Annotated in this window: 93 protein-coding genes and 1 pseudogene (1 of these 94 running past the window's edge); 54 read left to right on the top strand and 40 right to left on the bottom strand. The window is 72.3% G+C overall.

Annotated features, from left to right (window positions below; all coding sequences use genetic code 11):
- The 4 genes from HHX31_RS17580 to HHX31_RS17565 form a co-directional block, all read left to right on the top strand.
- Positions 1–787: the 3' portion of an ATP-binding cassette domain-containing protein gene (locus HHX31_RS17580; protein ID WP_169949380.1), read on the top strand. It extends 134 nt beyond the left edge of the window; only the last 787 of its 921 coding nucleotides appear in the window; its start codon lies beyond the left edge, outside the window; it ends in the stop codon at positions 785–787.
- The gene (locus tag HHX31_RS17575) at positions 784–1,557 is read left to right on the top strand and encodes a hypothetical protein (RefSeq protein ID WP_169949379.1); all 774 of its coding nucleotides are present in this window, start codon (positions 784–786) and stop codon (positions 1,555–1,557) included. Before HHX31_RS17580 ends, HHX31_RS17575 begins: the two co-directional genes overlap by 4 nt.
- A 73-nt stretch (positions 1,558–1,630) precedes the next feature.
- Positions 1,631–2,341: a response regulator transcription factor gene (locus HHX31_RS17570; protein ID WP_169949378.1), complete on the top strand. Its 711-nt coding sequence runs from the start codon at positions 1,631–1,633 to the stop codon at positions 2,339–2,341.
- Positions 2,338–3,921: a cell wall metabolism sensor histidine kinase WalK gene (locus tag HHX31_RS17565; protein ID WP_169949377.1), complete on the top strand. Its 1,584-nt coding sequence runs from the start codon at positions 2,338–2,340 to the stop codon at positions 3,919–3,921. Before HHX31_RS17570 ends, HHX31_RS17565 begins: the two co-directional genes overlap by 4 nt.
- Here the strand turns inward: HHX31_RS17565 and HHX31_RS17560 are convergent.
- On the bottom strand, positions 3,908–5,110 hold the full coding sequence (locus HHX31_RS17560; RefSeq protein ID WP_169949376.1) for an erythromycin esterase family protein: 1,203 nt from the start codon (positions 5,108–5,110) through the stop codon (positions 3,908–3,910). The two genes, HHX31_RS17565 and HHX31_RS17560, sit on opposite strands and share 14 nt — an antisense overlap.
- A gap of 152 nt (positions 5,111–5,262) precedes the next feature.
- Complete coding sequence (locus HHX31_RS17555) at positions 5,263–5,919, bottom strand: TetR/AcrR family transcriptional regulator (RefSeq protein WP_169949375.1); 657 nt, start codon at positions 5,917–5,919, stop codon at positions 5,263–5,265.
- 76 nt (positions 5,920–5,995) lie between these two features.
- Here HHX31_RS17555 and HHX31_RS17550 point away from each other — a divergent pair, with 76 nt between their 5' ends.
- On the top strand, positions 5,996–6,691 hold the full coding sequence (locus HHX31_RS17550) for an alpha/beta fold hydrolase (RefSeq protein ID WP_169949374.1): 696 nt from the start codon (positions 5,996–5,998) through the stop codon (positions 6,689–6,691).
- 42 nt (positions 6,692–6,733) lie between these two features.
- Here HHX31_RS17550 and HHX31_RS17545 read toward each other — a convergent pair whose 3' ends face one another.
- The 4 genes from HHX31_RS17545 to HHX31_RS17530 all read right to left on the bottom strand — a co-directional run bounded on the left by HHX31_RS17545 (position 6,734) and on the right by HHX31_RS17530 (position 10,115).
- Positions 6,734–7,093: a hypothetical protein gene (locus HHX31_RS17545; protein ID WP_311932024.1), complete on the bottom strand. Its 360-nt coding sequence runs from the start codon at positions 7,091–7,093 to the stop codon at positions 6,734–6,736.
- 109 nt (positions 7,094–7,202) lie between these two features.
- Entirely contained in the window at positions 7,203–8,504 is a 1,302-nt protein-coding gene (locus tag HHX31_RS17540; protein WP_169949592.1) for a bifunctional RNase H/acid phosphatase, read from the bottom strand.
- Positions 8,505–8,512: 8 nt separating this feature from the next.
- The gene (locus HHX31_RS17535; RefSeq protein ID WP_169949373.1) at positions 8,513–9,253 is read right to left on the bottom strand and encodes a zinc ribbon domain-containing protein; all 741 of its coding nucleotides are present in this window, start codon (positions 9,251–9,253) and stop codon (positions 8,513–8,515) included.
- A 10-nt stretch (positions 9,254–9,263) separates the two neighbouring features.
- Positions 9,264–10,115, bottom strand: coding sequence for a Nif3-like dinuclear metal center hexameric protein (locus HHX31_RS17530; protein WP_169949372.1), 852 nt, complete (start codon positions 10,113–10,115; stop codon positions 9,264–9,266).
- Positions 10,116–10,201: 86 nt separating this feature from the next.
- Between HHX31_RS17530 and HHX31_RS17525 the strand changes: the two genes are divergently transcribed.
- The 4 genes from HHX31_RS17525 to HHX31_RS17510 all read left to right on the top strand — a co-directional run bounded on the left by HHX31_RS17525 (position 10,202) and on the right by HHX31_RS17510 (position 14,874).
- On the top strand, positions 10,202–11,266 hold the full coding sequence (locus tag HHX31_RS17525; protein WP_311931913.1) for a membrane dipeptidase: 1,065 nt from the start codon (positions 10,202–10,204) through the stop codon (positions 11,264–11,266).
- Complete coding sequence (locus HHX31_RS17520; protein WP_311931911.1) at positions 11,263–12,453, top strand: M20/M25/M40 family metallo-hydrolase; 1,191 nt, start codon at positions 11,263–11,265, stop codon at positions 12,451–12,453. Before HHX31_RS17525 ends, HHX31_RS17520 begins: the two co-directional genes overlap by 4 nt.
- Positions 12,450–13,337 (top strand): GNAT family N-acetyltransferase, encoded by an 888-nt coding sequence (locus HHX31_RS17515; RefSeq protein ID WP_169949371.1) that lies wholly within the window; start codon positions 12,450–12,452, stop codon positions 13,335–13,337. The genes HHX31_RS17520 and HHX31_RS17515 overlap by 4 nt, the downstream gene beginning before the upstream one ends.
- A 211-nt stretch (positions 13,338–13,548) precedes the next feature.
- A complete protein-coding gene (locus tag HHX31_RS17510; RefSeq protein WP_311931910.1) occupies positions 13,549–14,874 on the top strand; it encodes a HAMP domain-containing sensor histidine kinase in 1,326 nt (441 codons plus the stop codon).
- A gap of 18 nt (positions 14,875–14,892) precedes the next feature.
- Here the strand turns inward: HHX31_RS17510 and HHX31_RS17505 are convergent, their stop codons facing one another.
- On the bottom strand, positions 14,893–16,548 hold the full coding sequence (locus tag HHX31_RS17505; protein ID WP_311931908.1) for a 5-guanidino-2-oxopentanoate decarboxylase: 1,656 nt from the start codon (positions 16,546–16,548) through the stop codon (positions 14,893–14,895).
- Between the two features lie 104 nt (positions 16,549–16,652).
- Positions 16,653–17,669 (bottom strand): 2-hydroxyacid dehydrogenase, encoded by a 1,017-nt coding sequence (locus HHX31_RS17500; protein ID WP_169949370.1) that lies wholly within the window; start codon positions 17,667–17,669, stop codon positions 16,653–16,655.
- Between the two features lie 346 nt (positions 17,670–18,015).
- Between HHX31_RS17500 and HHX31_RS17495 the strand changes: the two genes are divergently transcribed.
- Genes HHX31_RS17495 through HHX31_RS17475 form a run of 5 tightly spaced genes read left to right on the top strand, consistent with a single transcriptional unit; the run spans position 18,016 to position 23,663 of the window.
- Positions 18,016–19,851 (top strand): SCO2524 family protein, encoded by a 1,836-nt coding sequence (locus HHX31_RS17495; RefSeq protein WP_169949369.1) that lies wholly within the window; start codon positions 18,016–18,018, stop codon positions 19,849–19,851.
- Complete coding sequence (locus tag HHX31_RS17490) at positions 19,852–20,766, top strand: SCO2523 family variant P-loop protein (RefSeq protein ID WP_169949368.1); 915 nt, start codon at positions 19,852–19,854, stop codon at positions 20,764–20,766. It abuts the gene before it with no gap.
- Entirely contained in the window at positions 20,763–21,734 is a 972-nt protein-coding gene (locus HHX31_RS17485) for an SCO2522 family protein (RefSeq protein WP_169949367.1), read from the top strand. Before HHX31_RS17490 ends, HHX31_RS17485 begins: the two co-directional genes overlap by 4 nt.
- Positions 21,735–21,759: 25 nt before the next feature.
- The gene (locus tag HHX31_RS17480; RefSeq protein WP_169949366.1) at positions 21,760–22,686 is read left to right on the top strand and encodes an SCO2521 family protein; all 927 of its coding nucleotides are present in this window, start codon (positions 21,760–21,762) and stop codon (positions 22,684–22,686) included.
- A gap of 2 nt (positions 22,687–22,688) precedes the next feature.
- Positions 22,689–23,663: a phosphatidylserine/phosphatidylglycerophosphate/cardiolipin synthase family protein gene (locus HHX31_RS17475; RefSeq protein WP_169949365.1), complete on the top strand. Its 975-nt coding sequence runs from the start codon at positions 22,689–22,691 to the stop codon at positions 23,661–23,663.
- Between the two features lie 18 nt (positions 23,664–23,681).
- Here HHX31_RS17475 and HHX31_RS17470 read toward each other — a convergent pair whose 3' ends face one another.
- Positions 23,682–24,878, bottom strand: a complete 1,197-nt coding sequence (locus tag HHX31_RS17470) for an FAD-dependent oxidoreductase (protein WP_169949364.1) — start codon at positions 24,876–24,878, stop codon at positions 23,682–23,684.
- Between the two features lie 257 nt (positions 24,879–25,135).
- Between HHX31_RS17470 and HHX31_RS17465 the strand changes: the two genes are divergently transcribed.
- A complete protein-coding gene (locus HHX31_RS17465) occupies positions 25,136–25,927 on the top strand; it encodes an SDR family oxidoreductase (protein WP_169949363.1) in 792 nt (263 codons plus the stop codon).
- Here the strand turns inward: HHX31_RS17465 and HHX31_RS17460 are convergent.
- The 3 genes from HHX31_RS17460 to HHX31_RS17450 form a co-directional block, all read right to left on the bottom strand.
- Positions 25,917–27,485 carry a glycoside hydrolase family 43 protein gene (locus HHX31_RS17460; protein ID WP_169949362.1) on the bottom strand — a complete coding sequence of 523 codons (1,569 nt, stop codon included), beginning with the start codon at positions 27,483–27,485 and terminating at the stop codon, positions 25,917–25,919. The two genes, HHX31_RS17465 and HHX31_RS17460, sit on opposite strands and share 11 nt — an antisense overlap.
- Positions 27,486–27,649: 164 nt before the next feature.
- Positions 27,650–30,679, bottom strand: coding sequence for an endo-1,4-beta-xylanase (locus HHX31_RS17455; protein WP_169949361.1), 3,030 nt, complete (start codon positions 30,677–30,679; stop codon positions 27,650–27,652).
- A gap of 22 nt (positions 30,680–30,701) precedes the next feature.
- Entirely contained in the window at positions 30,702–32,078 is a 1,377-nt protein-coding gene (locus HHX31_RS17450) for a glycoside hydrolase family 5 protein (protein WP_169949360.1), read from the bottom strand.
- 243 nt (positions 32,079–32,321) lie between these two features.
- Here HHX31_RS17450 and HHX31_RS17445 point away from each other — a divergent pair, with 243 nt between their 5' ends.
- The 3 genes from HHX31_RS17445 to HHX31_RS17435 all read left to right on the top strand — a co-directional run bounded on the left by HHX31_RS17445 (position 32,322) and on the right by HHX31_RS17435 (position 38,204).
- Positions 32,322–33,332, top strand: a complete 1,011-nt coding sequence (locus HHX31_RS17445; protein ID WP_169949359.1) for a LacI family DNA-binding transcriptional regulator — start codon at positions 32,322–32,324, stop codon at positions 33,330–33,332.
- Positions 33,333–33,474: 142 nt separating this feature from the next.
- The gene (locus HHX31_RS17440) at positions 33,475–35,436 is read left to right on the top strand and encodes an alpha/beta hydrolase (protein ID WP_169949358.1); all 1,962 of its coding nucleotides are present in this window, start codon (positions 33,475–33,477) and stop codon (positions 35,434–35,436) included.
- 134 nt (positions 35,437–35,570) lie between these two features.
- The gene (locus HHX31_RS17435) at positions 35,571–38,204 is read left to right on the top strand and encodes a chitinase C-terminal domain-containing protein (protein WP_169949357.1); all 2,634 of its coding nucleotides are present in this window, start codon (positions 35,571–35,573) and stop codon (positions 38,202–38,204) included.
- Positions 38,205–38,249: 45 nt separating this feature from the next.
- On the opposite strand, the gene HHX31_RS17430 is transcribed toward HHX31_RS17435, so the two are convergent.
- Positions 38,250–39,476 (bottom strand): CynX/NimT family MFS transporter, encoded by a 1,227-nt coding sequence (locus tag HHX31_RS17430; RefSeq protein ID WP_169949356.1) that lies wholly within the window; start codon positions 39,474–39,476, stop codon positions 38,250–38,252.
- Between the two features lie 219 nt (positions 39,477–39,695).
- On the opposite strand from HHX31_RS17430, the gene HHX31_RS17425 reads away from it, so the two are divergent.
- The gene (locus HHX31_RS17425) at positions 39,696–40,643 is read left to right on the top strand and encodes a copper resistance CopC family protein (RefSeq protein WP_169949355.1); all 948 of its coding nucleotides are present in this window, start codon (positions 39,696–39,698) and stop codon (positions 40,641–40,643) included.
- Positions 40,640–41,686: a copper resistance D family protein gene (locus tag HHX31_RS17420; protein ID WP_169949354.1), complete on the top strand. Its 1,047-nt coding sequence runs from the start codon at positions 40,640–40,642 to the stop codon at positions 41,684–41,686. The genes HHX31_RS17425 and HHX31_RS17420 overlap by 4 nt, the downstream gene beginning before the upstream one ends.
- A 138-nt stretch (positions 41,687–41,824) precedes the next feature.
- On the opposite strand, the gene HHX31_RS17415 is transcribed toward HHX31_RS17420, so the two are convergent.
- A complete protein-coding gene (locus HHX31_RS17415; RefSeq protein WP_211589863.1) occupies positions 41,825–43,066 on the bottom strand; it encodes a hypothetical protein in 1,242 nt (413 codons plus the stop codon).
- Positions 43,067–43,231: 165 nt separating this feature from the next.
- On the opposite strand from HHX31_RS17415, the gene HHX31_RS17410 reads away from it, so the two are divergent.
- From HHX31_RS17410 to HHX31_RS17400, 3 genes are all read left to right on the top strand, one after another.
- Entirely contained in the window at positions 43,232–45,883 is a 2,652-nt protein-coding gene (locus HHX31_RS17410; RefSeq protein ID WP_169949353.1) for a CocE/NonD family hydrolase, read from the top strand.
- Complete coding sequence (locus tag HHX31_RS17405) at positions 45,880–46,827, top strand: ABC transporter permease (RefSeq protein WP_311931894.1); 948 nt, start codon at positions 45,880–45,882, stop codon at positions 46,825–46,827. Before HHX31_RS17410 ends, HHX31_RS17405 begins: the two co-directional genes overlap by 4 nt.
- Positions 46,828–47,223: 396 nt before the next feature.
- Positions 47,224–48,063: a sensor histidine kinase KdpD gene (locus tag HHX31_RS17400; RefSeq protein WP_169949352.1), complete on the top strand. Its 840-nt coding sequence runs from the start codon at positions 47,224–47,226 to the stop codon at positions 48,061–48,063.
- Between the two features lie 72 nt (positions 48,064–48,135).
- On the opposite strand, the gene HHX31_RS17395 is transcribed toward HHX31_RS17400, so the two are convergent.
- Positions 48,136–49,953 carry a DUF4118 domain-containing protein gene (locus HHX31_RS17395; protein ID WP_169949351.1) on the bottom strand — a complete coding sequence of 606 codons (1,818 nt, stop codon included), beginning with the start codon at positions 49,951–49,953 and terminating at the stop codon, positions 48,136–48,138.
- A gap of 170 nt (positions 49,954–50,123) precedes the next feature.
- Between HHX31_RS17395 and HHX31_RS17390 the strand changes: the two genes are divergently transcribed.
- On the top strand, positions 50,124–50,783 hold the full coding sequence (locus HHX31_RS17390) for a response regulator transcription factor (protein WP_169949350.1): 660 nt from the start codon (positions 50,124–50,126) through the stop codon (positions 50,781–50,783).
- Between the two features lie 46 nt (positions 50,784–50,829).
- Here HHX31_RS17390 and HHX31_RS17385 read toward each other — a convergent pair whose 3' ends face one another.
- Both HHX31_RS17385 and HHX31_RS35155 read right to left on the bottom strand, forming a co-directional pair.
- Positions 50,830–51,201: a response regulator transcription factor gene (locus HHX31_RS17385; protein ID WP_211589862.1), complete on the bottom strand. Its 372-nt coding sequence runs from the start codon at positions 51,199–51,201 to the stop codon at positions 50,830–50,832.
- A gap of 215 nt (positions 51,202–51,416) precedes the next feature.
- A complete protein-coding gene (locus HHX31_RS35155; protein WP_283244554.1) occupies positions 51,417–51,551 on the bottom strand; it encodes a hypothetical protein in 135 nt (44 codons plus the stop codon).
- 234 nt (positions 51,552–51,785) lie between these two features.
- Between HHX31_RS35155 and HHX31_RS17380 the strand changes: the two genes are divergently transcribed.
- Positions 51,786–53,894 (top strand): AAA family ATPase, encoded by a 2,109-nt coding sequence (locus HHX31_RS17380; protein ID WP_169949348.1) that lies wholly within the window; start codon positions 51,786–51,788, stop codon positions 53,892–53,894.
- 34 nt (positions 53,895–53,928) lie between these two features.
- Here the strand turns inward: HHX31_RS17380 and HHX31_RS17375 are convergent, their stop codons facing one another.
- Entirely contained in the window at positions 53,929–54,816 is an 888-nt protein-coding gene (locus HHX31_RS17375) for a 4-epi-cubebol synthase (RefSeq protein WP_169949347.1), read from the bottom strand.
- A 385-nt stretch (positions 54,817–55,201) separates the two neighbouring features.
- Between HHX31_RS17375 and HHX31_RS17370 the strand changes: the two genes are divergently transcribed.
- Complete coding sequence (locus HHX31_RS17370; protein WP_169949346.1) at positions 55,202–56,107, top strand: proteasome assembly chaperone family protein; 906 nt, start codon at positions 55,202–55,204, stop codon at positions 56,105–56,107.
- A gap of 88 nt (positions 56,108–56,195) precedes the next feature.
- On the top strand, positions 56,196–57,311 hold the full coding sequence (locus HHX31_RS17365; protein WP_169949345.1) for a Gfo/Idh/MocA family oxidoreductase: 1,116 nt from the start codon (positions 56,196–56,198) through the stop codon (positions 57,309–57,311).
- 17 nt (positions 57,312–57,328) lie between these two features.
- Here the strand turns inward: HHX31_RS17365 and HHX31_RS17360 are convergent, their stop codons facing one another.
- Positions 57,329–58,102: a tyrosine-protein phosphatase gene (locus HHX31_RS17360; RefSeq protein ID WP_311931888.1), complete on the bottom strand. Its 774-nt coding sequence runs from the start codon at positions 58,100–58,102 to the stop codon at positions 57,329–57,331.
- A 367-nt stretch (positions 58,103–58,469) separates the two neighbouring features.
- Here HHX31_RS17360 and HHX31_RS17355 point away from each other — a divergent pair, with 367 nt between their 5' ends.
- From HHX31_RS17355 to HHX31_RS17345, 3 genes are all read left to right on the top strand, one after another.
- On the top strand, positions 58,470–59,795 hold the full coding sequence (locus HHX31_RS17355) for an SGNH/GDSL hydrolase family protein (RefSeq protein WP_169949343.1): 1,326 nt from the start codon (positions 58,470–58,472) through the stop codon (positions 59,793–59,795).
- Between the two features lie 35 nt (positions 59,796–59,830).
- Positions 59,831–61,327, top strand: a complete 1,497-nt coding sequence (locus HHX31_RS33685) for a protein kinase domain-containing protein (RefSeq protein WP_211589861.1) — start codon at positions 59,831–59,833, stop codon at positions 61,325–61,327.
- A gap of 66 nt (positions 61,328–61,393) precedes the next feature.
- On the top strand, positions 61,394–61,966 hold the full coding sequence (locus tag HHX31_RS17345; RefSeq protein WP_169949342.1) for a hemerythrin domain-containing protein: 573 nt from the start codon (positions 61,394–61,396) through the stop codon (positions 61,964–61,966).
- A gap of 48 nt (positions 61,967–62,014) precedes the next feature.
- Here HHX31_RS17345 and HHX31_RS17340 read toward each other — a convergent pair whose 3' ends face one another.
- Positions 62,015–63,118, bottom strand: a complete 1,104-nt coding sequence (locus HHX31_RS17340) for a serine hydrolase domain-containing protein (RefSeq protein ID WP_169949341.1) — start codon at positions 63,116–63,118, stop codon at positions 62,015–62,017.
- A gap of 64 nt (positions 63,119–63,182) precedes the next feature.
- Here HHX31_RS17340 and HHX31_RS34400 point away from each other — a divergent pair, with 64 nt between their 5' ends.
- Complete coding sequence (locus HHX31_RS34400; protein WP_211589860.1) at positions 63,183–63,635, top strand: MarR family winged helix-turn-helix transcriptional regulator; 453 nt, start codon at positions 63,183–63,185, stop codon at positions 63,633–63,635.
- Here HHX31_RS34400 and HHX31_RS17330 read toward each other — a convergent pair whose 3' ends face one another.
- Entirely contained in the window at positions 63,636–64,289 is a 654-nt protein-coding gene (locus HHX31_RS17330; RefSeq protein ID WP_169949340.1) for an HAD family hydrolase, read from the bottom strand.
- Positions 64,290–64,354: 65 nt separating this feature from the next.
- Here HHX31_RS17330 and HHX31_RS17325 point away from each other — a divergent pair, with 65 nt between their 5' ends.
- Positions 64,355–65,899, top strand: coding sequence for a gamma-glutamyltransferase (locus tag HHX31_RS17325; RefSeq protein ID WP_169949339.1), 1,545 nt, complete (start codon positions 64,355–64,357; stop codon positions 65,897–65,899).
- Positions 65,900–66,164: 265 nt separating this feature from the next.
- Here HHX31_RS17325 and hrpA read toward each other — a convergent pair whose 3' ends face one another.
- From hrpA to ppgK, 3 genes are all read right to left on the bottom strand, one after another.
- Complete coding sequence (hrpA, locus tag HHX31_RS17320) at positions 66,165–70,085, bottom strand: ATP-dependent RNA helicase HrpA (protein ID WP_169949338.1); 3,921 nt, start codon at positions 70,083–70,085, stop codon at positions 66,165–66,167.
- Between the two features lie 83 nt (positions 70,086–70,168).
- Positions 70,169–70,672, bottom strand: a complete 504-nt coding sequence (locus HHX31_RS35150) for a winged helix-turn-helix domain-containing protein (RefSeq protein ID WP_169949337.1) — start codon at positions 70,670–70,672, stop codon at positions 70,169–70,171.
- A gap of 170 nt (positions 70,673–70,842) precedes the next feature.
- Positions 70,843–71,589, bottom strand: a complete 747-nt coding sequence (ppgK, locus tag HHX31_RS17310; RefSeq protein ID WP_169949336.1) for a polyphosphate--glucose phosphotransferase — start codon at positions 71,587–71,589, stop codon at positions 70,843–70,845.
- A 153-nt stretch (positions 71,590–71,742) separates the two neighbouring features.
- Here ppgK and HHX31_RS17305 point away from each other — a divergent pair, with 153 nt between their 5' ends.
- On the top strand, positions 71,743–72,033 hold the full coding sequence (locus tag HHX31_RS17305; RefSeq protein ID WP_169949335.1) for a hypothetical protein: 291 nt from the start codon (positions 71,743–71,745) through the stop codon (positions 72,031–72,033).
- A gap of 93 nt (positions 72,034–72,126) precedes the next feature.
- On the opposite strand, the gene HHX31_RS17300 is transcribed toward HHX31_RS17305, so the two are convergent.
- A complete protein-coding gene (locus tag HHX31_RS17300; RefSeq protein WP_169949334.1) occupies positions 72,127–73,053 on the bottom strand; it encodes an NmrA/HSCARG family protein in 927 nt (308 codons plus the stop codon).
- 104 nt (positions 73,054–73,157) lie between these two features.
- Between HHX31_RS17300 and HHX31_RS17295 the strand changes: the two genes are divergently transcribed.
- The 3 genes from HHX31_RS17295 (at position 73,158) to HHX31_RS17285 (ending at position 74,833) form a co-directional block, all read left to right on the top strand.
- Positions 73,158–73,754, top strand: a complete 597-nt coding sequence (locus tag HHX31_RS17295) for a TetR/AcrR family transcriptional regulator (protein ID WP_169949333.1) — start codon at positions 73,158–73,160, stop codon at positions 73,752–73,754.
- 11 nt (positions 73,755–73,765) lie between these two features.
- A complete protein-coding gene (locus tag HHX31_RS17290) occupies positions 73,766–74,308 on the top strand; it encodes a hypothetical protein (RefSeq protein ID WP_211589859.1) in 543 nt (180 codons plus the stop codon).
- An 87-nt stretch (positions 74,309–74,395) separates the two neighbouring features.
- Entirely contained in the window at positions 74,396–74,833 is a 438-nt protein-coding gene (locus tag HHX31_RS17285; protein WP_169949332.1) for an Hsp20/alpha crystallin family protein, read from the top strand.
- A 58-nt stretch (positions 74,834–74,891) separates the two neighbouring features.
- Here HHX31_RS17285 and HHX31_RS17280 read toward each other — a convergent pair whose 3' ends face one another.
- On the bottom strand, positions 74,892–75,752 hold the full coding sequence (locus tag HHX31_RS17280; RefSeq protein WP_169949331.1) for a universal stress protein: 861 nt from the start codon (positions 75,750–75,752) through the stop codon (positions 74,892–74,894).
- 203 nt (positions 75,753–75,955) lie between these two features.
- Here HHX31_RS17280 and HHX31_RS17275 point away from each other — a divergent pair, with 203 nt between their 5' ends.
- Positions 75,956–76,225 (top strand): DUF1876 domain-containing protein, encoded by a 270-nt coding sequence (locus HHX31_RS17275; RefSeq protein ID WP_169949330.1) that lies wholly within the window; start codon positions 75,956–75,958, stop codon positions 76,223–76,225.
- 56 nt (positions 76,226–76,281) lie between these two features.
- Here the strand turns inward: HHX31_RS17275 and HHX31_RS35720 are convergent, their stop codons facing one another.
- The 3 genes from HHX31_RS35720 to HHX31_RS17260 form a co-directional block, all read right to left on the bottom strand.
- Positions 76,282–78,369, bottom strand: coding sequence for a S8 family serine peptidase (locus tag HHX31_RS35720; protein ID WP_169949329.1), 2,088 nt, complete (start codon positions 78,367–78,369; stop codon positions 76,282–76,284).
- Between the two features lie 150 nt (positions 78,370–78,519).
- Positions 78,520–78,768, bottom strand: a complete 249-nt coding sequence (locus tag HHX31_RS17265) for a hypothetical protein (RefSeq protein WP_211589858.1) — start codon at positions 78,766–78,768, stop codon at positions 78,520–78,522.
- 58 nt (positions 78,769–78,826) lie between these two features.
- The gene (locus HHX31_RS17260) at positions 78,827–79,471 is read right to left on the bottom strand and encodes a hypothetical protein (RefSeq protein WP_169949327.1); all 645 of its coding nucleotides are present in this window, start codon (positions 79,469–79,471) and stop codon (positions 78,827–78,829) included.
- A 187-nt stretch (positions 79,472–79,658) separates the two neighbouring features.
- Here HHX31_RS17260 and HHX31_RS17255 point away from each other — a divergent pair, with 187 nt between their 5' ends.
- Both HHX31_RS17255 and HHX31_RS17250 read left to right on the top strand, forming a co-directional pair.
- Entirely contained in the window at positions 79,659–80,270 is a 612-nt protein-coding gene (locus HHX31_RS17255; RefSeq protein ID WP_169949326.1) for a helix-turn-helix domain-containing protein, read from the top strand.
- Positions 80,270–81,025: an SRPBCC domain-containing protein gene (locus tag HHX31_RS17250; protein WP_169949325.1), complete on the top strand. Its 756-nt coding sequence runs from the start codon at positions 80,270–80,272 to the stop codon at positions 81,023–81,025. The genes HHX31_RS17255 and HHX31_RS17250 overlap by 1 nt, the downstream gene beginning before the upstream one ends.
- An 83-nt stretch (positions 81,026–81,108) precedes the next feature.
- On the opposite strand, the gene HHX31_RS17245 is transcribed toward HHX31_RS17250, so the two are convergent.
- Complete coding sequence (locus HHX31_RS17245) at positions 81,109–82,485, bottom strand: FAD-binding oxidoreductase (RefSeq protein WP_169949324.1); 1,377 nt, start codon at positions 82,483–82,485, stop codon at positions 81,109–81,111.
- A gap of 159 nt (positions 82,486–82,644) precedes the next feature.
- Between HHX31_RS17245 and HHX31_RS17240 the strand changes: the two genes are divergently transcribed.
- From HHX31_RS17240 to HHX31_RS17230, 3 genes are all read left to right on the top strand, one after another.
- Positions 82,645–83,211 (top strand): hypothetical protein, encoded by a 567-nt coding sequence (locus HHX31_RS17240; RefSeq protein WP_169949323.1) that lies wholly within the window; start codon positions 82,645–82,647, stop codon positions 83,209–83,211.
- Positions 83,211–86,807 (top strand): BTAD domain-containing putative transcriptional regulator, encoded by a 3,597-nt coding sequence (locus tag HHX31_RS17235; RefSeq protein ID WP_169949322.1) that lies wholly within the window; start codon positions 83,211–83,213, stop codon positions 86,805–86,807. The genes HHX31_RS17240 and HHX31_RS17235 overlap by 1 nt, the downstream gene beginning before the upstream one ends.
- A 116-nt stretch (positions 86,808–86,923) precedes the next feature.
- Positions 86,924–87,991 (top strand): cation diffusion facilitator family transporter, encoded by a 1,068-nt coding sequence (locus HHX31_RS17230; protein ID WP_169949321.1) that lies wholly within the window; start codon positions 86,924–86,926, stop codon positions 87,989–87,991.
- Between the two features lie 164 nt (positions 87,992–88,155).
- Here the strand turns inward: HHX31_RS17230 and HHX31_RS35145 are convergent, their stop codons facing one another.
- The 3 genes from HHX31_RS35145 to HHX31_RS17215 all read right to left on the bottom strand — a co-directional run bounded on the left by HHX31_RS35145 (position 88,156) and on the right by HHX31_RS17215 (position 92,460).
- Positions 88,156–90,369: an HNH endonuclease signature motif containing protein gene (locus HHX31_RS35145; protein ID WP_283244528.1), complete on the bottom strand. Its 2,214-nt coding sequence runs from the start codon at positions 90,367–90,369 to the stop codon at positions 88,156–88,158.
- Positions 90,370–90,801: 432 nt separating this feature from the next.
- Positions 90,802–91,641 (bottom strand): SCO6745 family protein, encoded by an 840-nt coding sequence (locus HHX31_RS17220; RefSeq protein WP_169949319.1) that lies wholly within the window; start codon positions 91,639–91,641, stop codon positions 90,802–90,804.
- 48 nt (positions 91,642–91,689) lie between these two features.
- Positions 91,690–92,460, bottom strand: coding sequence for a sporulation protein (locus HHX31_RS17215; protein WP_311931879.1), 771 nt, complete (start codon positions 92,458–92,460; stop codon positions 91,690–91,692).
- A 263-nt stretch (positions 92,461–92,723) separates the two neighbouring features.
- Between HHX31_RS17215 and HHX31_RS17210 the strand changes: the two genes are divergently transcribed.
- The 4 genes from HHX31_RS17210 (at position 92,724) to HHX31_RS17195 (ending at position 97,075) form a co-directional block, all read left to right on the top strand.
- Complete coding sequence (locus HHX31_RS17210) at positions 92,724–93,404, top strand: DUF6596 domain-containing protein (RefSeq protein WP_211589856.1); 681 nt, start codon at positions 92,724–92,726, stop codon at positions 93,402–93,404.
- Positions 93,405–93,561: 157 nt separating this feature from the next.
- The gene (locus HHX31_RS17205; RefSeq protein WP_169949318.1) at positions 93,562–94,845 is read left to right on the top strand and encodes an endo-1,4-beta-xylanase; all 1,284 of its coding nucleotides are present in this window, start codon (positions 93,562–93,564) and stop codon (positions 94,843–94,845) included.
- Between the two features lie 201 nt (positions 94,846–95,046).
- Positions 95,047–96,084 (top strand): NAD-dependent epimerase/dehydratase family protein, encoded by a 1,038-nt coding sequence (locus HHX31_RS17200; protein ID WP_169949317.1) that lies wholly within the window; start codon positions 95,047–95,049, stop codon positions 96,082–96,084.
- A gap of 16 nt (positions 96,085–96,100) precedes the next feature.
- Entirely contained in the window at positions 96,101–97,075 is a 975-nt protein-coding gene (locus HHX31_RS17195; protein WP_169949316.1) for an aldo/keto reductase, read from the top strand.
- Positions 97,076–97,088: 13 nt separating this feature from the next.
- Here the strand turns inward: HHX31_RS17195 and HHX31_RS17190 are convergent, their stop codons facing one another.
- The 3 genes from HHX31_RS17190 to HHX31_RS17180 form a co-directional block, all read right to left on the bottom strand.
- A complete protein-coding gene (locus HHX31_RS17190; RefSeq protein WP_169949315.1) occupies positions 97,089–97,700 on the bottom strand; it encodes an FMN-binding negative transcriptional regulator in 612 nt (203 codons plus the stop codon).
- Positions 97,701–97,751: 51 nt separating this feature from the next.
- Positions 97,752–98,480 carry a methyltransferase domain-containing protein gene (locus HHX31_RS17185; protein WP_169949314.1) on the bottom strand — a complete coding sequence of 243 codons (729 nt, stop codon included), beginning with the start codon at positions 98,478–98,480 and terminating at the stop codon, positions 97,752–97,754.
- Between the two features lie 61 nt (positions 98,481–98,541).
- The gene (locus HHX31_RS17180; protein ID WP_311931878.1) at positions 98,542–99,765 is read right to left on the bottom strand and encodes a mannosyltransferase family protein; all 1,224 of its coding nucleotides are present in this window, start codon (positions 99,763–99,765) and stop codon (positions 98,542–98,544) included.
- 568 nt (positions 99,766–100,333) lie between these two features.
- Here HHX31_RS17180 and HHX31_RS17175 point away from each other — a divergent pair.
- Both HHX31_RS17175 and pntB read left to right on the top strand, forming a co-directional pair.
- Complete coding sequence (locus HHX31_RS17175; protein ID WP_169949313.1) at positions 100,334–101,890, top strand: Re/Si-specific NAD(P)(+) transhydrogenase subunit alpha; 1,557 nt, start codon at positions 100,334–100,336, stop codon at positions 101,888–101,890.
- A gap of 2 nt (positions 101,891–101,892) precedes the next feature.
- Positions 101,893–103,311, top strand: coding sequence for a Re/Si-specific NAD(P)(+) transhydrogenase subunit beta (gene pntB, locus HHX31_RS17170; RefSeq protein WP_169949312.1), 1,419 nt, complete (start codon positions 101,893–101,895; stop codon positions 103,309–103,311).
- Between the two features lie 64 nt (positions 103,312–103,375).
- Here pntB and HHX31_RS17165 read toward each other — a convergent pair whose 3' ends face one another.
- Complete coding sequence (locus HHX31_RS17165; protein ID WP_211589853.1) at positions 103,376–103,930, bottom strand: ester cyclase; 555 nt, start codon at positions 103,928–103,930, stop codon at positions 103,376–103,378.
- Between the two features lie 146 nt (positions 103,931–104,076).
- Here HHX31_RS17165 and HHX31_RS17160 point away from each other — a divergent pair, with 146 nt between their 5' ends.
- Positions 104,077–105,033 (top strand): TIGR03885 family FMN-dependent LLM class oxidoreductase, encoded by a 957-nt coding sequence (locus HHX31_RS17160; RefSeq protein ID WP_169949310.1) that lies wholly within the window; start codon positions 104,077–104,079, stop codon positions 105,031–105,033.
- Positions 105,034–105,187: 154 nt separating this feature from the next.
- Positions 105,188–107,782 carry a rifamycin-inactivating phosphotransferase gene (gene rph, locus HHX31_RS17155; RefSeq protein ID WP_169949309.1) on the top strand — a complete coding sequence of 865 codons (2,595 nt, stop codon included), beginning with the start codon at positions 105,188–105,190 and terminating at the stop codon, positions 107,780–107,782.
- A 27-nt stretch (positions 107,783–107,809) separates the two neighbouring features.
- On the opposite strand, the gene HHX31_RS17150 is transcribed toward rph, so the two are convergent.
- Together HHX31_RS17150 and HHX31_RS17145 are read right to left on the bottom strand one after the other, a co-directional pair.
- Positions 107,810–108,208, bottom strand: a complete 399-nt coding sequence (locus HHX31_RS17150) for a RidA family protein (protein WP_169949308.1) — start codon at positions 108,206–108,208, stop codon at positions 107,810–107,812.
- A gap of 38 nt (positions 108,209–108,246) precedes the next feature.
- On the bottom strand, positions 108,247–109,485 hold the full coding sequence (locus tag HHX31_RS17145) for an NAD(P)/FAD-dependent oxidoreductase (RefSeq protein ID WP_169949307.1): 1,239 nt from the start codon (positions 109,483–109,485) through the stop codon (positions 108,247–108,249).
- Between the two features lie 181 nt (positions 109,486–109,666).
- Between HHX31_RS17145 and HHX31_RS17140 the strand changes: the two are divergent.
- From HHX31_RS17140 to HHX31_RS17125, 4 genes and pseudogenes are all read left to right on the top strand, one after another.
- Positions 109,667–109,969, top strand: a pseudogene (locus tag HHX31_RS17140) (PEP-utilizing enzyme); the annotation flags it as partial.
- A 538-nt stretch (positions 109,970–110,507) separates the two neighbouring features.
- Complete coding sequence (locus HHX31_RS17135; RefSeq protein ID WP_169949306.1) at positions 110,508–111,482, top strand: AraC family transcriptional regulator; 975 nt, start codon at positions 110,508–110,510, stop codon at positions 111,480–111,482.
- 111 nt (positions 111,483–111,593) lie between these two features.
- On the top strand, positions 111,594–112,817 hold the full coding sequence (locus HHX31_RS17130; protein WP_169949305.1) for a styrene monooxygenase/indole monooxygenase family protein: 1,224 nt from the start codon (positions 111,594–111,596) through the stop codon (positions 112,815–112,817).
- On the top strand, positions 112,814–113,467 hold the full coding sequence (locus HHX31_RS17125) for a flavin reductase family protein (RefSeq protein WP_169949304.1): 654 nt from the start codon (positions 112,814–112,816) through the stop codon (positions 113,465–113,467). Before HHX31_RS17130 ends, HHX31_RS17125 begins: the two co-directional genes overlap by 4 nt.
- A gap of 513 nt (positions 113,468–113,980) precedes the next feature.
- Here HHX31_RS17125 and HHX31_RS17120 read toward each other — a convergent pair.
- Positions 113,981–114,325, bottom strand: coding sequence for a DUF6247 family protein (locus HHX31_RS17120; RefSeq protein WP_169949303.1), 345 nt, complete (start codon positions 114,323–114,325; stop codon positions 113,981–113,983).
- Positions 114,326–115,343: the final 1,018 nt, after the last annotated feature.

Genomic DNA, 115,343 nt, shown 5'->3' with positions numbered 1-115,343 from the left:
GATGATCCTCGGGCTCGACAGGCCGACGAGCGGGAGCGCGACGATCGGGGGGCGGCGCTACGCCGGCCTGCCCGTACCCCTGCGGGAGGTGGGGGCGCTGCTCGACGCGCACGCCGTCCACCCGCGCAGGACCGCGTTCGACCACCTGCTCTCCCTGGCGTACGCCAACGGCATCGGACGGCGGCGGGTCGAGGAGGTGCTCGGGCTCGTGGGCCTGGCCGACGTGGCGGGCCGCCGGCCCGGCGGGTTCTCCCTGGGGATGAAGCAGCGACTCGGCATCGCGGTGGCGCTGCTCGGCGATCCTCCGGTGGTGCTGCTCGACGAGCCCGTCAACGGGCTGGACCCCGAGGGCATCCGCTGGATCCGCACGCTGACGCGGAGCCTGGCCGCCGAGGGCCGGACCGTCCTGGTGTCCAGCCACCTGATGAGCGAGATGGCCCTCACCGCCGACCACCTCGTCGTCATCGGCCGCGGGCGACTGATCGCCGACATCGGGCTGGAGGCGTTCGTCCACTCGGCCGCGCCGCAGGCGGTGCTCGTGCGCACCCCCGACGCACCGCGGCTGGCCTCCCTGCTCTGGGACGCCGGCGCCGCCGTACGGCCCGGCGCCGGGGACGGCCTGACGGTGACCGGGATGTCGTCCGCCGAGGTCGGGGGCCTCGCCGGCGCGCATGGAATCGTCCTGCACGAACTCACGCCGTGGCGTGCCTCGCTGGAGGAGGCCTATCTGGAGCTCACGGGCGACAGCGTCGAGTTCACCGCGAGTCCCGCCGGAGTCGCCTCGTGACCGCGTACGGCGTGCTGCGCGCGGAGTGGGTGAAGTTCCGCAGCATCCGGGCCATGCTCGGCTGCCTGGCGGGGGCGGTGGCGGCCGCCGGGGCGTACGGCTATCTCTTCGGCATGACGGCCGCCCGCGACTACCTCGCCGCGCCGGCCGCGGACCGGGCGGCCTTCGACCCCACGGAGACGGCCTTCCGCGCTCTCGTGCTGGCGGGAGTGCTCGTGAGCGCGGCCGGCGCGCTGACCGTGACCTCCGAGTACGCCGCGGGGACGATGCCGGTCAGCGTCACCGCCGTGCCCAGACGCGGGCTCCTGCTCGCCGGCAAGGGCGCCGTCGTCGCGCTGGCCACGTTCCTCATCGGGCCGCCGCTGGCACTCTTGTCGTTCGCGCTCAGCCAGGCGGCGCTGGCGGCGCGGGGCGTGCCGAGCGCGGGATTCGGTGATCCGGGAGTGCCCGGGGCGCTGCTGGGCGCGGGCCTGTTCATGGGCCTGGTCGGCCTGTACGGCCTGGCGCTCGGGTTCCTGCTGCGCAGATCGGCGGGGGCCGTCTCGCTCGGGACGTTCCTGCTGATCCTGCCCGGCATGGCGGGACTGTTCCCGGAGGCGGTGGCCAGGTGGATCGTCACCTGGTGGCCGAGCGCGGCGGGCGCGAGGCTCTTCGCGGTCCATGCCGGCACGGAAGGGCTCGCGCCGCTCGCGGGCGCCGGGGTGCTCACCGCCACCGTGCTCGGCCTGCTCTGCGCCGCCGCCGCCGTCTTCCACCGGCGGGACGCCTGAGGCGACACGCCCTGTACGCCGGGCTTAGCGCCGCGTACCTATTCTTCCGCTGATCGGCGAAGGGAGGCCGGAGGTGGACGGGCGGCACCTGCTGGTGGTCGACGACGAACCCGTGGTGCGGGAACTGCTGGCGGCCACGCTCCGCTTCGCGGGATACGAGGTGACCTCGGCCGCGACCGGGTCGCAGGCCCTGGAGACCGCGCGGGGCAGGCCGCCCGACCTCGTGCTCCTCGACGTCATGCTGCCCGACATGGATGGCTTCGAGGTCATGCGTCGTCTCAGGAAGCTTCCCCGACCGCTCTGCGGCAGCCGTCCCGGTCAGGTGCCCGTGCTGTTCCTGACCGCGCGCGACACCACGCAGGACAAGATCAACGGACTGCGGCTGGGCGGCGACGACTACGTGACCAAGCCGTTCGACCTGGAGGAACTGCTGGCCCGGATCGAGGCCGTGCTCAGGCGGGCCGGGGCCGCCCCCGAGGACCGCACCCTGCGGGTGGCCGACCTCGAACTCGATCCGGACGGCCATCAGGTGGTCCGGGCGGGCATCCCCGTGCGGCTGTCGCCGACGGAGTTCCGCCTGCTCCACTACCTGGTGCTCAACACGGGGAGGGTGGTGTCGAAGGCGCAGATCCTGGAGCACGTCTGGCGGTACGACTTCGCCGGCGACTCCAGCATCGTGGACACATACGTGAGCTATGTGCGCCGCAAGATCGACAAAGCCGGGCCCAAGCTGATCCACACCATGCACGGCATCGGATACGTGCTGCGCGGGCCACGCCCATGACGGCGCGCACGAGGCGTCCGTCGCCGCGCTGGGGGAGCCTGTCGCTGCGTGGACGGCTTCTGTTCACCACCATGGCCCTGCTCGTGGCCGGCCTCGCCGTCAGCGGCGCGGTCGCGGTCACCGCGCTGCGCGCCCACCTCGTCGATCGCGTGGACCGGCAAATCACGCCGATGGCGGCGGTGCTGTCGCGCATCCCCGCCCGGCTGGCCGCCGCACCGTTCGCGCCGTTCGCGCCGTCCGGGCCGTCCGGGCCGTCCGCGCCGCAGAGCGCGCGACCATCGGGCACCCCGCCCGGCCTGGACCTGATCGACGAGGTGTACGTCGCCTACGTGCGCGCGGACGGCGCCGTCGAGCAGGAGGCCAATCCGTGGCTGCGCGACGGACCGCGCGATCGGGGTCCCGCACTCCCCCGGCTCGGCACCGCCGAGGTGGAGCGGCTGGGCGGGCGGCCGTTCGACGCGACCGGCCCCGAGGGCGGCACATGGCGGGTCGTCGCCGTCCCGCGGCCCGCCTCCGCGACGGCGCCCACGGCCGCGTATGGCAGCGTCGTCGTGGCGGCGTCGCTCGGCGGGGTGAGGTCCACCGTCGCCCGCCTGACGACGGTCTGCGCGGCGACCGCGGCGGCGCTCGTGACGTTGCTCGCCGTCATCGGGTGGTTCGCCGTACGGCGAGGGCTGCGGCCCCTGCGCCGGATCGAGGAGACCGCCGCGGCCATCGCCGGGGGCGACCTCTCGCGGCGCGTACCCGCGCTGGCCGCGCCAGGGACCGAGGTCGGCCGGCTGGCGGCCGCCCTGAACGTCATGCTCGGCCAGTTGGAGGCGGCTTTCGCCGGACGGGAGCGGGCGCAGGCCCGGATGCGCCGCTTCGTCGCCGACGTCAGCCACGAGTTGCGCACCCCGCTCTTCGGCATCAAGGGCTTCGCCGAACTGCACCGGATGGGCGGGCTGCCCGACGCCGGCCTCGCCCTCGACCGCATCGAGAGCGAGGCGGGCCGCCTGGCCCGGCTCGTGGAGGACCTGCTCCTGCTCGCCCGCCTGGACGAGGGCGAGGACGTCCTGCCCATGGACCTCGCGCCCATGGACCTGCGGACGCTCGCCGCCGACGCCCACAACGACCTGCACGCGCTGGACCCCACCCGGGAGGTCACGCTGACCGGGCCGGACGGCGGGCCGCCGGGCGCGGCGCCGGTTCACGGCGACGAGGCGCGGCTGCGCCAGGTGGTCTCCAATCTCGTGGGCAACGCCGTCGCCCACACCCCGCCGGGCACGCCGGTGCGGATCGGCGTCGGCACGACCGGCGGGGACGGGGTCCTCGTGATCGCCGACGAGGGGCCGGGGATGCCCGTGGAGGAGGCCGCCCGGGTGTTCGACCGCTTCTACCGGGTGGACGGCTCACGCGGCCGTACCGGCGCCGGAGGCGCCGGGCTCGGGCTGGCCGTCGTCCGGTCGATCGTCGCCGCGCACGGAGGCCGGGTGGAGCTGCGGACAGGGCCCGGCGCCGGAGCGGCCTTCCGCGTCGTGCTGCCTCATGCCGCGCCGGATCCCCTCCCCCGTACGGCCGGGCGCCCTAACCGCGCGTGACGTCCCTGACGAACACCATCCCGTCGTAGCGGGACAGGTGAGCCGGGTCCAGCGGGGCGTAGCCGAACCAGGAGGGCCGGCGGAGGGCCGGCTGCGATCCGCCGAGTGCGGCGGCCAGGCGGCGGACGTCGACGACGCAGCGCTCCTCCGGCAGCGCGTACAGGAGCCCTTCGAGCGTGTCCGCCGGCGGAGTGTCCACCCCCTGAGGCCGGATCGTGCCGAGGGCCATAGCGAGGAAGGCGTACTCCTCGCCCAGGTGCGCCTCCGCGATCGCGCCGGAGCTCCACCACTCGAACGGCGCGTCGCCCAGCCGCATCGTGCTCTTGTCCCGTTGGAAATGACCGTTGTGGGCGTACGCCAGCACCGGGCCCCGATCGGCGAGGGCGAGCAGGTTGGCGGCGATCATCGAGCTCCGCAGGCCCAGGAGCCGCGGCACGCGGCCCGGTGAGGTGTCGGCCATCCAATGGTGGTAGCGCAGCAGTCCTGTGGCGGCGCGTCCGTACAGGCGTGCCCGGTCCCATTCGTCCCGCGTGGACGTCGCGAGCAGGCGCGGCGTCTCCGCGTCGAGCAGCGCCACGAGATCGTCGGCGAGCAGCCGCAACTCGCCGGCCTCGGCCGACCGTCCCACGGACTGGGACGGGTCCATCATCGTCGCGGGGTTGGCCCAGCGGCCGTCGGCGCCGAGCAGGCGGTCGAGCGTCTCGGCGTCGCAGGGGAGCAGGTCCGCGCCCACCCGGGCCGCGAGGTAGCCGTGGAGAGCGGTGAGCGCCTGGCGAGGGCTCGCGGCGTGGCTGATCTCCAGCGGGCCGTCCAGACCGGCGAACCGCAGCCGGTCGGACTCGGGCCGGCCCTCGTTGTACGCGCGCATCCAGCGCACGAGCTCGCGGTTGGCCGAGAACGCGCCCCACCCGTGGCTGATGCCGCGCTCCATGACCTCGTCGAGGGCGCCCGTGCCCGAGGTGACGTGGTCGTCCACGGCAAGGCCCATCAGGCAGTCGCTCTCGAGCGCGATCGTCCGGTAGCCCTCCTGCTCGACGAGCTGCCGGAACAGCTCGTTGCGCAGGTCCAGCAGTTCGTTGTCGCCATGGGTGGGCTCGCCCAGGGCGAGCACCCGCGGCCGTGACGGGAGCAGCCTCATGACGGAGGCGGCATCGACGGCGTGGACCGCGTCCTTGATGTCGGTAGCCATACCTTCAACGGTATCGTTGAACATTCAAGTGAAAACTTTTCCGGGCTTCGCCAGGCCTGATGGGATCGAAACCCTCAACTCGCGGGTTGAAGCCAGGCCGGCGTGCGGGCGCGGCTTGCCCTGTGGGAAACAAGACGAGCTTCGCCGCCGGCTCACCGATCAGAAGCAGGACCAGTTACCCGACCAAGGTTGCGTGACGGGACATAAGCTGGCTCGCTCACATCGGCAAGTCGGATGCCGCCCGGGTCGCTTCCGTCGCTGGACAGGTGCTCGACTGCGCCGAGGAAGTCGCGGAATGCCTGGTCGGTGCGGGTGGTGTCGCCGGTGGCATCGAGGTCCATGAGGAGACCACGGATGACGGCGAGAACGAGCGTCGCGAGATCCTGGCGCCCGATGCTGCGCAGGCCGTCCTCGAGCGGCCCGAGCCAGTCGGTCGTCGCGGTGCGCCGGAAGTTGGGCCACAACTTCTGCTCCGCGCTCTCGCGCAGCTGACCGAACATCTGCAGGTACGGCTGCCCGTCCGGGCCGGTAATGGAGGTCCAGGCGCGATACAGGGTGGCCGTGTACGGCTCGTCGGGTCGCACCCGCAGGAGGTCGCCGAATGTGTCGAGCTGACGTTGCCGCGCGCGCCCGAGGACGGCCCGCAGCAGGGCGTCGCGGGTGCCGAAGTGATAAATCAGCATCCGGGCTGAGGTGCCGGTGGCGGTGGCCAGCGGCTCGAGCCGGTCGGGGAGGCCATGCCCGAGTGCGTGATCAGTGCAGGCGTCGAGCAGCCTCTCCTTGATATGCGGTTCCGGTCGTCTGCCCACCACCCCACATTTTCACGTAACGATTATTACGTCTACCGTCGGTCGAAAGGCAGCCAAGTCAGACGCGGAGGTAGCGATGAGGGTCGTGTTCGTGCATGGGGCGTGCGTGCGGGACGGGTCGTGGTGGTGGCACCGCACCGCCAAGCTGCTGCAGGAGCGAGGGGTGCCGAGCGTGGCCCCGGCGCTGCCGAGTTGCGGCGAGGCGGGCCTGCCCGGCGGCGCTGACGGTCCGGGGCTGTCCGAGGATGTTGCCGCAGTGCGGCAGGTGCTGCAGGAAAGCGACGAACCGACCGTCGTGGTCGCCCACAGCTACGGCGGCATCGTCACCGCGGAAGCCGCAGCGGGAATCGGGTCGGTACGCCACCTGCTGCTGGTCTCCAGCTACCTGCCCGAGGTGGGACAGAGCCTGTCGGAGTTCGGGGACGGCGGCCCCGCCCCGTTCCTCGACGTCGACCCCGACGCCGGCACCTTCGGGGTTCGCCCTGAGTTGCTCGTGGACACGTTCCTTCAGGACTGCGACCCCGTGGTCCAGGCGCAGGCGGCGGACCACCTCGCCCGGCAAAGCGTGCAGGTGACCGGGCAGCCGGTCGGGGCGGCCGCATGGCAGCAGGTGCCCTCGACGTACCTCATCTGCGGCCAGGACCGGGGAACCCCGCCGCGGCTACAGCGCGAGTTCGCTCGCCGGGCCGGCAGCGTCGTCGAACTCGAGGCCGGCCACCACCCGTTCCTGTCCCAGCCCGGCGCGGTCCGGGACCTGCTGCTGAGCCTGTGACGGCAGCCACGGACGGGCGAGGGGCGAGGCCGTCCGCTGGCGTCACTTGGGCGCAACCGCGCGCCGAACACATTCGTGGAGCAGGGCGCGGCGCCGTTCGTGTACGTCTGAGGGCTCCTGGGCGGTCGCCGCATAGACGTTGCTGACCGGTGACCAGGCCATGGACATGGCGATGACCATGGCCATCACGTCGAACGGGTCTCCCTGGCACACTCGCCCAGCGGCTTGGGCCTCGGCGATGGCACGCAGCTTGTGATCGTCGAGGCGATCGTGGTCCTCCACGAGGTGGCCGGTTGGCCGGCGCTCCAGTCGCGCCCAAGTGGCCAGCCGGATGAGGTCGGGGCGGCGGAGATACTCGTCGTAGAGGCGTACGGCCCAGTCCGCAAGGTCGGCGGCGTCGATCGCTTCCTCACGCGCTGATCAACCTAAAGCTGATCACGCGCATTCCTCGATCATTTGTTAGGACTTCTAAGAGCGGCGCCCCTGTCAGAGTGGCGCTTTGTGAGCGGCGTCAGGAGAGGTGGGCGGTGTCGTTGAGCGCCCGTACGACGGCGGGCCCGTCGGCGTAGTAGTCGATCGCCGACAGGCAGGCCAGGTCGAGGTGCATCCGGTAGAGGGCCTCGGGCGGCGCGCCCAGCGCGAAGCGGACGAGCATCTTGATGGGGGTCACGTGGGAGACCACGACGACGCTGCGGCCCTCGTGGGTCTTCACGATGCGGTCCCTGGCCTGCTCGACCCGCCGCGCGGTCACCGCGAAGCTCTCCCCGCCGGGCGGCGCGACATCCGGGTCGGCCAGCCAGGCCGCCAGTTCCCGGGGCCAGCGCTGCTGGATCTCGGCGAACGTGTACCCCTCCCACGCGCCGAAGTCGGTCTCGCGGAGATCGTCTTCGACCAGCACGGCGATGCCGGTCCTGGCGGACACCGCCTCCGCCGTCTGCCGCGCGCGGGCGAGCGGGGAGGTGACGATCACCTCGACCTCGTACGGCTGACGCGACAGGCGCAGGGCGGCGGCCTCGGCCTGGGCGAGCCCGGTGGGGGTGAGCGAGGGGTCGCCCAGCCCGGAGAACCGCTTCTCCACCGACAGCGGCGTCTGCCCGTGCCGGAGCAGGAGCAGCGATGTGGCGACGCGCGTCGCGCTGGGCATCCATCCGTGCCCGCGCCGGTCGTGGGAGGCGGCGGTTCCGGCCGCCACGGCCCCGGCTCCACCGGCGGTCGCCGTACCCGCCGCCGCGTGACCATCGGCGGCCCTCGCCTCGGCTGCGGCGGGAGCCGGAACGCCCGTGGCGGCGGCGTCGAAGAGCGTGGGCGCGTCGGTGTTGGGCGGCTCGGCGCCGGGCTCGACGACCGGGGCGGCCTGCGGCGCGGAGGTTATCTCGCGCGCCTGCCAGGTCTCCCCCCTGGCCGCGGCGTCCATCGCCTCGTTGGCGAGCCGGTCGGCGTGGCTGTTGCGCTCGCGCGGAATCCACGTCCAGGTGACCCGGAAGCGCCGGGCCAGGCCCGCCGCCTCCAGGGCGAGTGGCCGCAGGCCCTCGTGCTTGACCTTCCAGCGGCCGGCCATCTGCTCGACGACCAGCTTGGAATCCATCCGCACCTCGACCCGCGCGCCCTCGGCGCCGAGCGCGAGCAGCGCCCGGAGCCCGGCGATGAGCCCGCGGTATTCGGCCACGTTGTTGGTCGTGGTGCCGATGGACTCGGCGGCCTCGGCGAGCACCCGGCCGGCGTCGTCCTTGACCACCGCGCCGTACCCGGCCGGGCCGGGGTTGCCCCGCGACCCGCCGTCGGCCTCGACGACGTAGCCCCCCGTCGCGCCCATCGCCGCCGTCACAGACCCGACTCTGCCGTACGCACCAGGATCCGGCGGCACTCCTCGCAGCGGACCACCTCGTCGTGCGCGGCGGCCCTGATGCGGTTGATGTCGGCGATCGACAGGCTCGTGCGGCAGCCGAGGCACCGGCCGCCGTGCAGCATGGCGGCGCCGACGCCGGTCTGCTCGCGCATCTTCTCGTACAGCGCGAGCACGTCGGCGGGGACGTCGGCGGTGATGGCGGACCGGCCGCCGGCCACCTCGCCGAGCTCCTTGTCGATCTCCGCGAAGGCCGCGTCACGGCGGTCCTCGGCGGCGCGCAGCGTGCCCGTCACCTCGTCCCGCTCCGACTTGAGCGCGGTGACCCGGGCGTCGGCCGCCTCCCGGCGTTCCATGATCTCCAGCACGATCTCCTCCAGGTCCGACTGCCTGCGCCGCAGGGAGACGATCTCGGACTGGAGGCTCGCCAGGTCCTTCGGGGAGGAGACCTGCCCGGAGTCGAGGCGCTTGGTGTCCCTGTCCACCCGCACGCGTACGGCGTCGACGTCGGACTCGGCCTTGGCCTGGTCCCTGGCGAGGTCGCTCGCCTCGGTCTCGGCGCCGATGATCTGCGTCGAGACCTGGGCCAGCCTCTTGGACAGCTCGTCGATCCCGGCGAGCTCCGGCAGGGTACGGCGGCGGTGCCGCAACTGGTCGAGACTGGTGTCGAGCTTCGCGAGATCGAGCAGACGCTTCTGTGCTTCCGGTGCGGCCTTCATCCCAAATCCCTCAAGATGCTCGGGGGTCCAAGTCGGTGGTCGTCGCCGTCCAGGCGTCGGTGACTGCGTCCGAGACGCGCGCCTCAACAGTAATGCCCCCGGCCGCCAACGCTGACGTCACGTCCCGGGCGGCGTCCGCGAGCCACGGCCATTCCGTGGCCCAGTGCGACGCGTCGACGAGCGCGGGCCCGTCCGCCTCCATGTGCTCGCTGGCCGGGTGGTGCCGCAGGTCGGCCGTCAGGAAGACGTCCACGCCCGCCGCCCGCGCCGTGCCGAGCAGCGAGTCGCCCGCGCCGCCGCAGACGGCGACCGTACGCACCATCCGGTCGAGATCGCCCGCGACCCGGAGCGGGCCCGCCGTACGGGGCAGTCCGGCGGCGGCCAGTTCGGCGAACTCCCGCAGCCGCATGGGGGCGGGCAGATCGCCGATGCGGCCGAGCCCGCGGCGCGGGTCGGCGGCGGAGGGCTGGAGGGGCCGCAGGTCACCGGTCAGGCCGACGGCCCGCGCGAGCGCGTCGGAGACCCCGGGGTCCGCGACGTCGGCGTTGGTGTGCGCGGCGTAGAGCGCGACGCCGCCGCGGATGAGCCGGTGCACGACCCGGCCCTTGAAGGTGGTGGCGGCGACGCTCGTGGTGCCGCGCAGATAGAGGGGGTGATGGGTGACGACGAGGTCGGCCCCCCAGTCGAGGGCCTCGTCCACGACCACGGCGACCGGGTCGACCGCGAACAGGATCCTGCGTACGGCCTGCTCCGGGTCGCCGCAGACGAGGCCCACCGCGTCCCACGGCTCGGCCCACGAGGGGTCGTACAACGCCTCCAGGCGTTCGACCACGTCGGCGAGGGTGCAGGAGATCGATTCCACCCGCGCACACTACAGCCTGGCGGCGCGGCGATCCGGGAAGAGTAACGTCCCCCTTGACGCCCCGCCGCCAGGAAAGGATCCCCAGCGTGCCCATTGACCAGCAGAGCCCGCACGTCAGGTCCGTGGTCGCCGACACCCACAACGACCTGCTCATGGCCGTCTCCGCCCGGCCGCCCGCGCTGTGGGCCTCGTTCTTCCGCGAGCGGTGGCTCCCCCAGCTCGTCGACGGCGGGGTCGACGTGCAGGTGCTGCCCGTGTTCGTGGAGAGCCAGTTCCGCCCGGAGGGCGCGTTGCGCCAGACGCTGCGGATGATCGAGTGCGCCCACGTGATCGCCGAGGGCAACTCCGACGCGGTGGCCCTGTGCCACGACGGGCAGCAGGTCGACGAGGCCCTCGCCCTCGGCAGGATCGCCCTGGTGCTGGCTCTGGAGAGCATGCCGGGGATCGACGAGAGCGTCGAGCTGATCCCGACCCTGCACCGACTCGGGGTCCGCGTCGCCTCGATCGCCCACTGGGGCCGTACGGCTCTCGCGGACGGCAGCGGCCAGGACGGCACCGGTTCCAGGCTCACCAGCCACGGAGTCGAGGCGCTGCGCGAGATGGAACGGCTCGGCATGATCTTCGACATCTCGCACCTGGGCGCCACGGGGGTCGAGCACGTGCTGGAGATCGCGGCCCGGCCCGTCATCGCGACGCACTCCTCCGCCCGCGCCCTGCGCGACCACCACAGGAACCTCACCGACGAGCAGCTCAGGGGCGTCGCCGCGGGCGGCGGCGTCGTCTGCGTGAACTTCCTCGCCGCCTTCCTCACCGAGGACGCGCGCTCGGCCACGATCGACCACCTGGTGGACCACATCGAGCACGTCGCCTCCGTCGCCGGCATCGACCACGTGGGGCTCGGCCCCGACTTCATGCGCGAGGTGAACGAGGACCTCACCCCGCCGTGCTGCGAGGGCTTCAGCTACTCGGGGATCGACTCCAACGCCGCCATCCCCGGGCTGGAGGGCCCGCGTGGTCTCCCGCTGGTGACCGACGCCCTGCTCAAGCGGGGCCTGTCCGACGAGGAGATCCAGAAGATCCTGGGGGCCAACGTCATGCGCCTGTTCCGCGCGGAGCTGGGCCGTACGGCACGGGAACGGCCGCGGCGGTGAACCCGGAGGCCATGCTGGCCGACCTCGAGGAGCTGGTGCTCTGCGAGTCGTACTCCAGCGACCACGAGGCGGTGGCGCGCAGCGCCCGGGTCGTGGGGGCGATGGGCCGCAGGCTGCTCGGGGCCGAGCCGGAGACCCTGGTGATCGACGGGGTGACCCACCTGCGCTGGTCGTTCGGCCCGCCGCGGGTCCTGCTGCTGGGCCATCACGACACCGTCTGGCCCGTCGGCACGCTGCGCGAGCACCCCTGGTCGGTGCGGGAAGGGGTGGCGCGGGGACCCGGCGTGTTCGACATGAAGGCCGGTCTCGTGCAGCTCTTCCACGCGGTCGCCTCGCTGCCGTCCCCGGACGGCCTGACCGTGCTCGTCGTCGGGGACGAGGAGCTCGGCTCGCCGACCTCCCGCCCGCTGATCGAGTCGGTCGCCTCGGAATGCGCCGCGACCTTCGTGCTGGAGGCGAGCGCGGACGGCGGCGCGCTGAAGACGGCCCGCAAGGGCATCTCGCGGTACGAGCTGATCGTGCACGGCCGCGCCGCGCACGCCGGCCTCGAACCCGAGCTGGGGGCCAACGCCGGCGTCGAGCTGGCCCACCAGGTGCTCGCCGTCGCGGGCATCGCGGCCCGGGTCGAGTCGTCGTCCAAAGCGGGGGCGACGTCCGTGACGCCCACCATGCTGAGCGCCGGGACGAGCACCAACACGGTCCCGGCCCTGGGCCGGGTGGCCGTCGACGTACGCGTGCCCGACCGGGTGGCGCAGCGGCGGGTGGACGAGCTGATGCGGGCGCTGACGCCACGCACTCCTGGCGTCCGGCTGGAGCTGCACGGCGGGCCGAACCGCCCGCCCCTCGATCCCGCCGCCTCCGCCGGGCTCTTCGACGTCGCGGCGCGGCTCGCGCGCGAGCTGGGCATGGCGCCGTTGCGCGGGGCGGCCGTCGGCGGCGGCTCCGACGGCAACTTCACCGCCGGCGTCGGCTGCCCGACGCTCGACGGCCTCGGCGCGGTGGGCGGCGGCGCGCACGCCGCCGGGGAGCACGTCGTGGTCGCCGAGATGCCGGTCAGGGCCCGCCTGGTCGCGGCGCTGGCGGCGTACGTGCTGTCCGGCGGCCCGATCAGCGCGGCGGATCGCACGGCGGAGGACGCGGACCGTACGGCGGAGGACGCGGAGCGGGCCGCCGGGGAGAGCGTGTGAACGCGGACGGCCGGGTGACCCCGTCAGGCCCCGCCGTCGCCTGGGATCAGGCGGCCGCGGCCGCCGCACAGCGTGGCCTGCGGATCGCGGAGCTGCGCACGATCGCGGACTTCGGGCGCGTGGTCCGGCTGTTCGACGGCATCTGGCGCCCGGAGCCGTGGAACCCGCCCGTCACCGCGGAACTGATGCGGGCGCTGACCCACGCGGGCGGGTACGTCGCTGGGGCGTTCGACGGCGCGGAACTCGTCGGCGCCGGGGTGGCCTTCCTCGCCGCACCGGCGGGGCTGGCGCTGCACTCGCACGTGACGGGGGCCGTGCGGCCCGGCGCGGGATTCGCGCTCAAGCTCCACCAGCGGGCCTGGGCGCTGGAGCGCGGGCTGACCCGGATCACCTGGACCTTCGACCCCCTGATGCGCCGCAACGCCCACTTCAACCTGGCCAAGCTCGCCGCGCTGCCTGAGGAGTACCTCCCCGACTTCTACGGGCCGATGGGCGACGCGGTCAACGCGGGCGACGAGTCCGACCGCGTGCTCGCGGTGTGGCGTACGGACGACCCGCGGGTGGCGCGGGCCTGCGACGGCCTGCCGTACCGGCCCGCCGGGGCGGACGGCGCGGTGGCCGCGCTCGCCGAGCGGGACGGGCGGCCGGTGGCCCTGGACGCGGCCTTGGACCCGGCCCTGGACGCGTACGCCGACGCCCCTGCGGTGCTCGTCGCCGTGCCCGCGGACGTGGAGTCCCTGCGCCGGGCCGCCCCCGAGACGGCCAGGGAGTGGCGGCACGCCGTACGCGAGGTGCTGGGCGGGCTCATGGCGCGAGGCTGCCCTGTCACGGGCTTCGCCGACGGCTGCTACGTCGTCGGACGGCGCTCCCCCGCCGCGGGGTGAGCCGGGCACGGGGTGAGCCGGGCGCGGGCGCCGCGCACGAGGGGCGGAACATGGAAGGACCGGGCAGCGACATCCCCGGCGACGGCGGCGATCATCGGCAGAGGTAACGTGCCAGGTGAGCCGGGTGGGGAATCCCGGCCGAAGGCCACGAGTCCTTGTTGGCCATCTGATTACCGGGGGGAATCAGATGAGCGGGTGGCGGGGATCCTCGGTGCGGATCCGCTTGACGGTGCTGGGAAGCGCGGTGATGGCGCTGCTGTGCGCCGTCGCCGTGCTGCTCGTCCTCATCGTCCTGCGCGGCACCGCCGAGCGGTACAAGACCGACGAGCTCACCACCACCGCGGTGCGCCTCGCCTACCAGTCCAAACGCGACCGGCTGCCTCCGGTGCTCCTCGACCAGGACCTGGCCGGGGTGCAGGTGATCGACAGCGGAGGCCGGATCGTCTCGGCCAGCGACAGCCTCGTGGGGCGCCCGCGCATGGCCGCGTTCCGGCCGGAGCTCACGAGCCCGGAGACGAGCAAGGAGCTCTGCCACTCCCCGGCGTTCCCCGGCAGGTGCGTGAACGTCGTCGCCCTGCGCTTCCGTGAGGACGACGACCTGTGGACGATCTACGCGGCCGACGACGTCGTGCCCTGGCATGTCAGCGGCCCGCTGCTCGCGGCGCTCCTCGGCGGCTCGCTCCTGCTGGTCGGGCTGACCGCGTTCGGCACGTACCAGACCGTGCGCAGGGCGCTGGGCCCGGTCGAGGCGATCACGAGCAAGCTGGCCAGGATCACCGCCACCGACCTCAGCCAGCGCGTGCCGGTGCCGAAGCAACACGACGAGATACGGCGGCTCGCCGAGACCGCCAACCAGACCCTGGACCGGGCGGAGACGGCCATAGAACGGCAGCGGCGCTTCGCCTCCGACGCCTCCCACGACCTGCGCAGCCCGCTGACCGCGATGCGCACGGAGATCGAGGAGGCGCTGCTGCACAGCGAGGACGCCGACTGGCCCGCCACCGCGCGGGCCCTGCTGGGCAGCTGTGACCGCCTGCAGGCGCTCGTGGCCGACCTGCTCCAGCTCGCCCGGCTCGACTCGGGCGCCACGCCCCGGCGCGAGCCCGCCGACCTCGGCGGCCTCGTCGCCCGCGAGCTCGACCGCAGGCCGCGCAGCGTGGAGCTGGAGCGGCACCTGACGCCCGGCGTGGTCGTCGTCGGCGACCGCATGGCCCTGGTGCGCCTGCTGAACAACCTCCTCGACAACGGCGAAAGGCACGCGGTCTCCAAGATCACGGTGACGGTGCGCCGCGAGGAGGGCAAGGGCGTGCTGGAGGTGCTCGACGACGGCGCGGGCATCCTGCCGGACAAGCGGGAGCTGGTCTTCCAGCGCTTCACCCGGCTCGACGCCGCCCGGTCGAAGGACGCGGGCGGCACCGGGCTCGGCCTGTCCATCGCCCGCCAGATCGCCCAGGCGCACGGGGGGACGCTCACGATCGAGGACAGCGACCGGGGCGCCCGTTTCGTGCTGCGGCTCCCGCTCGCGCCCCCTCGGTGACCGCCGCCCTACTCCGCCCTACTCCTCCTCGGGCACGACGATCACGGTGGGCACCGGAACGCGCAGGGCCTCGGCGACGGCCTCCTCCAGCTCCCCCGGCGTCTTGACCGCCCGGCCCTCCGCGCCGTACGCGGCGGCGAGGGCGGGGAAGTCGGGCGCGTGCAGGTCCACGGCGACCGGCCGCATCCCACGCTCCCGCATCTCCTCGCGGATCTCCCCGAAGCCGCCGTTGGCGGACACGACGACGGGCAGGCTCAGCTCCAGCTCCACGGCCGTCGCCAGCTCCTGCAGGCTGAACTGGAAGGCGCCGTCGCCGGCCAGCGCCACCACGGGAAGATCGGGCCGCCCGAGCTTGGCGCCGATGGCGGCGGGCAGGGCGAAGCCCAGCGTGCCGAACCCGGTGGGGAACAGGAACCGCCCAGGGGGGTCCATCGGCATGCCGACCAGCGCCCCGTGGTAGACGAACATCGAGTTGTCGCCCACTACGACGGTCTCCGGCGGCAGCGCCCTGCGCAGCGCCGCGAGCTGACCGCCCCACCTGCGGGTGAGCTCTTCGAGCTCCGCCCTGTGCCCCGCGCCCGGATCCGTCTCCCGGCGCGGCCTGGGCACCCCGCCGTGCGGATCGAGCCGTTCCGCGAGCCCGCGCATGGCCAGCTCGGCGTCCGCGACGATCGCCACGTCGGCCACGTGGTCGCCGTGCATCTGCCCGGGGTCGATGTCGATCCGCACGAGGCGGCCGGACAGGGCGAAGGCGTCGTCCCACAGGTCGGCGGGGCCCAGCTCGGTGCCGACGGCGAGCACGACGTCGCACGCGGCGAGCCAGCGGCGGACGGCCTCGAGGTGCAGCGTGGTGCCGAGCACCAGCGGATGGCTCTCCGGGACGGCGCCCTTGCCGTTGACCGTGGTCACGACCCGCGCGCCGAGCCGCTCCGCCAGCAGCATCGCCAGGCTCCCCACCGGCGGCGCCTCGCCGCCCGGGCGCCCCCTGCCGGGGGACTGCGCCCCGCCGCCGAGCACGAGACCCGGGCGGCGCGCCGTACGCAGCAGTGCGGCCGCCGCGTCGAGGGCCCGCGGATCGGGCTCGCGAGGCGTGATCCGGTACGGCGGGACGATCTTCACCTCTCCCCGCTGGTCGAGCAGGTCGAAGGGGATCTCGATGTGGACCGGTCGGGGGCGTCCCTCGGCGAACCGGCCGAAGGCGCGGGCGACGGCGGCGGGGATCTCCCGCACGGTCGCCACGCGGTGGCTCCAGGCGCACAGCGCGTCGATCGCCCGCGACTGGTCCCTGCTCTCGTGCAGGTAGCCGCGGCCGTCGCGGGGATGGCCGGTAGGGACGCCGGGAGAGACGAGCAGGATCGGAGAGGAGTCGGAGTACGCCTGGCCGAGGGCCGTGGCGGCGTTGACCACGCCAGGACCCGTGGTGGTGACGACGACTCCCGGCCTGCCGGTCACCCTTGCGTACCCGTCGGCGGCGTATCCCGCGCCCTGCTCGTGCCGTGGCGTCACACACCGCACGTCCGCCCGGTCAAGCTCCTCGTAGATCGCGAGGTTGTGGGTGCCGGGGATGCCGAAGATCGTGTCCACGCCGTGCAGTCGCAGCGCCTCGACGAGGGCGCGCGCCCCCGTGGGCGTCGTGATCGTCCCCGCCGAGGGGGTCGGGTCATGGCCGTCCACGTATCACTTCCCGGGTGAGCGGAGGGGTTTTCCTTGGGTTTCCCAAATGGTTTCCCCTATTCGCGCGCCGCCCTACCGTTCCGCGTGCCGGATTTTTCCCCCGGTCATCGGAAAGGCGACGCGGAACGCGATCCCACCTCGTGTTCGTCCGATCCGTACGTCAGCACATTTCCGATGGACTTCACGGCCTGGCGCACCATCCGGCGCATCGCCTCGGCGGTATGGGACGCGATGTGGCCGGTGATCAATAGCCGACCGGCGAAATCCCGCCGCAATTCGCCGGCCTCCTCGGATTCGGGGTCGTAGAAGCCGTCGAAGACCGCCATGGAGACGCGGCCCTTCTCCAGACCGGCGTACAGGGCGCCGGGGCAGACGATGTTCGGGCGTGCGGTGTTGACGAGGATCGCGCCCTCCGGCATCCGGCCGATCACGGTCGAGTCGACCATCGACCTGGTCTCGCCGGTCTCCGGGACCATGACCACGAGGATGTCGCTGGCCGCGGCCAGGTCGAGCAGGGGGAGGTAGGAGATGCCGAGTTCCCGCTCGATCTCGGGCCTGCGGGTGCGGCTGAAGTAGGACACGCGGACGCCGAAGCCGCCGCGGAGGATCTCCGCGATCCGCCGGCCGTTCGCGCCCATCCCGATGATGCCGACGCTGCGTGCGGCGAGCTCGTGCGGGAGTTCCTCCGCGCCGTGCCAGCCGGGGACCGGGTCGCCCAGGCGGCGGGGAATGCCCAGGTTGGCGTTGATGATCTGCGCGACCGTGAACGTCGCGACCGCGTCGGTCGCCGCCCCCGGCGTGTTCGTGACGGCGATGTCCAGCCGGTCGGCCGCCGCGACGTCCACGAAGTTCTCGTAGCCCACTCCGAGGAAGGCCACCACCCTCAGCGTCTCGCGCGCCGCGCGCAGCGCCCGCGCCGTCGCCCGCTCCTCGCCGCCGTGCAGGTAGGCGACCGCTCCCACCAGCTCGCGCGCCAGCTGGTCCTCTGTCAGCGGCGACGCGAGCGGCCGTACCTTGAGTCCCTGCCGGTCGAGGGGCTCCAGCAGCGCCATGTCGATGCCCGTCCCCGTGACCAGGACCGTCCCGCCTTCGCAGTCCGCTCCGGCCGGAGGAAGCGGCATAGCGGGAGAATGGTCCGTTATATCCCTTTGAGCCACGGTTTGGGACATTTCAAATATCTCTCAGACTTGGGACATATATGTCTGTTTTTCTCTGGAGCACCTCTCCAATCACAACAACCAGGCGGCGTACGAAATACCACGGATGGCGCAGGCGACGGAGCAGGAATCCAATGGTATAAGGGTTGTGGTGGTTCCGTCTCCACCTGAGTCGGAAAAGGAAACCCCTAGGGAGGGTCTGGGGGACCCCGGCCTCGGTCCCGCCCGGCCACACGTACGTCAATTTCCGCCCCACGGGGGCGCGGAGAGGGCGCGGCAAGGACGGCGAGCAGCGCAGAGAGGGCCACGAATGAAACTCCAGCCTCGGCAGCAGCTTCTGGAGCTGTGGGAGGCGGCCGCGCACGCCTCCTACCGCGACGGCGCCTGGTCGTGGGGAGGCCGGGACGGGTCGAACTCCATCTCCGACGCCGAGCAGCTCCTGTGCTTCATGTATCCGGCCTCCGAGCTGCCCGGCTTCCGCCTGGACACGCCCGACGAGACGGCCGACGACGTGCTCTCCTCGCTGGCCGTCCTCGGCGACGCCGTCGAGATCCCCAAGCTGCTGCTCAAGGTCATCGGACAGTACCTGCGCACGTACACGGCGGACGACGGTCGCCCGCTGTTCTCCGGAGGCAGCTACTTCCGCCCGGTGGACGACGAGGTGAAGGTGACCCCCGAGCAGCTCCAGCTCGACGTGGTCGACTCCTTCTCGATGTCGGTCACGCTCATGCTCGGCACCCTCGGCTTCCTCAAGGTCTTCCGGCAGAGCGTGCGGCGCGAGCCCATCCGCCGCGAGATCCGCGAGCTGGAGGACCTGGCCAGCAAGCGGCTGTCGGCCGCGATGGCGGGGCTGCTGCGCAGCTTCACGGTCAACGCGTTCGACCCCGGCTCCTCGGCCGGCCGCGCGCTGCTGCGCACCGTCAACCAGACCGGCGCGCCCACCCGCAAGGTGCTCGACGACCTGCGGCGCGAGCTGCGGCCCGTACGGGCCGGCCTGCGCGACCTGACGATCGGCTCGGGCAGCCAGGTCGACCTGGACAACGAGAACCTGCTGTTCGAATGTGGCTGGACGTGGGGCATCGTGAAGGACGCCCCCGACATCGTCACCCCGCTGGACATCGGGCCCCAGCCCAAGGGCGTGGCGGCGGACACGCCGTTCCTGTACTTCACCGTCAACGCCCTGGTCGGCATCGCCGACCTGTTCACCTCGCGCACCCGCGTCCTCAGCCTGCTCAACGACGACCAGATCACCCTCGCCCAGGCCATCCAGCGCCGCTGGGACCTCACCCAGTCCTACTGGCGCACGATCGCGACCTACGGGCGGGGCACCTGGCCGCTGGAGGACATCCCCTGGCGGACGGTGGACGAGAAGGAGTCCGACTACTACAGCCTCGGCGTCACCGCCATGGTCGTGCAGAGCCTGGTCAGCAACAGGGCGGCCGACGTGGACCTCGGCCGGGTCGCCGCCGTGCTCGAGGAGCTGGCCATCCGCGCCAGGATCATCCGCAGGGCCGTGCCGGGCGACCCGCCCGTGCTCATGCACTCCCCCGGCGTCCCGATCAACCTCCACGGCAGCGACGCGCTCGGCCCCCACCTGGTCTGGGTCGTCTCCGACTTCGCCATCACGCTGCTCAAACGCACCATCTGGGCCGCCTCCATCGCGCAGAACACCCGGATGCGGGAGCGGCTGCTCGCCCTGGCCGACCAGATCTGGCGGCACATCATGCTGCGCCGCCACGCGGACGGGCCGTCCGCCGGCCTGTGGGACCAGCCCGGCAACGTCTTCGCCGACATCCCGTCGCAGGACGAGGATCCGTCCTGGTACTTCAGCGAGCGCGTCGTCGAGTTCCTCGTCTCCGCAGCGAAATCCAGCCAGGAGCCACCGCTGCGCAGCCCCCAGCTCGTCGATCTGGCCTTCCAGATGCTCGGGGAGGCCGAGCACCTGCTCGACCAGGAGCTGGTCACCAGGCCGCTGGTGGCGGGGCAGACGATCCAGCCCAAGCTGCGCACGATCCAGTCGTCGCTGCAGCGGGCCAGGGCGATCGTCAGCGACCGGCCCGCGACCGCGCAGGCCCTGATCAACAGCGCGCTCCTCGATCTCGAACGGCTGGCGGCCGCCCGCGACAGCGCGTCGGAGGCGATCTAGTTGCTCGTCTTCGCGATCTCGGACAAGGGCGGGACCGGGCGCTCGGTCACCGGCACCAACATCGTGTACCGGCACGCCCTGCAGGGCAACGACGTCTGCTACCTGGACTTCGACTTCGGCTCGCCGACCGCGGGGGCCATCTTCAGCGTCAGCGGGGTGTCCCGCGGCACGCGGGAGAACGGCCTGCACGAGTACCTGCGGGCCGAGTGCCCGCAGCCACGGCGGGTGGACGTGTGGGCCGAGTCCGACCGCGAGGGGCTGCGCATGCGCCCGCCGGGCGCGGGACGGCTCGTGCTGCTCCCGGGCAGCGAGGGCGGCGGCGAGCTGTCGGCGCTCACCGACGAGATCGTCGGCCGCTGCGTCCAGCTGTTCGGGCGGCTGGACGAGGAGTTCGACCTGTGCATGGTCGACGTCAGCGCCGGCCGGTCGTTCACGGCCGAGCTGGTCTTGGCGGCGACCGTGCGGATGCCCACGGTCCCGTTCCGCTGGCTGGTCTTCCACCGCTGGACGCGTCAGCACATCATCGCGGCCGACGGGCTCGTCACCGGCGCCGACGGGCTGCTCGACGTCGGCACGAGGTTCGGCCACGACGCCGACGACCTGCGCGACCGCATCCGTTTCGTCCGCACGGCCGTGCTCGAACCGGACGCGAGCGAGCTCGTCGGGCTGCGCGACGAGCAGCGGGCCTGGCTGAGCGCGTGCGACAGCGAACTGCGCGAGCTGGCCGGCCGCCACGGCGTCGGCCGTACGGCGATGCTCGGCAAGATCCCGCTCGACCCCGTTCTCCAGTGGCGCGAGCAGCTCATCACCGACGAGGACGTGCTCGCCAGCAAGATCGCGAATGCCGAGACCGCCGCCGCGTTCGACGAGCTCGCCAAGAAGATCGTCGACGACAACGCCTGGGAGGGTTTGTGACGTCGGTGCACGCGACGTTCGGCGAGGTGGCGGCAGAGCGCAGGATCGCCTCCGTCCCCCTCTCCCACGTGTCCGTCGAGCTCGGGCACCTCTACATGGAGGACTTCGAGGCGGGCCCCGAGCGGCTGCGCGAGCAGTTCCGCAGGGTCGCGCCGTGGCTCGCCACCGTCCGCTCCTTATGGGGTGAGCGGGTGCCCGGCGGCCGGGCCCGCGTGAGCACCTGCTTTCTCGTGGACGACTACTTCAGCCGCTTCAGCACTCCGGACGAGCTGGTGCCGATGATCGTCGACGCCGCGGCCGAGCACGACCTGACCATCGACTACCTGGCCCGCGAGTCGGCCTGCGCCCGGTTCGAGGACCCGCGCTCCGGCGGCGTCGAGCTGGCCAGGCTGGTGGAGGACCGGCTCGTCGACGACCCGCCGCAGGGGACCGACGGGTCCCGCCCGCCGGTGAAGGAGACGGGCTGGCTGTGCAACGGCTCCCGCTCGCCCAGCACCGCGCCGCCGCAGGCGATGGGGAAGGCGCGGCCGTGGGAACCGCCCGTGCAGAACGCCAAGCGCGGCCACTCGATCTTCGTGGACGTCGAGCTGTGGGACGAGCAGGGGCCGCGGCGCACCTGGTCGTGCCCCTTTCTCGCGGCCGTATGGCAGCTCCTGCGGCTGGGGCTGCTGCGCAGCGACGGCCGGGTGCCGCTCTCCCCTGTGACCGTGCGGGACGGCTGGCCCCGCGACTGGGACCAGCTGCCCGCGGTGGTCCGGCTCGACCCCCAGGCCGCGCCGTTCAGCGCGTACACCACGCTGTCGGTCCTGTCCCCCAGGTTCCTGCCCGTCGAGCTGGCCGTACGCACGATCCTGAGCCAGGTCGCGGTGGACGACGAGGTCCTGCGGCAGGTCGCCGGCCGGAGCGAGAGCGAGGGAGTCCGGCTCGAAGAGGAGCTCGTCGACCGCATCTCCTACGTCTTCGTCTGAGGGGTTCGATCATGAGGGCGACCCGATGCTGGTGATGGGGGAGGTCCACACCGGGCTGCTGCAGAACTCCGGGGAGATCTCCGAGTCCACGTGCCGCCAAGTGCTCGCGATAACCGCCGGGGAGACCGTGCGGGTCTCCAGGCGTCCCATCGTGCACGCCCTGTCGCCCGAGCGGCTGACCGGGGTGGACTGCGCGCTGCCCGCCGCCTCCCGCTCGCGGGTCAGGGGCGTGGGCACGGTCGTGTCCCGCTGCGTGGTGACCGGCGGCCGGGTGGCCCAGGGCTCGTCGTACGTCAGGGTGGTGCGCTCGGAGGCCGACCGCAGGCTGCCCTGGTCGCACTACCTGGCCCGGCCGGGCGTCGTGGAGGTCCTGGGGAAGGCGAAGGCGGCCGACCTCGCCGAAGGGTTCACCGGCGACCCCGCGCCCGGCTGCCTCGATCTGGGGGCCGTCAGCGGGCGCTTCCTCGACCTCGTGCAGGGCTCCCCGCTGCTGGACCGGCTGGCCCCCTTCAAGATGTCGCGTACGAGCCTGCGGTGGGTGGCCGAGACCGGCGAGCCGTCGATCCGCTTCACGCTGCACTCCGAGCAGGACAGGACGCTGCGCCTGACCCACCCCGGCCCTTTCACCCCCGCCGTGGTCGACCTGTGCGAGGACCTGGCGACGCACGACTGGCTGCTGACATCGCTGCTGGTCATCGTCGAACGGGCGCGGATCGGCTCGACGCCGGGAGCGCAGGCCGCGGCCCGCCTGACGCCCGCCATCGACCACCTGCTGCACCTGTGGATGCCCGCCGCCCGGGTCGAGGAGTGGCTGACGCCGTTCTGGGACAGCCTGGAACGGCGGCCCGGATTCACCCGGCAGTGGCACTCCCTCGTCAACCGGGTCCGCGACCAGATCGCGACGAACACCCTGGCCCTGCTCAGTACGTCCACCGAACCCGGACGGAGGTGACCGTGACCGGAGAAGAACCCGAGCCATCGCCCGCGCTGGTCCCGAGAATCGTGCGCAAGGTCCTCGTGACGGTGCTCGTGGGCGGCGTGAGCTACCTGGTGAGCAACGCGATCATCCCCGACGAGGACCTGTGGAGCCTGATACTCGCGACGTTCATCAGCGGCGTCGTCTTCGTCGTGCAGTTCCTCACGGACGTGGACGACCAGTTGGAGACGGTGCTGCAGGAGCAGCGCAGGCAGCACACGAAGACCCACAACCTGGTGGCCGACAGCTTCTCCAAGATCAACGAGGCGAGCAAGCTGTTCGGCGTCGTGGAGATGTCGGCGCTGGAGACCAGGGGCGTGGCCGAACTGGTGCAGAACGCCGCCAAGATCCGCGACGACATGCCCGACCTCGTCAAGAACCTGGTGCACCACGAGGTCACCCGGATGGCCAAGTTCCTCGGCGAGCTGTCCGACGGCAGATACGCCCTGTACGAGGGAGAGGACCGCGACTGGCTGCTCGGGCTCGCGCGCAACACGCGGGTGAGTCTCGACGCGATCAGCCTGACCAGCGTGGACGCCCGCGACGCCGAGTTCGGGAGCGGTTTCTGGCACACCGACCTCGGGCAGCGCTACGTCAGGCTCCAGCGCGACCTCGTCCAGCGTGGGGCGCGGGTGCGCCGGGTGTTCGTCGTGGATCGCTCCGACCGGCTCGACTCCGAGGCGTTCCGCCGGGTGTGGAAGTGGCAGACCACGGTCGGGATCGAGGTGCGCACGCTGCTCCTGTCCGACGTGCCGCCCCTGCTGCGCGGCTCGCTGTCGGACTTCATCCTGTTCGACGGGGTCGTCTACTACGAGTCCAACCCCGCTCCCCAGGTCGGCGACGGCATCGCCCCGGTGATCCACAGCACGATCCTCGTACAGGACCAGGAGCGGGTGCGCGAACGGACCGAGCGGTTCGACGAGCTGTGGGACGCGGCGACCCCTGCGGGGTAACCGTACGGCGGGCCCGCCTCAGCGAACCGCGTGCGGCGGCGCCTGCGGCGCCGGGGGGAAGGGGCGGTCGGGACGGCAGACGGCGAGCAGTTCCCGCTCCCGCGCGCTCGCGGTCCTCGAGACCAGAGCGGTCACCAGTTCGGCCGTGACGGGGGCGAGCGTGACGCCGAGGCCGCTGTGGCCGGTGGCCGCCACGACGCGGCCGTGGTCGTCCACGTGGCCGAGTATGGGCATGTGGTCGGCGCTGCCCGGCCGCAGCCCGGCCCACCGCCGGCCCATCGGCCAGGTCGCCGCCGCCGGCATGAGGGCGGCGACGCCCCGCCGGATCTCCTCGATCGCGGCGGCGGTCACCGTCACGTCCCCCACGTTCTCCTCGTACGTGACGCCGACCGCCACCCTGCCGTCGTACCTCGGGACGAGGTAGGGGAAGTACTCCTGGCCGTCCTGCCTGATCTCCGCGAACACGTGGTGGCGCAGCGGGTAGCCGCCCGCCCCCGGCGGGCGGACGTCGAAGGCCACGCCCTTGATGGGGAACAGGTGGTCGCGGTGGCCGGGCAGGAAGACCCCGCTCAGGTGGCCGGCCGCGACGACGGCGGTCTCCGCGGACACCCGGCGTCCGTCGTGGAGGTCCACCTCGACGCCGGCGGGCCCGGTCCGCAGGTCTGTGGCGAGCACCGCGTTGAGCACCCGGATCGGCGTGCGCCCCGACAGCACGGCACCCGACAGGGCCGCCATGAGCACCCGCGGGTCGAGCGCGAGCTCCTCCGGCAGCAGGAAGCCGCCGACGACGCGCTCGCTCAGCAGCGGTTCGAGGTTCCTCGCGTCGGCCGCCGTCAGCCGCTCGACGGCGAACGGCGAGTTCTTCCACTGCGGCAGCACCTGGGACTCCAGGCGCTCCATCTCGGCCTCGTCCAGGGCGACCTGGATGTCTCCGCCGTCCAGCACCGGGACCTCGACGCCGGAGGCCGCCTGGATCTCCTCCAGCCATCCCGGGTACATGTCGCGGCTGTGCTTGATGACGTCGCTGAGCGGGCCGAGGCAGGAGGGCTCCGTCTGGGTCAGGATGCCGCCCATCGCGCCGTCCGAGGCGCCGAGCCCGAGACGTTGCCCCGCGTCCACGAGCACCACGCTCGTCCCGCGCGCGGCCAGCCGGTGCGCGATCGCGCACCCGATCACGCCACCACCGATGATCACGACGTCGCAGGTCTCAGGCACGCGGGCTCCCAGTTCGCCGTCCTCGCTTCGACAGTAGGCGAGGGAGGGCCGTTCAAGAAGGCCACACACCGGTGACCTCGCCGAACTGTACCGCGCGGGAATCTTGCGGGCCGGGAAATCGGCGAGTCACGTCGCGGCGGCTCCTGCCGAACGAGAGAGCTTTGCGCCGATCTGGGAATGATTGAACCGATCAACGGTGATTTGTGGTGAACCGTGGGCAGTCGGGATGCGCCGAAGGTTCGGGCGAGGAGCAACGCGTGAGGAAGACCGCCGTCGTCACGGGCGGGGCGTCCGGGATCGGGCGGGCCGTCGCCGCCGAGCTCGTACGGCGCGGCGTCCACGTCACCATCGCCGACGTCCGGGGCGCCGCCGACGCCGCGGAGGAGCTCGGCTGCGCGGGCGTCGTGTGCGACGTCTCCGACGCGGAGGCCGTACGGGAACTGGTCACCGGGGTGGCCGCCGGGCACGGGCGGCTCGACTTCCTGTTCAACAACGCCGGCATCGCCGTGGGCGGCCGTGCCGAGGAGCTCACGCTCGCCCACTGGAACCGGACGATCGACGTCAACCTGCGCGGGGTGGTCCACGGCGTGCACGCGGCGTACCCGCTCATGATCGAGCAGGGCTTCGGGCACATCGTCAACACCGCGTCGCTGGCCGGGCTCGCCCCCGCGCCGCTGATGCTGCCGTACACCACGACCAAGCACGCCGTCGTCGGGCTGTCGCTCGCCCTGCGGGCCGAGGCGGCGGCGCACGGCGTGCGGGTCAGCGTGGTCTGCCCCGGGTTCACCGACACGCCGCTGCTGGACAACGCCAACCCCGGGCTGCCGCAGACCGAGATCGGCCTGCGGGCCCGCACGACGGCCGTGCGGGCGCAGGGCCGCCTGTATCCCGTGGAGTCGCTCGCCCGCGACGTGCTGCGCGGCGTGGCCGCGAACCGGGCGCTCATCGTGGCGCCCGCGTCCTCCCGGGCCGCCTGGCGGGCCGTACGGCTCTCGCCCGCCCTGGCGGTGCGGGCGGCCGGCGCGGTGTTCCGCCGGATCAGGGAGTGAGCGGCAGGTACTCGAACCAGTCGAACGCGGCGATGTTAGAGCTCGGACGGCCGTTGGAGCTGGCGTACATGCCGACGTAGGCGCCGGTGAAGCCGCCCGCGACCGCCGTGCTGAGGATCCGGCCGTCCACCGGGTCGCCGAGGTCGGTCCACTCCCCCGCCGTCACGGCGTACCTCGCCTGGTAGGCCTGCCCGCGCGCCTCCACGCCCAGGTACAGCCGCCGCTGGCCAGGCACCCGTACGGAGGCGAGCAGGTCGTCGCCGCCCGCCTTCCTGCGGACGAGTTCGAGGCCGCGCGGGGTGCGCACGAGCAGCACGTGGTGGTCGTCGTTCTGCACCAGCGCGAGCCCGGCGCACTCCCCCGCCGCCGGCGTGAAGTCGAGCGCGGCGTGGACGGCGAAGTCCATGTGCTGCTGCCTGCGGGCGACCAGGCTCGGGTTGGCCCGCTGGGCCAGCGTCTCCGGCCGCAGCCGCAGCCGCAGCCGGCTGTCGCCGATGCTCCAGTAGGCCGTGCGCGGGGTGCGCAGGTGGTTCCAGACGGGCGAGAGCCGGCCGGCGTCGAAGTGGTCGCAGGCGGGCACGGCGGGCCAGCGGTGCTCGGGCAGCCCCGGCCCCGCGGCCACGGGCTCGACCCGGGCGGCGACCGGCCAGCCGTCCTCCCAGGTGACCCGGGTGAGGAAGGTCTCCCTGCCCAGGTTGTCGCCCCGCACGTTGCCCGCGCCGAGGTCGCCGGGGGTGCCGTACGGGCGCGTCGCCAGCAGCACCATCCACCACTCGCCGTGCTGGGTCTCCACCAGGTCGGCGTGGCCCGTGCAGGCGATGGGATGGCCGAGGCCCAGATGCCGGTGGGTGAGGATCGGGTTGCGGGGGTTCGGCTCGTACGGCCCGGTCACGTGGTCGGCCCTGGCCACCACGACCGCGTGGTCGTACGACGTGCCGCCCTCCGACGCCAGCAGGTAGTACCTGCCGCCGATCTTGTACAGGTGGGGGCCCTCGGCCCACACGGCGCCCCGCTGGGCGGCCTCCCAGACCACCCGCTCGGCGCCCCGCGGCTCCAGCGTGGCCGGGTCGAGCTCCAGGAGGTAGACCTCGGTCTCGCCGGGGTAGCCGGCCGCCTCCTTCTCCCTGGTGCCGGTGAGCCAGAGGCGGCCGTCGTCGTCGAACAGCAGCGAGGGATCCATGCCGCGGGTGCCGGGCAGCCATCGGGGCTCACTCCAGGGGCCCGCGGGGTCGGTGGCGGTGACGACGAAGTTGCCCCGCCCGTCCACCAACGTCGTGACGACGTGGAAGACGCCGTCGTGGTGCCGGATGGTGGCGGCGTAGACGCCGCCGGAGGGCCGCATGCCGTCCAGGTCGAGCTGGGACGGGCGGTCGAGCACGTGCCCGAGCTGCCGCCAGTTGACCAGGTCGCGGCTGTGGAAGATCGGCACCCCGGGGAACCACTCGAAGCTGGAGGTCACCAGGTAGTAGTCCTCGCCCACTCGGCACACCGATGGATCGGGGTGGAACCCGGGGATCACCGGGTTCCGGTACTCCCACCCGTCGACTCCCTCGATCATTCGTCCCCTCTCTCAGACGTGACCGGCCCGGTTCCCCCGAGGGGGAACCGGGCCGCCGGCACGGACACGGCGCGCGCCAGAGCCTTCCAGCGCGGGGCCTCCCTGCGCCAGGCCCCCGCGCCGGATCCGGCTCCGGGCACCGGTGCCCGGCCGGCCGCCGGGGCTCAGCGCCGCAGGCGGAGCACGCCCCAGTGGCTGGTGTCCCGATATCCCTGCCCGGTCGCGTCGCTCCAGGTCGCCGCGCTCGTACGGGCGGCCCCTGTGGCGTCGTTGACCTGGACGTCGAAGCCGATCAGGGTGCCGTCCTCCAGGGTGACCGTGGGCATCCGCACGGCCGCCTCGACCACGTATCCGCCGGGGACGACCTTGGCGGCGGCCGTCAGGTTGTCCTTCACGCCCGCGGCGTCGAAGGTGCCGCCGACGCTCGTCCTGCCGGAGAAGCTGACGCGGTACTGGCCGTCGTCGTCGCCGTAGCCCCTGGTCTTGCCGTTGCCCGGGTCGACGAAGAACTCGACGGAGTCCTGCTCCCACACGTTGGCAGGCTGCTCGCTGAGCGCGCTGTCGGCGACCTGCGCAAGCAGGTAGAGCGTCCCGCCGTTCCACAGGGCCCTGACCCGCGCGGTCGCCCCCGACGTGCCCTGGATCCACGTGGCGGTGCGGACCTCGGGCGCGTCCGCCCAGACCCGGTCGACGACGCCGTCGACCACCGGCTGCCTGCGGGGCGCCGTGGTGAGTTTCACCGCGGGCACGGCCGTCACCGTTCCGGTCCACGAGGTCTCCGACCCGCCGGAGGCGTCCGTGACGACCACGCCGACGTCGGAGCCGAGAGGCAGGCGCGCCTCCACCCGGTAGCCGCCCGGCGTCTTCTTCACGGCCGCCTCCACGCCGTGCGGCCGGCCCTCCCGCCCGATCACGTACGGCTTGCCGCCCACGGTGAACGTCACCCGGTCACCCCGGTCGGCGCTGGGGTCGCGCACCTCGGCCAGGACGTACAGCCACTTGTCCGACGAGCGGGCCTGGAACCCGGCCGACACCTGGCCCACGCGGGCGATCGGCACGTCGGGCAGCAGATCCCATTCGGGATCGCGCCCGCCGTCCACCTTGGGCGTCGCGGCGGGGGCCTCCAGCCTGCGCACCAGCGGCGGCAGCTGAGCCGGGTCCACGATCCCCCAGTACGCCGGCTTGGCCTGGAGCTCGTCGTCGAAGGGCAGCGGCGCGTTCAGCCGGGTGATCGGGAAGGTCGACAGCCACGTGTCGTCGTCGGCGAGGCCCCAGAGGGTGACCGAGCTGATCCGGCTCTGGTGCCTGCGGAAGACGTCGAACAGCTCCTTGTAGCGGTAGCCCTGCTCGGCGAGCACCTCCGCCGGGATGGAGTCCCACGTGGAGACGAAGTCGGGGTAGACGCTGACGTCCAGCTCGGTGATCTGCTGGTCCACCGGGAGCGTCGCGAACTTCTCGACCGTGGCCTCGACCTCGGCGGCGGGCGGCTGCTCGATGTTCAGGTGGAGCTGGTGGCCGACGCCGTCGATCGGCACGCCCTCGGCCTTCAGCTTCTTCACCAGGTCGTACAGCGCCTGCCGCTTGCGCGGGAACTCGGTGTTGTAGTCGTTGATGAACAGCTTCGCGGCCGGGTCGGTCTGCCGTGCGACGCGGAAGGCCGTGCGGATGAAGTCGAGACCGGTGATCTGGAACCACTTCGACCGGCGCAGGCCGTCGGGCTGGTTCTCGTCGATCACCTCGTTGACCACGTCCCAGATCGCGATCTTGCCCTTGTAGCGGCCGACCAGGGTCTTGACGTGGTTCTCCAGCCGGTTCAGCAGCAGCGCCTTGTCCTGCGCCGACGAGGTGAGGTCGCGGTCGCCGTCCTTGAAGACCCAGTCGGGCGTCTGGCTGTGCCAGGCGAGGGTGTGCCCCCGGAAGGTCAGCCCGTGCCGGACCGCGTAGTCCACGAGGTAGTCGCCCTCGGCGAAGCTGAACTCGCCCTCGCGCGGCTCGGTCGCGTCCCACTTGAGGTCGTTGCCCGGCGTGACCCCGCCGAAGTGCTTGAGCAGCAGGTCGCCGTGCTCGCCGAGCGTCTGGCCGCGGGTGATCGCCGCCCCCAGGGTGAACGGCACCTCGTCCTTCAGGGAGGGGATGCCGGTCTGGATCGGCTTGGGCTCGACGTAGGCGAGCGTGAAGTCGTCCAGGTAGAACGGGAACGTGCCGTCGTCGGACTCCACGTAGACGCTGAGGAAGTCCACGTCGTGGGCGAGGGTGTAGCTGCCGGTGAGCTGGACCCACTGCCCCGCGGGGACGGCCTTCGGCGCGGCCACCCGCTCGTAGCTGGGCGTGCCGTTCGTCCTGCGCTCGATCGACAGGCCGAGGTTGCCCGAGGTCGTGTCAGGGCCGAGGCGCACCCACGCCGACAGGGTGTACTTCGACCCCTTGGCCATCTTGCCCAGCACGCTGATCGCCGGGCCGTCCCAGGAGGCCGAGCGGCCGGTGACGGCGAGGCTCCGGGTGCCGCCGTGCGCCGCGTCCGTGCTCGCCGTCAGGGACGCCGACGCGCGCGGCGACCAGCCCTGCGCCGTGCCGGTCTCGAAGTCGGTGGCGAGCCCGGAGCGCGAGGGGTCGCTGTCGGAGGTGACGACGATGTCGTCGATGTAGTACTTCGCGGTGGCCTCGGAGCTCTCGGCGTAGAGCTGCAGGCCGGTGGAGTCGGCTCCGAACGAGTAGGTGCCCGACAGCTCGGCCCAGCCGCCGTCGGTCACGGTGGCGGCGGCCACCCGCTCGTAGGTGGTGTCGCCGCCGTCCGGGGTCCGCTGCATGGTCAGCGCGATCGTGCTGGACGGCTCCCCGCTCACCATCCGCGCGTACGCGGTCACCTGGTAGGTGACGCCCTTCTCGAACGGCGGGCTGATGGACGCCCCCTGCCAGGTGGCGGTGCGGCCCGAGGTGAGCAGCGAGCGCGACCCCGAGTGCGCGGCGTCGGAGGTCGCGCCGACCTCGACCCCGTCGCCCCTCGGCCCCCATCCCTGGGTGGTGCCGTCCTCGAAGTCGTACTTCGCGATCTCCACGGCCGCCGCGGCCGCGGGGGTCGCGCCGGCCGCGACCACCGGCAGCCCCATGAGAGCGCACAGCAGGGCCAGGGCGGCGGGCCTGGCGAACGATCGCAGCACGGCCGCGGCCGTCCTGGACGACAGGAGGCTACGCATCGGGGGGTCTCCTCGTGGGCCGCTAGCGCGCGGACAGGTTGTCGGCGAGAAGCCGGATCAGGGGCTCGCGCCGGACGCATTCGGACAGGGCGAAGGAGTCGGCGAGCGCGAGCAGTTCGTCGTCGCCCAGCCCGCGGAACAGATCGGCGTACTCGGGGACCAGCGCCTGGGCGATCAGGATGTGCCGGATGAGGTCGTCGGTCTGGTAGCGGGCGCCCCAGGGGTAGGGATCCCAGCTCGGGAACTCGGTGTCGATCAGCCGGTGCAGCGGCGCGAGCTCGCTCGCCGTCTCCTCCATCGTGGAGCCCCACCGGTCGGCGCCGAGCCGCTTCTTCTTCGAGATGAACGGCCCGAACCGCTCCATGTACGACCCGCCGGCGCTGACCAGGCCCTGCAGGCCGACGTCCTTGTAGGTCCAGATGGACCAGCCGGCCTCGTACGAGTCGAAGATGGCGAGCTGGTCGCGCAGGATCTGGTAGCGCTGCTCGTCCACGGCGGGGTCGCCGGTGTAGACGGGCCCGAACTCCCCGACCCAGATCGGCGTGCCGGTCTCCCGCTGGAAGGCGGTGCGGCGGGCGAAGGTGCGCTCCAGCTCGTCGCGGTCGCACCACTCGCCCCTGGTGAAGCCCGGGTAGGGGCCGCCGTGGGCGAACCCGGCCAGCGCGTAGTCGTGGCAGACGAAGACGGTGTTCTCGTAGACCTCGTGGAAGACGGAGAAGTCGGTCGAGTAGGTGTTGCCGTCGAGGAACAGCACGTGGGCGGGGTCCACCGCGCGCAGCGCCTTGACCAGACGGTCGTAGAAGGGCCCGACCACCCGGCCGCTGGGGTCGCCCGGCTCGTTGACCGGGTTGTAGCCCGCCACCCACGGGTTGTCCTTGTAGTGGTCGGCGAGCGCCTCCCACAGGTGAACCGCCCGGTCCTGGAAGTGCCGGTGCTGCCAGAAGGAGGCGACGTGGGTGGGGTTGTCGGAGTGCCAGTGCTGGTTCTGCGCCCCGGGGAGCGCGTGCAGGTCGATGACGCTGTATACGCCGCGCTCGCCGAGCATCCCGATCACGCGGTCCAGATGGCGGAAGCCGCGCTCCATGATCTCCAGCGGCCGGTCGTCCGCCTCGAAGTGCCGGTAGTTCACCGGGATCCGCACGCAGTTGACGCCGATGTCCCGCAGCAGGTCGGCGTCGGCCTCGGTGAAGAACGAGGTGAGGAACCGGTCGAAGAACAGCTCGTAGCGCTCGTCGCCGAGCACCTCGCGCACCGCCGCCCGCATGGAGGACTCGTCGGCCGCATAGCCTGTGATGAAGTTCTCCATGTTGAGCCAGCCGCCCAGGCCGACCCCGCGTAGCCGGACCGTGCCGCCCGTCTCGTCCACCAGCCGGGATCCGGACACACGCAGCAGCGTCATCGACTCTCCTCAATCTCCGAAAATCCTCGAAACCGGCGGTGTGGCCGGAGAGCGACGACCCCGCTTCTCTCCGCGACCCGCTGCTGAAAAGTTTCGGCCACTATCCGAATGTTTCGTGGTCCGGAGGATAAGTAAAGCTGAGGTTGAGCGTCAAGGGCGCTCCCGGCTTGATCACGACGGCCAACCGGCTCATCAGGAGGAACCGGTTCAGGTATCCCGAAACTTTCGGCTACGATCTGCTGCATGCCAGTGAAAAGGCGGGTGACCATCGCCCAGATAGCGGAGGAGGCCGGAGTCTCCGTTCCGACCGTGTCCAAGGTGATCAACGGCCGTCCCGAGGTGGCGCCGGAGACCCGTCAGCGGGTGGAGCGCCTCCTGCAGAAGCACGGCTACCAGCGCAGGACGGGACAGGGCGACGGCCCGGTCGGGTTACTGGACCTGGTGTTCGCCGAGATCGAGAGCCCCTGGGCCATGGAACTGGTCCGCGGGGCCGAGCAGGCGGCGCACGAGGCCGCCGCGAGCGTGGTGATCTCCGTGCTGCACACCCACGCGGGCCCCGGCCGTGACTGGCTCGAACGCATCGCGGCGCGGCGTACGGACGGCGTGATCATCGTCAGCTCCCGGCTCTCGGTGCGGCAGCAGGGCCAGCTCAGCGCCCGCTCGATCCCGTTCGTCGTCGTCGACCCCGAAGGCGAGCCGCCGCCCGGCGTGGCGTCGGTCGGCGCGACCAACTGGCACGGCGGCCTGGCGGCCACCCGCCACCTCCTTGACCTCGGCCACACCCGGATCGGCATGATCGGCGGCCCGCCCGACATGCTGTGCAGCCGGGCCAGGATCGACGGCTACCGCGCCGCGCTGGAGACGGCCGGGGTGTCCATCGACCCCGAGCTCATCCGGTACGGCGACTTCCTGGTCAACTCGGGCCACGACGCCGGTCACGCGCTGCTCTCGCTGGACAACCCGCCGACCGCCATCTTCGCCGGCAGCGACATGCAGGCGTTCGGCGTGTTCGAGGCGGCCAGGCAGCGGGGCCTGCGGGTGCCCGAGGACCTCAGCGTGGTCGGCTTCGACGACCTGCCGCTGTCCCGGTCCGCGTGGCCGCCGCTGACCACCGTGCGCCAGCCCCTGGAGGAGATGGCCGCGCTTGCCTCGCGCATGGTGCTGGCCATGGGCCGGGGCGAGAACACCGAGGCCCGCCGCGTCGAGCTCTCCACGGACCTGGTGATCAGGGAGAGCACCGCGAGGCCCCGGTGAGACGCCCCCGGTGAGACGAGGAAACCAGGTCGGCCCCGTGATCGTCCAAAACGGGAGTGGATGGACGAGTGGGGGCGCGATGGCCGACGGACACGCTAAGGTTTCTGCGGATATCGCCGGGTTCGCGGGACGGGGCTGACGGTTGCGGAGTTGGGGTGGAGCGGCCGTCACGGCATTCGCCGCGGCACTCGTGCTCCTGGGAGGTTCCGGGTCGGCGGCCCTCGCGGCGCCGGCCCTCGACGACGCCGGCAAGGCGCCGGCCGTGGCGTACGCGGTGGGCGCCTCGGCGCCCGCGGCCGGCCGCGAGTCCGGGGCGGCGGCGCCGTCCGTGGAGGAGCGGCCCTGCCCGGTCGCCGTGCCGTCCGGCACCACCTGCGGCCACCTCCTCGTGCCCGAGCGGCGCGACGTCCCCAACAGCAGGACGATCAAGGTCGGCTACGCGGTGCATCACGCGCAGGAGTCCTCGGGGCAGCCGGCCGACCCGGTCGTCTACATGAGCGGCGGCCCGGGGTCGGCCTCGCTCCAGCTCACCGGATTCCTCGCGCGGATGTTCCCCGCGCGCGACGTGGTCGTCCTCGAACAGCGCGGCGGGCGCTACTCCGAGCCCAGGCTGAGCTGCCCCGAGATCGCCCGCGGGATCATCGACACCCTGCGCGGGCCCGGTCCTGGCGCGGCGGAGACCGTCTCGCTCGCCCGGCAGGCGCTGGCCTGCCAGACGCGCCTGGAGGCCGAGCACGTCGACCTGCGCGGCTACCGGACCGCCGAGATCGCGGCCGACATCGTGGACCTGCGGACCGCGCTCGGCTACCCGGGATGGCACCTGTTCGGCGTCAGCTACTCCACCCGCCCGATGCTGCTCGCGGCGGCGCGCGACCCCGAGGGCACCAGGGGGATCGTGCTGGACTCCCTGCTTCCCGCGCACGCCCGCTGGTACGACAACTCGGCCGCCTCGCTGTCGGCGACGATGACCAAACTCGGGATCGCCGCCCGGTTCGACGCGATGGTGAAGACGCTCAACGCCCGCCCCGTGGCGTACGAGACCCGGGACCCGCTCACCCGCCAGCGGCTGACCGTGCGGCTCGACGGGGACGACGTGGCGACGATCCTCGCCGAGGCGCTGCACGAGGCCGACGTGATCCCGATCATGCCGGCGCTCGTGGACGGGCTGGCGTCCGGGCGCACCGAACTGCTGCAACCCCTGGTCGACGCGGCGGGCGACGGGCTGACCTCGCGCGAGTGGGGGCTGTACTACGCCGTCCAGTGCCAGGACGAGGTGCCGGACAACACCTTCCCCAAGTCGCGGAGCCCCCGGCTGTTCACCGGGGTCGTCGACGCGGCGGTCTGCGACGCCTGGGGGCTGCCCGCCTCACGGGCCGAGGCCGACGCGCTGACGCCGCGCGCGACCGTCGCCCCCGTCTCCGCGCAGAGTGCGGCGGGCACTGTGGACGGGAGCCCGGCGGGAGAGCCCGCGACCCCGCCGATCCTGGTCGTGGGCGGCGGCTACGACCCCACCACGCCACCGGAGGCCGCGCGTCAGGCGGTGTCGGCCGTGCCGGGCGCGAGATTCGCCGAGTTCGCCGGGACCGGGCACGCCGTCTTCCTGGGCAACGACTGCGCACGGCGGACCATCGCCGCGTTCCTCGACGCTCCGGCCGCGACGGCGCGCGCGTGCGACCCCGGCGCCGCGCCGCAGGCGCTCGTGCGGCCGGGCGACCTCTCCCTCACCTCCTCGATCTACCGGCTGCTCCGCTCGCCGATCCCGCTGGCGGTCCCCGCGGTCTTCCTGCTCGTGTCGGCCGTCCAGCTCCTCGCGGCGCTGGTCTCCCTGGCCCGCCGGCGCGGCGGCGCGCTGAGCGCGCTCGCGGGCCTGGCGGGCGTCACGCTGTGCGGGCTCTCCGCGCTCAGCCTGGCGGCCGTCGAGGACCGGACGGCGCTGACGATCGGGGTGCCGCACGCTCTGGCGTGGTACGGCCTGCTGGCTCTGGTGTCCACCGGGCTGTCGCTCGTCGAGGCGTTCCGGCTGAACGCCGCCGCCGCCCGGATCATCCCCGCCCTGAGCGGCCTCGCGCTCATCGCCTGGCTGTACGGCTGGCTGCTCACCTGAGCGGACCGGCCCAGGAAGTTCTAAAAAGAAAGTTTCTTAATAGAGAGCATTGACGGAGCAGCTCACAGCGGCTTACGTTCCGATCAACCCCTGGGGGCGGGGTGTGGAACGTCGGCACTTCGCCTGTCGGAGGTATGGCTGTGCGCCTTTCCCTGTTCTCCCGGACCGCGCTCGCGGTCTGTCTCACCCTCGCCGCCGGGGCCGTGGCGCTCGCCGGCGGCGGCACCGCCGGGGCCGCCGCCGGCGACGAGGCCTGCCGGCCCGACGGGCTCTACCGCACGCCCGGCGTGGACGTCCCCTACTGCCTCGCCTACGACCAGAACGGCCGGGAGAAGATGGGCGCCGACCATCCGCGCCGCGTCATCGGCTACTTCACCGGCTGGCGCGACGGATCCAAGGGTCAGACCCGCTACCTCGTCCCCGACATCCCGTGGGGCAAGGTCACCCACGTCAACTACGCGTTCGCCCACGTGGGGCCCGACAACAGGATCTCCGTGGGGTCCGCAACCACGGAGAACCCCGCCGTCGGGATGACCTGGCCGGGCGTCGCCGGCGCGCAGATGGACCCGGCCTACTCCTTCAAGGGCCACTTCAACCTGCTCGCCAAGTTCAAGAAGCAGCACCCGGACACCAAGACGCTGATCAGCGTGGGCGGCTGGGCCGAGACCGGCGGCTACTTCGACGCCGCGGGAAACCGGCAGGCGAGCGGCGGCTTCTACACGATGACGTCGACCCAGGCGGGCATCGACACGTTCGCCGACTCCGTCGTGTCGTTCCTGCGCACGTACGGCTTCAACGGGGTGGACATCGACTACGAGTACCCCACCTCGATGAAGGACGCGGGCAACCCGCTCGACTGGCCGATCGCCAACGCCAGGCGCGCCACCCTCATGAAGGGCTACGTCGCGCTGATGAAGACGCTGCGCGAGAGGCTCGACGCCGCCTCCGCCGCCGACGGCAGGTACTACATGCTGACGATCGCGGCGCCGTCCAGCGGCTACCTGCTGCGCGGCATGGAGACCCACCAGGTGACGCAGTACCTCGACTACGTGAACATCATGTCCTACGACCTCCACGGCGCGTGGAACAAGTACGTCGGCCCCAATGCCTCGCTGTTCGACGACGGCAGGGACGCCGAACTCGCCGCCGCCGGCGTGTACGGCACCGCGCAGTACGGCGGCATCGGCTACCTGAACACCGACTGGGCCTACCACTACTTCCGCGGCGCCATGCCCGCGGGGCGCATCAACATCGGCCTGCCGTACTACACCCGGGGCTTCAGGAACGTGCAGGGCGGCACGAACGGCCTGTGGGGCACCGCTCCCTCGTCGACCTGCCCGGCCGGAGCCGGGCTGACGAGCTGCGGCGACGGCGCGGTCGGCATCGACAACCTGTGGCACGACCTCGACACGGCCGGCCGGGAGTCGCCCGCGGGGTCCAACCCGATGTGGCACGCCAAGAACCTCGAGAAGGGCGTCCTCGGCGACTACCTGGCCTCCTACGGCGTCACCGACACGACGCTGACCGGCGCGTACACGCGCCACTACGACGCGACCCTGGTCGCGCCGTGGCTGTGGAACTCCGCGAAGAAGGTGTTCCTGTCGACGGAGGACGAGCAGTCGGTGGCCGCCAAGGCCGACTACGTGGTCTCCAAGGGGCTGGGCGGCACGATGGTCTGGGAGCTGGCCGGCGACTACGGCTGGAACTCCGCCAAGGGCCAGTACGAGCCAGGCGACACGCTGACCACGCTCATGTACGACGCCTTCAAGACCGCCGCGCCGTACGGGAACGTGCGGGCGACCACCCCGATCCCGGCCCAGAAGCTGGACATCTCGGTCGAGTTCCGCGACTTCGCCCTCGGCGACAACAACTACCCGATCAACCCCAAGATCCGTATTACCAACGGTTCCGGCGTGACGCTGCCGGGCGGGACGGAGTTCCAGTTCGACTACGCGACCTCGGCGCCGGGCAACGCGGCCGACCAGTCGGGCTTCGGGTCCACGGTCATCCGCAGGGACCACACCGCGCCGAACAACATCGGCGGCCTTAAGGGCGACTACAACCGGGTGTCGCTGAAGCTGCCGAGCTGGCAGACCCTCGCGCCGGGCGCCTCGGTGGACGTCGCCTTCGTCTACTACCTGCCCGTCTCCACCCCCTCCAACTGGACGGTCTCCTTCGGGGGCACGACGTACGGGATCACCCAGGACCTGGCCAGGGGCGGCGTGCCCGCGTCCCCCTCGCCGTCACCCTCGGCGTCGCCGTCCGTGTCTCCCTCGGCGTCTCCCTCGGCGTCCCCCTCCGCGTCCCCCTCGGCGTCGCCGTCCGTGGGCGCGTGCGCGGCCCCCGCGTGGTCGGCCACGACCGTCTACACCAGCGGCCTCGTCTCGTACGCCGGTCACACCTGGAAGGCGCAGTGGTGGACCCTGGGCGAGACGCCGGGCACCGCGCAGGTGTGGCTGGATCAGGGGCCCTGCGCACCGGCGTCCCCCTCGCCCTCGCCGTCCGCGTCACCCAGCACGTCACCCAGCGCGTCCCCCAGCCCCTCTCCCAGCGCATCGCCGTTCGTTTCGCCTTCACCGTCGCCTTCACCGTCGCCCTCGCCCTCGCCGTCGTCCGGCCCGGGGCACCCGGCCTGGGCGCCCGGCACGGCGTACGCCGTGGGCGCCCTGGTGACCTACGGCGGCGCGGTCTACCAGTGCCGGCAGTCGCACACCGCCCTGGCGGGCTGGGAGCCGCCGAACGTCCCCGCCCTCTGGACCAGGATCTGACCCTCGCCATGGGAGCCCCGGGCGTCGCGACGCCCGGGGCCTTCCTCACGCGCCCACGGTCCGGGCGCGGCGGGCCACATGCCGGGTGACCAGCAGCATCCCCGCGACCGAGGCCAGCATGCCCGCGACGATGATCGGCACTACGGCCGCGAAACCGGAGGCGCCGGCGACGAGGCCGAACAGCGGGGGTCCGAGCAGCGCGCCCAGGCTGCCCATCTGGGCGACCATCCCGGTGCCCACGTCGGCGTGGTCGAGGCGCTCCAGCACCAGGGGGAGGACGGCGAAGCCGAAGGCGCCCAGCAGCCCGTTCTCCAGGGAGACGACCCCCGCGGCGACGGCCGCGACCGCCAGCGACCCGTCGGTGCCGTAGATCAGCCAGGCGGCCGGCACGACCAGCAGCCCTGAGGCGGCGAGCGCGGCGAGCGGCGCGCCCCTCCGGAGCAGGACTCCCACCGCCAGCCCGCCGAGAACACCCGCGAACGCGATGGCCGAGGTCAACGCCCCCGCGGCCCCCGCCGAGCTCGCGTGCCTGTCGGCCAGCAGCGTCGGCAGCAGCACGACCACCGGCATCGTCACCAGCACCATCAGGCAGAAGGACGCGGTGAGCAGCGCGGGCCACACCAGCGCCCGCGCGCCTGGCACGGGCCCGGCGACCGCGCCAGAGGCGGACGACCGCGGCAGCCGCGCCCGGACGGCCAGCGCCATCAGCAGCGTCAGTCCCGCGATCAGCAGCACCCAGCGGCGCCAGCCGAGCGCCTCGCCCACGGCGCCGCCGGCGAGCGTGCTCACCCCGATGCCGACGGGGACGAACGTCGCCCAGATGGACAGGGCGAGCCCCCGGTCCCGCTCCTCGGCGAGATGGAGGATCAGCGCCGGGCAGGCGATGCTGACCACGAGATAGCCGGCGCCCTCGGCGACGCGGGCGGCCAGCAGCCAGGCGAAGCTCCCCGCGGCGGTGCTCACCGCGCTCGCCACCACCATCAGCACCAGGGCGGCGACCAGCGCCCTGCCCGAGCCCGACCGGCGGACGAGATATCCGGCGGGCAGCCCGGCGACGGCTCCGACGCCGACCACCGCCGAGATCAGCCAGCCCAGTTGCGACAGGGACAGCCCGAGCTGATCGGCCATGGACGGCCCCACCGAGGAGAACTTGCCGTAGCTCATCGCCGCCACGACACCGGCGAGGTAGACGACGAGGATCGTCAGCCACGGCGAGCGCCGCACCGGCGCCGCGCCCCGCTCGGATCCGCCCACCGTCGGCTGGGGGGTCATAGCTCTCCTTCGTGCCGGTCGTCACGGCGGCCGTACTGTCCTGAAAGCCGAATTCGGTCCGCTGTTCACTCAACCAGGAGAATGCGTACGGCGCCCGGCACATCACCGAAAATGATCACCACGGCACCGTACGCAGCCGCCCCCCGGTCCACCGTGGGCGTGGGGAGGCTCCGATCAATGGGACCATGGCTGGGTCGGCGCCCGGTGAAAGGAAGGCAAGTGGACCAGGTCGCCCGGATGTGCAACGACGCCCCGGCCCCGCGCATGGGCGGGCGAACGACCTTACGGACGGCCCCGCCCCCGGCGGCCGTGCGCGGGTCATCGCGGCACGGCTTTTCGCGGCACGGCCTCGCGCGGCTGGTCGCCGCGCCGCTGCTGGCCCTGATCGCGGTGCTGCTGGTGGCGACGCCCGCACGGGCCCACGACGTGCTCATCGGCAGCGACCCCAGGGACGGCGCGGTCCTCGGCGCGATGCCCGCCACCGTGACCCTCACCTTCAACCAGGTCGTACGCCGCGACTACGCGAGGGTCGCCGTCACCGGCCCGGACGGCGCCCACTTCGAGCAGGGCGAGGTCAAGGTGGATGGCCCGCGGGTGTCCATCGGCCTGCGGACGGACGCCCCGGCCGGGGCCTACGCGATCGGCTATCGCATCGTGTCGAACGACGGCCACCCGGTCACCGGCACCGTGAAGTTCAGCGTGTCGGGCACGGGCGCGGGCACAGGCGCAGCCCAGGGATCGGCCGGGCAGCAGACGGCTCAGCCGACCGCCCCCACGGCGGCCGAGACGGCCGGCCCCGGGACGGCGGACTCCGGGACAGCGAACTCCGGGACGGCGGGCGCGGGCTCCGGGACGGGGAGCGGTCAGGGCGGCGGAAGCTGGGTGTGGGGGCTGCTGGCCGTCACCGCCGCCCTGCTGGCGCTGTGCGCCCGAGTGCTCGTGAAGCACGACCGTCGCGTGGCCGAGGGGACGGTCCCCGCGCCCCCGGCGGACACCGCAGGAAACGCGGAGGCTGACGCAGCGGCGGACCCGGTGGGGAACACGGCGGCGGCCCCAGCGGCGGCCACTGCGGCGGCCACAGCGCGGGCGGCCTCTCCGTCCGGCACTGCGGGCGGCAGCAAGACCGGCAGCAAGACCGGCAGGACCAAGGCGGGCGGCACGGCATGACCGCGACCTCCGAACATCGCGCCCCTGCGCTCCGGTCCGGCCCCGGACCTGGGCGGGCCCAGGCCCGGATCCCGGTGGCGGGCCTGGTCGCGGGCGGCGTGCTCGCGGTCGTGGTCGCGACCTGGCTCACGCTGCCCGGAGCGGTGGCGGGGCTTCCCATGCCGAGCGCGATCGTGCGTTACGGCCTTCCGGTCGTCCGCCTCGTGCTCGACCTGGCGGCCACCGCGACCATCGGCCTCAGCCTGCTGCCCAAGCTCCTCGGCTTCGACGACCCCGACAGGACAGAGCCGGTCGCCGCCAGGGCCCGGCACTGGGCCGTGCTGTTCTCACTGGTCTGGTGCGCGGCGGCGCTGACGTCGGCCGTGCTCAGCGCGGCCGAGATCGCTCCTGGCGGCGTTCCCGACGTGGCGGCCTACGTCGACGGCATCGGCGCGGGACAGGGCATGATCGTGAGCGCCTCGTGCGCCCTCGCCAGCGCCGCCGTGGGGATGCTCGCCGTGCGGTTCGGCGAGAAGGTCCCGGCCGAGTTGCGGGTGCTCGTCGCGGGGTTCGGGCTGCTGCCGCTCCCGGTCACCGGGCACGCCTCGAACTGGTACTGGCACGACCTCAGCATGGTGTCGATGGAGTTGCACGTCATCGGCGCCTGCGCCTGGGTGGGCGGACTGGTCGCGCTCGCGGTCCTGCTGCCACGCCGTCGCGACCTGCTCGCCCGCACGCTGCCCCGCTTCTCCCGGCTCGCGACCTACGCGCTGATCGTCGTGGGGTTGTCCGGGCTCTTCAACGGCCTGGTGGAGCTTCTGCTCTCGCCGAACGAGAGCTTCCCCGGGTCGCTGATCACGACGGACTACGGCCGGCTCGTGGTCGCCAAGGCGGTGTTCACCGGGGCCATCGCGCTGCTGGGCGCCCACATCCGCTGGCGGCTGCTGCCCGCGGTCACGCGTCAGGCCCCGGCGGCGTTCGCCGCGTGGGCGGCCCTTGAGCTGACCGTGATGGGCCTCGCGTTCGGCGTCGCCGTCGCGCTGACCAAGGCCCCGGTCGCCTGACCCCTGGGACCTGCGCGGTCCGGCCACCGGCCCGCGCCGCTCCCCCGGCAACGAGAGCAGCACGGGAACATCGAAAAGGGGCCGCCCCCGTGCGAGAGCGGCCCCGTGACACCTAAGCGGATCCGAGGGCCGCGGCCGTCAGGCCCTGGCCTCCGGCACCGCACCGGACACGGCGTCGAGCGGCGCGCCCGGCTCGGACGCGATCTGTCCGCCCCCGGCCGGCCCCTCTCCGGCGTGCCTCTCCGCCGCCGCGGCGGCCGTCAGGCCATAACGACCGGCGAACCACTCCACCGCGAACCAGACGACGGCCATCGCGACGAGCGCGACCGGCCAGGCCTCCGGTGCGAACGGCGGGGCCTCCAGCACCCGGTCCTGCGCCAGCAGCCCTCCGTACACACCGGCGGTGGCGAGCGCCGCGCCCGCGAGCGGCCGCAGCAGCCTGACCGGAATCAGGAACGCCAGGTCCACGGCGAGGCCCGCGAGCAGGAAGAAGAACGGGATCGTCGACGGCGGGAACCCGCCGCCGACGAGCAGCGGCCAGATCACGCAGCGGTAGGCGACGTACGCCCCGGCGACGGTGGTGGCGGTGAGGCGCCGGCCGACCATGACCCGGGCGAAGACCAGGATCCCGACGCCCACCACGCTCGCGTAGACCGCGTAGACGATGTCCGGCACCGGGAGCGAGAACTGGAGGACCATGGCGCGGTCCACGGCCTGCCCCATCTGGTCGGCGGCGAAGTTGAGCAGCGTCGGCTCGGCGTACGGCTGTCCCCGGTCCCAGGAGGCCAGTTCCAGCACGCCGTACTCCTGCTGCAGTTCGGGGAAGTGCGCGTTCTCCAGGAAGAACGCGATCAGGCCGCCCAGGACCAGCGTCCGCTGCCTGCCGGAGATCCCCGCGTGGAGGCCGGAGCCGAGATACCAGCCGCGGATCACCCCGGCGAGCATCAGCGCGGTGCCGATGTACAGCAGCGCGTGGGACGGGCTCCAGGCGGTGATGTCGATGCCGTTGACCCGGTGGTTGATCAGGTCCAGCGGGATCGCGATGAGGAAGACCCCGGTGCCCCACACGATCAGGCGGGAGGCCGTACGGTCCACTCCGTAGCCGGTGTACCAGTGGACGATGGTCAGCGCCACGGCGATCACCGTGCCCGCCGTGTTGAGCAGGTGTGGCGGGGCCAGGTCGTCGCGCAGCCACTTGAAGTGCCACGACACGTCCCAGCTCGACCCGAGGACCTTGAGTCCGAACGCCGCCAGCCAGCCCAGGTAGAGCACCCGGAAGAGGTCTTCCGGCGTCTGCCTGCCCGCCTCCCCTCTCGTCCAGTAGGGAAGGGCCCACTCGGCCATGCGAGCGGGGACTTGCTTCAGCGACGTTCCATTCACGCGCGAAATGATGCCGTTCCCCAAGGTGGGGCGCAATCAGGGTTTACCCCGATCCGTCATCACGATTCGTGTGACTGATCGAAAACGGCCGTGGCCCCGCCCGTTCGTCCACAGACGCCGTGGGCTCCTCAGCAGTCTCTCAGGACCGACAAGTAGCATCTCGACATGGCGTTTCCGACGGGGCGGCGTGCCCTCGCGATCCTACTCTCGCTGGTCATCCTGGTGGCCGCGGGGGTGACGTGGGCTCTGTGGCCCTCCGACCCCGTGGTGAAGGGGCGCGACCTCGTCATCCCCGTCATGGACGGCCCGGCGGACGACCAGCGCGTCGACCTCGACGCCACCTTCTATCCCCCGGCCTCCGGCGGCAGGGCTCCGGCCGTGCTGCTCGCCCACGGCTTCGGCGGCAGCAAGGAGAGCGTGCGCGAACAGGCGGGACGGCTCGCGGGCCAGGGCTACGCCGTGCTCACCTGGTCGGCGCGCGGGTTCGGCCGCTCGACCGGGCAGATCGCGCTCAACTCCCCCGACTACGAGGTCAAGGACGTGCGGGGGCTGATCGACTGGCTGGCCGGACGGCCCGAGGTGAGCCTCGACGGCCCCGGCGACCCGCGCGTCGGGATCGCCGGCGGCTCCTACGGCGGCGCGATCGCGCTGATGACCGCGGCCTACGACAACCGCGTCGACGCGATCGTCCCCCAGATCACCTGGTACGACCTCGCCGACGCGCTCTTCCCCGACGCCTCGGGCAAGGGGCCGGTGAACGGCGTGTTCAAGAAGATGTGGGCCGGAATCTTCTTCACCTCCGCCGCCGACCGGCTGGCCCCGGGCGGCACCACCGGCGCGGCCGGGCTCGCCGGCCTCGCCGGAGCGGCCGGGGCGCGGCCCGGCGGCGAGACTGGGCAGGGGTCTGGACAGGGCTCAGGACAGGGCTCAGGGCAGGGCGCCGGGGCGACGCCCGGGGCCGAGCAGGTGCGGTGCGGGCGGTTCCTGCCGCAGATCTGTGAGATGTACCAGGAGGTGGCCGAGACCGGCCGGGCCACCCAGGAGGCGATCGACCTCCTGCGCAAGTCGAGCCCGGTCTCGGTGCCCGGCAGGATCAGGGTGCCGACGCTGCTGCTCCAGGGCCAGCGCGACTCGCTGTTCCCGCTCTCGCACGCCGACGCCAACGCCCGCGCCATCGCCGCCACCGGCGCTCCCGTGGAGGTCGCCTGGTTCAACGGCGGCCACGACGGCGGCGACGGCGAGGCCGACTGGCTGTCGGACCGCACGACCGGCTGGTTCGACCGCTACCTCAAGGGGGCGGGCCCCGCGACGGGCGACGGCGGCTCCGCCGCGTTCACCGTGACCAGGGACGGCGGGCGCGACCCCGGCACGCGCCGGCCCGTGCTGCTGCACGCGATCGGGGACCGCTACCCGGGTCTGACGGGCGAGGAGCGGACGACCGTCGCCCTCGAAGGCCCCCGGCAGTCGATCGCCAACCCGGCGGGCGGGTCGCCTGCGTCGATCTCGGCGGTGCCCGGCCTCGGCGGGCTGCTCGGCGGCGCCGGCGGCGTGTCGATCGCGCTGGACATGCCCGGCCAGGCGGCCGTCTTCGAGTCCGCCCCGCTGGCCAGGCCCACGCAGGTCACCGGCAGCCCGGCCGTCACCATCAGGGTCTACGGCACGGGTGAGGCCACGCTGTTCGCCAAGCTCTACGACGTCTCCGGAGGGTCGCTGCCCGTGCTCCCCTCGAGCCTGGTCGCGCCGCTGCGGGTCACCGCCAGCGAGGCGGGCACGCCGGTCACCGTGGCGCTCCCTGCCATCGACAGGCGCTTCGACGCGGGCCACAGGATGCGGCTGGTGGTGTCCACCACCGACCTCGGGTACGCGACTCCCGCCGCCCCCGCGGTCTACCAGGTCGCGCTGGAGTCCCCCACGCTGGAACTGCCGGGGGACGCGGCGCTGCGGACGCCCGCCACCGGCCCCGCGTGGTGGACGTGGGCCATGCCGCTCGCCGCGATCCTGGTCGCCGCGGTGCTCCTGCTGACCGGCCGGGCCGGGCGCCGCCCCGAGGAGAGCGACGCCCCGGACGCCGCGTCGGCCGAGGTGCCTTTGGTCATCAGCGGGCTGGGCAAGCGCTACCGCAACGGCGAGAAGGCGGTCGACGACCTGTCGTTCCGGGTCGAGAAGGGCCAGGTGCTCGGCCTGCTCGGGCCGAACGGCGCGGGCAAGACCACCACCATGCGGATGCTCATGGGCCTCATCCACCCCGACGAGGGCGAGATCCGGATCTTCGGCCACCGGGTGCGCCCGGGCGCACCGGTGCTGTCGCGGCTGGGCTCGTTCGTCGAGGGGCCCGGGTTCCTGCCGCACCTGTCCGGGCGGGCCAACCTGGAGCTGTACTGGCAGGCGACGGGACGGCCGCCGCAGGACGCCCACCTGGAGGAGGCGCTGGAGATCGCCGGGCTGGGCGCGGCCCTGGAGCGCGCGGTGCGCACCTACTCCCAGGGCATGCGCCAGCGCCTGGCCATCGCGCAGGCCATGCTCGGCCTGCCCGACCTGCTCGTGCTCGACGAGCCGACGAACGGCCTCGACCCGCCGCAGATCGCCGAGATGCGCCGGGTGCTCAGGGCGTACGCCGAGCGGGGACGCACCGTCATCGTCTCCAGCCACCTGCTCGCCGAGGTCGAGCAGACCTGCAGCCACGTCGTCGTCATGCACCGCGGGCGGCTGGTGTCGGCCGGGCCGGTCGGCGACCTGCTCGGCACCGCGACGGCCGTCAACGGCGGCGGGCCCCGCCTGGAGGACGTGTTCCTCGACCTGATCGGAGAGAAGCGTTGAGCGCGAACCGACCCGCCCCGGGCCTGACCGGGGACGTCCCCACCGGCGGGCGGGCCGCTCCCGCCGCCGCGGACGCAGCGGACCCGCGCGGGGGCGGCGCGGAGGGCCGGGCGCCCGGGTACGCGCCGGGGCGCACACTGCCGCTGCGGGTGGAGTTCGTACGGCAGTTGCGGCGGCGCAGGACCATGGCGATGTTCGGCGTGCTGCTCGCCCTGCCGTGGGTGCTGGTGGTGGCGTTCCAGTTCGGGCCGGCCGGCCGGGGGCAGAGCAGCCTGCGGCTGTCGGACCTCGCCACGGCGGGCGGGCTCAACTTCGCGGCGTTCGCGCTGTCGGTGTCGGCCAACTTCCTGCTGGTCGTCGCCGTGGCCCTGTTCTGCGGTGACACGGTGGCGAGCGAGGCCAACTGGTCGTCGCTGCGCTACCTGCTCGCGGCGCCGGTGCCCCGCGACCGGCTGCTGCGCCAGAAGCTGGTGGTGGCGCTGGCCTACTCGACGGCCGCCGTGACCGTGGTCCCGCTGATGGCCCTGCTCGCCGGCACGCTGGTCTTCGGATGGAACGACATCACCGTGCCGGGGACGGGCGAGGTGATCCCCGCCGCCGACGTGCTGCCCAAGTTCCTCATCGTGATCGGGTACGCCCTGGTCAGCCAGTTGGTGGTCGCCGCGGTCGCCTTCCTGCTGTCGGTCGGCACCGACTCCCCGCTCGGCGCGGTCGGCGGGGCGGTCGGCCTGGTGATCGTCAGCAGCATCCTGCAGGCGGTCGAGGCGCTTGGCTCGCTGCGCGAGTTCCTGCCCACCTTCTGGAACACCGCGTGGCTCGACGCGCTCGCGCCCGAGCCCGACTACAGCGGCATGGTGAAGGGAGTGGTGGTGTCGGTGACGTACTCGGTCATCCTCATCGCCCTGGCCTTCCGCCGCTTCCGGCGCCGGGACGTCGTGTCCTGACGGGCATCGCCTCCCCCGGACATTGCAGCTAGCCGCCATGCCCGGGGACGGGTGGCAGCGGGGAATGATGGGGGTTGCCACGGCAGACAGGCCCAGCCCGGCTGAGTCATTGTGGTTGACGGAGCCGACCACACCCGGCCCGGCGCGCACACGCCCGCCGTCCGGCCGGTGAACGAGGTCGCCGCACCGCCCACCCTGACGGACGTACTCAAGCGCCGCTGCCTCGGCAGCGGTCTCGCAGCCGGAGGTGAGCAGATTGCCGAGAACTGTCGTGGAACCGGCGGGAACCGCGCCGTGCCGGGTTCCGCCGGGCCCGCTCGCGGCGTGGCCGCCCCATCCCTGCCGACATCGCCCGGAAGCGGTCGCGGCCGAGCCGGCACCGCTGCCATGAGCGTCATGTGCCGGCTCTCCCACACACCCGTCGGCGATCCCGCCGGCCGTGCCCGCGACCCGCGCGACCACAACGAGATCGCCCTCCCGGTGGAGGCCGCCGAGAGCGTGCTGGAACAACTCGCCGCCGCCAGGATAGAGCTGGACCGGACGGCCGAACGGCAGCGCCGTTTCCTGGCCGACGCGTCCCACGAGCTGCTCACGCCTCTCGCCGGGCTGCGGACGCAGCTCGAGGAAGCCCGGCTGCACCCCGGCGACACGGATCTCGCCGAACTCGTCGACCACACACTGCGAGACGTGGACCGCCTTCAGGCGATCGTCAGCGACCTGCTGGTGCTCGCGAAGGCGGGAACGAGGCCGGTCCACGAAAGAAGACGCGCCGACCTGGCGGAGCTGGTCCGCACGGGGGTCTCCAGCCGGGCGCCCCGGGCGCCGATGCTGTTCCGGCTCGTCCCCGGGGTGGTGATCCACGCCGTCGAGCACGAGATCCACCGCCTGCTGGGCAATCTTCTGGACAACGCGCAGCGTCACGCCAGAAGCAGGGTGCTGGTGGAGGTGCTCCAGGTGGGCGCGCACGCGGAGATCTCGGTGTCCGACGACGGAGACGGCATCGCCGAAGCCGATCGGGACAGGCTCTTCGAGCCGTTCAGCCGGCTGGACGAGTCCCGCTGCCGCAGCCGGGGCGGTCCCGGCCTCGGCCTCGCCGTCGCGCGCGAGATCGTGCGGGCCCACGGCGGGACCATCGGTGTGGAGGACGCGCCGGAGGGCGGCGCCCGATTCGTCGTCCGCCTGCCGCTCGCCGGCCCCCTGCCCGGCGGCGGGCGTCACCCACACGCGCGGGCGTGACCGTACGCCGGCTCGTGACCATGTCTCCGCGGGCCGCGACCGTGCCAGGCCACGGCGCGACCCGTTCGGTCGTCAGCCGCTGCCGACCGGGATGAGGGCCGTCAGCGTGGTGCCGTCGCCGACCGGGCTGACGACCTCGATCGTCCCGTCGAGCGCCTGGACACGGTCGCTGAGACCGATAAGCCCGGACCCCCTGCCCGGGTCCGCGCCGCCTATCCCGTCGTCGTGGATCGCGACTTTCGCCCTTTCGCGTGTCGCGTCCACCTCGATGTGCACCAGCGAGGCGTGCGCGTGCTTGGCCACGTTCGTCAGCGACTCCGAGACGATGTAGTAGACGGCCACCTCGACCCGCTCCGGGAGGCGTTCCCGGACTCGCACCCGCAGGTCGACGGGGACCGACGAGCGGCGCGCGAGCATTCTCAGGGCCGGTCCGAGCCCGCCTTTGGACAGAATCGCCGGGTGGATGCCGCGCGACAGCTCCCGCAGGTCCTCCAGCACCAACGCCAGGCCCTCGGCCGTGCGGGACAGCTGTCGCCTGAGCTCCGGCAGCTCCGGCGGCACGGCGGTCTCCGCCATGCGCAGCTGCAACCCCAGGGAGACGAGGCGCTGCTGCGCCCCGTCGTGCAGGTCGCGCTCGATCCGGTGCCGGGTCTCGTCCGAGGCCGCGACCACACGGGCGCGTGAGGCGGCGAGCTCGTCGCGGGTCAGGGCGTTGGAGATAGCCGTGACGACGAGTTCGGTGAAGTCGCGCATGCGCTCCTCCACACCCTCCGGTTGCCGCTCCAGGCCCCGGAAGAACGCGATCATCACGCCCCACAGGCGTCCCTCGACGACGATGGGGCCACCGATCGCGACCCCGTTCTCCTCGTCTCTGGCCCACCTGCCCAGCTCCCCGGCCGTCCTTTCGTCCACCATGATCCTGCCCGGCTGTCCCGATCGCAGGACGAGGGCGGACAGGCCCTCCTCGTGAAGCCGCCGGCGCGCGCCCACCGGCGGCGGGGACCCGACGCCCGACGCGCTCCAGGAGCTCATCAGGACGACCGTACGGTCGGGCTCGTATCGTTCGATCGCCGTGTGGTCCGCGTTCACGATCAGACCCATCTCACGGGCGACCGCGTTGAAGATCTCTGTTGGGCTGACCGCGCGCGCGACCAGTGTCGCCACCCTGCGCAGGGCGGCCTGCTCCTCGGCCACTCTGGCGAGCTCGTCCCTGCTCGCCGCCAGGGCACAGGCGACGGCCTCACGACCACGCGCCGCCACCAGCGCCGCCTCCAGCGAAGGCACCACGCGCTCCCGCAGGCGGCACAGCGTCGCCTGCGGCAGGTCCGCGGGCACGACGAGCGAGCCGAACCGGGCGCCCTCGTCGCTGAGGGGCAATGCGGTGCGGCGCCGGTCGTCGCCGGCCGGCCCGAACTCGATCGCCACGGACGGCAGACCGAGGTCCTGCGCCAGACGCCGGGCCACGACCGGCAGCGCCGCGCGCAGATGCTCGGCACGCAGGAGGAGACGGGCCGTGCCGGCGCCGACGTCGGCCTCGCGGCGGCGCTCGTCGGACTCCGTGAGCAGTGTTCGCAGCAGCGCCGCGGCACCGCTGACCAGCAGCGCGACCACCAGGAAGACCAGCAGCGCAATCCACGACCAGCTGCTGAAGAGCGTGATCCGGTACATCGGGGGGACCAGGAAGAGGTCGTAGGCCAGACCGCTCGCCAGCGCGGTCGCGACGCCGAGCGGCAGGCCCCACACGTACGAGACCAGGAGAATTCCGAGCAGATAGGGTAGGCCTAAGGGACTCGTGGAGGCCGTCCGGGCCAGTAGGAGGGCCAGAAGCGTCTCCACCGTCACGCATGCGACGCCGACGACGACGCCCAGCAGAAGGGGCGGACGTGTCATACGAAGCAGCGACGACACCCATCGCGCGCGCATAACCCAACGTTACGCGGCCATATGTACCACATCGACGCTGATCGGCCGCGCATCGTGTGACTGCCCGATCACCGACACGATCGAGGTACGGCCCCTGCGAACGCGGGCAGTGACCGCGCGCGAAAGGCGGCGGAACGGTGGACAAGGCCCCGGCACGAGTGGTCCTGGCGGACGACGACGTCCTGTTGCGGGAGGGGCTGGCGAGCCTGTTGGAGCGATCGGGGTTCGAGGTCGCCGGCCAGGCGGGAAACGCGCCCGAGCTGATCACCCTCGTACGGCGGTGCCACCCCGACCTCGCGATCATCGACATCCGGATGCCTCCGCGACACGCCACGGAGGGCGTCGAGGCGGCCAGGGTCATCCGCGCGGAGTTCCCCGAGATCGGCATCCTGCTGCTGTCGGCGCACGTCGAGGTCGATCAGGCGATGGAGTTGCTCGCCACGGGCCATCGGATCGGCTATCTGCTCAAGACCCGGGTGACCGCGGTGTCCGAGTTCGTCGGGACGCTGAGACGCATCGTCGACGGCGGTTCGGTCGTCGACCCCAGCCTCGTGGCGGAACTGATCAACGCCCGCCGCCGGCACGATCCGCTGGAGCACCTCACCCAGCGTGAGCGCGAGGTGCTCGCCCTCATGGCGGAGGGTCGCTCGAACGCGGGAATCGCGCACAAGCTATGGATCACGGAGGGCACGGTGGAAAAGCACGTGCGCAGCATCATGTCGAGGATGCGGCTGCCGGAGACGGAAGACGACCACCGCCGCGTGCTCGCGGTGCTCACGTTCCTCGACGCCCGCTGACGCCGCCCACGACAGGGAGGACGCGGCCCGGATCCGTGCGGTCCGGTCAGGCGTTCGCCTTCCGGATGATCTCGCCGATGGCGCGGCCCGACAGGCGGGCCTTGGACAGGAAGGCGACGGCCGGGCTGCTCGCGATCATCTCGGCGAAGTCCTGCTCGTCGTAGGTCGAGATCAGGATGATGCTCGGCCGGTGGCGCCCCGCCTCCGCGCAGAGCCGCAGGACCACGTCGAAGCCGCTCTCCTCGCCGAGGTCGATGTCGACCAGCACGAGATCCGGCCGCAGCTCCCGGAAGCGCCGGAGAGCCCCGGCCGAGGTGGACGCCGTGCCCACGACAGCGATGCCGTCCGCCTCCAGCAACAGACGGGCGGCCTCCTTGAAGTGATCGCTGTCATCGACGATGAGGCATCGCAGGGCCACGTCTTCAGGATGGCATCGCAGCACGTCCGGGTCATTGCAGTTAACCGCCATCCCGGGGTCGTGCGGACATGCCCGCATGATGGGGGCTTCCGGAGCAGACGGCGGGCCGCTGCTGCCCGACGGCCGCAGTCTCCTCCCGCATCGGCCGTGCCGCACCCAGGCAGCGTGACCCCGCGGACAGCCAAGGCCGCCTGGTTCGAGCCGGCGGCGCCGCCCTAGCCCCAGTGAGGGGGGCGTTCCTCGATCAGGTGGGCGACATCGGAGTCGGAGCGCCACTCGCCCCACCCGAGATCGGTGTCGTCGCTCGTCTGGTCGGGCAGCACCGGCAGCCCCTCTTCGAAGAGGTCCACCGGACGCATGTCATCCGGATGCCGCATACTCACGCGGCCAATGTTACCGGCATCCCCAAGCCGCGCGCGGACGCGCCGGACCTGCGACGGGGCGTCGACGACCTTCCCGCGAGGGGAGATTCGCCCGTCTCGCGGCGGGGCAAAGGTCACGTGCGTACCACCAGACAGCCAACCGCACCCAAAGGTACGATGCGGGAGCAGGGAGCACGCCGGACGAACCCCCCGTGAGGCGGCATGGCAACGCCAGCAGGATGGCGGCAAGAGGGCAACCTGCCCGTGGAGCTGACCAGCTTCGTCGGGCGGACGCGACTGCTCGCGACGCTCAGGCACAAGCTGCAGGAGTACCGCCTGGTCACCGTCACGGGCATCGGCGGGGTGGGCAAGTCCCGCACCGCGCTGCGTCTCGCGCACCAGGTGCGGCGGCAGTTCCGGGACGGCGTCTGGTACGTCGACCTGGCCCGGCTGCAGGACCCGGCGATGGTCTACCACACGATCACGGCGGCGCTCGGCATCGCCGACCAGTCGCCGCGTGAGGGCTCCGACACGCTCACCGAGTGGCTCGCCGACCGTGAGCTCCTGCTCATCCTGGACACCTGCGAGCACCTGGTCGACGCGTGCGCCCGGCTCACCCAGGACCTGCTCGACACGGCGCCCCACCTGCGCATCCTCGCGACGAGCCGGCGGTCGCTCAACGCGCCGGGCGAGTACACGGTGGCCGTGCCGCCGCTGTCGGTGCCGGGCGACAGGCCTTCGGAGAACCCGTACACCAACGAGGCCGTCGAGCTGTTCGGCACCCGGGCCTCCGCCGTCGTCCCCGACTTCATGGTGGACGAGACCAACGTCTCCGCCGTCGCCGAGCTGTGCCGCCGCCTCGACGGGATCCCCCTGGCCATAGAACTGGCCGCCGTGCGCCTGCGCACGCTGTCGGTCGAGCAGATCCTCGCCCTGCTCGCCGACCGGTTCAGCCTGCTCGCCGGAGCCAGCCGTACGGCGCTGCCGCGGCACCAGACGCTCCGCGCGGCGATCGGGTGGAGCCACGAGCTGTGCGAGCCGGCCGAGCGGCTGCTGTGGGCGCGGCTGTCGGTGTTCGCCGGCGACTTCGAGCTGGACGCGGCCCGGCACGTCTGCGCGGGCGAGGCCCTGCCCGCCGACGCGATCCTCGACGTGATCGGCGGCCTGGTCGACAAGTCGGTCCTGCTGAGCTTCCCCACGCCCGCGGGCCAGCGCTACCGGCTGATCGACACGCTGCGGCAGTACGGCGGCGAGTGGCTGGACAAGCTCGGCGAGACGCCGGACCTGCGGCGCCGGCACCGCGACTACTACCTCCAGCTGGCCGAGCGCAGCGAGGACTCCTGGTCGGGGCCGCGTCAGGTGCACTGGTACACCCGGATGCGCCAGGAGCACGACAACATCCGCGTCGCGCTCGACTACTGCCTGTCGACCCCCGGGGAGGAGCAGGTCGGCCTGAAGCTGCTGTCGGCCCTGTGGTTCCTGTGGGTCGCGTGCGGTCTCGCCCGCGAGGGCGCGGTCTACCTGGAGCGTGCGCTCAAGGCCAGCCCCCTGCCGAGCAAGGAGCGCTGCAAGGCCCTGTGGGTGCTGGCCTACATCCGCGGCGCCCAGGGCGACATGGCGGGCGCGCTCGCCGCCGCCGAGCAGTGCAGCACCGACGCCGTACGCGTGGGCGACTCGGGCGCGGTGCTGCTCGGGACCAAGATGCAGGGCACCGCGGCCATGCTGCAGGGTGACGCGAAGAAGGCCATGGCGCTGCTCGGCGTCGCGATCGAGTTCCACCGCGGCGGGCGGGAGCTGAACCCGGGCCTGCTGCCGGCGATCGTCGAGCTGTCCATGGTGCTGCTCGCGCAGGGCGAGCTCGCGGAGGCGGAGGCGCTGCTGACGGACTGCCTGCAGGTCTGCCAGGAACGCGGCGAGCTGTGGCTGTGCTCCTACGCCTGGTACGTCAACTCCCTCGTCCACCGGGCCACCGGCCGGCGTGACGAGGCGCTGGTGGCGTGCAAGGAGTCGCTGCGTATCAAACGGCACTTCCACGACGTGCTCGGCATCGTCCTGTGCGTGGACAACCTCGCCACGCTCAGCCTGGAGGCCGGTGACCCGGAGCGGACCGCGGTCCTTCTCGGGGCGGCGCAGGCCAACTGGCGGACCTTCGGGCTGCCGCAGTTCGGGTCGCCGTTCTTCACCACCGAGCACGAGCAGTGCGTCAAGGAGTGCAAGAAGCTGATCGGCGACGCCGCCTACGAGGCGTCGTACGCCATCGGCGCCCGGTACAGCCTGGGCGACCTCGTCGAGTACGCGCTGGACGACCTCGACGACTTCCACCTGGACTGACCGGACGCCGCGTCCCGAGGGTCTCCGATAGTCGTCACTGCCACGCGCCGAAGTACCGCGAACTGGTCAGCGAGTAGTCCACGCTGCCGCTGATCCAATACTTCAGGCCGTCGACGTACGCGTCGACCGCGGGCGAGCCGAGCGCCTGGGTGGCCGGGGTGAGCGCCGCCATCGCGGCCACCGCCTCGTCGCGCATCACGCCGATCCGGTCCATCGCCTCCTGGACCGTGCAGCGCGTGTGCCCGACGAGCACGCTGACGAGGTTGTTGCGGATGTTCTCCTCCCCTCGCTCCTTGGCGTACGAGATGAGGTCGTTGTCCCAGACGACGACGTCGTTGGCGTGCCTGGTCATCTCCTGCACGACCGGGTGGCGCCATTCGTCCACGGTGAGGCGCACTTCGGCGGCCACGTCGACCAACGCGAAGACGGTGAGCATCGCGCCGGTCCTGCGGCGCATGAAGATGTAGTCGTCGATCGTGGGCACCACGTCGTCCTCGCGGTTGGCGGCCTCCCACACCTGTGCGAACAGGTAGTCCTTGGTCATCGCGCACCAGCGGTCGACCTGGTCGGCGGTGGCGCGGGCGGCGATCCTGGTCCTGATGTCGAGCAGCGCCCGGGCGAAGACGTCGTCGACCGGGTCCTTGTGCCCCTCGACCACGCTGTAGAGCTGGGGCAGGGCGCGGGCGATCTCCGCCGCCCGCCGGTCGGACTCGCAGTAGGCGTCGTCGAACGCGAACAGCCACACGCACCAGTCGGTGGCGAGCTGGCACAGCTGGCGGGAGGCGTACGGGTAGGTCCGGGCGCCCAGCCATCCGTAGTGGGCGAGCTGGAAACGCTCGAACTCGGCGTCGTCGGAGATCATGCCGGAGGCGGCCAGCCAGGCCAGCGTGTCCCGGTTCACCTCGTCGACGTACGGGTTCACCGCACTGGGGAAGGGGCAGGTGAGTGAGGGAAGGCGGAGGGGCTCGCTAAGGGAATGCGCTTTCGCATTAGCCATCCGACAAGCATGGTCCTACCGGTTGGACGACGCCAGACCTCCACCAATTACGGACACATCAGTCAGCCGGAGCGACTCGGCCGGTTCGGCCTCGCGAGTTCGAACGGCCTGGTGGCGAACTCCTCCGGCCCCCGGGTCCGGCTCCGCGCTCTCCACAGTCCACCGGTAGGGTCGCCGCAACCGCCCCCTGTTTCGATCACGGTGTCGAGCAGGACATCGAGCAGCACATCGAGCACTGCATCGAGCACGGAATCGACCGGGGGTCCCGTAGGTTCAGTACGTAAAGACTTCGCGAGAAAGGCTGGGACTCGTGTCCGACCCCACGGATCTCTATCGGCTCGACGGGGACCTGCCCGAGCTGACCGGTCCGGTGCTGCTGTACCACTTCGAGGGGTTCGTCGACGCCGGTGCCGCCGGGCGGCTGGCCCTGGGGCACCTCCTCGCCGAACTGGAGCACCGGATCATCGCGACCTTCGACGTGGACCGGCTGATCGACTACCGGTCGCGCCGCCCGCCGATGACCTTCGACACCGATCACTGGAGTGACTACGACACTCCTGAGCTGGCCGTCTACCTGGTCAAGGACGTCACGGGCACGCCGTTCCTCGTCATGAGCGGGCCGGAGCCCGACCGGGAGTGGGAGCTGTTCACCGAGGCCGTCGGCATGCTGGCGACCCGGCTCAACGCCGGCAAGCTGGTGACCACGCACGGGATTCCGATGGGCGTCCCGCACACCCGGCCGCTCGGCCTGACGGCCCACGCCACGCGGCCCGACCTCGTCCACGGGCAGACCAGCCCGTTCGGCAAGGTCCGCGTGCCGGGGAGCCTCGCCGCGCTCATCGAGTTCCGGCTCGGGGCCAAGGGCCACGACGCGCTCGGCTACGCGATCCACGTGCCCCACTACCTCGCCCAGGCGGAGTATCCGCAGGCCGCGGTGACGGCGCTGGAGGCCATCACCCGAGGCACCGGGCTGGTGTTCCCCATGGACACGCTCAGAGACGCCGCCGACAAGACCAACGCCGAGATCGAGGAGCAGATCGCGGCGTCGGAGGAGCTGGCCGGCGCGATCCGCGGCCTGGAGCAGCAGTACGACGCGTTCCAGTCGGGCGCCGAGCGGGAGAGCCTGCTGGCCGAGGAGGCGCGGATGCCCACAGGTGACGAGCTCGCCGCCCAGTTCGAGGCGTTCCTCGCCGAGCGGGACGACCGCGAAGGCTGACCGCCGGGAGACCGGGACGGCGGCGTCCTGCCCGATCGCCGCCGGAGCAACTCGCACGAACTCGCACGAAAGGGATCACTCTCCCTCCATGTCGCTCTCCGACTCCCCCGGCATCCGGGTCGGACTGGCCGGTTTCGGTCCGGCCGGATCCTTCTTCCACGCGCCGTTGATCGCCGCCACGCCGGGGCTGCGCCTCACCGCCGTCGTCACCCGCGACCCGGCCAGGGCCGAGCGCGTCCGCGCCGAGCATCCGGGTGCGGACGTCGTGTCCACCCCGCAGGCCCTGTGGGACCGCTGCGATCTCGTGGTGATCGCGACCCCGAACCGCACCCACGTGCCCCTGGCGGCCGAGGCGCTCAAGGCCGGTCTTCCCGTGGTCGTCGACAAGCCGCTGGCGGGCACCGCCGCCGAGGCCCGCGACCTCGTACGGCTCGCGCGCGACCGCGGGCTGATGCTGACGGTCTTCCAGAACAGGCGCTGGGACGGCGACTTCCTGACGGTGCGCCGGCTGCTGCCCGAACTGGGCGAGGTCCACCGGTTCGAGTCACGGTTCGAGCGGTGGCGGCCGGTGCCCAAGGGCGGCTGGCGCGAGTCCGGCGGGCCCGAGGAGATCGGCGGCGTCCTCTACGATCTCGGCAGCCACCTCGTGGACCAGGCGCTGCGGCTGTTCGGCCCGGTCTCGCAGGTGTACGCGGAGACCGACGTCAGGCGGGCGGGGGTGCGGGGCGACGACGACGCCTTCATCGCGCTGACCCACCGGAACGGCACCCGGTCGCACCTGTGGATGAGCGCGGTCGCCGCCGACCTCGGCCCGAGGTTCCGGGTGCTCGGCTCCCGCGCGTCGTACGTCAAGTGGGGGCTGGGCCCGCAGGAGGAGCGCCTGCGCGCGGGCGGACGCCCGGACGCCGCCGACCGCTCCGGGGCGGGGTGGGGCTCGGAGCCCTCCGAGCGCTGGGGCACGCTCGGGGCGGCGGGCGACGCCGTCCCCGTCCCCACCGAGCAAGGGGCGTACCAGCGGTTCTACGAGGGCGTCGTGGCCTGCCTGCGCGACGGCGCCGCGCCCCCGGTCGAACCGGACGAGGCGGCCGACACCATCGCCGTCATCGAGGCCGCCGTCCGGTCGGCCGCCCGCGGCGAGGTGACGGCGCTCCCCGCGCTCCCCGCGTTCCCCGCGCTCCCCGCGTTCCCCGCGCGGAACGGGTGACCGGCCGGTCGTACGGGTCAGTCACGCAGCCGGCCGCGCAGTGCCTGGGTGTCCGCGTCGGTCCAGCCGTGGGCGTGCAGCCAGCCGAGGGCGCCGCCGAACCGGGTGTCCAGCGTCGACAGGAACTGGTCCATGTACTCGGGCCGCGGCAGGTGGGCGTCGGCCGGCTTCCCGTCGAGGTCGGCGCGGTAGGTGTGGCTGGCCCGCAGCCGCGCGAGTATGTGCTCCAGGCGCTCGCCCGTGGCGACGTAGTCCTCGATGATCGCCTCGCGGGTGGCGCCCGCCGCGGCGAGCGCCAGCGCGCAGACCACGCCGGTGCGGTCCTTGCCCGCCGCGCAGTGCACCACGGCGAGGCCGTCGTCACGGGCGAGCACGCGCAGGGCGCTCACCACGGAGTCGGGCCGGTCGCGCAGGTAGCCGTAGTAGTAGCCCGTCACGCGGAGCTCGGCCAGGTCCTTCTCGTCGCGCTCCCCCTGCCACGGCAGCGTCCTGTCGTCGATGGTGTCGGCCTCGACGTCGGTGAGGCGCCCGCCCTCCGCGAACAGGCTGTGGTGGTGGATGCCGACCTCCGGCAGGCGGGTCAGCGGGCCGGGCCCCTCCAGGCGCACCTCGGTCTCCGACCGCAGGTCGACCACATGGCGCAGTTTGAGGTCGCCCACGAGCAGTTCGACGTCGCCCTCGCTGAGGCCCTGCAGGTTGTCGGCCCGCGCGATCCGGCCGGGCACCGTGGTCCCGCCGTCCACGGTCGGCAGACCGCCGAGGTCCCGTACGTTCGCCGCTCCCTGAAGCACGATCCAACGCTCGTATGCATTCATCATGCCGACCCTATCTGTCCCTCTATGACGGGAAGCTGAGCGTGGAGTGAAGCTATGCACCCGCTGTCGTATTGATGGTGTCGTGTGTTCGGTACGCCGCGGTTGAGGAGCGGCAGGCCCGGAGAGCGGGCGGCCGCGTGGGGTTTCTCAAATCGCGGGACGGCTTCCCCCAAAATGGGGTTACCCATACCCCTGACGGTCACCTTCACACCCCGTCGACGGCAAAGAGCGTAATGTATGGCGTCGCGGACGCTCTCGATCAACGGATCCCGCCGCGCCGGTCGGGAGCGCCACCGCCGCGGACCCGCCCCCAGGCCAGCGACACCCCACATGGAGGACCCGGATGGCACGGCCGGCTCACCGGTTGACCATGGCCGCTCTCGCCCTCGCCGTCAGCGGCACGACCGTGGCGCTCACCTCAGCGCCTGGCCATGCGCACTCCCCCTCGGCCCCGGCCGCCAACCGGCATCCCACGTCCTCCTCCGCGCCGGAAGCCGCGCCGGAAGCCGCGTCGGCCGGCGCACACCGGAAAGCCGCTCCGCGGCCCGGCGACCAGGCGCCCGTACGGCGGCGCCTGGTCGGCTCGTGGACCACCTCGACCTACCGCGTCCCCGCGGCGCTCGGCGGGCAGACCGTACGGATGGTCGTGCGCGCCAGCATCGGCGGCGGCGGCACACGGCTGCGCCTGTCCAACGTCTTCGGGGCCGCGCCTGTGACGTTCGCGAACGTCCACGTGGGCGTCCAGGCGTACGGCCCGGAGATCCTCGCGGGCACCAACCGGCCGGTGACCTTCCGCGGGCGTCCCTCGGTGAAGGTGGCGCCGGGCAAGGCCGTCTGGAGCGACCCGATCCCGGGCCGGATCGCCGGCGGCTCCGCCGTCGTCGTCAGCCTCCACCTGCCCGGCACGGTCCACGGCGTCACCGGCCACGAACGCGCCTACGCCACCACCTATCTGTCCGAGCCCGGCGACCACGCGGCGGAGGAGAGCGGCGAGGGCTTCACCTACACCAGCACGCAGTGGTACTTCCTCGACCGCCTCTCCGTGGAGGCGGGCGCGGCCACGATCGGCTCCGTGGTCGCGTTCGGCGACTCGATCACCGACGGCGCGGGCCAGGCCGTCGACGCCAACCGCCGGTGGACCGACTACCTGCGGCAGCGGCTGGCCCACCAGGCGCCGTCGCGGCGGCTGGGGGTGCTCAACGCCGGGATCGCCGGGAACCGGCTGCTGCTGCCCAACGTCGGCCCGAGCGGTGTGTCCCGGTTCTCCCGCGACGCGCTGTCCCAGCACGGGGTGCGCACAGTCGTCGTCTACGAGGGGATCAACGACATCTCCCGTGGCGACTACACCTCGATCAAGCCGATCGTGTACGGGTACAAGCGGCTGATCCGCGAGGCGCACGCCCGCAAGATCAAGGTGCTGGGCGCCACGCTCACCCCGTTCTACGGCTTCGGCACCTGGACCCCCGAGCGCGAGGCGATCAGGCAACGGCTCAACACCTGGATCCGCACGAGCGGGGCGTTCGACGGCGTGCTCGACTTCGACCGGGCCGTGCGCGACCCCGACTTCCCGGAGCAACTGGCCCTCTCGTACGACTCCGGCGACCACCTGCACCTGAGCGACGCGGGGCGGCGCGCGCTCGCCGAAGCGGTGAACCTGCGCCTGCTCTGATCTCGGACCGGCCGCCGGGTCGCTACGGTGTGACCATGGTCGCCCCCCTTGAGCCACATGACCCGCGTACGCTCGGCGGGTTCCGTATCAGCGGACGGCTCGGCGAGGGCGGCCAAGGCGTCGTCTACCTGGGCCACGCGCCCGACGGCGCACCGGTCGCGGTGAAGGTGCTCAAGACCGGGCTCGACCCCGTCGTCCGGGCCCGGCTGGCCCGCGAACTCGACGCGCTGCGCGGCGTCGCCCCCTTCTGCACGGCCCGGGTGATCACCGCGGTCGTGGACGGGCGCGAGCCGTACGTCGTGAGCGAGTTCGTCGACGGGCCCTCGCTCCAGCAGCGGGTGAACGCGTCGGGGCCGCTGCGCGGAGGCGAGCTGGAACGGCTCGCGGTGGGCACGGCGACCGCGCTGGCGGCGGTCCACGGCGCGGGCATCGTGCACCGCGACTTCAAGCCGGGCAACGTGCTGCTGGGGCCGGACGGTCCCCGTGTGGTCGACTTCGGCATCGCCCGCCAGGGCGAGAGCGAGACGATCACCGCGGGCCCGGTGGGCACCCCGGCCTACCTGGCGCCCGAGCAGATCGCGGGGCATCCGGCGACCCCCGCCTCCGACGTGTTCGCGTGGGGGGCGACGATCGTCTTCGCCGCGACGGGCCGGGCGGCGTTCGGCGCCGACAACGTCGCCGCCGTGATGCACCGCATCCTGACGGCCTTCCCCGACCTGAGCGCGCTGCCGCCGTCCCTGCGCGCGCTCGTCGGACGCTGCCTCGCCAAGGACCCCGCCGAACGCCCGGCCGCCCGCGACCTGCTGCTCGAACTGCTCGGCACCGCGCCGGGGCCGGTCCCCACGGGTGCGAGCGCGGGCGGCGGCCCGCCCGCCGCGCCCGCACCGCCGTCCGGACCGTCGCTTGCGCCGGTGACGCCGGCGGGCGGGAGCGATGCGCAGACCGTTCCCGGAGGCGGCCGCGGCAGATCGCGCGCCCGGGTTCTGGCCGGTGCAGGCGCGGCCCTGGCGGCACTCGGGGTCACGGCGGCACTGCTGGTCCCGCGCCTGTCCACATTGTCGGCCGGCCCGTCGCCCGCTCCAGGAGGAAGCTCGGCCGGGGCGAGCGCGCCCGCGCGGAACACGTCCCCGGCCGACCCGGCGCCGACCGAGGCCACGGTCTCCCCGTCCGGCGGCGGGGACGGGACGTACCCCACGACCGCTTCCGCCGCGACCATCCCGCAGGCGTTCGCGGGCAAGTGGCAGGGTCACATCGTGCCCACCGCCGGGCTCCTCACCAGCGAGTACGACATCGAGATCGAGCTGCGGCGCGGCGAGAAGTCGGGCAAGTGGAAGGAACCGGCGAACTCGTGCGATGGCACGCTGCGGCTGACCGGCGGCTCCGGCTCCACGCTCACGTTCCGCCTGGAGGAGGTGCGGGGATGCGTCCCCGGCGACGTCGTGCTCACCCGCAAGGGCGGCGCCCTCGCCTACCGTCACACCGACGACCTCGGGCTCATCGCCTACGAGGGGGATCTCACCAGGGACTCCTAGTGTCCGGATCGGTGTGACCGCCGCGGCGCCGGGTAGTGCCAGCGCGTCCAGGGACAGGAGGAACCAATGGCAACCGACGTCATCAGCCTGATCAAGGAAGATCACCGCGACGTGGAGTCGCTGTTCGAGCGGCTCAAGGCGATGCCGGAGAACCGGCCGGCCCTGCTCGCGGAGCTGGCGGCGAAGTTCGTCGCTCACAGCGAGGGCGAGGAGGACGAGGTCTATCCCGTGCTCGCCAAGCGGCGGCCCGAGGAGAAGGAAGAGGTCCACCACGGCGCGGAGGAGCACCACGAGGCCGAGGAGATGATCTCCCGGCTCCTGGAGACCGACCCCGACGGCCCCGAGTTCGACACGCTTCTGCGCGAGCTGGTCGAGGCGGTGACGCACCACGTCGAGGAGGAGGAGAACGACATCCTCCCGGCCCTGGAGAAGGCCCTCCCCTTCGAGGAGCGGGTTCAGCTCGGCAAGGCCTTCAGCAAGCGGAAGGCCGAGGTGCTGGCCGCCCCGCTCAAGCCGCGGTCGCGGACCAAGGACGAGCTGGCGCACCAGGCCAAGGAGCGGGGGATCGAGGGCGCGTCCGCGATGACGAAGGACGAGCTCGCCGCCGCCGTCAAGCGGAAGAAGCAGGAACGGGGCTGACGCGTCCGTCGCGGCGGCGTGCGGCCCAGCCCGGTGCCCCGCGGGCCGTCACAGACACGCGTACAGCGCCGTGACCAGGGATTCCCATCTCGCGTCCGGACCTGACGCGCTGACGACGAGGCGGCTCGGGGTGTAGGCCAGGGCGACTCCCGCGTCCGGATCGGCGAAGGCGAGCGCCCCGCCCGAGCCGCTGTGCCCGAAGGCGCGCGGGTTCGGCGCGTACGGCCGGATCTCGCAGGGCAGCATGAAGCCGAGCGCGAAGCGGGTGCCCGCCAGCAGTACCTCGTCGCGCCCTTCGCTCCGGGGCGCCACGGCCCGGTCGAGCACGTCGGGGCCGACGATCGCACCGGACACGAGCCGGTCGTACAGGGTGGCGAGGGCCCTGGCGGTGGCGTGCCCGTTGGACGCGGGGATCTCGGCGGCCCGCCAGCGCGCGGTGTTGGCCAGGCCGGGCGTGAGCTGCTCCGCGGGGTTGCAGAAGGCCGCCACAGTGATCGACCCGGGCTCGGACAGGGCGTCCGCCAGCGGCGACGGCGGATCGTCCGGCCCGGCCTCGGGCGGGCCGAGGTAGGCGGCACGCCCCGCCTCGGACGCGGGCAGGCCGATCCACAGATCGGGGACGCCCAGCTCGTCGCGGACCAGGTCGCGGACCGGCCGCCCGCCGGCCCGGCGCAGCACCTCGCCGACCAGCCAGCCGAAGGTCACCGCGTGGTAGCCGTGCCGCTCCCCCGGCGTCCACCAGGGGCTCTCGGCGGCGAGCGCGGCCGTCATCGCGTCCCAGTCGAACAGGGAGCCCGGCGGCAGCGGCCGGCGGACGGCGGGCAGCCCGGAACGGTGCGAGAGCAGGTCCGCGAGGGTGGTGGCGGTGGCGAACCCGGGCCAATAGCGGGCCACCGGGGCGTCAAGGTCGAGCAGCCCGCGCTGGACGTACAGGTGCGCGAGTGTCGCCAGCACTCCCTTGGACGCCGAGAAGACGTTGACGACCGTGTCCCGTTCCCAGGGCCGTACGCCGTCCGCGTCGGCCGTGCCCTGCCAGAGGTCCACGACCATGCGCCCTCCCACGCATACGGCGAGGGCGGCGCCTCCTCCTCCGCCGCCGCCGGTCTCCCGGAAGGCGTCGGCGACGGGCGTGAAGGCCGGATCACACCTCATGGGCACCCTCCAAATTGTTCAACCGAGATTGCGCAACCTTGGTTGAGTATTGGAGCATCCGGAGGTGGTGTCAAGCGACCTGACCCTCCTGTTCACGGCCCTCGCCGCGGCGTGCGACGCCGAGGTGCGCGCCCGGATGGCCGCCGCCGGGCACGACCGGGTGCGCACCGTGCACGGCTACGTGTTCCAGCACCTGCTCACCGGCCCCGTACGGGTCTCCGACCTGGCCGGGCTGCTCGGCATGACCCCGCAGGGCGCCTCCAAGGTCGCGGCCGAGATGGAACGCATCGGCTACGTGGCACGCCGGACCGATCCCGGCGACCAGCGGGCGCGGGTGATCGAGTTGACGCCGTACGGCAGGGCCGCGATCGACACGGGCCGCGCCGCGCGCGAGGCCGTGACCGCCGGAATGCTCGGCGTCCTCGACGCGCCCGAGGAGTTCCTGGCCTCGCTCGACCGCCTCGCACAGGAGACCGGCGCGCTGCGCGAACTCCTCGCCCGCCGGCTGCGCCCCTGATCAGCCGAGGACCGTGACCAGGCGGACGAGGTCGGCGAGGCCGTCGGCGACCAGGTCGGCGCGGGCGGCGTCCGGACGGTGCGCGTGGAGATACCCCCACGGCCCCCGGCGCAGCAGGGCGGTCCGCATCCCGGCGCGCGCGGCGGGCAGGACGTCGTTGTCGAGGCGGTCGCCGACGTACAGAATCTCCCCGGGGTCGTGCCCGCAGACGGCCGCGACCTTCGCGAAGAACGCGGGGTCGGGCTTCTCCAGTCCCCAGCCCGCCGAGGTGTGGATCCCGTCGACCGGCAGGTCCATGGCGACCAGCGCGTCGTACGCCTGCGGCGGCTGGTTGCCCGCCACGACCAGGTCGTAGCCGAGGTCCCGCAGCGCCGTGAGGGCGGGCCGCACGTCGGGGTAGAGGTCGTCGGCGTCGAAGTTCTCGCGCAGCCCCGAGGGGTCCTCGCGCCGCCACGCGTCCAGCTCGGCGTCGAGGTCGATTCCCGGCCTGACCAGCTCGAACGCCTCCCGATGCCCGCGGTCGAGCGCCGCCATGCCGCCGAGCACCCCCATGAAGGTCAGGCGCGGCACGCCGAGCCGGTCGGCCCACCGGGACCAGATCCGGGTCTCGTCGATGAGCGTCTCCCCCACGTCGAACACGAGCGCCCGGACCATGAACATCCTCCCTGTGTGTCCTGATTACGGCAGCCACTCTACGAGGTGCCGTAACATCGCCGAACGTGAGCGAGACTCGGTATGCCTTGAACGGCATGGTGTGCACCGTAGATCATCTGGCTTCGGCGGCGGGCGTCGCCGCCCTCGACAAGGGCGGCAACGCGGTGGACGCGGCGATCGCCGCCAACGCCGTACTGACCGTCACCGCCCCGCACATGTGCGGCCTGGGCGGCGACCTGTTCGCCCTCGTCCACGACGGGAGCCCCACCGGGGGCGTCACCGCGCTCAACGCCTCGGGGCGGGCGGGCTCCGGCGCAGACCCCGGCCGGTTGCGCGCGGAGGGAGCCGACCGGATGCCCCACCTGTACGACATCCGCTCGGTCCCGGTGCCCGGCTGCGCCGACGGGTGGCTCATGCTGCACGAGCGCTACGCCCGCCTGCCGCTGGCCGACCTGGTGGCCCCCGCGGTCCGACTCGCGGCCGACGGCTTCCCCGCCTCCCCCCTGCTCGGGCCCGTCGCGGACTTCGTCGGCACCCTGCCCGGGGCCGGGGACTTCTCGACCGCCCGCCGCCCCGGAGACGTGATCCGCAGGCCCGGCGTCGCCAGGACGCTGACCGCGCTGGCGAAGGGCGGCCGGGCGGCGTTCTACCAGGGCGAGTTCGGCGAGGGGCTGCTGAAGCTCGGCGGCGGCGAGTACGCCGAGGAGGACCTCGTCCGGCCCAACGCCGACTGGGTGGACCCGCTGAGCGTCGAGGTGTTCGGGCACCGCGTCTGGACCGTTCCGCCGAACTCCCAGGGCTACCTGCTCCTGCTGGCCCTGGAGATCCTCTCCGGATTCGACCTGCCCGCCGACCCGGCCGACCCGAGGTGGGCGCACCTCCTGGTGGAGTCGGCCAGGGCGGCCGGACACGACCGGCTCGACGTCCTGCACGAGGGGGCTGCGGCGCCGCTCGGCACCGCCGCCGCCCGGCGCGCGCTGGTCGACCCCGACCGGCGCTCCCCGCTGCCCGACGCTCCCACCGGGCCCGGCGACACGACGTACCTGTGCGTGGTGGACGGGGACGGCATGGGCGTCTCGCTCATCCAGTCGAACGCTGCGGGTTTCGGCAGCCTGCTCTTCGAACCCAACACCGGGATCAACCTGCACAACCGCGGCATCGGGTTCTCGCTCACGCCCGGCCACCCCGCGGAGTACGGCCCGCGCCGCCGGCCGCCCCACACGCTGACCCCGGCTCTGGTCACCCGGCCGGACGGGACGCTGCGTACGGTCATCGGCACGATGGGGGGCGACGCGCAGCCGCAGATCCTGCTGCAACTGGTCACCCGCCTGCTCGCGCACGGCCAGACGCCCGGCGAGGTGATCGGCGCGCCGCGCTGGGAGCTCGGCACCGGCGGCACCGGCTTCGACACCTGGCGGTCCAGTCCGCTGGTCGAGGTCGAGGAGGGCGCGCCGTGGGCGGACGGCCTGCGCGAGCGCGGCCACACCGTCGAGACGATCGAGCGCGGCTCCAACTTCGGCCACGCCCACCTGATCGACCTTCTGCCGTCCGGCGTGCTCGCCGGGGCGGCCGACCCCCGCGCCCTAATCGGCGCCGCCCTCGGCCGCTAACCCCACCCACCCGAACTCCACCCCCTACCCGCGTGATCTTGCAATAGGTTGCAGACAGGTACTCTGACCTGCGCCGATGCGCTTCGTGATCTTGCAGGGAAATGCCCACCCACCGATCGGACCAGGAACGATGCGATTCATGATCATGCAATTACATGATCATGAATCGCATTGGGCCAGGTCGGCGCGGCAGAACGCGAATAGCTGCATGATCACGGAACGCCGAATCGCAGCTCAGAGGGCATGACTGCGACAAACTACAAGATCACGCGGGGTGGGGGGTGGGGAGGTTGTGGAGGGCTTTGCGGATGCGTTTCTCGGAGACGGGGGTGGGGGTGCCGAGTTGCTGGGCGAAGAAGCTCACCCTCAGTTCCTCGATCATCCACCGGATGTCCCGTACGGCCTTGGCATCCCGCTCCTCGGGCTTCAGCCGGTCGAGCAGGTCGCGGTACTCGTCCTCGACCTCGTGCACCCGGTGCATCCACTCGCGGTCCCGGCGCGGATCGTCGGGGAGCTTGTCGAGACGGCGCTCGACGGCACGCAGGTAGCGCTGCACGTCGGGCAGCCGGTCGTAGCCCGTCTCCGTGACGAAGCCGTCGTAGACCAGCCCGTCGAGCTGGTCGGCGATGTCGGCCTTGAGGTCGGCCACGCCGCCCAGCGCGCCGAGCCGGTTCTGCGCGGCGTGCCAGGCCGCCAGGACGCGCTCCACCCGGGCGACGACCTCCTCGGTCGTCGCGAACAGTGAGGCGCGCACGTGGTCGCGCAGCCGCTCGAATCCGGCCTCGTCCCACGCCGGCCCGCCCGCCTCCGCCATGAGTTTGTCGGCGGCGCACGTCGTGCAGTCGTCGAACAGGGCGGCGGCCCCGCCGTGCGGGCTGCGGCTGAGCGCGAGCTTCTGCGCGGTGGTCAGGGTGCGGAGGATGGCCTTGGCCGGGTTGACCACGTTGAGCAGCAGCAGCCTCCTGGTGCCCGCCCACATGGCCCGGTCGCGCTCCCGCTCGGTCTCGAACATCCGGACCGCGACGCTCGTCCCCTCGTCCACCAGGGCCGGATAGGCGCGCAGCCTGCCCTGCTCGAACACCTTCGGCAGCGTGCCGATCGTCCACGCGTGCAGGCCGTCGCGTTCGAGGTCGTCGGCGGCCCTCGAGAGCGTGGCGCGCAGCTTGGGCGCGAGCCGCCGCTTGAGCGCCTCCAGGTCCTTGTCCTCGTCCACCGTGCGCTTGCGGTCGTCGATCACCCGGTAGGTGATCCGCAGGTGGGCGGGGAGCTGGTCGAGCGCCCACGCGTCGCGCGGCACCTCCACCCCGGTCAGCGCCCGCAGTTCGCGCTCCAGCGCCTCCAGGATCGGCTCGCCGCCGGGCCGTACGCGTTCCAGCACGGCCTTGGCGTAGTTGGGGGCGGGCACGAAGTTGCGCCGCAGGTTCTTCGGCAGCGTACGGATGAGCGCGGTGAGGAGGTCCTCGCGCAGGCCGGGGATCTGCCAGTCGAAGCCGGTGGGGTCGACCTGGTTGAGCACGGCCAGCGGGATGTGGACGGTCACGCCGTCCGCCTCGCCCGTCTCCACCGCGCCGGGCTCGAAGCGGTAGGTCAGCCGCATCCGCTGGCCGTTCTGCCGCCAGGCGTCGGGGTAGTCCCTGGCGCTGACCCCGGCGCTGTCGTTGACCAGCATGTCCGGCGAGAACGTCAGCAGGTCGGGCGTCTCCCTCGACGCCTTCTTCCACCAGCTGTCGAAGTGCCTGCCGGAGACCACGTCGGCGGGGATCCGCTGCTCGTAGAAGTCGAACAGCGTCTCGTCGTCCACGAGGATGTCGCGGCGGCGGGCCTTCTCCTCCAGCCGCTCCACCTCCTCCAGGAGCTTGCGGTTCTCGTGGAAGAACTTGTGGTGGGTGCGCCAGTCGCCCTCCACCAGCGCGTGGCGGATGAAGAGGTCCCGGCACAGCTCGGGGTCGATGCGGCCGTAGTTGACCTTCCGCTCGGTCACGATCGGCACGCCGTACAACGTGACCTTCTCCAGCGCGACCACCGCGGCCTGGTCCTTCTCCCAGTGCGGCTCGCTGTAGGTGCGCTTGACCAGGTGCTGCGCGAGGGGCTCGATCCAGTCGGGTTCGATCTTGCCGTTGACCCGCGCCCACAGCCGGGAGGTCTCGACCAGCTCGGCCGACATCACCCACTGCGGCTGCGTCTTGGCCAGGGCGGAGCCGGGGAAGATGGCGAACCGGGCGTTGCGCGCGCCGATGTACTCCGTGAGCGGCCTGCGGCCCTCCTGCCTGCGCTTGTCGGCGACGTCCTTGACGCCGATGTGCGACAGCAGCCCGGCGAGCAGCGACTGGTGGATCCGCTGGGGGTCGGCGGGCACGCTGCCCGGCACGATGTTCAGCGTCCTGGCCACCTGGCGGAGCTGGCTGTCGATGTCCTGCCACTCCCGCACGCGCAGGTAGTTGAGGAACTCCGCCTTGCACAGCCGCCGGAACGCGCTCGACGACAGCTCCTTCTGCTTGTCGCGCAGGTAGTTCCAGAGGTTGAGGTAGGTCAGGAAGTCGGATTCCTTGTCGGCGAAGCGGCGGTGTTTCTCGTCGGCCGCCTGCTGTTTGTCGGCCGGCCGCTCGCGCGGGTCCTGGATCGACAGCGCGGCCGCGATGATCATCACCTCGCGGACGCAGCCGTTCCTGTCGGCTTCGAGCACCATCCGGGCGAGGCGGGGGTCGACCGGGAGCTGGGCCAGCTTGCGGCCGAGCGGCGTGAGCTGCGCGCCCTTCCCCGCCTCCCGGCCCGCGTCCTTGTCCGCGAGGGCGCCCAGCTCGATCAGCAGGGTGACGCCGTCCCGCACCTGACGGCTGTCCGGCGGCTCCACGAACGGGAACGCCGCGATGTCCCCCAGGCCGAGCGAGGTCATCTGCAGGATGACGCTCGCCAGGTTCGTACGGAGGATCTCCGGGTCGGTGAACTCGGGCCGGGAGAGGAAGTCCTCCTCCGAGTAGAGCCGGATGCACACGCCGTCCGACGTACGGCCGCAGCGGCCCTTGCGCTGGTTGGCGGACGCCTGGGAGACGGGCTCGATCGGCAGCCGCTGGACCTTCAGCCGATGGCTGTAGCGGGAGATCCGCGCCGTGCCGGGATCGACCACGTACTTGATGCCCGGCACGGTCAGCGAGGTCTCGGCGACGTTGGTCGCCAGCACGATGCGCCGGCCCCGGTGGGACTGGAAGACCCGGTGCTGCTCGGCGGCCGACAGCCGCGCGTACAGCGGCAGGACCTCCTCGGGACGGCCCTTGAGCGCGTCGGCGGTGTCGCGGATCTCCCGCTCGCCGCTGAGGAAGACCAGGATGTCGCCCGGACCCTCGGCGCACAGTTCGTCGACGGCGTCGACGATGGCCTGGGTCTGGTCGTCGTCCTCGTCGACGGGGCGGTAGCGCACCTCGACCGGGTAGGTGCGCCCTGACACCTCGACCACGGGCGCGGGCTCCCCGCCGGGGCCGGCGAAGTGCCTGGCGAACCGCTCGGGGTCGATGGTCGCCGAGGTGATGACGACCTTGAGGTCGGGCCGTTTGGGCAGGAGCTGCTTGAGATAGCCGAGGATGAAGTCGATGTTGAGGCTGCGTTCGTGCGCCTCGTCGATGATCAGCGTGTCGTACTGCAGCAGGAGCGGATCGGTCTGCATCTCGGCGAGCAGGATGCCGTCGGTCATCAGCTTGACCAGGGTGCCGTCGCTGGAGTGGTCGGTGAAGCGGACCTTGTAGCCGACCGCCTCCCCGAGCTCGATCGACAGCTCTTCCGCGATGCGTTCCGCGACCGTGCGGGCGGCGATGCGGCGCGGCTGGGTGTGGCCGATGAGCCCGTGCACCCCCCGGCCGAGCTCCAGGCAGATCTTGGGGAGCTGGGTGGTCTTGCCCGAGCCGGTCTCGCCGGCCACGATCACGACCTGGTGGTCCCTGATGGCGGTGAGCAGGTCGTCCTTGTGCCGGCTGACCGGCAGCTCGGGAGGGTAGCGGAGGTCGGGGACGGCGGCGCGGCGCGCGGCCACGCGGCGTTCCGCGGCCTCCACGTCCCCCGCGATCTCCTGGACGACGGACTGGCGGGCGGCGCGGTCGCGGACCCGGCGCATGCCGTCGAGACGGCGGCGCAGCCTGCGCTGGTCGCGCAGCATCAGGTCGGGGAGGCGGGCCTGGAGATCGGCGAGCGTGTTCATTCCATGCTCAAGGATAGGCAACGCCCCCCGCCGATCTGCCAGCGGTTTTCCGCAACCCCTTCCCGCGCGGGGATCCGGGCGGGTCAGGGATGGCGCGTCGGCTGGTACTTGTACCCGACGTTGCGCACGGTCACGATGCGTCCAGCGTGCCGGCCCAGCTTGCGGCGCAGCCGCAGGACGTGCACGTCGACCGTACGGCCGCCCTCGTCGTCGTACCTGTCCCAGACGGCCGCCATGAGCTGGCGGCGGTTGTAGACCCGGCCGGGCGCGGAGCTGAGGTAGTCGAGCAGTTCGAACTCTCGGAAGGTGAGCTCGATCTCCTCGCCGCCGGCCCGGACCGACCGCGCGGCCCGGTCGAGGACCAGTTCCTCGGCCGCGGGGACCGCCTGCCTCGGGGCGGTGACGGTCACCGCCTCCGGCGTGTCGGCCGAGCCCTCTGCGGGCACCAGGTAGCCCACGATCATCAGCACGGCGCCGGTCTCGGGCACCGGCAGCACGCCGAGCACGGCGCCCTGCCCGATCTCGGGGGGCTCGTGGCCCTGCTCGCGCCTGCGTTCCACAAAGTCGATCACGTTCTGTCGGGACATGCCCTCTCCTTGCCTCGTGGCGTACCGGACGGTGGTGACCGCGGTCGTCAACAGGCGTCGGCGCAGACGCGCAGCAGGTCGATGTGCCGGCGCTGGGTCAACCTCCCCGAGGGGTTCATGGGATCATCATCGCAGCGAAATTACCCGCTGTCCAGGTAGGAATAAGGGAGTTATGGCGCCGAGGAGAGGCGGCCGGACCCCGCGGCCGCCATCGCCGCGCCGATGATCCCGGCCTCGTTCCGCAGCACCGCGGGCACCACCGGGGTGTCCCCGAGGTCGATGTACGGCAGGAACCTGCCCGCCTTCCTGCTCACGCCCCCGCCGATCACGATCAGGGTGGGCGACAGCAGGTCGCGCATGTGCCTGAGGTACTCCTCCACCCGCGCGGCCCACTTGTCCCAGCTCAGGTCCTTCTCCTCGCGCACCCGGTCGGAGGCGCGGTGCTCGGCCTCCCTGCCGCGGATCTCCACGTGGCCGAACTCGGTGTTGGGCACGAGCACGCCGTCCACGAAGAGCGCGCTGCCGATGCCGGTGCCGAAGGTCAGCATGAGCACGACCCCGCGCCGGTCACGGCCCGCGCCGAAGGTCATCTCGGCGACGCCCGCCGCGTCCGCGTCGTTGAGCACGACCACCCGCTCGCCGAACAGGTCGGTGCCCTTCACCCCAATCCACGACCTGTCCACGTTGGCCGCCGTCCTGATGAGCCCGTCGAGGACCACTCCGGGGAAGGTGACGCCCATCGGGCCGGCCCAGGAGAAGTGCTCCACGATCGCGCGTACGGCCTGGGCGACGGCGGCCGGCGCCGCGGGCCGCGGCGTCGGGATGCGCAGGCGCTCCCGGGTGAGGACGCCCGCGGCCGTGTCCACCGTGGCGCCCTTGATTCCGGAGCCGCCGATGTCGATGCCCAGAACTTCCATGGCTTCCCTCCCGGTCCGGCGGCACGGCTACCCAGCGGCCACCGCCTCATGCGCGGTCGCGAGTATCGCACGGCGTCATGGGCCGAGCCGGGTTACGGGAGGACAGGCCGGGTACGCCCGGAATCGGGGCAAATCACCACAAGGGGGACACGCATGATCAGCACACTCCACAGAATGGGACTGCGCTCCAACGTGATGTACGGCGCCGCGTTCGGGTCGATCGGCATGTCGATCCTCTCGTGGGTTCTCTCGAACAAGTACGAGGCCGCCGGCATCGAACGCGCCGACCGCTGGGCGCTGTTCGTCGGCGAATGGGCGCCGACCTTCTTCGCGATGGGGGTCGCCCTGCGGATGGAGGAGATGGCCCAGGAGAAGGGGGAGGAAACCCCTGAGTGGCAGGAGCAGAGCAGCGACATCCGCCGCCCCACCCGCGCAGGCGTCTAGCTAGGGCGGGCAAGGGCTTCCACAAGCGGCCCGGAGGGACCCCGCGGTCCCCCCGGGCCGTTTCGCGCGCACCCCCGGCCCGTCCCGGGAGCGTCAGGCCGCGGCCCGCATGTGTCCGTGCGCCCATTCCTCGAAGGACGTGAGCGGGATGCCGAGGGCCCGCGCGTACTCCGGGCGGGCGGGCTGACCGACCGTGTCGATGAACTCGTGTGATGTGATGCCGGCTCCCGGCATTCCCGCGGCGACCGCCTCTTCCATGGTCATGTCGGGCGCGGTCAGCTCGGTGCCCAGCGCCCGGGAGAGTACGCCGGCGATCTCCCTCATCGTCAGGTGGTCACTGGCCAGTTCCAGTTCGACCCCGTCGAACCGCTCCGGCGCGGCGACGGCCGCCGCGGCCGCCGCCCCGATGTCGTCGACCGCGACGAGGGAGAGCCGGGTGCCGGGCTTCAGCACGGTCACGATTCCCCCCTCGACACCACGGGGCAGCAGGTATGCCAGGGACGGAAGGAAATTGTCCATGAAGAAGCCCGGCTTGATGAGCGTCCAGTGCCTGAAGCCCGCCGCACGCACCCGGTCCTGGATGCCGGCCTTGGCGGCGTAGTAGGGCTCCAGCGACGCCCAGCGGCCTTCGGCCCAGCCGGGGGCCTCGGTGTGCTGACCCGCGCCGGAGACGGACGTGTGCACGAACTGCGGCACGCCCGCGGCCCGCGCGCCTTCGATCAGGTTGACGGCCTGGGTCAGCTCGCCTTCGAAGTCGAGGGCGTCTCCCTTCACCTGGGGCATCTGCACCGAGAAGACGGCCCGGGCCCCTCGCGCGGCCCTGATCAGCGATTCGCGGTCGTCGAGGTCGCCGGTGACCAGTTCGGCGCCGAGCGCTTCGACCGCCCTCGCGCGGTCGGTCGCGGGGTCGCGGACCAGCGCCCGTACGGGAACGCCGTTCGCGAGCAGGGCACGGGTCGTGGCGCCGCCCTGCCGTCCGGTGGCGCCGGTGACCAGGACGGGTGCGGGATCGGTGGGCATGAGGCCCCTCCTGTGGTGGGCGTCGATAAAACGGCGGACCCCGCCGTTTACGTTTCGATAAGATACGGCGGGCCCCGCCGTTTAGCAACCGATGAGGTGACCCCATGCCCGTCCAGCGTGCGGATGCCCGGCGCAACTACGCGCGCCTGCTCGCCGTGGCCAAGGAGGCGATCGCCGTGGACGGCCCCGACGCGTCCATGGAGCAGATCGCCCGCACCGCGGGAGTCGGATCCGCCACCCTGCGCCGGCACTTTCCCAGCCGTCACGCGCTGCTGGAGGCGGTCTTCCGCGAACGGGTCGAGACCCTGTGCGCCCACGCCCGCGGCCTGACCGGCAGGGCCGACACCCGGGCCGCGCTGCTGGAATGGCTGAGCGCCGTCCTCGCGGACGCCGCGACCATCCGGGGCCTGGCCACCGCGCTGACCCGGGACCGGGCGGACGACCCCGACGCGGCGCACGAGCACTGCTGCTCGGCGCAGCTCACCGAGGCGGGCGACCCGCTGGTGCGCCGCGCCGCCGACGACGGCGCGCTGGCACCGGGCGTGACCATCGGCGACCTGCTCGCCCTGATCACCGGCATCGCCCTGGCCACGGAACACCATCCGGACCCCGCCGCCGACGCACAGCGGCTGCTCGCCCTGTCCATAGCGGGAGTCAGCCCTGACCAGGGTGACGGGACCAGGCACGCCGGTGCCCGCTAGGCTCGGCCCGCGTGACCCCCGATGCCGCCGCCGTCGCGCGCTGGCTGCGTACGCGGCCCGCCCGCGCGGCCGGCACCCGCGTCCTGGCCGTCGAGGGACGCTCGGGTGCGGGCAAGTCGACGCTGGCCACCGCCGTCGCCACGGTGCTCGCCGCGCCCGTCGTCCGGATGGACGACCTGTACGACGGCTGGGACGGCCTGCACGCCGGGGTCGACGCCCTGCTCGAATGGGTGCTGCGCCCCCTGGGCCGCGGGAGCCGGGCCCGCTGGCGGCGCTACGACTGGACGCGGGGCCACTACGCCGAATGGCACGAGACCCCCCGGGCGGACACCGTCGTGATCGAGGGCGTCGGCTGCGGGGCCCGCGAGGCGGAGCCGTACCTCAGCGGCCTGGTGTGGCTGGAGGCGGACGAGGAGGTCCGCAGGGCGCGGGCGCTGGCCCGCGACGGCGAGATGTACGCGCCCCACTGGCGGCGCTGGGCCGAGCATGAGCGGTGCTACTACGCCCGTCACGACGTGCGCTCCCGGGCCGACCTCGTCATCGTCACCGGCTGAACCGCATCCGGGGATTAGTGGCGATTTGTCCCGATTCCTGCCGGGTATTTCTTTCTTGATGAGTTCTGCCGGACGGAGGTGACAGACATGAGCGTTCCCATGCGACGGGAGGCCAGAGGTCTCGTTCCCGACCTGTTCGACCTGCTCGAGGCGCCGATGACGGCGCTCCGGCCGATGGCCGGGCAGCAGATGCGGCTTGAGGACTACGTCAAGGACGGCCGGTACGTGCTGCGCGCCGAGTTGCCCGGGATCGACCCGGACAAGGACGTGGAGATCAGCGTGTCCAACGGGGTGCTGACCATCCACGCCGAACGGCGCCACGAGGAGCGGCAGGCCCACCGCACCGAGTTCCGGTACGGAGCCTTCACCCGGTCGGTCGTGCTGCCGCAGAACGTGGACGAGAGCGACGTGAAGGCCACCTACGACAAGGGGGTCCTCGAGGTGAGCGTGCGACTGGCCGAGGAACGGGAGGAGCGCAGGCGAATCCCGATCGAGAAGCCGGAGGCCGGACAGCCGCGGAGCTGAGGCGGCGGCTCACACCGGGTCCGGCACGCGGCCGGGCCCGGTTCTTTCTTTCATGAGTTCAGGACCCGGACGGGGACCGTACGACGGCGACCGGGCACTCGGCGTGGTTCAGCACTCCCCGGCTGACCGAGCCGAGCATCGCCGCGCCCAGCGCGCCCCGGCCGTGGGAGCCGACCACGAGCAGCGCGGACCCGCGCGACGCCTGGACGAGTCCGTCGACCGGGTGCCCGTAGACGATGTCCTCGCGCACCGGAACCTCGGGATACCGGCTCCGCGGACCCGCCAGCTTCTCCCCGATCACCCGCCGGTGGGCCTCGCGCAGTTCCTCGACGTCGTAGGTGATCTCGGGCGCGAGCGGGTGCGCGGGCAACTGCCATGCGTGCACGGCCCGCACCGTGGCGCCGTGCGCCCTGGCCTGCTCGAAGGCGTACGCCAGGGCGGGCTCGCATTCCGGCGAGTCGTCCACGCCCACCGTGATCTCACCCCCGCCGCCGCTCCACCCCGGCCGTACGACGACGACCGGGCAGGGGGCGTGCCCGGCGACGTGGGTGCTGACCGACCCGACGACGATGCCGGCGAAGCCGCCGAGCCCCCTGCTGCCGAGCACGATCTCGACGGCCTCCGCGGCCTTGTCGCGCAGGACACGGGCGGGGATGCCCTCGACGATCTCCGTACTGATCTTCACGTCCGGCTGCCGCTCGCGGGCCACCGCCTCCGCGGCCGACAGCGCCCGCTCGGCGTGGGAGGTGAGCGGATCGCCGCCCGAGGAGGGCAACTTGGGGATGCCGTACGCCCAGTGGTCCACGACGGAGACGAAACGCAGCGGACAACCGCGGCGGGCGGCGTCGTCGGCGGCCCACCGCACGGCGGCCGTCGCGGCGGGCGAGCCGTCGGTGCCGACGATGATCGAGCCGGACATGGACGCTCCTTCCTGACCTGTGCTTCTCACCCGGCCTTCCTTACCTGGCCTTCCCATGTGATCACCGGACTCGGCCGCGCTCCAGGGTCACAGGTCCTCGTTTCCGCAGGTCCTCCGCAGGTCCTTCACAGGTCCTCAGTCCAGGGGCCGCTTCCCCGGCCGTCCGGGCCGGAGGGATGCTGGAGTCCTGGAGGTGGTCCGACATGGAATCGAAGCGCTGGACCGTCGAGATCTTCGTGAACGAGGACGACAACGACGACGTCACCACCGCGGCCGCCGTGCTGTACACGCCCGCGGGACGACGCCACGAGAGCATCGGCCGAGCCCGCCGCAACCCCGCCGACCGGCCCGTGCCGGAGATCGGCGACGAGCTCGCCGCCGGACGGGCCCTCGCCGACCTGGGGGCGAAACTCATCGGGGACGGCGCGGAGGACGTGGCCCAGCTCGCCGGCCCCGCCTACGAGTCGTACTGACGGGGACGACCGGGGACCCGGGGGCTGCGCGGCCGGCCCCCGGAGCCCGGCCGCGCTCATTCCGCCGGCTCGTCGCCGAGGAGTCCCGCGGCCCGCATCTCCTCCCGCAGCCAGGCCAGCGCCGCCTGCTCGCACCCGGCCACCGGGCCCGTCCCCGGCGCCGGAGTGCCGTTGGCCGCACGCGGACCGCCGGGAGCGGGCGTTCCGCCTCGCTTGGTCCCCGTCCCCGTCCCCGCGCCACCGGCCGCGCCGCCCTTCTCCGCCCGTGCGACGCCGCCCGCCGTCCTCGCCCGGCCGCGCGGCACCGGCCCGTTGGTCGACGCGCCCGCGCCGTACGCCGCCTGCGGCGCCCTGCCCGGCGGCGCCCCCGGGCCTGGCAGCACGGGATCGCCGACCGGCTCCCGGGCTTCGGGCGCGATCAGTCCCGCGCCGGCCATCTCGGCCGTGAGCTGCCCGAACAGCGCGTCCGCCTCGACCGGCTCCGGACTTATCTGCGCGAGGGCGGGCGCCAGCGCGCGCAGCGCGTCCGGCATGCCCGCGCCGGTGCGGTGGAGGTCGCCGAGGTTCAGCGGGACGCAACTCGACCTGATGACGTGAAAGAGGTGGTCGACCCGCCGCGCGTCCCGCCCGCTGTAGGGGCCGCGGAAGTCGCCGTGGTGCGCGAGCACCAGCGCCGCCAGGCCGGTCACGTGCGGCGCGGCCATGGACGTGCCGTCCAGCGCGGCGTACCCGTCAGGGGGCACGGCCGACAGGACGGCCACGCCCGGGGCGCAGACGTCGACCTCCGGGCCGTGGCAGGTGAAGCGCGGCGAGAAGTAGCAGTCGCCGGTCATCGGCCCCCTGATCTCGGCCTCGTGGGCCGTGCCGGCCGGGAACGCGTCGGCCTTCCCCACGGCCGCGACGGTCAGCACACCCGGCAGCGTGCCGGGGAAGCCGACCGGTCCCCCGTCATTGCCCGCGGCCACCACGCACGCCACCCCCGCCTCGCGCGCCTGCTCGATCTTCGCGGCGACGAGCGGGGAGTGGCGCCTGCTCGCCAGGCTCAGGTTGACCACGTCGATCCGCTGCTCGACGCAGTAGTCGAGCGCCTCGATCAGGTCGCTGAACCGCCCGCCCGGGAAGATCTTGCACGCGTGCACCTCGGCCTCGACGGCGAAGCCGACGACGCCGTGGCCGTCGTCCGCGCCCGAGATGACGGCCGCGCAGTGGGAGCCGTGGTAGGCGGCGTCGACGGACCAGCCGTCCGGCTCGCCGCCCACGATGTCCACCCCGGCGCGTACGCGGTCACGCAGGTCGGGATGCCGGGCGTCGGCCCCCGAGTCGACGACGGCGATCCTGACCCCCGCGCCGCGCAGCGTGGGCGGCAGGCGGTCGAGGTTCATCGCCTGCTGGCCCCACCCGAAGATCTGCTTGGCCGGGAAGCCGTCGAAGGTCTCCGACAGGCGTACGGGCTCGATCAGGTTGTCCCTGGTCGTGGACAGGGCCGGGCGGTCGATGTGCACGCTCCAGTAGCCGGAGCGCGGCCGGACCGTCACCCCGCTGATCGACTCCGGCGTCTCCCCCACCATCGTGACCACCGCGCGGCCGTCGGCCCCCGTGGACGTCTGGGCGGGCCAGCCGTGCCCGGTCACCAGGACGCTCGCTCCGGGCAGCGGCGTGCCGTCCGCGTCCCTGACCAGGAAGGCGAAGACGCTCTCCACGCCCTGAGGGACCACCGCGGGGGCGGGCCGCCGCCTGCGCGGCGGCCGGGGCACGCCGCTGTAGGTGAGCAGCCGGTCACGTTCGAAGTAGAGCTGCGGATACTGCCGCCGCAGCGCCTCGACGTGCTCGGCGGTCATCTCCGCCACGATCACGGCAGGGAACCCGGGCGCCTGAGCCCCCGGGTTCCCCGCCGTCTCCCGCAGGCGCCGCACCACCCGCACCTCGGGGTCGTCCTCCAGCAGCCTGCGCACCGTGTCACCGTCGAGAGCCGGCGCTGCCGCTCCCGGCGCCGCCGGATGCGGCTGGGGCAACGCGGCCACCATGTAGCGCCGTGGCCGGGGCTCCACCGGCTGCGGCGCCTGGCGGGCCGCCTGCCGCCCCCGCGGTGACGCCGGGCGCGGCTCCTCGCTTCCGTCCTTGGGCTTGTCGTTACTGGTCACCACGTCTCGACTCTCCCCAGCTCAGGCTGGTGTGGCCGGCCGCGCCCCGTACGGCGCGGCGGGCAGCTCAGGCTCTGTCATCCGTTCGCCGCTCTCGGGACGGCGGGGGCCCGGACCGGCCGCCGACCGGTCCGGGCCACCGAAGTGATCACGTCACAGCAGTGAAACCGTGGGCCGTCCTGAGGTGACGACGCCCAGCGCGAACTGGATCTGCGCCAGGCACGCGTCGTACCGCCCGGACCGGTACAGCTGAACCGCCTGCACCAGCAGCGGGATGATCCCCGCGACCTGGGGCGCCTGCGGGAGTGACGCCTGCAGCCAGCCGTGCAGCCGCTGGAGCGTCACGGCACAGTGCGCCTGAAGCGGCGCGACCGGCGCCGGATGCCCCGTCGCGACTCCCATGGCCGGGGACGTCACCGGATTCATCCCGGGACCCATCGATTCCACGGTGTTCCTCCGATCAGAGCGCGGCACCGACCGGCACCTGGACCTGCTGGGCGGCCTGGTGCGGCTGGCCGTAAGCCTGGCCATAGGCCTGGCCGTAGCCCTGGCCGTAGACCTGCGACAGCGGCTGCGCGGTCAGCGGAACCTGCTGGCCGTACGCCGCCTGGGCGTGCTGCCCGTACGCCGCCTGCATGTGCTGGGGCATGACGGGCTGGATGCCAAGCTGCAGGGCCTGCTGGCCGGGGTGCTGCGCGTACGCCTGGGCGGCGTACGGCTGGCCGTAAACCTGCGGGATCTGCTGGGCCTGGGCCTGGATGGCCTGCAGAGCCTGCAGAACCTGCGGCGGGAGCACCTGCTGCTGAACCTGCTGCTGGATCTGCTCACGGACCTGGTGCTGGTAGAGCACGGTCTCCAGCATCTGGCGGGCCGCGGGAGCGCCGTACCGCGCGCTGTACCGCGCGACCTTGCTCCAGAAGGTCACCGGGCTCACCAGATGCTCCTGCGGGAGGACCTGCTCTTCCTGCTGGAGCATGGCCAGAGGCGTCAGCTGCTGCTGCGCCGCCGGGATCTGCTGACTGAGCTGGAGGGGCGAGATCTGCTGCTGCGCACCGTACCCCAGCGTGGACGCCATGGACGCGGGGTTCATAGTGGTGAACGTCATTGTCACTCCTTCGGAGCCAGTAGGTCCGGCCCATCGCCGATGTGATTACATCCCGTGACGGATCTGTCGCACAACGTTATAGGCGTAATGAGTGGATAAGGCCGATTTGGGACTTGTCGCCGACGCCTTCTCACCGACATCTCCGATTGCCTTGACAAAAATGTTTGTCGGAAGCGATGCTGGGGGCATGAAGGACGTGACGGTGATCGAGGACCCGGCCGCGGCGGAGGCATCCCTCGATCCGATCCGGATGCGGTTGCTCGCCGAGCTGGCGGAGCCCAACTCGGCGACGATGCTGGCGGCCAAGGTCGGGCTGCCGCGGCAGAAGGTGAACTACCACCTCAAGACCCTGGAACGGCACGGCCTCGTGGAGCTGGTCGAGGAGCGCCGCAAGGGCAACGTCAACGAGCGGGTCATGCGGGCGACGGCCGCGTCGTTCGTGATCTCTCCCGCCGCGCTGGCGTCGGTCGCGCCCGATCCGTCGCGCTCACCCGACCGGCTGTCGGCGCGCTGGCTGCTGGCCCTGGCCGCCCAGCTCGTGCGCGACGTGGGCACGCTCATCACCGGCGCGTCCCAGGCCCGCAGAAAGCTCGCGACGTTCGCCGTCGACGCGCAGGTGCGCTTCGCCTCGGCCGCCGACCGGGCCGCGTTCGCCGAGGAGCTGTCGGCCGCCGTGGCCGCGCTCGTCAGCAAATATCACGACGAATCGGCCGAGGGCGGGCGGGAGCACCGCCTGGTCCTCGCCGTCCATCCCGCCGTACCCCGGGCGGTTTCCCCCCAACCTGACGAGGAGTCCTGATGGCCCACGAATTCGAGCTCGGCAAGGAGATCGAGCTGGACGCGACGCCCGAGCAGGTGTGGGAGGCCATCGCGACCGGCCCAGGCGTGGACTCCTGGTTCATGGGCCGTACGGAGATCGAGCCGGGCGAGGGCGGCCGTGGCAGCTTCACCATGCTCGGCGGCACCGAGACCACCACCGTGACCGCGTGGGAGCCCGGCAAGCGGTTCGCGTTCCGCAGCGACGACGGCCCCGACGGCACCTTCATGGCGATGGAATACCTCATCGAGGGCCGCGACGGCGGCAGCACGGTCCTGCGCCTGGTCCAGCACGGCTTCCTCGGCGACGACTGGGAGACCGAGTACGAGGCGATGGCCACGGGCTGGGACCTCTACCTGCACAAGCTCTCCCGGTACCTCACGCACTTCCGCGGGCGGCCCGTCACGGTCGTGTCCGCCGTCCGCCCCCACGCGCCGGAACGCCCCGACGCGTGGGCGGCGGTCAAGGCCGAGCTCGGCCTCACCGGCACCGTCCGCGAGGGCGACCCGGTGCGGCTCGCCGTCGACGGCCTGCGGCCCCAGGACGGCGTCGTCGACTACGCGGCCCTGCCGGACTTCCTCGGCGTGCGGACCGCCGACGGGCTGTACGGGTTCATCCACTCGGGGCCGAAGCGCGGCAACGTGATGGTCCTCGGGCACCACGTCTTCGCCGAGGACATCGGCCAGGAGCAGGCGGAAGGCGCCTGGCGGTCCTGGCTCGCCCGGGTCTTCCCCTGAACCCTCCCAGCCGGGCCGAGGTCTCCCCCGGCCCGGCATGGTCAGGTCAGGTCAGGTCAGGTCAGGTCAGGTCAGGACCATGCTCAGCCCTGGCGGGGGACGACGTGGCCGAAGCGGAACAGGTTCGCCGGGTCGTAGACCTCACGCAGCTTCGCCAGCCGCCGCAGCGTCTCCTCCGGCCAGGCCAGGGAGATCTGCTCGGGAGCCAGGGCGCCACCCTGGAAGTTGATCAGTGCGCCGCCGGTCGACCAGGGCGCGAGGGCCTCGATCACGGCCCGTACGGCCGCGGGGACGGCCGTTTCCATCAGCTCGGGCACCGGCGCGCCGATCGCCAGCAGCGTGAAGGCGCCGTCGCGCCCGCCCACGGCGTTCGGCTCCTTGGGCTGACGGGCGAGCGCGCCGCCGAGCTGACGCACCTCGACCGCGGCCAGCGGGACCTGCGCGGCCGGGCCGGCGACCGCGAGCAGCGCGTCCACGGTCTCCGCCGTCAGCTCGCGCAGCAGCGCGCCCCGCTCCACGACCGGCATGGGCCCGGTCGGGTCCTGGTGGATGGAGTCGAGCGCGGCGTACGGCAGGGGCCCGACGGCGTCGAGCACCGGCTCGGCCACGGCCCGCATGGGAGCCAGCAGCGCCTCGGCCTCCTGCCCCTCCCCCACATGGGCCACCCGCAGGTGGACCACGAACTTCCCGCTGAGCTGCGGCGGCAGCTCGGGCAGCGGGGGCAGGCGCAGCAGCGCGACCGAGGTGGTGGTGGCCTCCGGCAGCGTGCCGGTCCAGTCCCGGTAGGCGTGCAGGACCCGCCCGGCGTCCTCGGCCGCGAAGAACAGGCCACCGCCGTACAGGCCGGTGAGCGGCAGCAGGTCGACGGTGATGGAGGTGACGACGCCGAACCCGGCCTTGCCGCCGCGCAGCGCCCAGAACAGGTCGGGCTCGTTGACGGCGTCCGCGGTGCGGGTCACGCCGTCTCCGGTGACGACGGTGAGCTCCCGCACGTAGTCGGCCGCGAACCCGAAGGTCCGCGCGATCGGCCCGATGCCGCCGCCGAGCGTGAAGCCGACCACGCCGACGGCGGTCGCCGAGCCGCACAGCGGAGCCAGGCCGTACGGCGCCGCTGCGGCGATGACGTCGCCCCACGTGCAGCCGGCCGCGATCGTGGCCGTGCGGGCGGAGGGGTCGATCGCCACCTCTCGCATGGCCCGGGTGCTGATGAGGAGCGCGCCGTCGGCGGCCTGCACGGCGCCGTGGCCGGTCGACTGCACGGCCACGGGAAGCCCGTGCGAGGCGGCGAGCCGTACGGCCGCGGCCACGTCGCCGGCGTCCCGCGCCGCGACGATCACGGCGGGCCGGTGGCGTACGGCGAGGTTGAATCCGGCGGCCTCCTCCTCGAATCCCTCCTGTCCCGGAACCAGGACCCGGCCGGTGACCTGTCCCCGCAGTTCGTCTTCGATGGTGCTGTGCATGTGTGTCCTTCGGATGTCTTCTGCTGTGGCGGTGACAGTTGTCGCAGCCGGGTCTTGGTGATTACTTGCGCCTGCCGGGCCGGGGGTGCGGCGGCGCGATCCCAGGAGATCCTAGAGACACGCTAGGAATGTCCAAGAGGGCCCCCTCACGCTGGGGCGATGTCGTCGTCGAAGAAGCGCCCGCCAGGATCCGCCGCGGCGCCGGAAACGTGGCAAGGAACGTCGTCGCCGGGAACGTCGCCGGGAACGCTGCTGCTGCGCGAGGTCCCGGCGCACACCGGCGCGCCGGGAGCGGGCATCGTCGGCCCGGCGCTGGAGCACGTCCTGCGCGAGGTCCCGGCCGCCCGGTGCCGCCTCTACGTGCTGACCGACCTCGCCCGGCCGGCCGCCGCCGCCCCGCTCGCCGCCGCGCTGCTGGAGACCGGGGCGCCCCGGCGGGTCGCGCAGTGGGCCCTGCTGCACGTGCTCGCCGTGGCCGAGCCGCACCTCGGCCGGGGGCTGGACCGGCGCCTGCTCGACGACCTGCTCATGGAGTTGCGCGCGGACGGCGTGCGGGCCGTGTGGTTCCTCCCCGGCCCCCGGGACGACGGCCTGCGCGCCCTGCTGGCCAGCGCCGGTTTCAGCGCCGCGACGAACCCCGGTTTCTCTCCCGAGAACGAGCGGACATACGGGTATGATGAGCCGGAAATCAGACCCTGGGCCGCCTGGCTCTTCCGGGAGTTGTGATGCGCTTGAGCATCGACGACGCGCGATCACCGGCGCCGCGCCCGGGCCTGGACGGCCGCCGGGGCCCCGCTCTGGACTTCCGCCTCCTCGGCACGCTGGAGGTCGCCGACGGCACGGGGACGATCCTCGATCTCGGGCCCCGCAAGCAGCGGGCCGTGCTGGCGCTGCTGTTGCTGAACGCGCCCCATGTCGTGCCGCTCGACCAGCTCATCGACCGGCTGTGGCGGGACGAGCCGCCCTCCAGCGCCACGGGAACGCTTCAGGCGTACATCTCGCATCTGCGCAGGACGCTCGAACCCCGGCGCAGCCCGCGCTCCCCGGCCCGGGTCCTGCGTACGCGGGAGCCCGGCTACCTGCTGGACATCGAGCCGGACCAGGTCGACGCCGAGCGGTTCGGCCGGGCGGCCGAGGCCGCGCGCGCCGCGCTGGCCGGGGGCCGCCCCGAGGAGGCCGAGCGGATCCTCGGCCCGGCGCTGGCGCTGTGGCGGGGCGAGCCGCTGGCCGACCTGGCCGACGAGCCGTTCGCCCGGTCCACGGTCGCCCGACTGAGCGAGACCCGTCTGCACGCGCTGACCGTACGCGCCGAGGCGTGGCTCGCGCTGGGACGGGCGGCCGACGCGACGGTCGAGGTCGAGCGCCTGCTCGAACTCGACCCCTACCGCGAGGGCCTGTGGGCGCTGCTCATGCGGGCTCTCTACCGGACACGCAGGCAGGCCGAGGCGCTGGCCGCCTATCAACGTTGCCGCACGCTGCTCGGCGACGAGCTGGGCCTCGACCCGAGCCCAGAACTGCGGCGGCTTGAGCAGGCCATCCTCCGGCAAGACGAGTCCCTGGCGGAGATGTGGGCGCCCGTGGACCCCGTGGCCGCCGTGGACCCCGTGGCCGCCGTGGCCGCCGTGCCGCCGGAGCCGGCCACGGGCGCGCAGGAAGGCGGCGGGGCCGCTCCTGGCTTGGTCGGGCGCGAGCCGCACCTGCGCCGGATCGCCGACCGGCTCGACGACCTGCGCCGGGGCGCGGGCGGGGTGTTCCTGGTGAGCGGCGAGTCCGGCATCGGCAAGACCCGCCTCGCGGAGGCCGCCGCCGGAATGGCGGCCGAGCGCGGGGTCGGGGTGGCCTGGAGCAGGTGCGTCGAAGGCAGCGGCGCCCCCGCGTTCTGGCCCTGGATCCAGACGCTCAACACCCTGGGTGCCCCGGGGACGGGCGAGGCCGGAGACGCGGACGGCGACCTCGCCCGGCTCGCCCACCGCCTCTCCGACGGAGACCGCACGGACACGGCCGACCCCGACACCGCCCGGTTCCTGCTCCACGACAGCGTGGCGCGGGCCCTGGCGCGGCGGGCCTCCGCCTCCCCCGTGCTGGTCGTGGTGGAGGACCTGCACTGGGCCGACGCCGCCTCGCTGAAGCTGCTCACCTTCCTCGGCACCGACCTGCACCGCGTTCCGCTCCTGGTGCTGGCCACCGTGCGGCCCGAGCCCGCGGTGGACAGGCAGGCCCTGACCGAGGCGCTCGGCGAGCTGACCCGCCAGCGCGGCACAGAACGGATGACCGTCGCCCCGCTCACTCCCGAGCAGATCGCCGACTACCTGCGCGAGACGGGACGGGACGGCCCCGGGCCCGAGCTCGCCTCCGCGTTGCACCACAGGACAGGCGGCAACCCGTTCTTCCTGGGCGAGCTGCTGCGCCTGCTGACCAGCAACCATCCCGACGGCGGGGTGGGTGTGGCGGACGTGCTCGCGCTGGCGGTGCCCGACGGCGTGCGCGACGTGATCGGTCAGCGGGTGTCGCGGCTGCCCGAGGACTCCCAGACCCTGCTGCGGGCGGCCGCGGTGATCGGCAGGGACGTGGACGCCGACGTGCTGGAGACCGCGACCGGAGTCGGCGGCGCCCGGGTGATGATGCTGCTCGAACCGGCCGTCGCGACCGGGCTGCTGGTCGAGGTGGACGGCGGCTGGGACTACCGCTTCTCCCACGCGCTGGTGCAGGAGGCGCTGTACTCCGGGCTCAGCCGCAGGCAGCGGGCCCAGCTCCACGGCCGGGTGGGCGAGGCCGTCGAGACCCTGCGGTGGGGTGAGGCCGGGTCGCGCCTGCCCACCCTGGCCCACCACTTCGGGCTGGCCGCCCGGGTCGGCTACGCGGACAAGGCCGTCTCGTACGCCGTGGAGGCGGCGGGGCAGGCGACGGCCAGGCTCGCCTACGACGAGGCCGTCCTGCACTGGGAGCAGGCGCTCGACGCCTGCGGACCCGGTCCCGCGGCCACCCGGTGTGCCCTGCTGATCGGCCTGGGCAAGGCCAGGCGGGTGACCGGCGACGTGGAGGGAGCGCGGAACGCGCTGGACCAGGCGGTGACGCTCGCGACCGGCATCGGAGACGACGCCGCGGTCATCGAGGCGGCCACCGTCTTCGGCGGAGTCACCCTGTGGAACTGGCGCTCGTACGGCGTGGTCGACCACCGCATGGTGACCGTGCTGGAGGACCAGCTCTCCCGGCTCGGCCCGGACGCCGTGAGCACCCGCGCGGAGCTGCTCGGCACGCTCGGCGTCGAGCTGTACTACGGCGACCGGCGCGAGGAGGGCCGCCGCCACGCCTTGGAGGCCGTGGAACTGGCCCGCCGCACCGGCGACCCCCTGCTGCTGGCGCGCACGCTGAACAACTTCGTCATCGCGGCCTGGACGCCCGAACACGAGGAGGAGCGCTACCGTGCGGCCGAGGAGATGCTGGGCCTGCCCGGTCTGCCCAGGGCCACCGAGATCATCGCCCGCCTCCACCGCATGCCGAAGTTCATGAAGGCGGGACTGCTCGCCGACTACGACGCCGAGCTGGCCCGGTGCCTGCGGCTCACCGCCGAGGTGCGGATGCCGGAGATCGAGACCCAGGTCGCGTACGCCGCGACCGGGCGGGCGGTGCTGGCGGGCGACTGGGCGGAGGCGAAGCGCCTCGCGGACCTCGGCACCGGGAGCTACCGCCGCACCAGCCTCTGGGGGCTGGACGTCCTGAAGCTGGTCCACTCGTTCTTCGTCGAATGGGGCCAGGGCCGGGGAGGCGAGTTCCTCGCCGAGCTCGTCGAGACCGCGGCCGACGAGTCCAACATGGTCGCGCGGCCCACGGCCGTGCTCGCGGCGATCGAGGCGGAGGACCTCGACCTGGCCCACCGGCTGATCGACCGCTGGGGAACCGTGGCACCGCAGGACTGGACGTGGCAGTTCGTCGTCTGGCAGTGGGGTCTGGTCGCCGCGCGGCTCGGCCGTCCCGACCCCCACGCCATGCTGGCGGAGCTGCGGCCCATCGCCCACGAGCTGGTGATCATGGGCACCGGCTGCGTCGCCTGGGGCGCGCTTCACGACGTGGTCGCCCGGCTCCTGCACCGGGTCGGCGACCTTCCGGCCGCCCTGGCGCACGCGGAGGCTGGATGGGACGCTCACCGGCGGCTCGGCCTGCCCCATCTCGTGAACCGCAGCGAGACACTGCTGCGTGAGATCCGCGTGGCCGCGGGGGACGCCGGCCACACTGCCCGCACCGCCGACACTGCCCGCACCGCCGACACTGCCCACACCGCCGACACTGCCCACACCGCCGGCACCGGCGGCGCTCCGGTCTGACACGGGAGCGCCGCAAGGGAGTTCCGGAGGGCCGACAGGTGCGGGGCGTTGGCAACTGCGCCACCCCTGCTCTTGTCGAGATGCTGCGACGGGTTTTATCCGCCATCGTGGGTGCCATGAGCCAGGGACAGGCCGCCCCCAGGCACGGGCACGAGCACGGGCACGGGCACGGGCATGAGCACGGTGTGACGATGCTTCGTGCGCGGGTGACGCACCTGCTGCGCCCGCACTCCCACGAGGCCGCCGACAAGATCGACCCGGCGATGGAGACGTCCCGCCGGGGCATGCGCGCGCTGTGGGTGTCACTGGCCGCCCTCGGCGCGACCACGATGGTCCAGGCGGTGGTGGTGGCCCTGTCAGGGTCGGTCGCGCTGCTGGGCGACACCCTGCACAACGCGGCCGACGCCCTCACCGCCGTGCCGCTCGGGATCGCGTTCCTGCTCGGCCGCCGCCCGCCCACCCGCCGCTACCCCTACGGATACGGACGGGCCGAGGACCTGGCCGGTGTGGTCATCGTCGCCGCGATCGCCGCCTCCTCGATCGCCGCGGCGTACGCCGCGATCGGGCGGCTCCTGCAGCCGCAGCACGTCTCCTACCTGGGGGCCGTCGCGGCGGCGGCGCTGGTGGGGTTCGCGGGCAACGAACTGGTCGCGCGCTACCGCATCCGCGTCGGACGGGAGATCGGCTCCGCGGCCCTGGTCGCCGACGGGCTGCACGCCCGCGCCGACGGTCTCACGTCGTTGGCCGTGCTGGCCGGCGCGGGAGGGGCCGCGCTCGGCTGGACCTGGGCCGACCCCGTCGTCGGCCTGCTCATCGCGGCCGCGATCCTGATGGTCCTGCGGCAGGCGGCGCGGGAGGTGTACCGGCGGCTGATGGACGCCGTCGACCCCGCGCTCGTGGACCGCGCGGAGGCGGTCCTGCGGGATACACCCGGCGTGCTCGGCCTGGGCCAGGTGCGGCTGCGCTGGATCGGCCATCGGCTCAGGGCGGAGTGCGAGGTCGTCGTCGACCCCGCGGCGACCGTGGTGGAGGCCCACCATGTCGCGGCCGAGGCCGAGCACAACCTGATCCACGCGATCCCCCGCCTGACGGCCGCCATCGTGCACGCCGACCCGCTGGCCCGCGACGGTGTCGACCACCACGCCGTCCTCGACGGCCACCGGCACGGCCACCACCACCGCTGAGATCGAGATCCTGCGCGCGGGTCCTCGCCTCCGGCACACGGGTCCTCGCCTCCGGCGCGCGGAACCGGACCTCGGGAAACGCTCCGACGGCCCGTCCAGCGAGGGCTCCGGCCCACGCGTCACCCACTGAGGGTCGGGCGCGTCCTGCCTGACCGCATCTAAATTCACAGTCGCCTCCGGTGAGGCTGCTTGTAGGTGAAGGCCCAGCGGTCTTTGCCGGTCTTGTGGCGGGTGTAGCGCTCGGGGTGCTGGTAGCGGTCGCGGTTGTGGAACTGGCAGGCCGGGCCGAGGAGTTTCAGGTCGGTGAGGCCGCCGGTGCTCCAGTTGTCGGCGTGGTCGATCTGGCACATGGTTGCGGGTAGTGGGCAGCCGTCGATCCAGCAGGTGGCGTAGCGGGCGAAGATCGCGCGTTGCTGGGCGGGGGTGGCGAGGCGGACTTTGCGGCCCATGTCGAGGACCTGGCCGTCGGCGTCCATGACGATCCGCATGAGGGTGGAGGTGCGGGCCAGCCGGTGCACGCCGGTGACGGGCAGCACCTGCCCGGTGGCCAGCAACAACCCCGGCACCAACCCCAACCCCGCACCCAACGCCATCCCGCTGTGCCCATGCGGGACCTCCCCCGCAGGCCGAGACCCGGCGTGGGCGTTATGGGCATGGGTATCCCCCGGAGGATCAGGTGATCGCCACTCACCCCACCGCGACTCCCACCATCTCCCCTCTTGCCGACGCCGCGCCGCGCCCTCTTGCGGCTCCTCCTGGTTCGGCCAACCCGGCTGCGGCGAGCGCCGCCAGTCCTGCTGTGCCTCGCCCTGCTCCTGCTTACTGTGCTCCTGGCCGCACTGCGATGGTTCCTGCCGCGACGCGTTCTGCCGCCCGGTCCTTACCTGGGCGCGGCCGGTCACGTCATCGCCGGGCTCCTCGTGGCGGGGGCCGGCCGAGCCGCCAGTCGCAGTGCCACCCGCTCCGCCGACCGTGCTGGCACCTGTGGTGTCGGCGTCGGTCGTGCCGTACTCGGCGGGAGCGCTGGTGTCCTCGCTACCCTCGCTGGCCGGCGCGACCTCGGCCTCCCCGGCCTGCCACGCCTCGCGGCCAATCTCGGCCTCCCAAGAGTCCTCGGCGTCGTCGCCGCCGTCGCTGTCCTGGTTGTCCTGAGTGTCTTCGGGGGTTCCGGCCTGCTCGGGGGCTTCGGCGGTCTCCGTCGCCGGGTCGTCTGCCGGGTTGGCCGCAGGGTCGGTGGTGGAGTCGGCGTCGGTGCCCGTCGCGACGTCGGGCTCGGGCTCGGGGCCGGTACCCGACGCGGCTTCGGGGTCGGTGGGGAGGGACTCGGCGTTGACCAGCACGAGAAGCTCGGTGGTGATCTGCTGTTCCAGCAGGGCGATGAACGCGTCCGCCTGACGCTCTGCCAGCGACCGGTCATCGCCCTCCGCCCGTGGCCGGGCGTAGGCGTCCAGCAGCGCCCGCAACCGGGCCGCCGCCTCACGCGGCAGATAGAACTCCCCCTCCAGGCCGCCGCCCTTGCCCGGGCGCACGTGGAGGGACCGCCGCGCGTAGTCGGCCCGCTCGTCGCGGTCTTCGCCGTCGGGGTCCAGCACCGCCCGCAGATACCGCCCCGCCTTGGCCACCTCCGCCGCGCCCGCCCGCCCCGCCAACTCCACCAGGATCGGCTCGGCCAACCGAGCCTGCTCATCCGAGAGCCCGGCAACGGCGGCGCAGATCGCCTCCACCACCCCCGCCGCCAACCCTCCGGCGGCGAACATCTCCCGCACAGTGGGCAGCCGCGCCAACTCAATCCCCAGGGTGAGCAGGCGGCCCGCACCCCCGACCGTCATCCCCCCGGCCGTCCGCAACCAACTCCGGGTCGAGGCATGCCCATGCTGTCTGGCCAGCCCCGCCCGATGCACCCGCCCCACCCGCTCAGCCAGCGCACACGTGATCCGATCCCGGGCGAACAACAGATCCTCAGCCTCGGCCAGACAGATCTCCACCGCATCCGGGACCGGAGCCAACGCCAGCGCCTGCGCCGACTCCCGCAACGACCCCACCAGCACCCACGACGACCGAACCCGCCGATCGCCCCTACCACCGGCACCCGCCGCAGCAGAACCACCGGCATCGGCGTCACCACCACCGGAGTCCGCACCGGCAGGACCGGCAGGACCGGCATCATCCGGTGCCGCCGCTCCGGCAGCCTCACTGTCGGGAGACCCGCTGGTGGTGGCCTCGCCATCCGTAGCGGTGGCGTTGTCCACAGGCTTGTCGCGGGCGAGCGAACCGTCCGTCGACCACAAAGGAGAATCAGCGATCAGCCGATCCCACCAGCCGTCATCTCCGCTATTCGAACGACGGTGGTGCTCAGGATCGATGTCAGATAGATCCATCACACCCCTCACCTGATTCGAAAACCTGTAGCAATTTTTGCTCAACCACCGCTCCCTAAGCAACCGGCAGAGCGTGATTTCCTGGAGCCACAGGAGGATGGCGAAAAGCCTAGAAAACGCACGTCAGATAAAACCGTAGAAAACATGGCTGACTACGCCAGAAATCGCCGCAAAGTACATTTCCGTCCTCATCGAGCGATAGACGGAAATCGAGCACTCGCGCACACCGGGTCGAAAAGCCCGGCCGACAGAAGATTCCGCCGATCGGGCGGCAATCCGGTCATGTGGGTGGCTCCAGCGCGCCGCACCGTCGAGCGGCTATCGACCTTGCCAGCGCACGCCCAAGCCGGGGCGTCGTTCGCCGACGGATGCGCGGCACGGCCTCATCTGCCTCAGACTGCGCCCTCCGCCTCGCAGCCGGCACGGACGGCCTCAGGGCCGAGGCATGGCCATGGCGTTGGGGAAGGGCAGGCCTCCCCCGTCGACGATCCGGGCGGCGAGCGGGCGCAGGAGCCGCGCGAGCCGGGCCGCGCCGGTCGCGCCCAGCGCGTCCATCGGCGCCCGCGCCAGGCGTTCGGTGAGGGCCTCGACGGCGTCGCGCTCCCGGCGGCCCTTCTCGGTCATGGCGCCCTCGCGGTCGAGCACTCCGCGCTCGCGCAGGCGGTCGGCCGCGGCTCGCCACTCCTCCTCGGTCCACCCCCGGTAGGCCCGCTGCTCGGGCGGCACGAGCCCGAGCGCCGAGGCGACCACGTTCGCCTCGCAGCCGTCCAGTCCAGCGGTGACGAGGGCCGCGACGTGCCCGTCGCCGCGGAACTCGCGCAGTGCGGTGAGCGCGTGCCACAGCGCGGCGAGCGGCTCGCCGGGCGGCGGCAGGGCGGCGTGCGCCGCGAACAGCACCCGCCCGGCGGTGGGGCATGCCTCCATCGCGGTCCGCGCCAGGCCCGCCGCCTCCTGTACGTCCGCCTGGTCGGCGAGGCCGCCGAGCAGGCGGCGCAGGCACCGGCCGGCCACTTCCAGACGCGCCTCGATCGCCTTCTCCGGCGGGCAGAACCGCCAGGCGTCGGGGATCGCACGGGCGACCATCGCGGGAGCGAAGTTGTAGAACGCGGCGGTGACGACCTGCGGGGAGACCGCGCCCAGCGCGGCCGATCTGGAGGCGAAATACCCCATCCAGAAGCCCTTGAGCCCTGCTGCGGCGTAACGCTCCTTCGCCTCGGGGGCGAAGTAGACCGGGGCGTGGCAGCACTCGATCAACCGCCAGGTCTCGTCCATGCCCGCCAGGCTAGATCACCCCGTACGGCCGCCGCCGGGTGGGCCGGGTCAGAACCAGCCGCGGTGGCGGGCCATGGCGGCCAGGCCGTCGCGCAGCGCCCGCTCCACCGCTCCGGGGTGGTCGCCGTACCCGACCCGGAAGCGGTTGTAGACGTCGTGGCTGGAGGTGAGGAAACCGCCCCGCTTGTCGGCCTCCAGGATCACGTCCATCGAGTGCGGCCCCGCGATGAAGGTCAGCTCCAGCTCGTTGAAGTGGCGCCGCCACTCCGGGCCGGCGTGATACTCGATCTCCTGGTAGAACGGCATGGTCGAGCCCTGGAGCGTGCCACGCTCCAGGTCGGCCCGCTTGAAGTGGAAGCCCATGCGGACGAGCGCTCCCAGCAGGTGGTCCTGCACCGGCATCGGGTTGACGAACAGCGGGTCGAGGTCGCCCTTGTCGAGCGCGCCCGCGAGCACGAGCTCGGTGGCGACGCCGAGCCGCATGCCGGGCAGCGGGCGCCCGCCGACCGCGCTGACGGGGGTCTCCCACGGCACCGGGATCGCGAACGGCAGTGCGCGGACCTCCCCCGCCTGCAGCACGAACGGCCCCGACACGGGCGCCTTCAGGAAGCTGTAGGTCGCGTGATATTCCTGGTCGCCGCGCTCGACCTCCACGACGGCGGTGAACTCGACGGTGATCCCGTCCACCTTGTGGTCGGACGATCCGCCCCTGAAGCGGACCTCGCCGTGCAGGGTATCCCCCGGGCGCACGTGCGGGTCGCGCAGCACGGTGTCGACCTCGACACCGGCCCCGAACGCGGCCATCAGCTTACGGAACACCGATCACTCCCTCGGTGAAGGATCCGGTGGTGGCGGATCCGGGTGGCGGACCATTCACCGCTGCCAACGATCTGTCCCCTTCGTCCGGTTCCCGCCTACCTGGAGGAGTGGCACCGCCAAGCTGAGGGAGGTGGCGGACGCGCTCGCGGCCCATGATGACGACACCAGGCCGACGACACCAGCGACGCCAATGACGCAGGCGTGCCTGATGACCGGCTTCGATCTTTACCTGCTGTCATCCGGCGCTCGCACTGGAGGCGACGGTGGCGCTGACGCTGCGCAGCCTCGCCGGGCTCAACACGGCGGAGATCGCGCGGGCGTTCCTGGTCGGCGAGCAGGCGATGGCCAAGCGACTGACCCGGGCAAAGCGGAAGATCCGGCACGCGGGCATCCCCTACCGGGTGCCGCCCGCGCACCTCCTGCCCGAGTGCCTCCCCGCGGTGCTCGCGGTGCTGTATCTACTGTTCAACGAGGGCTACTCGGCGACGTCCGGCGACGACCTCGTACGGCACGACCTCGCGGCGGAGGCGATCCGCCTGGCCAGGGTGCTGGTGCGGCTGATGCCGGACGAGCCCGAGGCGGCGGGCCTGCTCGCGCTGATGCTGCTGCACCACGCCCGCCGGGCCACACGGCTGGACGGCGCCCTCGGGCGTGGCCAGCCCGGCGCCCTACCAGTGCAGGCCGCCATCGCCGCCTGCCACGCCACCGCCGCTTGGGCCGTACGGCCCAGGCGGCCGGCGCCTACCGGGAGGCCGCCCGCCTCGCGGCCACCGAGGCCGAGCGCCGCTACCTCGCCCGCCGGTCGACGTCGACTGGTCGCTCGGGACGGCGTCCCGTTGTCCGGCGCCGCGCAGGACCTGGTGCTGGTCCTGTGCGGCCGCCTGCTGCCCGAGGGACGGCTGCGCGGCGAGCCCGCCGCACGTTTCACCCGTTTCGTCCGCTGAACGCGTCACTTCGGCCACTGGTCGCAGAGTCGGGAAAGTCCGTGCCTTTCGGGCGTGATGGGCACTACCGTGCTTCGAGATCATGGACCTCTCCGGCCGGAGCGACGCGGCCCCCGGAGTGGTCACCTCCGCTCTGAGCACTCCTGGAGGCCCTCACATGCCGTCCCGCTCCGGATTCGATCCCGACCCGCTGATCAGGAAGCACCGCACCGCCGGCGCCACGCTGACCGTGACCGCGAACGGAGCGCCACTCGCCGGCCATGAGGTCGTCGTCGCGCAGCGCCGGCACAAGTTCCTGTTCGGCTGCATCGGGTTCGACTTCATCCCGCTGGCCAACGGCGAGACCTCGGCGGACGCCGGCGAGCGGCGGTCACTGGGCGAGGCGCCCGCGACCGGGTCCCAGGAGGTCGCCGACCTGTGGTTCGACGTGTTCAACTTCGCCACGCTGCCCTTCTACTGGGGGCAGTTCGAGCCGGCGAGGGGCCTGCCGGACACCGAGCGGGTGCTCACCACGGCGCGGTGGTTCGCCGACCGGGGCTGCGTGGTCAAGGGACATCCGCTCGCCTGGCACACCGAGACCGCCGACTGGCTGATGGACCTGTCGAACGCCGAGATCGCCAAGGCCCAGGTGGACCGCATCTCGCGTGAGATGACCGAGTTCGCGGGCGTCATCGACATGTGGGACGTCATCAACGAGGTCGTCATCATGCCGATCTTCGACAAGTACGACAACGGGATCACCCGGATCTGCCGGGAGATGGGCCGCATCCCGATGGTCCGGATGGTCTTCGACGCGGCCCGCGAGGCCAATCCGCACGCCACGCTGCTGCTCAACGACTTCGACATGTCCGCGGCGTACGAGTGCCTGATCGAGGGCGTGCTGGAGGCGGGCATCAAAATCGACGTGCTCGGCCTGCAGAGCCACATGCACCAGGGCTACTGGGGCGAGGAGAAGACGCTCGCCACGATCGACCGTTTCGCGAGGTACGGCCTGCCCATCCACTTCACCGAGACGACGATCGTCTCCGGCCACATCATGCCGGAGGAGATCGTCGACCTGAACGACTACCAGATCCCCGAATGGCCGAGCACGCCCGAGGGCGAGGCCCGCCAGGCCGACGAGATCGTGCGCCACTACAAGACCCTGCTGTCCCACCCGGCCGTCGAGGCCATGACGTACTGGGGCATGTCGGACGGCGGCTGGCTCGGGGCGCCGGGCGGCTTCGTCCGCGCCGACGGCACCCCCAAGCCGTCGTACGACGCGCTCCGCTCGCTCGTCAAGGACGAGTGGTGGCTGCCGCCCACGGCGATGGTCACCGACGACGACGGCCGGGTGCGCTTCGACGGCTTCCTCGGCGAGTACGAGGTCACCGCGGGCGGCCGTACCGCGGCGTTCGCTCTGGACGAGCCCGGAGACGCCGAGGTGGCCGTCTCCCTCTGACTGCCCCTCTCTCTGACTGCCCCCCTGACCGTGCGACCTCGGCTCCGAGGACGGCGCACTTGACGTGGATGACACCGCGCTCTAGGTTGCTGCCGGTCTGACAGTTTTCGCACAGCAATCGAAAGGTTTCTGGGCGGCCGATATTCCGTGCGGGACGGGGCTCCGCACGGCCTCGTCCGCCATCCACGATTCGGAGTCCGTGTGAAGGTCCTCTACATCGGCGGCACCGGCACGATCAGCTCGGCCTGCGTGGCCGAGTCCGCGCGCCGGGGTCTCGACGTCCACGTGCTCAACCGTGGCGCCACCGCCCGGCGCCGCCCGCTGCCCGACGGGGTGACGACGCTCACCGCCGACGTACGGGACCGCGACGCGCTGCGCCGGGCGCTGGCTGGGAGGACGTACGACTGCGTCGTCGACTTCCTCGGCTTCACCGCCGAGGACGCGGGGGCGATGGTCGACCTGCTGGACGGCCGCACCGGCCAGTACGTCTACATCAGCAGCGCGTCCATCTACCACAAGCCGGTGCGGCGGGCGCCGTTCACGGAGTCGACCACCCGGCGCAACCCCTACCTCGGGTACGCCAGGGACAAGATCGCGGCCGAGGACGTCCTGCGCCGCGCGTACGACGAGCGCGACTTCCCCGTCACGATCGTGCGCCCGTCGCACACCTACGACGACGCGCATCCGCCGCTGCCCGGCGACTGGACGGCCTGGGACCGGGTCGCGCGCGGCGACGAGATCGTGGTGCCCGGCGACGGCACCAACCTGTGGACCCTGACGCACGCGGACGATTTCGCCGTCGGCCTCGTCGGTCTGATCGGCGCCTGGCAGGCGGTCGGCGAGGACTTCCACATCACCTCCGGCGAGGCGCTGACCTGGAACGAGATCTACGAGGTCATCGGGCGCACCGCGGGGACGCCGGCCCGGCTCCTCCACCTGCCCGCGGAGTTCCTGCCGGTCATCGCGCCTGACTGGTTCTGGTCCGACCTGATCGTCGGCGACCTCCAGCACACCGCGTTGTTCGACACCACGAAGATCAGGCGCTTCGTCCCGTCGTTCCGGCCGGTCGTCACCTGGGCGGAAGGGGCCAGGCGGCTGCACGCGTGGCGGTCCGCCCATCCGGAGGAGACCCGGCCCGACGCGGGGACGGACGCCGTGCTGGCCCGCCTGGCCGAAGGCCACCGGCTCGCCGCGGCCGCCGTGGCACGGCTGGCGCCGGGCGACGCCGACGGCTCGTGACGGAAGGACGCCCCCGATGCCCCGCGACGGTCTGACGGTCCCGGACCCTGCGCTGCGCCGGCCGTTCGGGCGCACCGGCCTGGCGGTGACGCCGATCTGCGTCGGCACCAGCCCCCTGGCGAGCATGCCGGGACTGTACGGCTACGAGGTCGGCGAGGAACGCGCGCGGGCCACCGTGGAAGCCGTGTTCGACGGGCCGTTCAACTTCCTCGACACCTCGAACAACTACGGCGGCGGCAGCGCGGAGCGGCGTATCGGCGCCGTGGTCCGGCAGCGCGGCGGCGTCCCTGGCGGGTTCGTCCTTGCCACCAAGGTCGACGCCGACCCCGACACCGGCGACTTCTCCGGAGATCGGGTGCGCCGGTCGGCGGAGGAGAGCCTGGAGCGGCTCGGCGTCGATCGAGTGCCGCTGCTCTACCTGCACGACCCCGAGTTCCACATCACGTTCGAGGAGGCCATGGCCCCCGGCGGAGCCGTGGAGGCGCTGGTCGCGCTGCGGGACGCCGGCGTCGCCGGCCACATCGGCGTCGCGGGCGGCCCAATCGGCCTGTTGCGCGACTTCGTCGCCACCGATGTGTTCGACGCCGTGATCAGCCACAACCGCTGGACGCTGGTGAATCGCGAGGCCGATCCGCTGCTCGACGAGGCCCGCGATCGCGGCGTCGCCTTCGTCAACGGCGCGCCGTACGGCGGCGGGATGCTGGTCAAGGGACCCGACGCCCAGCCGCGCTACGCCTACCGGGACACCGCCGAGCCGGTCAGGGAGGCGGTCCGCGCCATGCGACGGGCCTGCGACGAGCACAGCGTGCCACTCGCCGCCGCCGCGCTGCAGTTCTCGCTGCGCGACCCCAGGGTGGCCTCCACCATCGTCGGCGTCTCGGAGCCCGAGCGGATCGAGGAGACGCTGCGCCTCGCCACCCTCCCGATCCCGCGGGCTCTGTGGGACGAGCTTGACCGGCACCTGCCCTCCCCCGCCGCCTGGCTGGACTGATCGCCCGTCTGCGTCACCCGAGCCGGCGCAGGATGTGGTCGCGGGCCGCGCGATCGCCGGGGCCGCCGCGCTCCGCGAGGCGTTCCGCGACGTATCGGCGGTGGTCCTCGTCCACGTTCCCGCCGTACTTGAACTTGCCGTTGACCTTCTGGACGGTCAGCCGGAGGCCGCGGATGCCCGGCAGGCGCCGGTGATGCTCGGCGGGGTCGGCGAGATCGTGGTCCAGCCGCGCGAGCTGGGCCCGCAGGATGCCGAGCTTCCCGTCGGGGTCGTCGACGATCTCCGCGTGACAGACCAGCTGGACGGCCGCGTAGTAGGTCGTGGGGACACCGAGCCGGGGCTCCTCGCCGGTGCCGGGCAGCGCCTTCCACGCCCCCTCGACGTACGCCCAGTCGCCTGCCACGGCCATGACCACGGTGGGGTTCTCCTCGATCGCCGGCCAGACGGGGTTCGGCCGGGCGAGGTGCAGCAGGATCGTGGACGCGTCGGTGAGGAGGAACTGCGTCGGCACGACCACCGGCACGTCGCGGTCACGCCCGGAGGCGATGAGGTGGCCGAACTCGTTCGCCCGGACGAAGGCCAGCGCCTCCTCGTCCGTGCCGGCGTCCCAGGGGTGGATGAGCACGCCCTCACTCAACCACACCCCGGCCTGCCGGTCCCGCGCGGGCCACCGGGATCACAGGCGCCGGAGAAGCAGGGTGACGAAGCCGAGGGCGCCCCGGTAGCCGTTGAGCCACAGGTCGCGATGCTCCCTCATCACGGCGAGGGCCTGCTCGCCGTCGGGGCCCGGGTTGTCCGCGGCCCAGCGCGCGAGCGTGCCGGTCCACGACCACTCGTACTCGTCCCACTCCGCCAGGTCGCTCACGTGGGCGTAGACGGTCAGCCACCCCTTGGACTCGGCGCGCTCCACCGTGCCCGCGAGATCCGGATATTCGCCGACGGCCTCGGCGATCTCGGGAGCGGGAGTGCGTTCCCAGTAGCCCTCCCCCACGAGTGCGAGGCCGCCAGGCCGTACGAACCGGGCGAGCATGTCCATCGTCTCCGCGAGCCCGCCGAAGGCGTGCGTCGACCCCACGCACAGCGCCAGGTCGTACGGCTCGGCGGGCGTGAAGGCGTCGGCGGGCATCGTGTGCAGCGTCAGCCGGTCGGCCAGTCCTCGACCGACGGCCGCCTCGTTCGCGGCCGCCACGGCGTGCGGCGAGATGTCCACGCCGTCGGCGCGGGCGGACGCGACGAGTTCGAGCGCCCGGAGCGACCACTCGCCCGCGCCGCATCCCAGGTCGAGGACGCGGGCTCCCTCCGGCAGCGCGGCGCGGCGCAGCAGCCGATCGAGATTGGCGGCCGAGACGGGCGCGGCGATGGGGTGATCACGATGGGCGATGGCGCTGAGCTGTTGTCGATCCACGTCGCCATCCTGGCAAGCCGGATGAAGCACCCGCATCCGCATTTGTCTCCCGGGCGGCGGTTCAGCCGGTCCAGGAGCTGTTGAGGAAGGACATCATCATCGGCACCATGAGCGGCCCGATCACCGCCGCGTAGAGGATGATCACCGATCGGTACCGGGCGCCCGCCCTGCCGATGAGCACCCACAGCGGCCACCAGAGCAGCACCGACCGGGGGATCGACATGTAGAACGAGGAGGTGGCCAGCGCGCCCAGTTGCAGCCCGACGTAGACGAGTTCGGCCCACCGGCGGGCGAGGAGCAGCCAGACGACCAGCAGCACCCCGACGATCACCGCGGCGATCTCGAGACGGAACATCGGCGCGAACCCCTCGTCGCCGCCGGTCGAGTCCCACGTCGTGCGGAACGCCTGCCAGGGCCAGACCAGCTCGCGGCCCCATCCGGTCTGCTGCGCGTTGTTCCAGGCCAGCCAGTCCCCCGTACGGGAGTACTGGTAGGCGGCGTATGCGAGGATCGGCGCGAACGGCAGCGCCAGCCAGGCCCCCCGCCACCAGCCCGCCCAGCCGTCCCTGCGGGTGCGGCTCACGACGAACTCGACGATCAGCGCGGCGGCCAGGAACAGGCCGGTGATCCGCACGCAGGACGCCCCGGCGGCCAGCGCGCAGGCCAGCGGCCACGCCCGGCGGCGGGCGGCCAGCCAGGCGGGCAGCGCGAAGGCGAGGAACAGCGCCTCTGAGTAGCCGGCGAACAGGAAGACGGCGGTCGGGCACAGCACCAGCGCGAGAACGGCCCAGCGGCCCGCGCCCGTGGGCCCCTCGAAGTCGGCGAGGCGGGCCAGCGCCACCATGGCCACCGCACCGGCCACGAAGGAGATGATCAGGCCGGCCAGGATCCAGTCGTCGACCACCAGATGGACCAGGCGCATCGCCAGCGGCATACCGGGAAAGATCGCCGGCAGCCCGGGATCGGGCTCCTGACTCGGATCGCCGTCGTACCCGAACTCCGCGATCTTGCGGAACAGGCCGACGTCCCAGTGTTTCCACCGCTCCAGCAGCGGGGCCCGGTTCTGGCCGGACACGATCAGCGCGCCGTAGAGCGCCGCGAGGATCATCCCGGCCCTCGTGCCCACCCATATCAGCAGCGCGTCCCGGACGGTGGCGCGGCGCCACAGCGGTACGGCGGCGTCCTCGCCGGCAGGAGGGCTCGCCTGACCGGAGGCCTCCGCGTCCGGCCCGGCCGGCTCCCTGCTTTCCGGGTGGTGCTCGGCTTCCTGCGCGGCAGCCGTCACGTGCCGTCTCCCCTCGCGCCTTCAGGCCCCTGCCGCGCGGTACGCCCCTCCGCTCGAAAGAGGGGGAGTCCCCGAACCGCCGCATGATCAGCCGGCCGGTGGGCGGCGATCGGCGCCCACGAGCGGAATGATGGCAGGGACCCGCGACCCGCGCCAGGCGACGTCGGCGCCGCGCACCCGGGCGGCCCGTGACCTCGGCGTCGCCGCAGTCAGTCGCCGCATTCGGAATGCCCGGCGACCGGCACGCCCGTGAAAGTTGCAGGGCCCGCGGAACGGGAAGAAAGCCGTACGGCCGCTTCACGCGTGAGGATCCGTGGTGCGGAGAGGCGAGTACGAAGGCTCCACGAATGCCGATTGCGTCACCGAGTGATGAACGCCTTGATCCCTACGCGGAGATGTCGGGACAATTTCCCCGCCAGGCGCACCAATTCGCACCCCTTTCACCGCCGTCCGGACGGCGGCGCGTGGCATGCCGCCGTTCCGACCACCGCGACCCACGAGTGAGCGGAGGACGGCGGCCACCGCAGGGTCGGCCAACCCGACGACCCGCCCGACAGGAAGGACCGTGATGAGTCACTCAGCCCAACGCCTGGGCGTGGTCGCCGAATCGGCGCCGGGCGAGACACGGGTGGCGGCCACCCCGGCCACCGTCCCGCAACTGGTCTCGCTCGGCTACGAGGTGGTCGTCGAATCCGGCGCCGGCCTGCGGTCGGGGTTCACCGACGACGCGTACGCCCGGGCCGGAGCGCGGATCGGCGACCGCGAGGAGGCGTGGGGCGCCGATGTCGTGCTGAAGGTCAACGCGCCGGCGGCGGACGAGATCGCGGCGCCGCGCGACGGCGCCACCCTCGTCTCGCTGATCGGCCCGGCCGCCAACCCCGGCCTGGTGGACGCGCTCGCGCGACGGCCGATCACCGTGCTCGCGATGGACGCCGTGCCGCGCGTCTCCCGCGCGCAGTCGCTCGACGTGCTGAGCTCGATGGCGAACATCGCCGGATACCGGGCCGTCATCGAGGCAGCGCACGCGTTCGGGCGGCTGTTCACCGGTCAGGTGACGGCGGCGGGCAAGATCCCCCCGGCCAAGGTCCTGGTGGCGGGCGCCGGCGTGGCCGGTCTGGCGGCCATCGCCACGGCGGCCAGCCTCGGCGCGGTCGTACGGGCGACCGACCCCCGTCCCGAGGTCGCCGAGCAGGTGCGCTCATTGGGCGCGGAGTTCGTCGACGTCGGCGTGGCGCAGGAGTCGAGCGCGGACGGGTACGCCAGGCAGACCTCGCTCGACTACGACCGCCGCGCCGCCGAGATGTACGCCGAGCAGGCCGCCGACGTGGACATCGTCGTCACCACCGCCCTGATCCCCGGGCGGCCGGCTCCCCGGCTGCTCACGTCCGAGCACGTGGCGCTGATGCGCCCGGGCAGCGTCATCGTCGACATGGCGGCGGCGCAGGGCGGGAACGTCGAGGGGACCCGCCCCGGGGAGGTGGTCGTCACCGCGAACGGCGTGACGATCATCGGCTACACCGACCTCGCGGGGCGGCTGCCGGCACAGGCCTCGCAGCTCTACGGCACCAACGTCGTCAACCTGATGAAGCTGCTCACCCCCGGCGAGGACGGCCGGCTCACGCTGGACTTCGACGACGTCGTGCAACGGGCGATGACGGTCGTCCGCGACGGCGAGAAGACCTGGCCGCCGCCGCCCGTGCCGGTGACCGCGGCCCCCGCTCCCGCCGCCGCCCCTGAACGGGCGGCCGCGCCGCCCGCCGCGGGGGGACCGCCGCCCCCGCCCGGCCGCAGGCGCCATCTGGTCACCGCCGCTGTCGCCGCCGTGCTGTTCGTCCTGACCGCGTTCTCGCCGAGCGCGCTGATGGAGCACTTCACCGTCTTCGTCCTGTCGATCGTGGTCGGCTTCTACGTCATCGGCAACGTCCACCACGCGCTGCACACACCGCTGATGTCGATCACGAACGCCATCTCCGGGATCATCGTCGTCGGCGCGCTGCTCCAGATCGGGCAGGGCGGCGCGGTCGTCGCCGTCCTGTCGTTCGTGGCCATCCTGCTGGCGAGCATCAACATCGTCGGTGGCTTCGCCGTGACCCGGCGTATGCTCGGCATGTTCACGAGGAGCTGACCGTGACCCTGACCACGGCCGCGCAGGCCGCCTACATCGTCGCCGCCCTCCTGTTCATCCTGAGCCTCGCCGGTCTGTCCAAGCACGAGACCGCACGCTCAGGCGTCGTCCTGGGCATCTCCGGCATGGTCGTCGCGCTCGCCGCGACGGTCGTCCTCGCCGCCGACGGCAGCGGAGCGCTCGCGGTGACGCTGCTCGTGGTCGCCATGGCGATCGGCGCCGCCGTCGGGCTCTGGCGGGCCCGGATCGTCGAGATGACCGCCATGCCGGAACTGATCGCCGTACTGCACAGCTTCGTCGGCCTCGCCGCTGTCCTGGTCGGCTGGAACGGCTTCCTCCAGGTCGAGCTCGGCGGAGCCGAGGGCGGAGCCGAGAGCGGCGGCGTCGCCGGCACGCTGCTCGGTATCCACCACGCCGAGGTCTCCATCGGCGTGTTCATCGGGGCGCTCACCTTCACCGGGTCGGTCGTCGCGTTCCTCAAGCTGTCGGCCAGGATCGACGCCAAGCCCCTGATGCTGCCGGGCAAGAACCTCCTCAACCTGGGCGCGCTCGCGGCGTTCGCGGCCCTGACCGTGGTCTTCGTGGCCTCCCCCGGCCTCGGGACCCTGGTCGCGCTGACGGTCGTGGCGCTGCTGCTCGGCTGGCACCTGGTCGCCTCCATCGGCGGCGGGGACATGCCCGTCGTCGTCTCGATGCTGAACAGCTACTCGGGCTGGGCGGCCGCGGCGTCCGGGTTCCTGCTGGACAACAACCTGCTGATCGTCACCGGCGCCCTGGTCGGCTCGTCCGGCGCCTACCTGTCGTACGTGATGTGCCAGGCGATGAACCGGTCGTTCCTCTCGGTGATCGCCGGCGGCTTCGGCATCGAGGCGGGCCCCGCGGGCGACCGCGACTACGGCGAGCACAGGGAGATCACCGCCATCGACACGGCCGGCCTGCTGAAGGAGGCCAAGTCCGTCGTCATCACCCCCGGGTACGGCATGGCGGTCGCGCAGGCGCAGTATCCGGTCGCCGACCTCACGCGCAAGCTGCGTGAGCGCGGCGTCGAGGTGCGGTTCGGCATCCACCCGGTCGCCGGCCGCCTGCCGGGGCACATGAACGTCCTGCTCGCCGAGGCCAAGGTGCCGTACGACATCGTCCTCGAGATGGACGAGATCAACGACGACTTCGCCACCACGTCCGTCGTCCTCGTCATCGGCGCCAACGACACCGTCAATCCCGCGGCCGTCGAGGACCCGGACAGCCCCATCGCCGGGATGCCCGTCCTGCGCGTGTGGGAGGCGGACAACGTCGTCGTCTTCAAACGGTCGATGGCCACGGGGTACGCCGGAGTGCAGAACCCCCTGTTCTTCCGGCACAACACCGGCATGCTCTTCGGCGACGCGAGGCAACGGGTCGAGGACATCGTGGCCGCCCTCTGACCCCTGTAGGGGAATCACCGCCGACGCCGGGCCGGGAGGACGACGCCTCCCGGCCGGTGCGCGCTCAGCCTCGGCCGAAGATCCGGTGCGCCTTCCGGCCACGGGCCGGACCCGGCCGGGCCTGGGGCCGGGGGCACGGCACAGCCGGATGTTCCTCCGCCGTGCCCCCCGCGTCCGCCGCCGGGCCGTCCTCCAGCCGCGCCAGCCCGAAGCCGAGCTGGCTGTACAGCTCCAGCTGGTCGAAGTACTCACGGTGGGTGGCGATCCCGCCGTCCTCGACGAAGGTCGAGCAGGTGGCGCGGAGAGTGATGTGGCGGCCCGTCCCCGCGATCTCACGCCCGTCAGGCAGCAGGAACGGCCCGGTGTGCGTGCCGGTGTAGGTCCACTCCGTGACGGCGGGATTGTCACAGTCGCCGAGCTCGAACCAGGCCGTCACGTGGAAGTCGGGGAACCCCCGGAGGATCTGCTCGTACAACCAGGCGATCTGGTCGTGTCCTTCCGCCAGGCCCGACGGCGCGACGTACACGGCGTCGGGGCGGTAGCACGACAGGATTCCCGCCATGTCGTGCGCGTTGATCGCCTCGGCCAGCCGGTGCTTGAGATCCCAGAAAGTGGACATTGGCACCCTTTGTCCGTCGAGTCTCGGCTTCCCAATCTACGCGCGCGCGAGTCTTGTGCCGTTTCGGTTATTCCTGGGTTGCGCATCGCCCCGGTAAAACGCGGACACCGGGTTGGCGACGCCTCTGCTGGGTAGCCGCCTCACGCATGACGGAGTATGGAATCCACGCCTCCCACGAGCAGATCCCGCCCGCCGATCTCCTCACCGCGATGGTCGCCGCCGAGAGGGCCGGCTTCGCGAGCGCCATGTGCTCCGACCACTTCTCGCCATGGAGCGAGCGGCAGGGACAGTCCGCCTTCGCCTGGTCCTGGCTCGGCGCCGCCCTTCAGGCCACCGGGCTCACGTTCGGCGTCGTGACCGCGCCGGGACAGCGCTACCACCCGGCGATCATCGCCCAGGCGATCGGCACGCTCGGCGCGATGTTCCCCGGCCGGTTCTGGGCCGCGCTGGGCAGCGGCGAGTACAGCAACGAGCACATCACCGGTGAACCGTGGCCGCGCAAGGAGGTCCGCGACGCCCGCCTGCGCGAGTGCGTCGACGTCATCCGCGACCTGCTCGACGGCGAGGACGTCACCCATGACGGCCTGGTCACCGTGGACCGCGCCCGGCTCTGGACCCGCCCGCGGACGCGGCCCCCGCTGATCGGCGCGGCGGTGAGCACCGGTACGGCCGCCCGGTGCGCGGAGTGGGCGGACGGCATGATCACCGTCAACGCCCCCGAGGACCACCTGCGCCAGATGATCGCGGCGTACCGGGACGCGGGCGGACGCGGCCCGGTCTGCCTGCAGGTCCACCTGAGCTGGGCGCCGACCGAGGACGAGGCGGAGGCCGTCGCCCACGACCAGTGGCGCAGCAACGTCTTCGGCCCGCCGGTCAGCTGGGATCTCGAACTGGTGGAGCACTTCGACGTCGTCTCCGAGCACGTGACCGTGGAACAGGTGCGTTCCGTGGTCAACGTCTCCTCCGACCTCGACCGGCACGTCGAATGGCTGCGCGGGTACGCGGATCTGGGATTCGACCGCGTCTACCTGCACCACGTCGGCCAGGACCTGCTGCCGTTCGTCGAGACCTTCGGCGCCAAGGTCCTGCCCCGCCTGCACTAGCCGGAAAACCGGGCTTCGATAACGCCCGCGATCACCCCGCCAGTTTCACTTTATAGCAGATCCGCGCGCCTCATGAGGCGCCGGATATTGCCGCATACTTGCCCGTTGCGAAGCGACCCCCAGGAACGAGGGAGCAAGGGAATTGCGCTACGTGATGGGTTTCGGGGAAATCGACGGGACGAACGTCGCGGACGTCGGCGGAAAGGGAGCGCACCTGGGTGAGCTCTCCGGAATCGACGGCGTCCGCGTGCCGGACGGGTTCTGCGTCACGACGGACGCCTTCCAGCGAGTGGTGGCCGAGGCGCCGTCCGTCGGCGCTCGGATCGACGCGCTGTCGCGTGTGGAACCGGACGACAACGCGACGATTCGCACCCTGAGCGCGGATATCCGGCGCGCGATCGAAGCGGTGGAGATTCCCGGCGACCTGGCCGCGGAGATCGGCGAATCGCTCGCCCGGCTCGGCGACCACGCCTCCTACGCGGTGCGTTCGAGCGCGACGGCCGAGGACCTGCCCGGCGCGTCCTTCGCCGGCCAGCAGGACTCGTACCTGAACATCGTCGGCCTCACGGAGATCCTCCGGCACGTACGACGGTGCTGGGCCTCGCTGTTCACCGAGCGGGCGGTGACCTACCGGCGCAGGAACGGCTTCGACCACCGGAAGGTGCGGATGGCCGTGGTCGTCCAGCGGATGGTGTTCCCGGACGCGGCCGGGGTCCTGTTCACCGCGGACCCCGTGACCTCGAACCGGAAGATCGCCACTGTGGAGGCCGGATGGGGGCTCGGCGAGGCGCTGGTCTCCGGCCTGGTCGCCGCGGACGTCCACACGGTGCGCGACGACCAGGTCGTGACCACAGCGGTCGCCGCCAAGCCGCGGCTCGTCCGGGCGGCGGCGGGCGGCGGCACCGAGGAGGTAGCGGTCGAGCCTGAGCGGCAGAAGCGGCCGGCCCTGACGGACGCGCAGGTCGTACGGCTGGTGCGGCTGGGCCGGCGGATCGAAGCGCACTTCGGCCGGCCCCAGGACATCGAATGGTGCCTGACCGGCGACGACTTCCACATCGTCCAGAGCCGGCCGATCACCACGCTGTTCCCCATCCCCGTGACCGACGACCAGGACAACCACGTCTACGTCTCCGTCGGTCACCAGCAGATGATGACCGACGCGATGAAGCCGCTGGGACTGTCCCTGTGGCAGCTGACGACCCCCCAGCCGATGCACGAGGCGGGCGGACGGCTGTTCGTCGACGTCGCCCCCGTCCTGGCGACGGCCGCGGGCCGCACGCGCATCCTCGACACCCTGGGAAGGTCCGACCCGCTGATCCGGGACGCGCTGCGTAGCATCCTCGACCGCGGCGACTTCATCCGTACGCTTCCGGACGAAGCCTCCGGGCCCGCGCCCGGCGGCGGCTCCCCCGCCCCGATCGAGACCGATCCGGCTGTCGTCACCGAGCTGATCCAGCGCAACCAGGCATCGGTCGCGACCCTGCGGCGCGAGATCCAGGACCTGTCAGGACCGGCACTGCTCGACTTCGTCCTGGCCGACATCACGGAGCTGAAGCGCCTCCTGTTCGATCCGCGCGGCATGCAGGTGATCATGGCGGCGATGGAGGCGTCCTGGTGGCTCAACGACCACATCGAGGAGTGGCTGGGCGAGAAGAACGCTGCCGACGTGCTCACGCAGTCCGTGCCCGACAACGTCACCTCGGAGATGGGGCTGGCGCTCCTCGACGTCGCGGACACGATCCGGCCGTACGCGGACGTCGTGGCGTTCCTGCAGCGCGTCGCGGACGAAGGCCGGGACGGCGACGGGTTCCTGGACGAACTGGCCCGCCTGCCCGGCGGGCCGCAGGCGCGTGACGCCATCAGGGACTACCTCGGCAAGTACGGCATGCGCTGCGCGGGCGAGATCGACATCACCAGGACGCGCTGGAGCGAGCGGCCCGCCACGCTCGTTCCCGCCATCCTCGGCAACGTCAGGAACTTCGAGCCCGGCGCGGGCGAACGCCGCTACGAACAGGGACTGCGCGAGGCGCGGCGGAAGGAGCAGGAAGTGCTGACGCGCCTGCGCGCCCTGCCCGACGGGGAGCGGAAGGCCGAGGAGACCAAACGGGCGATCGACCGCGTCCGCACCTTCGCCGGATACCGCGAATATCCCAAGTACGGCATGGTCAGCCGCTACTTCGCCTACAAGCAGGCGTTGCTGCGGGAAGCCGATCGCCTCGTCCGGGCCGGTATCCTGCGCGAAAAGGACGACATCTTCTTCCTCCGGCTCGAGGAGTTGCGCGAAGTCGTGCGCACCCACGATGTGGACGCCGAACTCATCCTGAGAAGGCGGGAGGAGTTCCGGTCGTACGAGACGCTCACGCCGCCCCGGATCCTCACCTCGGACGGCGAGGCCATCACCGGCCGATACCGGCGTGACGACGTCCCGCCCGGCGCGCTGATCGGCCTTCCCGTCTCGGCCGGGACCGTCGAGGGCCGTGCCCGCGTCGTCACCGACATGGCGCGGGCCGACCTCGAGGCGGGCGACATCCTGGTCACGGCCTACACCGACCCCAGCTGGACCCCCCTGTTCGTCACCGTCGCCGGGCTGGTGACGGAAGTAGGCGGCCTCATGACCCACGGAGCGGTGATCGCACGGGAGTACGGCCTGCCGGCCGTCGTAGGGGTGGAGCAGGCCACCCGATTGATCAAGGACGGGCAACGGATCCGCGTGCACGGCACCGACGGGTACGTCGAGATCCTCGGCTGAGCCGTCGCGACAGGGTCGCAGTGCGAATCAGGGCACGAAAGCGACCGCTGTGATCTCCACGAGCTGGCCCGTGTATCCGAGGCAGGAGACGCCCAGCAGGGTCGAGGTGTGCGGGCCCGCGGCAAGCTCGGATTCGCGCACGACCGCCCACACCCGGCCGAGGTCCTCCTGCGAACTCCCGACGACGTACACCGTGCTGGAGAGCACGTTGCCCAGGTCGCTGCCGATCGCGTTCAAGGCGGTCTGCAGGTTGGTGAGGACCTGCCGGGTTTGGGCGATCGGATCGCCGGCTCCCACGAGGTCGCCGTCCCCGTCCAGTGGCACGGCTCCGGCCATGAACGCCAGGCGCTGGCCCGCTTCGATCACGGCCGCGTGCGCGTACGCCGGGGGTGGAAACAGGGCGGGGACGATCACGCGGTGAACCACCAAGTGCTCCTTGCTGAGATGACCCAGCGATGATCGCTTCATCTGGTCTGCCGTGTCATCTGGTTTTCGCCGGGCCGGCCCCGGCGACGCCCTTCGTCACGACCGCTTGAAGGGCCGGGTCTCCGCTGCCCGGTGACCGCCAGGTGGCGGCGGCGGCTCGGCATCAGCATGGTCGGGTGGGAGACGCTCCAGGCCGCGCCGGCGCAGATCATCTCCTTGATGCGGGCGGCGATCCGGCCTGTGAAGACGGAGGACGTGACCTGGTCGTCGGGGGTCACGCGCTGGACGATCCCGTCACGGCGTCCGATGCTGACGCACTGGAAGGAGTATCCGAGCGTGGTCTCGGGCACCTTGCGACCGGTCAGGCGCGCGGCGATGACGTCGGCCGCCAGCCACGCCATCGGGTTCGCCGACGCGCAGGACATCCGCAGCGGCTTGCCACCCGCCCCTTCGGCGAGCGCGGCGTCGCCGACGGCGTACACATCGGGGTGCGAGACCGATCGCATGCCGGCGTCGACGATGATCCGGCCCGTGTCGGACACCTTGAGGGTGGTGGCGGCCGCGATCGGGTGCACGGTGAAACCCGCCGTCCACACGGTCACCTCGGCCCGGATCTTGCCGCCTGAACCGGTGACGACGCCGTTCGCCTCGACGCCCGTGATGTCGGCGTGGTCGTGGACCGTGATGCCGAGCCGGTCCAAGGCGCCGCGCAAGTGACGCTGGGCCTTGTCGCTGAGCCAGCCGCCGACGCGGTCGCGGGCGGCGATCGCGACATCGAGGTCCGGGCGAGCTTCGGCGATCTCCGTGGCCGTCTCGATGCCGGTCAGGCCACCGCCCACGATCAGCACGGTCCCGCCGGGCCCCACCTCGCTCAGGCGCGCCCGCAGCCGGAGAGCAGCCTCCTTGCCGGCCACGTCGTAGGCGTGCTCCGCGACGCCAGGCACGCCGTGGTCGGCGATGACGCTGCCCAGGGCATACACGAGGGTGTCGTAGGCGAGAGTCTCACCGCCGACATCGACGGTCTTGCCTTCCACGTCGACAGCGGTGACCCGCGCGGTCCTGACCTGTACGCCGGTGCCCGCGAAGATGTCGCGAAGTGGGCGAGGCCGCAGATCCTGTCCGCTGGCGACCTGGTGCATACGGATCCGCTCGACGAACTCCGGATCGCCGTTGACCAGAGTGATCTCGACGTCGTCGCGGTGCAGCCGCTTGGCCAGGCGACCGGCGGTGTTGGCTCCGGCGTACCCGGCGCCAAGAACGACGATGCGGTGCTTCATGGTTCGCTCCTACCTGGTTGCTTTTCACCTCCTGAACCGGACAGACGCGCGATCCCTGACAGGGACCACGTGTGATCTGGATCACCGAATCGCCGGGCACGTTCCGCCCTGGCCGAGGGCCGCTTCCTGTATCTGGTGCGCCACGCCGCATCGTCCGGTGTGACGAGCGGGTTCCGTTCCACTGCCCGTCTCGGCCGGGACCGTCGAGGGCCGTGCCCGCGTCGTCACCGACATGGCGCGGGCCGACCTCGAGGCGGGCGACATCCTGGTCACGGCCTACACCGACCCCAGCTGGACTCCCCTGTTCGTCACCGTCGCCGGGCTGGTGACGGAAGTGGGCGGCCTCATGACCCACGGAGCGGTGATCGCACGGGAGTACGGCCCGCCGGCCGTCGTAGGGGTGGAGCAGGCCACCCGGTTGATCAAGGACGGGCAACGGATCCGCGTGCACGGAACCGACGGGTACGTCGAGATCCTCGGCTGAGCCGTCGCGACAGACCCCGGACTCCAGGGTGGAGTCCTTTTCATCGCCGGCAGCGGTCGTCTCCCCGGCTCGCGGGACGAAACGGCGTGCGGGATGGCGGTAGACGTCGGGGGCGGCGGAGCGCCGGCAGCGGCTTTCACGATTTCAGGGCCATGATGGCGCCTTTTCACAGGCTCGGATGCGTGAGCGCGGTCGACGTCCTTCTGCCCCCGCGACCACCGGGGCCGATGACGTTTCGATGCAGGGCGGCCGTTGCCGCCTGCGCGCGACACGATGCCCCAGCGGCAGATATGACCAGGCCAATCCCGACCTCACACGCAAAAGCGTTCTCCTCGCCGCAAAGCGGATCAACACCCGGAATCTGGGCCAGAACCGATACTGGAGCGCCGCCGTCACCGCCCGCGGAAAACCGCGCACGAAAACGTACGCCGCCAGGTTTCGATGGAAACATTCTCGCGGAAACGCGTGCTTTCCAGTGGAACGCCGAGAAGCCTCACGCGATTATCCGATTGACAGGTCGTCGGAGTGGGGGAGATCGATGGAAGTGCTGCTCGGCAACAGACCCGTCTTCGCCAGCACCGATCTCGACGAGGTCCGTGACGAGGTGTCGAGGATCTTCTGCCCGCATCGGCTGGACCTGACCGGCGCGGCGTCCCTGCTGTCGGCGCGGTTCAACTCCGTCCGGCTCGGCTCGGTCCGGATCAGCTACCTCGACTACGGGGCCGACGTCCGCATCGAACCCGGCGACCTCGGCACCTTCTTCCTGGTGATGATCCCGCTAGCCGGGCGCAGCCTGATCCGCAGCGGGAGCCAGGAGGTCGTCTCGACTTCCGCGACGGCGAGCCTTGCCTCGCCGACGCAGCATCTCGACATGCGATGGGCGGCGGGCACCCCCAAGCTGATCGTCAAGTTCGAGCGCACGGCGGTCGAGCGCTCGCTGGAGCAGATGCTCGGCGAGCCGCTCGACCGGCCGGTCGTCTTCGACCTGGGCGTGGATCTGGCCGCGGGGTGGACGCGCGCCTGGCGGGCGATGGCCGACCTGATCGTCCGCGAGGCCGAGCACGACGACGGGCTCACCGCGCAGCCGCTGGCCATCGCCCACCTGGAGAACGCGCTGCTCACCTCCCTGCTCACGATGCAGCCCTCCAACTACCGGGAACGGCTGACGGCGCCTCGGCCCCCCGTGCTGCCCAAGGTGGTGCGCCGGGCGTTGGAGTTCATCGAGCAGCACGCCCACCTTCCGATCACCACCGAGGACGTCGCACGGGCCGTGGCGGTCAGCGGCCGCTCGCTCCAGGAGGGCTTCCGCGTCCACGTGGGCCGCACGCCGATGGCGCAGCTCAGGGAGGTACGGCTGACCAAGGTGCACGAGGAGCTCGCCGCCGGGGATCCGGCCCGCCACACCGTCACGAACGTCGCCGCCCGCTGGGGCTTCCTCCACCAGGGCCGGTTCGCCGCGCTCTATCGCCAGAAGTACGGCCGGCACCCGTCGGAGACCCTCAGACGCGGCTGAGGCGAATCCCGCGCCAGATGGACGGAACCCGCGCTGAGCGGATGGATCACCGGGCCGCGCCGGCCGTAATTTCCTGCTGAAGCTCAACTTCCAGCGAAAGGAAACACTCTCATGCGCAGAGTCCTCGTCGTCGGTGCCGGTCAGGCGGGCCTGCACCTGGCCATCGGCCTGCTGCAGAACGGCTACGACGTCACAGTGGTCTCCAACCGCACCCCCGACTCGATTCGCGACGGCCGGGTGATGTCGGGCCAGTGCATGTTCGGCACCGCCCGGGCGCACGAGCACACGCTCGGCCTGGACTGGTGGGCGGACGCCTGCCCGCCCATCGAGGGCATCGAGTTATCCGTCCCGAGCCCCGCGGGCGGCAAGGCTCTCGGCTGGGCGGCCCGGCTGAGGACTCCCGCCCTATCGGTCGACCAGCGGGTGAAGATGCCGGCCTGGCTGGACGAGGTCGAACGGCTTGGCGGCAAGCTCGTCATCCACGACGCCGGTCCGGAGGATCTGGAGACCTACGCGGCCCAGTACGACCTGGTTCTGGTCGCCGCGGGGAAGGGAGCGATCTCCTCGCTGTTCGAGCGGGACGCGGCGCGCTCGCCGTACAGCACCCCGCAGCGGGCACTGGCGCTCACCTACGTCAACGGTCTCGCCCCCCGGCCCGAGTATTCCGCGGTCTGCTTCAACCTGCTGCCCGGCGTCGGCGAGTACTTCGTCTTCCCCGCTCTGACGCACAGCGGCCCGTGCGAGATCATGGTGTTCGAGGGTGTACCGGGCGGGCCGATGGACTGCTGGGGCGATGTGCGCGGCCCCGCCGAGCACCTGGCGCGCAGCCGCCGGATTCTGGAGAGCTTCTTCCCCTGGGAGGCGGAACGCTGCTCCGGCATCGAACTCACCGACGCCAACGGGGTGCTGACCGGACGCTTCAGCCCCACCGTGCGCCACCCGGTCGCCATCCTGCCGTCGGGCGCGCCGGTGCTCGGGGTCGCCGACGTGGTGGTGCTCAACGACCCGATCACCGGGCAGGGCAGCAACAACGCCGCCAAGTGCGCCGCCACCTACCTCCAGGCCATCCTGGAGCGCGGCGAGCAGCCGTTCGACGCGGCCTGGATGCGGCAGACCTTCGATCGCTTCTGGGCGCAGGCCCAGCACGTCACCCGCTGGACCAACGCGCTGCTGGCCCCGGCCGAACCACACCACCTGGCGCTCCTGGGCGCCGCCGGCCAGGTGCCGGAGATCGCCTCCCGCTTCGTCAACGGCTTCGACGACCCCACCGACTACGCCGAGTGGTTCATGGACGCCGACAAGGCACAGGCCTACCTCGACCGGGCCGCGTCATGAGATCGCTGCGCGACGCGTTGGGGCAGTTCGCCACCGGGGTCGCGGTGGTCACCACCGCGACCGCGAGCGGGGAGCGGGCAGGGGTGACAGTGAACTCCTTCAGCTCGGTCTCGCTCGATCCGCCGCTGGTGCTGTGGTGCCTGTCGGAGCGCGCTCCCAGCGCGCCCGTCTTCCTGCGCGCGGGACGTTTCGCGGTCAACATCCTGGCCGCCGGCCAGGACGAACTGTCGCGGCGGTTCGCGACGCCGGCGCCGGACAAGTTCGCCGGCGTGGACGTGCTCGCGACCCCCACGGGGCTGCCCATGCTCGCCGGAACCCTGGCCACCTTCTCCTGCCGTACGGTGACCGTCCACGCCGGCGGCGACCACCACATCTTCGTCGGCGAGGTGGAGCACCACCAGCGGTCAGGAGGGGAGCCGCTGCTCTTCCACTGCGGCCGCTACCGCGAGTTCGCCTCCTTTCGGGATGGTGAGGAGCGAACGGGCCCCTTCCGCCTCCCGGAAGCCCGGCACCACGGCCTTCGGGGGCCGGGGCGCCGCGACGTCAGCAGGCGGCAAGGATCAGGACCTCGTGGTCGGGACCCAGTAGAGACGCTTCTGCTCGGTGACGTCGAGCAACCGTCCGCCGTTGGCTTCGATGACCCGTTGTGAGGCGATACCTGGATGGCCGGGCTCGGGCCGGAGCGGCGGGCCTGGATGGTCGATCAGGCCGAGGCGGCAGGGCACCCGCTGGAGCGCTTCCTGCCGCCTCCGGTCGCGGAGCCTCCGCACATAGGGACTCTCTGGGGTGTGTAATGCCGGCGTTCAGGTCGCTGACCGCCGAGGCTGCGCTCGAACTCGGAACCGACTACGACCTGGCCGCCGCCGAGGTCCGCGCCCTACTGCTCGAACGTGCCGGCACACGACTGACCGGGTCACTCGTCCTGGCCGCCCCGCGCCGCTATGACACGGGCCCGCAGGCGGGAGATCCGCAGGGTCCGCGTCGCCCACCTCGCCGATCGGATCCCCGTCCGGTCACTCGCGAGCGCACTCGCCGGCGCGGGTACGGACATGCTGGCCGCAGGTGCCCTCCGAGGCCGCCGCCGCGAGATAGCGCAAGGCATCGTCCGGCAGGGCCGCGATCTGTTCTTGAGCGACAGGATCGGGTTCGACAATCGAGTGCACCTACCGCTCGACCCCGCGCTCCGCCAGCAGTTGGCGCCACGTCTTGCCGCTCCGAGGGATCGGTTGGCCGGCTTCGGCCAGTTCCTGGACGTGGGCAGCCCGCTCGTAGACGTCTCCGCGGCCCTGCGGATCTTTGACGGAGTCGCACGCGATCAGCCACCAGGTGTGGATGAACTCGCTCAACCGACCGAGGTCCAAACTGGCGCGAACCTCAGCCAGGACGACGTCAAGACCCGCGTCGAACCCATCCCGGTCCTGAGGCACGACCAACGCCCTACGGATGGCACGCAGATTCTTCTCCGGGAGAGGGCCCTCGGCGTTGAACTCCTGCGGTTGCGCGCTCATGCCGTCAGCGTACGTATAGGCACTTGATGCGGCCCAGGCAAACACAGGACCGGAGGAGGTGATTCGGCCCGCGGGCGGAGGCGCGGCTCCAGGACGTGGCTCCCCGACCGCTTGTAGGGCGGCACGAGCAGCGGCCTCACTGCCTGGCGAGATCGAAATGAAGATCAATGTCGCAGTGACTGTGCCAGCGCCCACCTCCGAGCGCAGGATCTCTTAATGCCTCTCGGCGAGGTCCGGCTCCGCCTCGAACGACGCGAAGAACGGAAGGTCACGCTCCGCCGGGGCGGACTCGGTCAGCCGCTCTCGAACCTGCTCCGTAGCGGACGGCAACTAATTCCTCCGGTGCTGTACTTCCTCGCGGATGACACCCACGCTCCCAGTCTGTTGTCACTAAGGGACGCCGACCATAATTACGGTGTCGAGAGGAAGCCGTGGCGGCGAGATCAGACGGGTCAGAACCCAAAGCAATGGCACGTCGATCGCACGAAGCCCCGTGGCGTGATCGCTACGGGGCTTGTTTGGCTGGTGGGCGGTACTGGGTTCGAACCAGTGACCCCTCGCTTGTAAGTCAACCCAGGAAGGGGCGGGACCAACACCGGCACCCGCCTTGACCTGGGCGTACAGTCCACCGTGGTCCACCGACGTCCGGCCTCGTCCACCGCGATTGTCACCCAGATAGTCACTCATAGGCGTCTGGGATCAGCCGAACGCGCCTCTGCGCTCTCGATCTGTCGCAGATCCATGGGCTGGGATGTTGTCAGCAACAGGGGTCACCCTCCGTCCATGATGCACGGTTCCCACAGTGGCAGGAGTCGGAGGCAGCTCGAAAGCCCGAACCAGAAGTATCTTGCAACGTTCCATCCCTCGGAAGCGATTGACCGAGGGGAGCCAACGGTACCTGTCAAGGTTTCTGAGACAGTGTCCTGCTACTTGGACGCTATGAGCGCTTGTGGGGTTGGTGGGTTGATCCAGGCGGTTGTTGGGAGAGGCGGCGGGGATGGTGGGCTGCCGAACCGTG

The organism is Microbispora sp. H11081 (assembly GCF_012999535.1).
In the GTDB taxonomy this organism is placed as follows: Bacteria; Actinomycetota; Actinomycetes; order Streptosporangiales; family Streptosporangiaceae; genus Microbispora.
This window is presented reverse-complemented; position numbering and strand designations above follow the sequence as displayed.

What these genes read in the sequence shown, in the direction of transcription:
- HHX31_RS33685 (WP_211589861.1), top strand. Translation starts at nt 59,831, where the DNA reads ATGGTCGCCCCCCTTGAGCCACATGACCCGCGTACGCTCGGCGGGTTC.
- HHX31_RS17380 (WP_169949348.1), top strand. Translation starts at nt 51,786, where the DNA reads ATGGCAACGCCAGCAGGATGGCGGCAAGAGGGCAACCTGCCCGTGGAG.
- HHX31_RS17235 (WP_169949322.1), top strand. Translation starts at nt 83,211, where the DNA reads ATGCGCTTGAGCATCGACGACGCGCGATCACCGGCGCCGCGCCCGGGC.
- HHX31_RS17410 (WP_169949353.1), top strand. Translation starts at nt 43,232, where the DNA reads ATGGCGTTTCCGACGGGGCGGCGTGCCCTCGCGATCCTACTCTCGCTG.
- HHX31_RS17420 (WP_169949354.1), top strand. Translation starts at nt 40,640, where the DNA reads ATGACCGCGACCTCCGAACATCGCGCCCCTGCGCTCCGGTCCGGCCCC.
- HHX31_RS17550 (WP_169949374.1), top strand. Translation starts at nt 5,996, where the DNA reads ATGAGGGTCGTGTTCGTGCATGGGGCGTGCGTGCGGGACGGGTCGTGG.
- HHX31_RS17480 (WP_169949366.1), top strand. Translation starts at nt 21,760, where the DNA reads ATGCTGGTGATGGGGGAGGTCCACACCGGGCTGCTGCAGAACTCCGGG.
- HHX31_RS17165 (WP_211589853.1), bottom strand. Translation starts at nt 103,930, where the DNA reads ATGTCCACTTTCTGGGATCTCAAGCACCGGCTGGCCGAGGCGATCAAC.
- HHX31_RS17285 (WP_169949332.1), top strand. Translation starts at nt 74,396, where the DNA reads ATGAGCGTTCCCATGCGACGGGAGGCCAGAGGTCTCGTTCCCGACCTG.
- HHX31_RS17430 (WP_169949356.1), bottom strand. Translation starts at nt 39,476, where the DNA reads ATGACCCCCCAGCCGACGGTGGGCGGATCCGAGCGGGGCGCGGCGCCG.
- HHX31_RS17120 (WP_169949303.1), bottom strand. Translation starts at nt 114,325, where the DNA reads ATGAGCGCGCAACCGCAGGAGTTCAACGCCGAGGGCCCTCTCCCGGAG.
- HHX31_RS17300 (WP_169949334.1), bottom strand. Translation starts at nt 73,053, where the DNA reads ATGCCCACCGATCCCGCACCCGTCCTGGTCACCGGCGCCACCGGACGG.
- HHX31_RS17435 (WP_169949357.1), top strand. Translation starts at nt 35,571, where the DNA reads ATGGCTGTGCGCCTTTCCCTGTTCTCCCGGACCGCGCTCGCGGTCTGT.
- HHX31_RS17250 (WP_169949325.1), top strand. Translation starts at nt 80,270, where the DNA reads ATGGCCCACGAATTCGAGCTCGGCAAGGAGATCGAGCTGGACGCGACG.
- HHX31_RS17340 (WP_169949341.1), bottom strand. Translation starts at nt 63,118, where the DNA reads ATGAGGTGTGATCCGGCCTTCACGCCCGTCGCCGACGCCTTCCGGGAG.
- rph (WP_169949309.1), top strand. Translation starts at nt 105,188, where the DNA reads ATGGGTTTCGGGGAAATCGACGGGACGAACGTCGCGGACGTCGGCGGA.
- HHX31_RS17145 (WP_169949307.1), bottom strand. Translation starts at nt 109,485, where the DNA reads ATGAAGCACCGCATCGTCGTTCTTGGCGCCGGGTACGCCGGAGCCAAC.
- HHX31_RS17565 (WP_169949377.1), top strand. Translation starts at nt 2,338, where the DNA reads ATGACGGCGCGCACGAGGCGTCCGTCGCCGCGCTGGGGGAGCCTGTCG.
- HHX31_RS17305 (WP_169949335.1), top strand. Translation starts at nt 71,743, where the DNA reads ATGATCAGCACACTCCACAGAATGGGACTGCGCTCCAACGTGATGTAC.
- HHX31_RS17220 (WP_169949319.1), bottom strand. Translation starts at nt 91,641, where the DNA reads ATGGACGAGACCTGGCGGTTGATCGAGTGCTGCCACGCCCCGGTCTAC.
- HHX31_RS17160 (WP_169949310.1), top strand. Translation starts at nt 104,077, where the DNA reads ATGACGGAGTATGGAATCCACGCCTCCCACGAGCAGATCCCGCCCGCC.
- HHX31_RS17275 (WP_169949330.1), top strand. Translation starts at nt 75,956, where the DNA reads ATGGAATCGAAGCGCTGGACCGTCGAGATCTTCGTGAACGAGGACGAC.
- HHX31_RS17445 (WP_169949359.1), top strand. Translation starts at nt 32,322, where the DNA reads ATGCCAGTGAAAAGGCGGGTGACCATCGCCCAGATAGCGGAGGAGGCC.
- hrpA (WP_169949338.1), bottom strand. Translation starts at nt 70,085, where the DNA reads ATGAACACGCTCGCCGATCTCCAGGCCCGCCTCCCCGACCTGATGCTG.
- HHX31_RS17540 (WP_169949592.1), bottom strand. Translation starts at nt 8,504, where the DNA reads ATGGGCGCGACGGGGGGCTACGTCGTCGAGGCCGACGGCGGGTCGCGG.
- HHX31_RS17455 (WP_169949361.1), bottom strand. Translation starts at nt 30,679, where the DNA reads ATGCGTAGCCTCCTGTCGTCCAGGACGGCCGCGGCCGTGCTGCGATCG.
- HHX31_RS17450 (WP_169949360.1), bottom strand. Translation starts at nt 32,078, where the DNA reads ATGACGCTGCTGCGTGTGTCCGGATCCCGGCTGGTGGACGAGACGGGC.
- HHX31_RS17125 (WP_169949304.1), top strand. Translation starts at nt 112,814, where the DNA reads ATGAGATCGCTGCGCGACGCGTTGGGGCAGTTCGCCACCGGGGTCGCG.
- HHX31_RS17230 (WP_169949321.1), top strand. Translation starts at nt 86,924, where the DNA reads ATGAGCCAGGGACAGGCCGCCCCCAGGCACGGGCACGAGCACGGGCAC.
- HHX31_RS17135 (WP_169949306.1), top strand. Translation starts at nt 110,508, where the DNA reads ATGGAAGTGCTGCTCGGCAACAGACCCGTCTTCGCCAGCACCGATCTC.
- HHX31_RS17345 (WP_169949342.1), top strand. Translation starts at nt 61,394, where the DNA reads ATGGCAACCGACGTCATCAGCCTGATCAAGGAAGATCACCGCGACGTG.
- HHX31_RS17395 (WP_169949351.1), bottom strand. Translation starts at nt 49,953, where the DNA reads ATGACACGTCCGCCCCTTCTGCTGGGCGTCGTCGTCGGCGTCGCATGC.
- HHX31_RS17175 (WP_169949313.1), top strand. Translation starts at nt 100,334, where the DNA reads ATGAGTCACTCAGCCCAACGCCTGGGCGTGGTCGCCGAATCGGCGCCG.
- HHX31_RS17330 (WP_169949340.1), bottom strand. Translation starts at nt 64,289, where the DNA reads ATGGTCCGGGCGCTCGTGTTCGACGTGGGGGAGACGCTCATCGACGAG.
- HHX31_RS35150 (WP_169949337.1), bottom strand. Translation starts at nt 70,672, where the DNA reads ATGTCCCGACAGAACGTGATCGACTTTGTGGAACGCAGGCGCGAGCAG.
- HHX31_RS17255 (WP_169949326.1), top strand. Translation starts at nt 79,659, where the DNA reads ATGAAGGACGTGACGGTGATCGAGGACCCGGCCGCGGCGGAGGCATCC.
- HHX31_RS17355 (WP_169949343.1), top strand. Translation starts at nt 58,470, where the DNA reads ATGGCACGGCCGGCTCACCGGTTGACCATGGCCGCTCTCGCCCTCGCC.
- HHX31_RS17560 (WP_169949376.1), bottom strand. Translation starts at nt 5,110, where the DNA reads ATGGCTACCGACATCAAGGACGCGGTCCACGCCGTCGATGCCGCCTCC.
- HHX31_RS17280 (WP_169949331.1), bottom strand. Translation starts at nt 75,752, where the DNA reads ATGTCCGGCTCGATCATCGTCGGCACCGACGGCTCGCCCGCCGCGACG.
- HHX31_RS17195 (WP_169949316.1), top strand. Translation starts at nt 96,101, where the DNA reads ATGCCCCGCGACGGTCTGACGGTCCCGGACCCTGCGCTGCGCCGGCCG.
- HHX31_RS17130 (WP_169949305.1), top strand. Translation starts at nt 111,594, where the DNA reads ATGCGCAGAGTCCTCGTCGTCGGTGCCGGTCAGGCGGGCCTGCACCTG.
- HHX31_RS17500 (WP_169949370.1), bottom strand. Translation starts at nt 17,669, where the DNA reads ATGCCGCTTCCTCCGGCCGGAGCGGACTGCGAAGGCGGGACGGTCCTG.
- HHX31_RS17400 (WP_169949352.1), top strand. Translation starts at nt 47,224, where the DNA reads ATGTGCCGGCTCTCCCACACACCCGTCGGCGATCCCGCCGGCCGTGCC.
- HHX31_RS35145 (WP_283244528.1), bottom strand. Translation starts at nt 90,369, where the DNA reads ATGGATCTATCTGACATCGATCCTGAGCACCACCGTCGTTCGAATAGC.
- HHX31_RS17535 (WP_169949373.1), bottom strand. Translation starts at nt 9,253, where the DNA reads ATGAAGGCCGCACCGGAAGCACAGAAGCGTCTGCTCGATCTCGCGAAG.
- ppgK (WP_169949336.1), bottom strand. Translation starts at nt 71,589, where the DNA reads ATGGAAGTTCTGGGCATCGACATCGGCGGCTCCGGAATCAAGGGCGCC.
- HHX31_RS17245 (WP_169949324.1), bottom strand. Translation starts at nt 82,485, where the DNA reads ATGCACAGCACCATCGAAGACGAACTGCGGGGACAGGTCACCGGCCGG.
- HHX31_RS17295 (WP_169949333.1), top strand. Translation starts at nt 73,158, where the DNA reads ATGCCCGTCCAGCGTGCGGATGCCCGGCGCAACTACGCGCGCCTGCTC.
- HHX31_RS17205 (WP_169949318.1), top strand. Translation starts at nt 93,562, where the DNA reads ATGCCGTCCCGCTCCGGATTCGATCCCGACCCGCTGATCAGGAAGCAC.
- HHX31_RS17260 (WP_169949327.1), bottom strand. Translation starts at nt 79,471, where the DNA reads ATGACGTTCACCACTATGAACCCCGCGTCCATGGCGTCCACGCTGGGG.
- HHX31_RS17460 (WP_169949362.1), bottom strand. Translation starts at nt 27,485, where the DNA reads ATGATCGAGGGAGTCGACGGGTGGGAGTACCGGAACCCGGTGATCCCC.
- HHX31_RS17265 (WP_211589858.1), bottom strand. Translation starts at nt 78,768, where the DNA reads ATGGGAGTCGCGACGGGGCATCCGGCGCCGGTCGCGCCGCTTCAGGCG.
- HHX31_RS17495 (WP_169949369.1), top strand. Translation starts at nt 18,016, where the DNA reads ATGAAACTCCAGCCTCGGCAGCAGCTTCTGGAGCTGTGGGAGGCGGCC.
- HHX31_RS17240 (WP_169949323.1), top strand. Translation starts at nt 82,645, where the DNA reads ATGTCGTCGTCGAAGAAGCGCCCGCCAGGATCCGCCGCGGCGCCGGAA.
- HHX31_RS17365 (WP_169949345.1), top strand. Translation starts at nt 56,196, where the DNA reads ATGTCGCTCTCCGACTCCCCCGGCATCCGGGTCGGACTGGCCGGTTTC.